General features: G+C 32.7%; 83 protein-coding genes (1 of these 83 cut by a window edge). 43 read left to right on the top strand and 40 right to left on the bottom strand.

Features of this window, described 5'->3' with window-relative positions; genetic code table 11:
* Positions 1 to 181: 181 nt before the first annotated feature.
* From FLAPXU55_RS23090 to FLAPXU55_RS23065, 6 genes are all read left to right on the top strand, one after another.
* Positions 182 to 712 carry an NADPH-dependent FMN reductase gene (locus FLAPXU55_RS23090; protein WP_180861684.1) on the top strand — a complete coding sequence of 177 codons (531 nt, stop codon included), beginning with the start codon at positions 182 to 184 and terminating at the stop codon, positions 710 to 712.
* A gap of 30 nt (positions 713 to 742) precedes the next feature.
* On the top strand, positions 743 to 1,615 hold the full coding sequence (locus FLAPXU55_RS23085) for a sugar phosphate isomerase/epimerase family protein (RefSeq protein WP_180861682.1): 873 nt from the start codon (positions 743 to 745) through the stop codon (positions 1,613 to 1,615).
* Positions 1,616 to 1,663: 48 nt separating this feature from the next.
* Positions 1,664 to 2,011 (top strand): cupin domain-containing protein, encoded by a 348-nt coding sequence (locus FLAPXU55_RS23080; protein WP_180861680.1) that lies wholly within the window; start codon positions 1,664 to 1,666, stop codon positions 2,009 to 2,011.
* A gap of 201 nt (positions 2,012 to 2,212) precedes the next feature.
* Positions 2,213 to 3,367 carry an MFS transporter gene (locus FLAPXU55_RS23075; protein ID WP_235992151.1) on the top strand — a complete coding sequence of 385 codons (1,155 nt, stop codon included), beginning with the start codon at positions 2,213 to 2,215 and terminating at the stop codon, positions 3,365 to 3,367.
* A 42-nt stretch (positions 3,368 to 3,409) separates the two neighbouring features.
* On the top strand, positions 3,410 to 4,342 hold the full coding sequence (locus FLAPXU55_RS23070) for a peptidylprolyl isomerase (RefSeq protein ID WP_053471046.1): 933 nt from the start codon (positions 3,410 to 3,412) through the stop codon (positions 4,340 to 4,342).
* 93 nt (positions 4,343 to 4,435) lie between these two features.
* A complete protein-coding gene (locus FLAPXU55_RS23065; protein ID WP_180861676.1) occupies positions 4,436 to 4,735 on the top strand; it encodes a c-type cytochrome in 300 nt (99 codons plus the stop codon).
* 106 nt (positions 4,736 to 4,841) lie between these two features.
* Here the strand turns inward: FLAPXU55_RS23065 and FLAPXU55_RS23060 are convergent, their stop codons facing one another.
* The 3 genes from FLAPXU55_RS23060 to FLAPXU55_RS23050 form a co-directional block, all read right to left on the bottom strand.
* A complete protein-coding gene (locus FLAPXU55_RS23060; RefSeq protein WP_180861674.1) occupies positions 4,842 to 5,237 on the bottom strand; it encodes a GreA/GreB family elongation factor in 396 nt (131 codons plus the stop codon).
* 387 nt (positions 5,238 to 5,624) lie between these two features.
* On the bottom strand, positions 5,625 to 6,179 hold the full coding sequence (locus FLAPXU55_RS23055) for a thioredoxin family protein (protein WP_180861672.1): 555 nt from the start codon (positions 6,177 to 6,179) through the stop codon (positions 5,625 to 5,627).
* A 176-nt stretch (positions 6,180 to 6,355) separates the two neighbouring features.
* Entirely contained in the window at positions 6,356 to 7,249 is an 894-nt protein-coding gene (locus FLAPXU55_RS23050) for an alpha/beta fold hydrolase (RefSeq protein ID WP_180861670.1), read from the bottom strand.
* Positions 7,250 to 7,378: 129 nt separating this feature from the next.
* Here FLAPXU55_RS23050 and FLAPXU55_RS23045 point away from each other — a divergent pair, with 129 nt between their 5' ends.
* On the top strand, positions 7,379 to 7,714 hold the full coding sequence (locus tag FLAPXU55_RS23045; protein ID WP_180861668.1) for a tRNA-binding protein: 336 nt from the start codon (positions 7,379 to 7,381) through the stop codon (positions 7,712 to 7,714).
* Between the two features lie 444 nt (positions 7,715 to 8,158).
* On the opposite strand, the gene FLAPXU55_RS23040 is transcribed toward FLAPXU55_RS23045, so the two are convergent.
* The 4 genes from FLAPXU55_RS23040 to FLAPXU55_RS23025 form a co-directional block, all read right to left on the bottom strand.
* Positions 8,159 to 8,713, bottom strand: coding sequence for an RBBP9/YdeN family alpha/beta hydrolase (locus FLAPXU55_RS23040; RefSeq protein ID WP_180861666.1), 555 nt, complete (start codon positions 8,711 to 8,713; stop codon positions 8,159 to 8,161).
* Positions 8,714 to 8,731: 18 nt separating this feature from the next.
* On the bottom strand, positions 8,732 to 9,562 hold the full coding sequence (locus FLAPXU55_RS23035; protein ID WP_180861664.1) for an alpha/beta hydrolase: 831 nt from the start codon (positions 9,560 to 9,562) through the stop codon (positions 8,732 to 8,734).
* A gap of 146 nt (positions 9,563 to 9,708) precedes the next feature.
* Complete coding sequence (locus FLAPXU55_RS23030) at positions 9,709 to 10,077, bottom strand: PUR family DNA/RNA-binding protein (protein WP_053471040.1); 369 nt, start codon at positions 10,075 to 10,077, stop codon at positions 9,709 to 9,711.
* Positions 10,078 to 10,146: 69 nt separating this feature from the next.
* Positions 10,147 to 11,925: an ABC transporter ATP-binding protein gene (locus FLAPXU55_RS23025; protein WP_180861662.1), complete on the bottom strand. Its 1,779-nt coding sequence runs from the start codon at positions 11,923 to 11,925 to the stop codon at positions 10,147 to 10,149.
* Between the two features lie 204 nt (positions 11,926 to 12,129).
* Between FLAPXU55_RS23025 and FLAPXU55_RS23020 the strand changes: the two genes are divergently transcribed.
* The 3 genes from FLAPXU55_RS23020 to yajC all read left to right on the top strand — a co-directional run bounded on the left by FLAPXU55_RS23020 (position 12,130) and on the right by yajC (position 14,890).
* On the top strand, positions 12,130 to 13,239 hold the full coding sequence (locus FLAPXU55_RS23020) for a Glu/Leu/Phe/Val family dehydrogenase (RefSeq protein WP_180861660.1): 1,110 nt from the start codon (positions 12,130 to 12,132) through the stop codon (positions 13,237 to 13,239).
* A 272-nt stretch (positions 13,240 to 13,511) separates the two neighbouring features.
* Positions 13,512 to 14,423 (top strand): transcription antitermination factor NusB, encoded by a 912-nt coding sequence (gene nusB, locus FLAPXU55_RS23015; protein WP_053471037.1) that lies wholly within the window; start codon positions 13,512 to 13,514, stop codon positions 14,421 to 14,423.
* A gap of 191 nt (positions 14,424 to 14,614) precedes the next feature.
* Positions 14,615 to 14,890: a preprotein translocase subunit YajC gene (gene yajC / locus FLAPXU55_RS23010; protein WP_053471036.1), complete on the top strand. Its 276-nt coding sequence runs from the start codon at positions 14,615 to 14,617 to the stop codon at positions 14,888 to 14,890.
* Positions 14,891 to 15,350: 460 nt separating this feature from the next.
* On the opposite strand, the gene FLAPXU55_RS23005 is transcribed toward yajC, so the two are convergent.
* From FLAPXU55_RS23005 to FLAPXU55_RS22985, 5 genes are all read right to left on the bottom strand, one after another.
* On the bottom strand, positions 15,351 to 15,938 hold the full coding sequence (locus FLAPXU55_RS23005; RefSeq protein WP_180861658.1) for a YdeI/OmpD-associated family protein: 588 nt from the start codon (positions 15,936 to 15,938) through the stop codon (positions 15,351 to 15,353).
* 1 nt (position 15,939) lies between these two features.
* Entirely contained in the window at positions 15,940 to 17,217 is a 1,278-nt protein-coding gene (pepT, locus tag FLAPXU55_RS23000; protein ID WP_180861656.1) for a peptidase T, read from the bottom strand.
* Positions 17,218 to 17,557: 340 nt separating this feature from the next.
* Positions 17,558 to 18,700, bottom strand: a complete 1,143-nt coding sequence (locus tag FLAPXU55_RS22995; protein WP_180861654.1) for a formylglycine-generating enzyme family protein — start codon at positions 18,698 to 18,700, stop codon at positions 17,558 to 17,560.
* 110 nt (positions 18,701 to 18,810) lie between these two features.
* A complete protein-coding gene (locus FLAPXU55_RS22990) occupies positions 18,811 to 19,770 on the bottom strand; it encodes a DUF6515 family protein (protein WP_180861652.1) in 960 nt (319 codons plus the stop codon).
* 67 nt (positions 19,771 to 19,837) lie between these two features.
* Positions 19,838 to 21,058: an OprO/OprP family phosphate-selective porin gene (locus FLAPXU55_RS22985; protein ID WP_180861650.1), complete on the bottom strand. Its 1,221-nt coding sequence runs from the start codon at positions 21,056 to 21,058 to the stop codon at positions 19,838 to 19,840.
* A 304-nt stretch (positions 21,059 to 21,362) separates the two neighbouring features.
* Between FLAPXU55_RS22985 and FLAPXU55_RS22980 the strand changes: the two genes are divergently transcribed.
* Positions 21,363 to 22,397, top strand: coding sequence for a quinone-dependent dihydroorotate dehydrogenase (locus FLAPXU55_RS22980; RefSeq protein WP_180861648.1), 1,035 nt, complete (start codon positions 21,363 to 21,365; stop codon positions 22,395 to 22,397).
* Here FLAPXU55_RS22980 and FLAPXU55_RS22975 read toward each other — a convergent pair.
* Both FLAPXU55_RS22975 and FLAPXU55_RS22970 read right to left on the bottom strand, forming a co-directional pair.
* Positions 22,383 to 23,099, bottom strand: coding sequence for a DUF3307 domain-containing protein (locus tag FLAPXU55_RS22975; protein WP_180861646.1), 717 nt, complete (start codon positions 23,097 to 23,099; stop codon positions 22,383 to 22,385). The two genes, FLAPXU55_RS22980 and FLAPXU55_RS22975, sit on opposite strands and share 15 nt — an antisense overlap.
* Positions 23,096 to 23,710, bottom strand: a complete 615-nt coding sequence (locus FLAPXU55_RS22970) for a SatD family protein (RefSeq protein WP_180861644.1) — start codon at positions 23,708 to 23,710, stop codon at positions 23,096 to 23,098. The genes FLAPXU55_RS22975 and FLAPXU55_RS22970 overlap by 4 nt, the downstream gene beginning before the upstream one ends.
* A gap of 291 nt (positions 23,711 to 24,001) precedes the next feature.
* Here FLAPXU55_RS22970 and FLAPXU55_RS22965 point away from each other — a divergent pair, with 291 nt between their 5' ends.
* From FLAPXU55_RS22965 to FLAPXU55_RS22940, 6 genes are all read left to right on the top strand, one after another.
* Positions 24,002 to 24,868 (top strand): hydroxymethylglutaryl-CoA lyase, encoded by an 867-nt coding sequence (locus tag FLAPXU55_RS22965; protein WP_180861642.1) that lies wholly within the window; start codon positions 24,002 to 24,004, stop codon positions 24,866 to 24,868.
* A gap of 14 nt (positions 24,869 to 24,882) precedes the next feature.
* Positions 24,883 to 25,215 (top strand): hypothetical protein, encoded by a 333-nt coding sequence (locus FLAPXU55_RS22960; RefSeq protein ID WP_180861640.1) that lies wholly within the window; start codon positions 24,883 to 24,885, stop codon positions 25,213 to 25,215.
* A gap of 142 nt (positions 25,216 to 25,357) precedes the next feature.
* Positions 25,358 to 25,909, top strand: a complete 552-nt coding sequence (locus tag FLAPXU55_RS22955) for a hypothetical protein (RefSeq protein WP_180861638.1) — start codon at positions 25,358 to 25,360, stop codon at positions 25,907 to 25,909.
* Complete coding sequence (locus tag FLAPXU55_RS22950) at positions 25,906 to 27,300, top strand: DUF5723 family protein (protein WP_180861636.1); 1,395 nt, start codon at positions 25,906 to 25,908, stop codon at positions 27,298 to 27,300. The genes FLAPXU55_RS22955 and FLAPXU55_RS22950 overlap by 4 nt, the downstream gene beginning before the upstream one ends.
* A 203-nt stretch (positions 27,301 to 27,503) precedes the next feature.
* Positions 27,504 to 28,976: an IMP dehydrogenase gene (gene guaB / locus FLAPXU55_RS22945; RefSeq protein WP_053471025.1), complete on the top strand. Its 1,473-nt coding sequence runs from the start codon at positions 27,504 to 27,506 to the stop codon at positions 28,974 to 28,976.
* A 5-nt stretch (positions 28,977 to 28,981) separates the two neighbouring features.
* Positions 28,982 to 29,377, top strand: coding sequence for a hypothetical protein (locus FLAPXU55_RS22940; protein WP_180861634.1), 396 nt, complete (start codon positions 28,982 to 28,984; stop codon positions 29,375 to 29,377).
* A 55-nt stretch (positions 29,378 to 29,432) separates the two neighbouring features.
* Here FLAPXU55_RS22940 and FLAPXU55_RS22935 read toward each other — a convergent pair whose 3' ends face one another.
* From FLAPXU55_RS22935 to FLAPXU55_RS22850, 18 genes are all read right to left on the bottom strand, one after another.
* Complete coding sequence (locus FLAPXU55_RS22935; RefSeq protein WP_180861632.1) at positions 29,433 to 30,263, bottom strand: hypothetical protein; 831 nt, start codon at positions 30,261 to 30,263, stop codon at positions 29,433 to 29,435.
* 169 nt (positions 30,264 to 30,432) lie between these two features.
* Complete coding sequence (locus tag FLAPXU55_RS22930; protein ID WP_180861630.1) at positions 30,433 to 31,329, bottom strand: L,D-transpeptidase; 897 nt, start codon at positions 31,327 to 31,329, stop codon at positions 30,433 to 30,435.
* 83 nt (positions 31,330 to 31,412) lie between these two features.
* Positions 31,413 to 31,994, bottom strand: coding sequence for a hypothetical protein (locus FLAPXU55_RS22925; RefSeq protein WP_180861628.1), 582 nt, complete (start codon positions 31,992 to 31,994; stop codon positions 31,413 to 31,415).
* A 31-nt stretch (positions 31,995 to 32,025) separates the two neighbouring features.
* Complete coding sequence (locus FLAPXU55_RS22920; protein WP_180861627.1) at positions 32,026 to 32,817, bottom strand: hypothetical protein; 792 nt, start codon at positions 32,815 to 32,817, stop codon at positions 32,026 to 32,028.
* 69 nt (positions 32,818 to 32,886) lie between these two features.
* Positions 32,887 to 34,332 carry a S41 family peptidase gene (locus FLAPXU55_RS22915; protein ID WP_235992149.1) on the bottom strand — a complete coding sequence of 482 codons (1,446 nt, stop codon included), beginning with the start codon at positions 34,330 to 34,332 and terminating at the stop codon, positions 32,887 to 32,889.
* 84 nt (positions 34,333 to 34,416) lie between these two features.
* The gene (locus tag FLAPXU55_RS22910; RefSeq protein ID WP_180861625.1) at positions 34,417 to 35,001 is read right to left on the bottom strand and encodes an NUDIX domain-containing protein; all 585 of its coding nucleotides are present in this window, start codon (positions 34,999 to 35,001) and stop codon (positions 34,417 to 34,419) included.
* A gap of 54 nt (positions 35,002 to 35,055) precedes the next feature.
* Positions 35,056 to 36,327, bottom strand: coding sequence for an adenylosuccinate synthase (locus FLAPXU55_RS22905; RefSeq protein ID WP_053471019.1), 1,272 nt, complete (start codon positions 36,325 to 36,327; stop codon positions 35,056 to 35,058).
* 94 nt (positions 36,328 to 36,421) lie between these two features.
* Positions 36,422 to 36,886, bottom strand: coding sequence for a Fur family transcriptional regulator (locus FLAPXU55_RS22900; protein WP_053471018.1), 465 nt, complete (start codon positions 36,884 to 36,886; stop codon positions 36,422 to 36,424).
* A gap of 184 nt (positions 36,887 to 37,070) precedes the next feature.
* Positions 37,071 to 37,613 carry a hypothetical protein gene (locus FLAPXU55_RS22895; protein WP_180861624.1) on the bottom strand — a complete coding sequence of 181 codons (543 nt, stop codon included), beginning with the start codon at positions 37,611 to 37,613 and terminating at the stop codon, positions 37,071 to 37,073.
* 233 nt (positions 37,614 to 37,846) lie between these two features.
* Positions 37,847 to 40,069, bottom strand: a complete 2,223-nt coding sequence (locus FLAPXU55_RS22890; protein WP_053471017.1) for a RelA/SpoT family protein — start codon at positions 40,067 to 40,069, stop codon at positions 37,847 to 37,849.
* Positions 40,070 to 40,315: 246 nt separating this feature from the next.
* Positions 40,316 to 41,104 (bottom strand): TrmH family RNA methyltransferase, encoded by a 789-nt coding sequence (locus FLAPXU55_RS22885; RefSeq protein WP_053471016.1) that lies wholly within the window; start codon positions 41,102 to 41,104, stop codon positions 40,316 to 40,318.
* Positions 41,105 to 41,272: 168 nt separating this feature from the next.
* Positions 41,273 to 42,358: a phosphoglyceromutase gene (locus tag FLAPXU55_RS22880; RefSeq protein WP_180861623.1), complete on the bottom strand. Its 1,086-nt coding sequence runs from the start codon at positions 42,356 to 42,358 to the stop codon at positions 41,273 to 41,275.
* A 140-nt stretch (positions 42,359 to 42,498) separates the two neighbouring features.
* Positions 42,499 to 42,801, bottom strand: coding sequence for a hypothetical protein (locus FLAPXU55_RS22875; protein WP_180861621.1), 303 nt, complete (start codon positions 42,799 to 42,801; stop codon positions 42,499 to 42,501).
* Positions 42,802 to 42,856: 55 nt separating this feature from the next.
* Complete coding sequence (locus FLAPXU55_RS22870; protein ID WP_180861619.1) at positions 42,857 to 44,188, bottom strand: DUF58 domain-containing protein; 1,332 nt, start codon at positions 44,186 to 44,188, stop codon at positions 42,857 to 42,859.
* A 134-nt stretch (positions 44,189 to 44,322) separates the two neighbouring features.
* On the bottom strand, positions 44,323 to 45,336 hold the full coding sequence (locus FLAPXU55_RS22865; protein ID WP_053471012.1) for an AAA family ATPase: 1,014 nt from the start codon (positions 45,334 to 45,336) through the stop codon (positions 44,323 to 44,325).
* Between the two features lie 106 nt (positions 45,337 to 45,442).
* Complete coding sequence (locus FLAPXU55_RS22860) at positions 45,443 to 46,648, bottom strand: DUF4350 domain-containing protein (RefSeq protein ID WP_053471011.1); 1,206 nt, start codon at positions 46,646 to 46,648, stop codon at positions 45,443 to 45,445.
* Positions 46,648 to 47,415, bottom strand: a complete 768-nt coding sequence (locus FLAPXU55_RS22855; RefSeq protein WP_180861617.1) for a DUF4129 domain-containing protein — start codon at positions 47,413 to 47,415, stop codon at positions 46,648 to 46,650. The genes FLAPXU55_RS22860 and FLAPXU55_RS22855 overlap by 1 nt, the downstream gene beginning before the upstream one ends.
* 11 nt (positions 47,416 to 47,426) lie before the next feature.
* Entirely contained in the window at positions 47,427 to 48,407 is a 981-nt protein-coding gene (locus FLAPXU55_RS22850; RefSeq protein ID WP_180861615.1) for a stage II sporulation protein M, read from the bottom strand.
* Between the two features lie 20 nt (positions 48,408 to 48,427).
* Between FLAPXU55_RS22850 and FLAPXU55_RS22845 the strand changes: the two genes are divergently transcribed.
* From FLAPXU55_RS22845 to FLAPXU55_RS22815, 7 genes are all read left to right on the top strand, one after another.
* Positions 48,428 to 49,171 carry an RDD family protein gene (locus FLAPXU55_RS22845; protein ID WP_180861613.1) on the top strand — a complete coding sequence of 248 codons (744 nt, stop codon included), beginning with the start codon at positions 48,428 to 48,430 and terminating at the stop codon, positions 49,169 to 49,171.
* 110 nt (positions 49,172 to 49,281) lie between these two features.
* Entirely contained in the window at positions 49,282 to 50,127 is an 846-nt protein-coding gene (locus tag FLAPXU55_RS22840) for a hypothetical protein (protein WP_180861611.1), read from the top strand.
* A 68-nt stretch (positions 50,128 to 50,195) separates the two neighbouring features.
* Entirely contained in the window at positions 50,196 to 50,798 is a 603-nt protein-coding gene (locus tag FLAPXU55_RS22835) for a trimeric intracellular cation channel family protein (protein WP_180861609.1), read from the top strand.
* A gap of 122 nt (positions 50,799 to 50,920) precedes the next feature.
* Positions 50,921 to 51,871 (top strand): FemAB family protein, encoded by a 951-nt coding sequence (locus tag FLAPXU55_RS22830; protein WP_180861607.1) that lies wholly within the window; start codon positions 50,921 to 50,923, stop codon positions 51,869 to 51,871.
* Positions 51,868 to 53,007, top strand: a complete 1,140-nt coding sequence (locus tag FLAPXU55_RS22825) for a DegT/DnrJ/EryC1/StrS family aminotransferase (RefSeq protein ID WP_180861605.1) — start codon at positions 51,868 to 51,870, stop codon at positions 53,005 to 53,007. The genes FLAPXU55_RS22830 and FLAPXU55_RS22825 overlap by 4 nt, the downstream gene beginning before the upstream one ends.
* A 3-nt stretch (positions 53,008 to 53,010) precedes the next feature.
* A complete protein-coding gene (locus FLAPXU55_RS22820; protein WP_180861603.1) occupies positions 53,011 to 54,510 on the top strand; it encodes an O-antigen translocase in 1,500 nt (499 codons plus the stop codon).
* The gene (locus FLAPXU55_RS22815) at positions 54,507 to 55,253 is read left to right on the top strand and encodes an acyltransferase (protein WP_235992147.1); all 747 of its coding nucleotides are present in this window, start codon (positions 54,507 to 54,509) and stop codon (positions 55,251 to 55,253) included. The genes FLAPXU55_RS22820 and FLAPXU55_RS22815 overlap by 4 nt, the downstream gene beginning before the upstream one ends.
* Positions 55,254 to 55,411: 158 nt before the next feature.
* On the opposite strand, the gene FLAPXU55_RS22810 is transcribed toward FLAPXU55_RS22815, so the two are convergent.
* Entirely contained in the window at positions 55,412 to 56,314 is a 903-nt protein-coding gene (locus tag FLAPXU55_RS22810) for a glycosyltransferase family 2 protein (RefSeq protein WP_180861601.1), read from the bottom strand.
* Between the two features lie 216 nt (positions 56,315 to 56,530).
* Between FLAPXU55_RS22810 and FLAPXU55_RS22805 the strand changes: the two genes are divergently transcribed.
* Genes FLAPXU55_RS22805 through FLAPXU55_RS22795 form a run of 3 tightly spaced genes read left to right on the top strand, consistent with a single transcriptional unit; the run spans position 56,531 to position 59,107 of the window.
* Positions 56,531 to 57,628, top strand: coding sequence for a glycosyltransferase (locus FLAPXU55_RS22805; RefSeq protein ID WP_180861599.1), 1,098 nt, complete (start codon positions 56,531 to 56,533; stop codon positions 57,626 to 57,628).
* A gap of 4 nt (positions 57,629 to 57,632) precedes the next feature.
* Positions 57,633 to 58,037 (top strand): sugar 3,4-ketoisomerase, encoded by a 405-nt coding sequence (locus tag FLAPXU55_RS22800; protein WP_180861597.1) that lies wholly within the window; start codon positions 57,633 to 57,635, stop codon positions 58,035 to 58,037.
* The gene (locus FLAPXU55_RS22795; protein WP_180861595.1) at positions 58,034 to 59,107 is read left to right on the top strand and encodes a glycosyltransferase family 4 protein; all 1,074 of its coding nucleotides are present in this window, start codon (positions 58,034 to 58,036) and stop codon (positions 59,105 to 59,107) included. The genes FLAPXU55_RS22800 and FLAPXU55_RS22795 overlap by 4 nt, the downstream gene beginning before the upstream one ends.
* Here FLAPXU55_RS22795 and FLAPXU55_RS22790 read toward each other — a convergent pair.
* Positions 59,104 to 59,991, bottom strand: coding sequence for a glycosyltransferase family 2 protein (locus FLAPXU55_RS22790; protein WP_180861593.1), 888 nt, complete (start codon positions 59,989 to 59,991; stop codon positions 59,104 to 59,106). The genes FLAPXU55_RS22795 and FLAPXU55_RS22790 overlap by 4 nt on opposite strands.
* Positions 59,992 to 60,053: 62 nt before the next feature.
* Here FLAPXU55_RS22790 and FLAPXU55_RS22785 point away from each other — a divergent pair, with 62 nt between their 5' ends.
* Positions 60,054 to 60,890, top strand: coding sequence for a class I SAM-dependent methyltransferase (locus FLAPXU55_RS22785; RefSeq protein ID WP_180861591.1), 837 nt, complete (start codon positions 60,054 to 60,056; stop codon positions 60,888 to 60,890).
* Between the two features lie 3 nt (positions 60,891 to 60,893).
* Here the strand turns inward: FLAPXU55_RS22785 and FLAPXU55_RS22780 are convergent, their stop codons facing one another.
* A complete protein-coding gene (locus FLAPXU55_RS22780) occupies positions 60,894 to 61,577 on the bottom strand; it encodes a cell division ATP-binding protein FtsE (RefSeq protein WP_053471180.1) in 684 nt (227 codons plus the stop codon).
* A gap of 309 nt (positions 61,578 to 61,886) precedes the next feature.
* Here FLAPXU55_RS22780 and FLAPXU55_RS22775 point away from each other — a divergent pair, with 309 nt between their 5' ends.
* The 11 genes from FLAPXU55_RS22775 to FLAPXU55_RS22725 all read left to right on the top strand — a co-directional run bounded on the left by FLAPXU55_RS22775 (position 61,887) and on the right by FLAPXU55_RS22725 (position 83,032).
* Positions 61,887 to 64,904, top strand: coding sequence for a tetratricopeptide repeat protein (locus tag FLAPXU55_RS22775; RefSeq protein ID WP_180861589.1), 3,018 nt, complete (start codon positions 61,887 to 61,889; stop codon positions 64,902 to 64,904).
* A gap of 107 nt (positions 64,905 to 65,011) precedes the next feature.
* Positions 65,012 to 65,875: a PhzF family phenazine biosynthesis protein gene (locus FLAPXU55_RS22770; RefSeq protein ID WP_180861588.1), complete on the top strand. Its 864-nt coding sequence runs from the start codon at positions 65,012 to 65,014 to the stop codon at positions 65,873 to 65,875.
* A gap of 166 nt (positions 65,876 to 66,041) precedes the next feature.
* On the top strand, positions 66,042 to 67,796 hold the full coding sequence (locus FLAPXU55_RS22765) for a TonB-dependent receptor (protein WP_180861587.1): 1,755 nt from the start codon (positions 66,042 to 66,044) through the stop codon (positions 67,794 to 67,796).
* 180 nt (positions 67,797 to 67,976) lie between these two features.
* Positions 67,977 to 68,426, top strand: coding sequence for a hypothetical protein (locus FLAPXU55_RS22760; RefSeq protein WP_180861586.1), 450 nt, complete (start codon positions 67,977 to 67,979; stop codon positions 68,424 to 68,426).
* A gap of 774 nt (positions 68,427 to 69,200) precedes the next feature.
* On the top strand, positions 69,201 to 70,877 hold the full coding sequence (gene asnB / locus FLAPXU55_RS22755; protein ID WP_180861585.1) for an asparagine synthase B: 1,677 nt from the start codon (positions 69,201 to 69,203) through the stop codon (positions 70,875 to 70,877).
* Positions 70,878 to 71,191: 314 nt separating this feature from the next.
* On the top strand, positions 71,192 to 72,808 hold the full coding sequence (gene asnB / locus FLAPXU55_RS22750; RefSeq protein ID WP_180861584.1) for an asparagine synthase B: 1,617 nt from the start codon (positions 71,192 to 71,194) through the stop codon (positions 72,806 to 72,808).
* A gap of 217 nt (positions 72,809 to 73,025) precedes the next feature.
* A complete protein-coding gene (locus FLAPXU55_RS22745; protein ID WP_180861583.1) occupies positions 73,026 to 75,761 on the top strand; it encodes a M16 family metallopeptidase in 2,736 nt (911 codons plus the stop codon).
* 369 nt (positions 75,762 to 76,130) lie between these two features.
* Positions 76,131 to 78,071 (top strand): DNA topoisomerase (ATP-hydrolyzing) subunit B, encoded by a 1,941-nt coding sequence (gyrB, locus tag FLAPXU55_RS22740; protein ID WP_053470984.1) that lies wholly within the window; start codon positions 76,131 to 76,133, stop codon positions 78,069 to 78,071.
* Positions 78,072 to 78,179: 108 nt separating this feature from the next.
* Entirely contained in the window at positions 78,180 to 79,115 is a 936-nt protein-coding gene (gene mdh, locus FLAPXU55_RS22735) for a malate dehydrogenase (RefSeq protein ID WP_053470983.1), read from the top strand.
* A gap of 227 nt (positions 79,116 to 79,342) precedes the next feature.
* On the top strand, positions 79,343 to 82,333 hold the full coding sequence (gene secDF / locus FLAPXU55_RS22730) for a protein translocase subunit SecDF (RefSeq protein ID WP_053470982.1): 2,991 nt from the start codon (positions 79,343 to 79,345) through the stop codon (positions 82,331 to 82,333).
* A gap of 84 nt (positions 82,334 to 82,417) precedes the next feature.
* Positions 82,418 to 83,032: an acyloxyacyl hydrolase gene (locus FLAPXU55_RS22725; RefSeq protein ID WP_180861582.1), complete on the top strand. Its 615-nt coding sequence runs from the start codon at positions 82,418 to 82,420 to the stop codon at positions 83,030 to 83,032.
* 59 nt (positions 83,033 to 83,091) lie between these two features.
* On the opposite strand, the gene lgt is transcribed toward FLAPXU55_RS22725, so the two are convergent.
* The 5 genes from lgt to FLAPXU55_RS22700 all read right to left on the bottom strand — a co-directional run bounded on the left by lgt (position 83,092) and on the right by FLAPXU55_RS22700 (position 88,121).
* The gene (gene lgt / locus FLAPXU55_RS22720; protein ID WP_180861580.1) at positions 83,092 to 84,024 is read right to left on the bottom strand and encodes a prolipoprotein diacylglyceryl transferase; all 933 of its coding nucleotides are present in this window, start codon (positions 84,022 to 84,024) and stop codon (positions 83,092 to 83,094) included.
* A 67-nt stretch (positions 84,025 to 84,091) separates the two neighbouring features.
* A complete protein-coding gene (gene yidD, locus FLAPXU55_RS22715; protein WP_053470979.1) occupies positions 84,092 to 84,340 on the bottom strand; it encodes a membrane protein insertion efficiency factor YidD in 249 nt (82 codons plus the stop codon).
* 95 nt (positions 84,341 to 84,435) lie between these two features.
* Entirely contained in the window at positions 84,436 to 85,914 is a 1,479-nt protein-coding gene (gene cysS / locus FLAPXU55_RS22710; RefSeq protein WP_180861578.1) for a cysteine--tRNA ligase, read from the bottom strand.
* Positions 85,915 to 86,048: 134 nt separating this feature from the next.
* Positions 86,049 to 86,720 carry a GTP cyclohydrolase I FolE gene (gene folE / locus FLAPXU55_RS22705; protein WP_091495932.1) on the bottom strand — a complete coding sequence of 224 codons (672 nt, stop codon included), beginning with the start codon at positions 86,718 to 86,720 and terminating at the stop codon, positions 86,049 to 86,051.
* Positions 86,721 to 86,924: 204 nt separating this feature from the next.
* Complete coding sequence (locus FLAPXU55_RS22700; RefSeq protein WP_180861576.1) at positions 86,925 to 88,121, bottom strand: pyridoxal phosphate-dependent aminotransferase; 1,197 nt, start codon at positions 88,119 to 88,121, stop codon at positions 86,925 to 86,927.
* A gap of 122 nt (positions 88,122 to 88,243) precedes the next feature.
* Here FLAPXU55_RS22700 and FLAPXU55_RS22695 point away from each other — a divergent pair, with 122 nt between their 5' ends.
* From FLAPXU55_RS22695 to FLAPXU55_RS22680, 4 genes are all read left to right on the top strand, one after another.
* Positions 88,244 to 89,569 carry a PDZ domain-containing protein gene (locus tag FLAPXU55_RS22695; protein ID WP_180861574.1) on the top strand — a complete coding sequence of 442 codons (1,326 nt, stop codon included), beginning with the start codon at positions 88,244 to 88,246 and terminating at the stop codon, positions 89,567 to 89,569.
* A 158-nt stretch (positions 89,570 to 89,727) separates the two neighbouring features.
* A complete protein-coding gene (locus tag FLAPXU55_RS22690) occupies positions 89,728 to 92,355 on the top strand; it encodes a gliding motility-associated C-terminal domain-containing protein (RefSeq protein WP_180861572.1) in 2,628 nt (875 codons plus the stop codon).
* Positions 92,356 to 92,374: 19 nt separating this feature from the next.
* Positions 92,375 to 93,304, top strand: a complete 930-nt coding sequence (locus FLAPXU55_RS22685) for a PorP/SprF family type IX secretion system membrane protein (RefSeq protein ID WP_053470973.1) — start codon at positions 92,375 to 92,377, stop codon at positions 93,302 to 93,304.
* 10 nt (positions 93,305 to 93,314) lie between these two features.
* A protein-coding gene (locus FLAPXU55_RS22680) for an OmpA family protein (protein WP_180861570.1) crosses the window boundary here: on the top strand, positions 93,315 to 93,795 show its start. 1,649 nt of this gene lie beyond the right edge of the window; only the first 481 of its 2,130 coding nucleotides appear in the window; its start codon is at positions 93,315 to 93,317; its stop codon lies off the right edge, out of view.

Here is a 93,795-nt window from a genome sequence, read left to right as displayed (position 1 = left end):
GAATTAAACTTAATCTAAAAGGAATGAGCCCGATACAATATCGAGCTCATTATTATAAAACTTAATTATTAATTTGTCTAAACTTTTGGGTGCAGTCTAATTTAGACAATTTTTTTAAAAGAAATAACCTGACCGAGGAATCTGATGCAATGAAGAAAGATATTTCAGTTATCCAATAAAAATGAAAGCGATAAAAATAGTTGCCATAACAGGCAGTACAAGAAAAAACTCAAGCAATTTTAAAATTCTAAAATATATTTCAGAACATATAAAATCAGATTTTGAAGTTGACATTTTTGAAGATTTAGATCGAATTCCGCATTTTAATCCAGATTTAGATACAGAGAATCCGCCGGAAGAAATTAGTTTGTTCAGAAAGAAAATAATAGAGGCCGACGGAATTATAATCTGCACTCCTGAATATGTTTTTAGCCTGCCCGGAAGTTTAAAAAATGCTTTAGAATGGTGTGTGTCGACCACTATTTTCTCGAATAAAAAAGTCGGATTAATTACGGCTTCTGCTTCTGGAGAAATGGGACATGAACAGCTTTTATTAATTATGAAAACCCTTGAAGCTAAATTTGACGATAATACACAGCTTTTAATTCAGGGCATTCGCGGAAAAATTGATGCTGAGGGAAAAATTATAAACGAAGAAACAGAAATTGCGCTTCAAAACTTTATAAAAAATTTTGAGAATCAATTTTTATAGTAGATTTACTTTTCTAAAATTCGATCAAAAATGGTTACAAGAAGAAACTTTATTATAAACACAAGTCTGGCTGCTACGGCTGTTCTGGCTTTACCGTCATTAGCATTTTCTATGAATAAAAAAGAAATTGGTTTGCAGTTATATACATTGCGAGAAGAACTTCCGAAAAATGTAAAAGAAACTTTAGAAAAAGTTGCTGCATCAGGATATACAAATGTAGAAACGTATGGTTTTTCTATTAAAGATCAGTTTTGGGGATTGTCTCCAGTTGAATTGAAAAAAATATTGGACGATAATAAATTAAAAGCAGTTAGCGGACATTATAATTTAGGAAGCTATTTATATGACGGAAATACAGCGGAATTAATTGCTGCAATTGAAGCTGCAAAGATTTTAAAAAACGAATTTTTAACCGTTCCGTGGATCGACGAACCTTTTAGAAAAAGTATCGATGATTATAAAAAGATCGCACAGCGTTTGAATCAGGCTGCAAAAATGTGCAAAGAAGCAGGTTTAAAATTAGCTTATCACAATCATGATTTTGAATTTCAAAAACATGATGGAATTACGGGTTACGAAATCTTATTAAATGAAACTGATAAAAATCTGGTTTATTTTGAATTAGATTTATATTGGGTGGTTCGTTCAGGAAATGATCCGCTAAAATTATTTAAAGAAAATCCGGGCCGTTTTAAAATGTGGCATGTAAAAGATATGGATAAAACAAATCCGGCTTTAAATACAGAAATTGGTTCAGGATCAATTGATTTTAAACCTTTCTTTAAAGAGGCAAAACAATCCGGAATGGTTCACTTTTTTGTTGAGCAGGAAAATAATTATGCTGGAGATTCTTTTCAGTCCATTAAAACAAGCTCTGATTTTATTTCAAAAGAATTGATTTAAATCGAATCATAAAAAAGTCTTATTTTTGTAAGAATAAATTTAAAAATCATGCAGAATATCAAAACAAGTAAAGAGTTTATAAAAGGAGAAGAAATAGAGTGGGAAGTAGTTGGTGAAGGAATCAAGCGTAAAATCCTTGCTTTTGATGATAAGGTTATGCTTGTAAATGTTCATTTTAAAACTGGAGGAATTGGTGTTTTACACGAACATTACCATTCTCAGGTAACCTATATTGCAAGCGGAAAATTTGATGTAACCATAAGCGGTGTTACACAAACTTTAAAAGAAGGTGATAGTTTTTATATTCCGCCTCACGCAATTCACGGCGTTGTTTGTTTAGAAAGCGGAATGCTCACAGACGTTTTTAGCCCCGCAAGAGAAGATTTCTTAAAATAAATTATAAAGAAAATCAGTAAATATCCGCGTCTTCGCGATAGCGAATCTGCGTCATTCGCGTTATAAAAATTGACGCTGATTAAACGGATTCGCTATCGCGAAGACGCAGATTTACGCAGATTTTATAAAAAAAATAACTTTAATTATAAATATTGATGGTATTTTTGCAAAATGAATTTATCTAAAACCAACGTCCTGTTTATGGCAGTTTGCACTGGTCTTATAGTTGCAAATCTTTATTACTGCCAGCCTTTAATTGTTTTAATTGCCAACGAATTTAAAATTCCTGAAGCCAGCGCCGGAACTATAACGTATTTAACTCAAGCGGGTTATGCTATTGGGTTGTTTTTTATGGTGCCGCTTGGTGATAAATTAGAACGAAAAAAGCAGATTTTAATTACCACTTTCGCTTCTGTAATTGCATTATTGATTGCAGCAACGGCAAAAAGTTTTCTTATTTTACAAATTGCTTCTTTATTAATCGGAATCACTTCGATTGTACCGCAGCTTATTTTGCCTTTAGCAGCTTCGTTAAGTACGCCAGAACAGCGAGGAAAAGTTATTGGAACCATTATGAGCGGTTTATTGGTCGGGATTTTACTTTCCAGAACTTTAAGCGGTTTTATCGGAGAAGTTTTGGGTTGGAGATCAATGTTTTATATCGCCGCCGGAATTTGTCTTTTAATCTTTTTCGTAATTCAGAGTAAATTCCCGGTAAACAAACCTCAGTTTCAGGGAACTTACGGTCAATTAATTCAGTCTTTATTTACACTTATAAAAACACAGCCGGTTTTGCGTGAAGCTACGGCAATCAATGTTTTCAGTTTTGCTCAGTTTGGAGCTTTCTGGACGACAATGGTTTTATTGCTTTCTGGAGAACCGTTTCATTTTAACAGTGCCACAATTGGTTTATTTGGGATTGTTGGTGCATCGGGAGCTTTGGCCGCACCTTTGGTTGGGAAAATCGGTGATAAAGGAAATTCGAGAATTGCAGTTGGTTACGGCTGTTTATTAATCCTGATAAGCTTCTTGATTTTCTATTTTTCAATAGAAAGCGTAATCGGAATTGCGATTGGAATTGTATTTATTGATATCGGAATTCAGGGCGTTCATATCTCAAATCAAACCAGAGTGTATTCGTTATTGCCAGAAGCAAGAAACAGACTAAATACGGTATTTATGTCGTTTAGCTTTTTAGGAACTGCTGCCGGATCTGCATACGGATTATTATTGTGGAAACTGGGCGGATGGCACGCTGTAACAATTGGTTGTATGGTTTTATCTGCACTGTCATTAACCGTTTACGGACTTACTTATAAATCAAAATCTAAAAAACAAAAAGCGCAAATTGATTAAGAAATTAATTTGTAAATTTGCGTTCAATTAAAAAATAACAACATGGAAAACGGAATATACGCTAAATTCAACACAAGCAAAGGTTCGATTTTAGTTAAACTAACACACGACTTAACACCAGGAACCGTAGGGAATTTTGTAGCTCTTGCAGAAGGAAATATGGAAAATAAAGTAAAACCTCAGGGACAAAAATTCTACGATGGATTAAACTTTCACAGAGTAATTCCTGATTTTATGATTCAGGGTGGTTGTCCTAAAGGAACTGGAACTGGAGATCCTGGGTATAAATTTGATGATGAATTTGATCCAAGTTTAAAACACGATCGTCCGGGAGTTTTATCTATGGCAAATTCTGGACCTGGAAGTAACGGTTCTCAATTTTTTATCACACACGTTCCAACTCCTTGGTTAGACGGAAAACACAGTGTTTTTGGTCACGTTGTAGAAGGACAAGATGTAGTTGATGCTGTTGCTCAAGGTGATGCTTTAGAGACTTTAGAAATCATCAGAGTTGGAGAAGAAGCTCAAAAATGGAATGCAATTGAAGCTTTTATTGGTTTAAAAGGTGCTCGCCTTAAACGTGAAGCAGCTTTAAAAGCAGAATCTGAAGCAAAAATGGAACAACTTGCTGCTGGTTTTGATAAAACAGAAAGCGGTTTACGTTATAAAATGATCCAAAAAGGTGAAGGTAAAAGAGCTGAAGCTGGAAAAACAGTTTCTGTTCACTACGAAGGATCTTTAGAAAACGGAAAAGTTTTTGATTCATCTTACCCACGTAAAAAACCAATCGAATTTAAATTAGGAGTTGGACAAGTTATCGAAGGATGGGACGAAGGTATTGCTTTATTACAAGTTGGTGACAAAGCTCGTTTTGTAATTCCATCTGATTTAGCTTACGGTCCATCTGGAGCTGGAGGAGTTATCCCGCCAAATGCAACTTTGATTTTTGACGTTGAATTAATGGACGTAAAATAAGGATTTACAAGCAATTTAGTATTGTTTTAAATAGCAATCCCATTCGCAAGCCGAATGGGATTTTTTTTATATTTACTATAAAAACCAGAGACAATGAAAAATATTTTAATCCTTGCAGCACTTGCTTTATTTGCAGTTTCCTGCGGAACTCAAAAAACGCCAGCTGTTGCAGCTACTCCTGCCGAACCTGCAAAAACAGTGGTATTAACTCCTGAATTAGAAGCAGGTAGAGATTTGTATGAAAACAATTGCGCAAAATGCCACAAATTGAAAGATCCAAAGAAATATACAAAAGAAGAATGGGGACCAATTTTGGTTAGAATGGGCAAAAAAGCGAAGCTAGACGAGACTCAAATGGCATCAATTACAGATTACATTCATTCGCAATTATAATTTGTATTTAGAAAAAAAACAAAAAACCTGTTCAATAATTTGAACAGGTTTTTTGTTTTCAAATAGATATAAAAAAACACCTTCACAAAATGAGGTGTTTAAAAAGTTAGGAATGATGTACAGCCGTATTGTCTACCGCGATAATTTTTAAAGTTTTGATACCAGCCGGCATTTCCCAGTCAACTTCGTCGTTTTCTTTAAAACCAATAATAGCAACACTTAAAGGTGCCAGAATTGAAATTTTTGATTGCTTTATATCTGCAGATGAAGGTAAAACAATTTGAACTTTCATTTGCTTCTTCGCTATTACATCTTCAATTGTTACAACAGAATTTATTCTGATAACAGAGTTGTCGAGTTCACTTTCCTTGCTTATTACAGCGCGGTCTAATTCTTGCGAAAGCTGATTTGCTTCTTTAGTATTTGTCGAATTTTTACTTTTTAAAATCAATTCCCTTAAAAATTGATAATCTGATTTACAGAAAGTGGGTGTTGGTTTCATATCTATATTGAATTTATTGTTATTGAATTTGAATGATTTTTCTTCTTTTATGCTTTTCAGAGCCAGTTGTTGCTCAGTTTGTTTAAAACAAGACAAGCGTGTAAAGAATTTAGTTTGAAAAACAAAAAAGTATCTGACCAAAACTTAAATTTTGTCAAATAAGTAAATGTTTAAATCGATGTAAATCCTCCGCCTGAAAGAAGAATTGAAATAGACGGAGGCCTAATTAATAAAGGCCTTACTATGTGAAATAAATACAGCCGAAAGCGGTTTTCTCTTACAAGAATATGCAGGTCTAAAAACTGTAAATATTGTTATAGTGTTCACAATGAGTGATTTTAATTATGATTTGCAAAGATAAGTAAAGTTTTTTGATTCTTACAAATTTTATTTCCATTTGATATTACACCCAATGCTTGGTTTCTGAATTTCATTCAAAGTTCGGTTGTAAATCAAGGCATCAATGGCATTTCTTAAATCAGTTCCGCTTAACGGAATTCCGTTTCCGGGTCTTGAATCATCAAGTTGTCCTCTGTAAAACAATTTATCCTGATTGTCGAATAAATAGAAATCGGGCGTGCAGGCTGCATCGTATGCTTTTGCCACTTCCTGCGTTTCATCAAATAAATAAGGAAAATCAATTTTATGCTGTAAAGCAAAATCAGTCATTAATTCTGGAGAATCCTGCGGATATTTTACAATATCATTACTTGAAATAGCAATAATACCAAGCCCCTGAACGCGATAATCATTAGATATCATGACAATTTCATTAATAACATGAAGCACAAAAGGACAATGATTGCACATAAAAATAACAAGCGTACCTTTTGATCCTTTTAAATCTTCAAACGAATAAGTGTGATTCGAATTCGTATCTTTTATATAAAATTCTGGAGCAATTGTCCCAAGCGGAATCATATTTGAAGGAGTGCGTGCCATTTTTACAAAAATTAATACTCAAAAATAGCCTTTAAATTCTGTATAAAAAAGAGCACAGGAAGAATTGTATTTTTTTGCCACAGATTGCACGGATTAAAAAGATTATAAAATTTTAAAACAGTTTTAATCTGCAAAAAAAAATCCTTTTAATCTGTATAATCTGTGGCTAAACTTATTTATGAATTCAAAAATTCAAGTAAATCTTCGTTTAATTTATCTCTGTCAGTATAAAACAAACCATGCGGAGCGCCTTCGTAAACGATATATGTATTATTTGCAATAGCTTCTGATGCTTTTTTAGACGTTAGATCGATTGGAACGATTTTATCGTCATTTCCGTGAATAATTAAAGTTGGAACTGTTATTGTACTTAATTCGTCTCTAAAATCAGTAAAAGAAAAAGATTCGGCACATTTTAAAGTTGCGTGTGGAGAAGCGAATGAACAAAGCATTCTGTAATATTCTAATAAAGCCGTACTTAAAGGTTTATTGATAATATTTACACCAAAAAATGTCTTTCCGAAATTATCAACAAATCCAATTCTGTCTTCCTTGATTGCTGCTGCGGTAGTTTCACTTTTTTCTCTTGGATGTCCGTCTGGATTATCTTCTGTTTTTAGTAAAAAAGGAATAATTGAAGAAATCAAAGCGGCTTTTGCAACACCTTTTCCCTGATATCTGCTAAAATAACGAACCACTTCACCGCCACCCATAGAAAATCCAACCAAAGTTACATTCTCTAATTCCAGCTGGTTTATAATTTCGCTTAAATCATCCGTTAAAGTATCATAATCATATCCTTCCCACGGTTGTGACGATTTACCAAAACCACGGCGGTCATAGGCAATTACACGGTAATTATTTTTAACCAAATATTCAACCTGATATTCCCACATTTCGTTAGAAAGCGGCCATCCGTGAATTAAAATAACTGGTTTCCCTTTTCCGTAATCCTTTACATAAAGCTTTACGTTTTTAGCAGTTTCAATGAATTTATCTGTATTTAATTGATGAATATCAAAATCTAAATCCCTTAGAGTTGGATTGGCATTTATTACACTATTTTCCATTTTTATATTTTTTTACTAATTAGTTACTAATGCATGTGTAGTAAAATTAAACCTAGTATAAAAAAAATAGGTTATAGAATTAGTTGTATTACTTACAAAATTTATAGGTTTGTAAAAAACAATTTTCAAATGGATTTAACCTGGGACGAATTCGAAAGAACAGATATGCGTGTAGGAACTATCATCGAAGTAAATGATTTTCCCGAAGCCAGAAAACCTGCTTTTCAATTAACAATAGATTTTGGTGCCGAAATAGGTATCAGAAAATCATCTGCACAAATTACAAAACGATACAAAAAAGAAGATTTACTAAACAGACAAATCGTGGCCGTTGTAAATTTCCCCAAAAAACAAATAGGAAAATTTATGAGCGAATGTCTGGTTCTTGGAGCTGTAGGCGAGGAGGGAGATGTTATTTTACTAGCTCCTGATTTTAAAATACCAAATGGGCTTCGAATAGGGTAGTTTTTTAGTTTTCAGTCGCAGTCGCAGTTTTCAGTTTTCCACAGATTTCTCAGATTAAAATGATTTTTTTTTGCCACGAATTACACTAATTTACACGAATTATTTTTTAACTCCAGCTTTGTGACCTTTAATAAATCAAAGATTTCGCAAGCTTTTAATAAAAAAAACTTTGTGAACTTTGCGTAATATCTTTGCTGTCTTTGCGGTGAAATTTCAGTTGTAGTTCAGTTTTTAGTTTGCCACAGATTACACAGATTAAAAAGGATTTTTGATTTTGTGGTTAATTTTTTGCCACGAATTGCACTAATTCACACGAATTATTCTTTAAACTCCAGCTTTGTGACCTTTAATAAATCAAAGATTTCGCAAGCTTTTAATAAAAAAACTTTGTGAACTTTGCGTAATACCTTTGCGTGGTTTGCGGTTAAATTTGCTTACAAAACATTAGTTTGTAGTATTTATTTTTGCAATTAATTGTTCTAATATCAACTGTCCTTCTTCCCAATATCTTAAATCAGAATCAGAGTTAATGTGGCCTTGTTCACCAACGTTTACGAAATCACTTCCCCATTTTTCTGCAAAATATTGTTTTCTTTCAAATAAGGCATACGGATCATTTTCACTCGCCACAACTATCGATGGAAAAGGCAATTTATAAAGCGGCATTGGAGAAAAATTCCTGATAATATCTGGTGTATGTTCTGGTGAATCAACATCGGCGGGAGCAACTAATAAAGCACCAACTATATTTTTATTCGAATTGTTTTCTGCCCAATGTAAAACTAAAGAAACAGCAAGACTGTGTGCTACTAAAATCGTTGGACTATCTAATTTAGAAACGGCTTCGTTTAAGCGGGCAATCCAATCTTCGCGAACAGGCTCGTCCCAATTGTCCTGAACCAAACGAATTGAATTTTTAAATTTTTCATGCCAAAAGGTCTGCCAGTGTTTTTCTCCGGAATTTCCTAATCCGGGTAAAATTAAAAGTTGTGTTTCCATTGCCGTGGAATTATATATTTATTTCTTAGTTTGTTTTTCTTTTAAAATTCGGTTGACTTCGTTTACCAATAACGGAAAACCAGGTTCAGTCATTCCATGGCCGTAGCCGTCTAATTCGTAAAGTTTAGTCTGTGTATGTCCAACTAATTTCATCATTCTTGCCATGTATGCGTTTTCTTCATATCGGCCTAACATTTCCAGTTCACGATCTCCGGTAATTAATAAAAGCGGCGGAGCATCGGCGCGAACGTGATACAAAGGCGCAAAAGCATCAATTGTCGGTTGTTTTTCCGGGATTCCGTTTTCTCTTCTAACTTCAAAATGCGTAATACATTGTCCGCTAAATGGAATCAATCCTGCAATTCGGTTGGCATCAATTCCTTCTTTTTGCAGCCATTTTTTATTTAGACCAACCATCATATCTAAATATCCTCCGGCAGAATGACCAGAAAGAAATATTAGAGAAGAATCACCACCATAGTTGCTGATATTATTAAATGCCCAGGCAACAGCCGCCGCCGCATCTTCAATCGCTTTTACCGTTTTTGCTTTTGGAGACAATCTGTAATTTACACCAATAATGGCAAAACCTTTATTTTTTAAAGCTTCAGGAATTTCTTTATTTCCGCCCGTTAAACCTCCGCCATGAAACCAGACAATTGTAGCAAAGCCTTTTGTGTTTTTTGGATAATAAATATCCAGAACACATCTTTCGTTAATGTAACTGTCGGATTTATTTATTTCTGAAGAATAATATTGAATGTTTGATTTTTTTTCATATTCTGTTTTTTGAGCAGACGCTGAAAATGTAATCAAAATGAAACTAAGTAATAGAATTAATTTTTTCATTTTATAAGAGTTTGAATAAATCTAAAATCTAAAGTCTGAAATCTAAAATAATTCATCTCGACTAAAATTATAGAATTTAAATATATAAAAAAAGTCCAAAAATGCTACACATATTGGACTTGAACTTTTAGAAAAGTTATATAAGATTAAATATCGTCAAAATCAATATCAGTAAAGCTAGATCTTGGTGTTTCAGCTTTATCAGAGCCGTATTCTTTTTTAAAATCTTTTTGATGTCTTTCAGAGATTACTTCTTCACCTTTGTGGTTCAAAACGTATGAAGTCATTTCTTCTAGTATTTCGGCAAAAGCACTAAAATCTTCTTTGTATAAATAAATTTTGTGTTTTTTAAAGTGAAAAGAACCATCTTCTTCTGTAAACTTTTTGCTTTCGGTAATCGTAATATAATAATCGTCAGCTTTAGTAGCTCTCACATCAAAGAAATAAGTTCTTCTTCCTGCTCGTAATACTTTAGAAAAAATCTCTTCTTTTTCTAACATGTCATTTTCTCTCATAATACGTTCTATCATTTTTGGTAATTAATAGTACTCAAAAATCATAAAAATTTATCTATTACGCAACAATTAAAGTAATTCTTTTTCCGAAAGTTGTTTTAAATATAACGATGCGTAGTAACCTTTCTGATTTATTAATTGATTATGAGAGCCTTGTTGAATGATTTCGCCATCTTCTAAAATAATGATTTTATCAGCATTTTTGGCAGAAGACACTCGGTGACTGACAATTATGGTAGTTTTATCCTTACAAAATTCAAACAAATTATGTAGGATTGTTTCCTCAGTTTCGGTATCAACGGCAGACAAACAATCATCAAAAAGTAAAATCGCCGGATTTTTTATAATCGCCCTCGCGATCGATACACGCTGTTTTTGTCCGCCCGAAAGCGTAATTCCTCTTTCTCCTAAAATAGTGTCATATTGTTTGTTAAATGCAATGATATTATCATGAACGACAGCATTTTTTGCGGCGTTAATAACTTCTTCATCAGTAGCATTTTGGTTTCCGAATTTGATGTTGTTTTTAATAGTATCCGAAAACAAGAAAGCATCCTGAGGAACAATTCCGATGCTGTTTCTTAAATCGTTTAAATTTAAAGAACTGATTTCGTTTTGATCAATTGTAATTCTTCCATCAGTAACATCATAAAGTCGGGAAATTAGAGATAAAATAGTAGATTTTCCAGAACCTGTTTTTCCTAAAATCGCCAGTGTTTCTCCTTTTTTTACCGTGAAACTTACATTTTTTAAAGCTTCAATATTAGTATCTTCATAAGTATAACTTACATTTTCAAAAGCAATTGAACCTTGTATGTCTGATGAATTTTGATTGTTGTTTTTAATTTCCGGTTCAATTTTCAAAAACTCATTTAAACGTTTTTGAGAAGCCTCTGCTTCTTGCACCATAGACGAAACCCATCCAAGAGAAGCAACAGGCCAGGTTAACATGTTTACGTACAAAATAAACTCGGCAATTGTACCAATATTCGGAATCGTTCCGTTGATGTACATTACGCCTCCAAAATAAATTACAACCAAATTACTAATTCCGATAAGGGCAATCATCAAAGGCCCAAACAGTGACTGAACTTTGGCTAAATCTAAACTCTTGCGTTTACTTTCATCTGAAAGATTTACCATGTTATTTTGATGCTGATTTTCTAAAGAATAAGCTTTTATAACTCTGATTCCTGAAAATATTTCCTGTGTAAAACTTGAAACTTTAGATAAATACTGCTGAAAAGTAGTGCTTCGTTTATTGATTTCTGAACTTAGTTTGAAAATGCAATATGATAAAATTGGCAGCGGTAGAATGGTATATAAAGTCAGTAAAGGCGAAACATTGTACATATATAATAATACGATAGCAAAACGAATAAACGTATTTATCGTATACATTACCGCCGGGCCAACATACATACGAACTTTAGAAACGTCTTCGCTGATTCTGTTCATCAAATCTCCCGTACGATTTTGTTTGTAGAAATTTTGAGAAAGGTTTTCATATTGTCTAAAAACCTCATTTTTTAAATCAAACTCAATATGGCGCGACATTACAATTAAAGTCTGACGCATTAAAAAAGTTAAGAATCCTCCAACAATTGCACTTCCGGTGATTAAGAGCACGTTATGAATTAATTCCTGCTGATAAAAGTCTACAAGCATAGAGGATTTTTTATCGGCATCTGATAGTTTTAAAAACTTTTCGATAATGTCAAAAGAGTGGCTAACCAGCTTTGGAGTAAATAAAAAGAATATTTGTGCGATTATGGTGATTAAAATTCCGAAGGAAAAACTGAATTTATATTTAATGAAATATTTGTTTAAATAGCTTAATTCTTTCATTTTTTTAAGAGATTCAATATTGACTTGATTTAATTTTATGAATTATTCTTAATTAAAAGTATAATAAAATGTAATCTAATCAAAATAAATATTTTGTATAATTGTTATTTTAAAGATAAAAAATTAGCACATGTATATTTTTTGCTTATGTTTGAGTTGTCTTTTTGACAAATTCATAATTTTAAACAACTAAATAGTAACGCTATGGATGCAACTTTCGCAACTGGAAAGGAACTTCAAAAAATGGATCCTGTTTTTGGTCAATTATCTTTTGACGATCACGAACAAATTGTATTTTGCAATGACAAAGATACAGGTTTAAAAGCAATTATTGGTATTCATAATTCAGTTATGGGGCCAGCTTTAGGAGGTACTAGAATGTGGAATTACAATACGGAATGGGAAGCATTAAACGATGTTTTGCGTCTTTCAAGAGGTATGACTTATAAATCTGCAATTACCGGTTTAAATATTGGTGGTGGAAAAGCAGTAATTATTGGTGATGCTAAAACGCAGAAAACTCCTGAATTGATGCGTAAGTTTGGTGAGTTTGTTCACTCTTTAAGCGGAAGATATATTACAGCTGAAGATGTTGGAATGGAAACTAAAGACATGGACACTGTAAGAGACGTAACACCTTATGTTACTGGAATCTCTGAAGAAAGAGGCGGATCTGGAAATCCTTCTCCTATAACAGCTTACGGAGTTTATTTAGGAATGAAAGCGGCTGCTAAAAGTCAGTTTGGTTCTGATGTTTTAGATGGTAAAAAAGTTTTGGTTCAGGGAATTGGACACGTAGGTGAAACTCTGGTTGAGTATTTAACTAAAGAAGGAGCACAGGTAACAATTACTGATATTAACGAAGAAAAATTATATCAGGTTGCTTCAAAATACAATGCTACAATTTATACTGGTGAAGATTTATATACAGCAGATGTTGATATCTATGCGCCTTGTGCAATGGGAGCAACAATTAATGATGATACAGTAAACAAAATTAAAGCTAAAGTTATTGCTGGAGCAGCAAATAACCAATTAGCGGATGAAAATGTTCACGGTGCAAGATTACAGGAAAGAGGAATTTTATATGCTCCTGATTTCTTGATCAACGCTGGTGGAATCATCAATGTTTATGCTGAATTAGAGCATTATGGTAAAGCTGAAATCATGGCTAAAACCGAAAATATCTACAATACTACTTTAGAAATTATCGATTATGCTGTGAAAAACGGTATGACAACTCACAAAGCTGCACTTACAATTGCTCAAAATCGTATCGATGCGAGAAAAATTGAAAACGCTGCTAAGAAGTAATTTTTTAGTTTACAGTCTCAGTCCCAGTTTTCAGTTTGCTCTGAAGACTGGGATTTTTTTTAGTATCCAGTTGCATTTTCCAGTTTTATCGGAATATTGAGACTGAGACTGAATACTGAGATTAATTTTGAATTAAACTGAAAACTGCGACTGAAAACTGCGACTTTTTTACGAATTAATTTTAAAATATGCCTTAAAAGTTATACTTTTGCAGACTAATTTTTAAATGTTCTTACAAGGTGGTAAATAGAAGACACATACGCGTTAAAGTCATGCAATCCATTTATGCAATGCACCAAAGCGGTTCTGATAATATGGAAAAAGAAGAAAAATTTCTTTTTTACAGTATTGATAATATTCAGGACTTATATCTTATAATGCTTTCTTCATTGATTGAAATTTGCAAAAAAGAATCTGTATTCTTGCATCTTTCAAGCAAAAAACATCTTGCTACTGCAGCAGAACGTAATCCGAACGAAAAGTTCATCAAAAACAAAATCTTTCAGCTTCTTGCCGAAAGTAATTCCCTAAGCATTGCTTTAGAAAATCGTAAAATCAACAACTGGTCATTAAACGACGATTATATTATTTTGCTTTTAAATGATATTAAAGCAAGCGATTTGTATAAAAAATACATGAGCAATAATGTCAATACTTTTGAAGAAGACAAACAATTTATTGCTGATTTATTTGCTGAGGTTATTGTCCCAAATGACAAATTATACGAGTATTTAGAGGATGATAAATTGACTTGGGTTGATGATATTCCGGTTGTAAACACACATATCATTAAACAATTGAAAGCAATTAAAACCGAAGATCCAGACGATTTTAGAGTTCCTAAATTATATAAAGATGTTGAGGATAAAGATTTTGCTAAAGATTTATTTAGAAGAACAGTTTTAAACGAAGCTGTTTTAGCAAAAGAATATGACGATAAAACACCAAACTGGGACAGTGAAAGGATTGCAGAAATTGATACGATTATTTTGAAAATGGCAATTTGCGAATTCTTGAAATTTCCTTCAATTCCTGTAAAAGTAACTCTTAACGAATATTTAGAAATTGCAAAAGAGTATTCTACACCAAAAAGTAGTATTTTTATCAACGGAATTTTAGATAATCTTGTAAAAGAACTTACCGCTAATAAAAAGATGGTAAAAGTAGGCAGAGGGTTAATGTAAAATTTTAGAATAATCAATTTTAAAATTCCAAATTCCAATTACCTTTGTGTCACTCTGAGCGAAGTCGAAGAGCATTCAAAGACGGATTAGAATTTAATAAAGTTGAATTTTAAAAAAAATAATAATGTCACTCTGAGCGAAGTCAAAGAGAAAAAAATATTAATAATAAATCAAAAAACAGAATTTAAATTATGGGACAATTAACTCAATTTGCGCCATTTCTATTAATGTTTGTGGTAATCTATTTCTTCATGATCAGACCACAGCAAAAAAGAGCAAAAAACGAAAAAGAATTTGAAAGCAGCCTAAAAGTAGGTGATAAAATAGTTACTAAAAGTGGTTTCCACGGTAAAATTGCTGAATTAGCAGAAACTACTGTAGTAATCGAAACTATGTCAGGAAAATTAAAATTAGAGCGTTCTGCTATTTCTTTAGAATTAAGCGCTGCTTTGAATAAAAAAGCTTAAGCTTTTTTAAATTACAATATTTTAAATCCCAAATTCCAATGGAGTTTGGGATTTTTTTTGTTTATACTAAACGTGTGGTCATTGCGAGGAACGAAGCAATCTCACGATGCTTATCACTCATATTCATGTTAGTGTGGTTGCTTCGTTCCTCGCAATGACATAAATGCGGATAAGCATTATGTTACATATTTCAAATAAAAAGAGATAACACAATCTTGTCATTTCGACCGAAGGGAGAAATCGCACAAGTTGATCGACAAAGATTGACAACTTACTTTGTAGGGTTTCTTGTGCGATTTCTCCCTTCGATCGAAATGACAATACTTTGTGCAAAGAAAAAACCTTTATCAAAGTTTTAAACTTTGACAAAGGTCTCGTATAGGTTTGAAAGCTCTTCGACTTCGCTCAGTCCCGATAGCTATCGGGATGGAATTTGGAATTTTAAAAATTTGGAATTTAACTACCTATATTTATCATTCAACCCAACATTCGCCAAAATCATCGGAATCACTTTTTCAATTCTCGAAAGTTTTGTTTTTTCCTGTTTAGCAGTTTCAATATATTCTAAAAACTCATATTGCTTATAAGGACTGAATTTTTCAAAAGCTGTTGCCAAAGCCGGATTTTTAACCATTTCTGCATTAAGAAGTTCAGAAACTATAACTTCTTTTTTTGAAGGTTTAATGATCTTGCCTTGCTTTTCATTTTCAATCGCTTCTAAGATATATTCTAAAATTTCTTTTTCGTTTATTTCCTCTTTTGAAGCAAAACGCCATTGACGCAATGATTTTGTAACTTCTTCCTGTGCATTAATAAGTTTCTTTTTCTCATCTTTCAGGAAAACACCATTAAAAAACCAAATCGCAAAATAATCTTTAAAACCTCCTAAACCAATGACATTTTTTTTCTCATAAACATAAACCGGACCACCCCATTTTGTGGTTTCTTTTAGTTCGGTTTTGTCAATAATAGCTTTAAGGAGAAGTAATTCTTCTTCCCATTGACCGCTATATTTCCACATGCCTTTATTTTCAGAAGCTGGTTCCAAATTATCTTGTTCTTTTAGGTTTTTCTTTTGAATCAAAAATTCCCGGAATTGCTGTAAGTTCAGCAATTTTTACAATAACATCAGTCGCTTTTTGAATACTTTCTGCAGGAACATATTCGTATTTTCCGTGGAAGTTATGTCCGCCGGCAAAAATATTCGGACAAGGTAATCCCATATAGGATAATTGAGATCCGTCAGTACCGCCGCGAATAGGTTTTATGATTGGTTTGATGTTTAGTTCACGCATTGCTTTTTCGGCAATATCAATAATATGTTTTACCGGAAGTACCTTTTCTTTCATATTATAATACTGATCTCTAATTTCAGTAGTTACAATATCTTCACCAAATTGTTTCGCAAACTTCTTATTGATTTTTTTGGCAATTTTTCCAATTAAATCTTTACGTTTTTCAAATTTGCTTTTATTATGATCGCGGATAATTAATTCTAAAACGGTTTCTTCAATACTTCCCGTTAAATGATGAACGTGAAAAAAACCTTCGTAACCTTTTGTTTCCTGAGGCGTTTCACCTTTTGGAAGTTCATTAATAAATTCATTAGCAATCAACATCGAGTTGATCATTTTTCCTTTTGCATAACCTGGGTGAACGCTTTTTCCTTTAAAAGTAATTTTAGCTCCGGCAGCATTAAAATTTTCATATTCTAATTCACCAATCTGGCTTCCGTCCATGGTGTAAGCCCATTGAGCGCCAAATTTTTCCACATCAAAATGATGCGCACCGCGTCCAATTTCTTCGTCGGGAGTAAAACCAATTCTGATTTTTCCGTGTTTAATTTCCGGATGCTGAATTAAGTATTCCATTGCCGAAACAATCTCCGTAATTCCGGCTTTATCATCTGCACCTAACAAAGTAGTTCCGTCGGTTGTAATGATCGTTTGTCCTTTATATTGTAATAAATCTTTAAAGTAATTTGGAGAAAGAATGATGTTTTTTTCAGCATTCAAAACAATATCTTTTCCGTCGTAATTCTCTACAATCTGCGGTTTTACATTTGCACCGCTAAAATCTGGTGAAGTATCAAAATGAGAAACAAATCCAATTGTCGGGACTTCATGATCAACATTACTTGGCAGGGTTGCCATAATGTACGCTTTGTCATCTATGGTAACATCTGTTAAACCAATTGTTTTTAGTTCTTCGACTAATTTATTGGCAAGATTCCATTGTTTTTCTGTACTTGGGGTTGTTTTAGAATTCGGATCTGATTCTGTATCAATTGTTACATAACTGATAAAACGATCTATGATATGTTGCATTTCTTTTTATTTTTAGCAAATATAGACATTTTTTTTAGCAGGTAAATTTGCGGTTTTAGTATCGAAAATAATAAAAAAAGAGACCGTTTTTGTAGACAGCCTCCTGTTTTTATTGAATTATCTGTTCTAATAGTCAAACGTTCCTACGGAACGTATATCTTTCAACAAATTGAATTTCTACCAATCAGACATTCCTAACGGAATGAGCCTTTTCAGTTTAAAAAAATTATTCCGTTAGGAATATTTGGTTGGTAGCAAGAATATTAAGATTTTGATTGTGTCCTGTAAGGACACCTGATTTATTAAGTTGAATATATTTTTTGAAATAAATGTTTTTCGTTTAAATACTTTTTACACATCTAAAACCAAGATGATTGGCAGCAGATCTAATTTCGCCTTTTCCTCTGGTTCCCACCATATATCTTGTACAATATTGATCTGTACATAAAAAAGAACCGCCGCGGTGCACTCTTTTTATTTGTGTTGGATCGTTTGGATCATTGTAAGCATCTGGCCCTTGCGGATTTTTGGCAGTTTTTCCGCTTTCGCCTAATGTTTTATAATAATCAACGCTGTACCAATCGTTTGTCCATTCCCATACATTTCCTGCAACATCATACAATCCGTAAGCATTTGGTGCAAATTGTGCGACAGGAGCAATGCCTTTAAAACCATCTTCTCCTGTATCACCATCTTTAATCGGGAAATGTCCCTGATAGATATTAGCCTGAAATTTTCCGTTTGGTTTCAGTGTGTTTCCCCAAGCGTAAATTTCTCCCGTTTTTCCGCCTCTGGCTGCAAATTCCCATTCAGCTTCTGTTGGAAGTCTTTTTCCTGCCCATTTTGCATAAGCTGCAGCATCTTCATAAGTAATATGAACAACAGGGTATTTTTCTTTTCCTTTTATAGAACTTTGAGGTCCAAGTGGATGTTTCCAGTCCGTTCCGCCAACGTAAGACCACCATTGTAGAAAATTATTCAAATTTACGGCTGATGGAGTAGGTGTAAATATTACAGAACCTGTAATTAAATCTTCTTCGGCAGCGGTTGGAAATTCTTCTTTAGTTGGTTTTTGTTCTGCAACGGTAATGTATCCCGTAGCTTTTACAAACTTTTCATATTCTTCGTTTGTTACTTCGGTTTTATCCATATAATAACCGTCAACATACACGCGATGAATAGGAGCAGCATCTTTTGTTACGCCAGATAAACTGCATAAACTTTCATCTGCAACATTACTTCCCATGGAGAATTCGCCGCCGGGAATCCAAACCATTCCTTCAGGAGCTTTTCCTGCTGGTTTATTTTTATTTTCAATTGTAGGTTTAAATGCCGATGGTTCTGATGTATTTGGAATTTCATGACAATCTAAAGCCGCTTCGGTTACTTTTGGTTTAGGCGTAATTAATTTTGTTACACCGTAAGTAATTGAAATTATGGAGATTGTTAGTATAGCGAAAATCCAAAAAGTTTTATTTTTCATTGTAATGGTTTTTTGAGCTGTATTGGTTGTCAATAAGTTGAATCAAAAGTATGAAAATAACTTTTAAAGTTATATTAGTTTGATAGAATTAATAAAATAATTGTGTTTTGTTATTTATCTTCTTCCACCAAAACCACTTCGTATTTGTCTTTTCCATCAACTTTTACAGGTTGATAGTAGGTTTCGCCAAACTTCACATATTTTACATCGCCAATGGTAACTTCTTTACCGCCTTCGGGTAAATTGTCAACAACCGTTCCTGCTGTTGGCGGCACAACTTTATAGGTATTGCCGTCCTTTTCATAATAAGTTCCTCCGTAATAATAATTGTTGACCGTTCCTGTATTAACAGTCTGCGCTCCACTCGGAATATTGTTTACTGTTCCTCCAACTGGCGCAGGAACCGCAGTATAACCTCCATTGGAAGGCGCGTACCAAACTCCCTGATCGTAATGATACTGCGTGCTTTCGACACTTACAACTATTGCTGTTACGGCTAAAGTGGCAACAAAAAATCCCCACGGGTGCCAAACCGGACCATAATAAAATGGTCTGTATGGATGAAAGTAATACGGGTTATAAGCATGATATCTGTAACCGCCATAAACATATGGAGGACGGGCATACACAACAGTATTTCGTCTAACAACAGTATTTCTGTTATTATTTATGGTAATGTCCCTGCTTCTGTCAACGTTTCGGGTATTGCCGCTTATATTCGTATTTCTATTACCTGAATTGTTTATGTTGCCAGAATTTCGATTACCAGAATTTCTGTTGACAGAATTATTTCTGTTAATATTTGTGTTTGAAGTATTAGCAGGTCTGGTAACTTTGGTTCCTGAACCATTAGAGCCAGGTCTTGTTGTTGCAGGCCTGTTTACTGTAGGTCGTGACTGATTGGCTGGTCTGTTTACAGCAGGTCTTTGAGTTCCTCCACTAGGTCTGTGAACGCCGCCACCGCCACCGCCCACACGACGTTGCGCTATGCTGTCAATAGAAATCAAAAAAAACGATCCGGCTAAACATATTGTTACTGCTTTTCTTATTGTTTTGTTTATATTTTTCATTTTCAGTATTTTAAGTCAGATAAAGTTATTAAAAAATAAATTTATATTTAAAAAAGAAGTAAGAATTTTACAATGAAATATCCCATTGTATTCTAAATCTCCATCCTGCTTCAAGTGGAAGTGTTTTGTCCTGAAAACTGAAATAAGTCACTTCTGATGTCAATTTGTTTTTATGTCCTTTAAAAAACCAGTTAAAAGCAATAGTAGTTTCATCTTGTCGGTTTTGTCTAATAGTATTGTCAGGTCTGTATGCCGAATGGCGTCCGGCCATTTCTAAATGTTTGGGCCACCATTCAAAAGCATTATGAAAAAAATATCCGGCCTGAACATAGTAGCCTTTTAATGTGGTTTCGTCGTCATTGTTTATTTTGTTGATAATTTTTTTAGTATGCATTTCGCTTTGCCAGGAAAAACCCCGATACATAAATGCGGTTTCAAAATTCCACTGATTTACCCTGTATTGTCCCGGCGCACCATCTTCATATCCTTCTAAATATCCTCCGCCAGATTGTGAAAATCGGGTGTAAGGACTTCGGTTTGTTAAAGCTGAAAAAGCAATAATTGGAGTTAATTTTTCATGAAATTCCAGATCACTTCCTTCAAAATCAAGAAATCGTCCTAAAAAATTCCATTGTGCCCGCCCGAAATACATCAAATTATTATCATCGTTAGAAGTATTTCCGCGGCCAGTTCCGGTAAGTGCTGCGGCCCAATAATTAAAATCGGCAATGCCTTTTCCTTTTAAATGTCCGTAAACTTCAACTCCCATTTGTCTGTCTACAGTAAAAGGGCGGTTAATTAAAGAACGATCAACGGTTTGCTGCTCACCGCTGCTTATGAAACGCTCTCTTGTAAATTCAACCTTCCATTGTCCGGCTTTAAAGCTTAACCATTTCCATTTCTCCACCATAATTCTAAAATCTAATAAATTAGACTGGCTGAGTTCGTATTCCCAATAATAATTTAACCAAGGCTCAAAAGCATGACCGCCCACTTTTAATCTGGCACGGTTAATTTTGAAAGTAGTTTTTTTATCCTGACTGTAATCATCATAAGTCAAAGGATCTGTATCATTTGGTGTAGAAAACCGAAACTGAAGCCGGCTTTGCAGTTGAAAAAGAAATTTATTGTCATTCGTACGAAGTTCAATTCCTTTATCGCCGTACCTAAAGTTAAGCAGTTTTGTAGTGTCTTTTTCTTGTTGCGCTTTTGATTTAAAGGCAAGAAATAAGAATAATAGTAAAAAGTAAATTTTTAAAATGCGAATTGTTTTGTTTGTGTGATGCATAGGCGAAGCTGATAGGTATAATTTGTATATCACTTTATTACATCCTGTTTTGTCAGGCTGAGCGAAGTCGAAGCCCTTTGTGTCCCTTCGACTTCGCTCAGGGTGACAATAGTTAACTTAAGTAAATATTTTGTTTAACTATTTCAAAATTAGGTAATAAATAATCCATAGACAGTTGTTGAAACTCTTGAACTTGTTTCATTTTATAACTTGCAACCTCTTATTAATTTGTTTTTTATAAAACAGTACCTTTTTAAACTATAATATTTAAATTTGCAGCCAAAATAACAACAACACAACTCTTATGTATAAATTGATAATTCGCCCAATACTTTTTTGGTTTGATCCGGAAGAAGTGCATTACTTTACTTTTTCATTTGTAAAATTCATTTCAAAAATCCCTGGAGTTTCGGCAATTATAAGATCAATTTATGAAGTAAAAGACGCTCGATTAGAAAGAGAAGTTTTCGGAATTAAATTCAAAAATCCGGTTGGACTTGCGGCGGGATTTGATAAAGATGCGAAGTTGTACAAAGAACTTTCTGATTTTGGTTTTGGTTTTATCGAAATTGGAACTGTAACTCCGGTGGGTCAGGAAGGAAATCCTAAAAAACGTTTGTTTCGTTTAAAAGAAGATCAGGCGATTATTAACCGAATGGGGTTTAATAATGGCGGAGTTCTGGAAGCTGTTGGACGTTTGAAAAAGAATCAAGGTGTTTTAATTGGCGGAAACATCGGAAAAAATAAAGTGACACCAAACGAAAATGCGGTTGACGATTATATCATTTGTTTTGATGCACTTTTTGATCATGTAGATTATTTTGTAGTAAACGTAAGCTCTCCAAATACGCCAAATTTAAGAGCGTTACAGGACAAAGAACCTTTAACGGCTTTATTGCAAACGCTGCAAAACAGAAATGTCGAAAAGCAAAAAACAAGTACTCAAAAAGTAAAACCAATTTTATTGAAAATTGCTCCAGACCTTACAGATGAGCAATTATTAGATATTATTGATATTGTGAAAACTACACAGATTGCGGGTGTAATTGCAACAAATACGACTATTTCAAGAGACGGACTTCAATCTCAAAACCAATCTGAAATGGGAGGTTTATCTGGAAAACCATTAACAAAACGTTCTACAGAGGTAATTCGTTTTCTTTCGGAAAAAAGCAATAAAGCATTCCCAATTATTGGAGTAGGAGGAATTCACTCTGCCGATGATGCCATCGAAAAACTAAATGCAGGAGCAAGTTTAGTGCAATTGTACACTGGTTTTATTTATGAAGGACCAGCGTTAATAAAAGCAATCAACAAAAAAGTTTTAGGGCAGTTGTAAAAGAAGCGCCTGAACCAGTATTCCGGCAAGAATTGCAATTCCGAAACTGATTAATGTACCAATTAAAACATATTCAGTTAGTTTTCGGTCTTTGGCTTCTTTTAAATCTCCAAACCTAAAAATAGATTTTGCAGCCAGTAAAAATCCAATTGCTTCAAAATGTCCGGTTAAGATAAATCCGAACACAAATAAGCGTTCTAAAATACCAATATAATTTCCGGCAGCTATCAGCGAGTTATCCTGATGGCTGTTTTCGTTTTCGGGCGCCCAGATTGAAATAATGGTTTTGATTAAAATAGAAGTCGGTTTGGTCAACAGTAAAATTCCTGTAATTAAAATCCAGAATGCATTATCCTGCCAAAAATAAATAATGCCTTTGTTTTGATATAAAAGTACCACGCCTATTAAAACCAAAATATGTGCAATTTGATCTGCAATAAACCAGATACGTTTTGTTTTATCTTTCTGGAAATTGAGTTTGATTAAATCGATAATACCGTGCGTAACCGCAATTAAAACAGCATACGGAATAAAACTAATTTCCCAAGCCAAAATCGCGGCTAAAACTCCATGTAATAAAACATGAATATATAAGTAAATACTTTTGTGTTTTTTACTCTCTTTATCAATAACCCAGGAATTGGGCTGCCAGATAAAATCGCCTAATAAATGTGCCAGAAACAGTTTTATAAATAAAATCATGGGGCTGTAAGTTGTTTTATTTGTGTTCTAAAATAACGATCTAAATTCATAACCAAATCAAACTGAGCACGCTTTTGTCTTCTGCTTACAGCAGCTTGATTAATGCCTAATTTTTGTCCCAATTCTTCCTGCGAAAAGCTTGGGTTTTCTATTGCTTTTGCAACAAATTCTGCCGATTGTACCAGCCAGTTATCCATAAAAGTCAAAGCTAGCTGAATCATTAAATTCAGTTTTTCATCAAAATCAACATCGCTTGTTCGCAATGCTAAAGTTACTTTTTGCTTTTTTAAAGTCTCAAAAAGTTCTCCCGAATTGATATAAGCCGTTCCGTTACTTTCAGAAATTTTAGCAGCATTATGCGTTTTATTTCCAAAACCAATACTCATTCGCGCATCTGATTTTATGGTTCGTAAATGTGCTTTTATTAAAATAGCGGTCAATAAAGCGTCTTCCGGATTTTTAACCTCAATTTGAAATTCGTCACCACGATACACTTCCCATTCGCCGGGCGTTTTACCAAGCGGAGCCAGGATTTTTTTTAAATCTTCGACCCAATGCTGCGATTCTTGTTGTCTTGAACCAATTATGTCGCCTGTAATTACACTAGTCATAATCAAATATAATTACAAAATAAATAAAAATTCTATTACAAATATAAGTAATAAATTTAATTATTACATTTTTTGGTAATATTTTAAAATATTACGTTTTTATGTAATAAAAACAGATGGCACTTATATTTAACTTGAAAGAAACTATCCAGCACTATAATTTAAATGAACTTATATAACTTATATGGTTTTAAAAAAAAGCCTGATAAGGTTAAAATAAATAATTCGCAAACAGTTAATTTTTATTTCTTTAAAAAAGAACCTAACTTAGCTTTTACAAAAGAATAAGCTTTGAATAAAGAGATTAAGATTATCGAATGTCCACGAGATGCCATGCAGGGTATCAAAACCTTTATTCCAACAAAAAATAAAGTAACTTATATACAAGCGTTGCTTCGTGTGGGGTTTGATACCATCGATTTTGGAAGTTTTGTTTCTCCAAAAGCAATTCCGCAAATGCAGGATACTGCTGAGGTTTTAGCAAATCTGGATTTATCGCAGACAACCAGTAAATTACTTTCGATAATTGCCAATACACAAGGCGCAGCTCAGGCTGCAGAACATGAAGCCATTCAATATTTAGGATTTCCTTTCTCGATATCTGAAAATTTTCAGATGCGTAATACGCATAAAACAATCGCCGAATCTTTAATTACTCTGGAAGAAATTCTGGAAATCGCCGATAAAAAAAATAAAGAAGTTGTAACCTATCTTTCAATGGGATTTGGAAATCCATACGGAGATCCGTGGAATGTTGAAATTGTGGCCGAATGGACGGAAAAACTTGCTGGAATGGGCGTTAAAATTTTATCGCTTTCAGATACAGTTGGAAGTTCTACGCCGGATGTTATTACATATTTGTTTTCAAATTTAATTCCCAAATATCCTGAAATCGAATTTGGAGCGCACCTGCATACTACGCCAGACAGCTGGTTTGAAAAAATCGATGCAGCATCAAAAGCCGGATGCATACGTTTTGATGGTGCAATTCAGGGATTTGGAGGCTGCCCAATGGCGACTGATAAATTGACTGGAAACATGCCGACAGAAAAATTGATTTCGTATTTTACTGCCAATAAAAAAATAACCGGACTTAATTCTCTAAGTTTTGAAAGTGCTTATAATGAAGCATCTAAATTATTTGGAAAATTTCATTAAAAAATGATGAAATTATGAGTGATTTTAAACTTTGGTTAGAGTTTGAAGAAGTAAATCCAGATAATTGGCAGATCAATAATGATTTTTGCAATATAAATGTTGAGTTAGCTGATGGCAGGAAATATGGAATTAATGTTTGGACTTATGAATTTCTAAAAACAACTGTAGAATATGATAAAACGAACGGAAATAATCTCGAAGGTTTGTATGTAATTCCACCAGATTTATTTGTAAAGGAATTAACTAGAAGTTGTATTGAAAAAACAATTGAAGATTTATTAAAAATTGGTAATCTGGAAGTCGTATTAAATTCAAGTATAGTAATAAAGAATAATATTAAATTATAATCTGCACTTAATTCTCTAAGTTTTGAAAGTGCTTATAATGAAGCATCTAAATTATTTGGAAAATTTCATTAAAAAAATAATGTAAAATAAGTAATATCTGACAAGAAAAGGCGTTTTTATTTATCTTTAATTAAATTAAAAAATGAAACGAAATCTTTTATATAGAATCTCTATAACACTCTTTTCTGCAGTTTTATTGCTCTCTTGTTCAAGTGATTTAGACTTTGACCAAATCGATGATTTTGTACTTGAACCTGTTTTTGTAGCAAATCTCGCTTACTTTGATGTCTCTGCTGACCAAATTGAAGATAATGGACAGGGACAGCAAATACCGCCTGATGTTGAAGATTTTGATATTTTTAAAAAGAAATTTTTAACAGATAATTTAGCAAAAGCCGAACTTAATTTCGAAATCGAAAATACGATAAACAGAGCTTTTGAAATTGAATTACAGTTTATAGATGTCAATAATCAGGTATTAGAAACTATTGATTTAGCTGTTCCAACTTACACAGGTGGCTCTAATATCATAAAATATCCAACAGAAGTTTTTGAAGGAGAACGGTTAAATTTATTAAAAAAGACCATGAAAATTGGTTTTATAGTAACAACCGTAACAGGATCTGGATCGGGAGATATTACAGGTAATTTAAAATTCAAATCAGGTGCAACCGTTTATATGAAAATAAAATGAGACAAGCACTTTTAATTTTGATGCCTCTGCTGCAGCTCTTTTGTTATTCTCAAAATAAACAAGTGTTGTACAATTTTACTTCGATTCCGCAGTCATTACTTGTAAATCCCGGTGCCGATGTTTCCTATAAATACTATTTTGGCGTGCCGCTTCTGTCCGGAGTTTCGGCAAATATTGGTTCGAGCAGTTTTTCTGCGTATGATTTATTTGCAGATAATGGAGTAGATTTTAATGATAAAGTCCGAAATATTATCAATAAATCATCCCCAAATGACAAGACGCAGGTAAACCAGCAGCTAGAAATATTTTCGGGCGGATTTAGAGTAGGAGGCGAGGACAGTCAATCGTATATTTCATTTGGTGCTTATCAGGAATTTGATTTTTTAATGTATTTTCCAAAAGATCTCGCCATTTTAGGCGTAGACGGAAATCAAAATCATATTGGAAAATCATTCAATTTAGCCGATTTAAATTTACGTGCCGAAGTGCTTTCTGTTTTTCATGTCGGATTTCATAAAAAAATAAATAAAAAACTGGTTTTAGGCGGACGATTTAAAATTTATTCAAGCGGCGCCAACGCAACATCAACCAAAAACTCAGGATATATTTATACCGGACAAGGCACGGGAACAAATTTGTATACTCAAATAATCGAATCAAATTTAGAACTTAAAACTTCAGGCATAGGAAAATTTACAAAAGATGAATATGAAGGAAGTATTCCCAGTGATATTGCACACAATACTTTCCTCAACGGAAGTTTAGGTTTGGGATTTGATGCCGGTGTTACTTATAATATTAAGGAAAATCTGCAGCTTACGGCCAGTATTCTTGATGTTGGTTTTATAAAACATACTAAAGATATTGAGACTTTAAGGTATAAAGGAACTTACAGATACGACGGAGTGAATCCAAATTTTGATGCTGTAAATGAACCGGAAAATATTTTTGATGAGTTTGATGCCGCCATTCCGCGGGATACATCTTATGCTAAATATACGACCTGGCGACCTGTAAAATTTAATTCTTCTATTCAATATTCATTTGGCGAATCAAGATACGATGGAGAGTGTAATTGTAAAGTCGAAAGCGAAAGAAGATATTTAAACGCAGTCGGCGCACAATTGTTTTTAATGACAATGCCCGAAACACCTTATGCTGCTTTGACGGCTTTTTATCAACGCAGTATTTTTGAAAAACTTGATGCGAAAGTTACTTATACAGTCGATCCGTATTCGAATAAAAATATTGGTTTGGGACTTTCTGGAACTCTCGGAAAATTTAATATTTATGCTTTATTCGATAATGTTTTAGAGTATAAAGATGTTACAAAAGCCCATAGTCTTGCGTTTCAATTTGGTTTCAACTTCATTTTTCAAGATAAAAAATAAAATTCCAATTATTTAAATTCCAAATTCCAATTTCTTAGAATGTGAAACCTTTATTTCGCTGTTTTTAATTGGAATTTGGAATTTAAAAATTTGGAATTTAAATCGTAAGATGTTTCCTGTAAATATAAATTTATGAATAAGTTAGTATTTAAGTTAGCAATTTATTCACTATATTTGCACGCAATTCAACTAGAAATTGCACCATGATAGCACACAACTCCAAGATTATCGGCGAAGGTTTAACTTACGACGATGTATTATTAGTACCTAACTACTCGAATGTGCTTCCCCGCGAAGTGAGTATCAAATCAAAATTTTCAAGAAACATAACATTAAACGTTCCAATCGTATCTGCTGCTATGGATACAGTGACCGAAAGTGCAATGGCAATCGCTATGGCACAAGAAGGCGGAATTGGAGTTTTACATAAAAACATGACAATCGAGCAGCAAGCTGCGAAGGTTAGAAAAGTAAAGCGCGCTGAAGCAGGAATGATTATCGATCCGGTAACATTACCAATGAATTCAACTATTGCAGACGCTAAAAACGCCATGAGAGAATTCGGAATTGGCGGTATTCCAATCGTTGACGAAAACAGAATCCTTAAAGGAATTGTTACAAACCGTGATTTACGTTTCGAAAAAAACGGAGCAAGACCAATTGCTGAGGTAATGACAAGTACAAACTTAGTTACTGTTGCCGAAGGAACTTCACTAGAACAAGCAGAAGTAGTTTTACAAGGCCATAAAATCGAAAAATTACCAGTTGTAAATGCTAAAAACGAATTAGTGGGTTTAATTACGTTTAGAGATATTACAAAACTGACTCAAAAACCAATCGCTAACAAAGATACTTTTGGTCGTTTGAGAGTTGCTGCTGCAATTGGCGTTACCGGAGATGCGGTTCTAAGAGCTGAGGCTTTAGTTGCTGCCGGTGTAGACGCTATTATTATCGATACAGCACACGGACATACTGAAGGTGTTGTAAATGTATTGAAAGAAGTTAAATCAAAATTCCCTCAAATAGATGTAGTAGTTGGAAACATTGCAACGCCGGAAGCTGCTAAATATTTAGTAGAAAATGGTGCTGATGGTGTAAAAGTAGGAATCGGTCCTGGTTCTATCTGTACGACACGTATCGTTGCAGGTGTTGGTTTCCCTCAGTTCTCAGCAGTTTTAGAAGTTGCTGCGGCTATTAAAGGAACTGGAGTTCCGGTAATTGCTGATGGTGGAATTCGTTATACAGGAGATATTCCTAAAGCAATCGCTGCAGGTGCTGACTGTGTAATGTTAGGTTCATTATTAGCAGGAACAAAAGAATCTCCGGGTGAAACTATTATCTTCGAAGGAAGAAAATTCAAATCATACCGAGGAATGGGGTCTGTTGAAGCAATGCAAACTGGTTCAAAAGATCGTTATTTCCAGGATGTTGAAGACGACGTTAAAAAATTAGTTCCGGAAGGAATTGTTGGTCGTGTTCCTTATAAAGGTGAATTAAACGAAAGTATGCTTCAGTTTATTGGAGGTCTTCGTGCCGGAATGGGATATTGTGGTTCAAAAGATATTCCAACTTTACAAGAATCTGGACGTTTTGTTAGAATCACGTCAAGCGGAATCACTGAAAGTCACCCTCATAACGTAACTATTACAAAAGAAGCTCCAAATTATTCTAGATAATCAATATGAATCTACAGTTCAAATTAAAAGATGTTCTTGAAGTTGATTTGTATTATGGATTTTATGAAATTTTTGTAGTAGGAGGTTTTGATGTTAGGGCAAATCCAGATTTTTTTGTTGAAATTCTTGATTTAAAGACAAATGATTCAATTCTTTTAAGAGAAAAAAGCTTTAAAATCAGAGATTATAAAAATGGTAAAAGGGCTGTAAAGTTCTTTACTTTTCAGATTACAAATAAGTCAAAATTCAAAATTTCCGTTCATAATTATGAAGATTTGACAGTTTATCATTCAATGATAGGAGCTAATCCATTTAGTATATTTAATTTGTTGGATATTTTAGGAGTAGCGAAAAGAAATCCAATTCCATTAGAGAATATTGAAATTCTTTTAATTAGTTAGGGTTTTTATATAAATTTAAAAAAGGCGTAACATTTAATCTTACGCCTTTTTTAGTTTATTTTTTGGAGATTTTAGCAAGTTGACTATAATCACTTTTTGATTTTAAATCTATATTAAAGTCGGTATGCTTTAAGTTAAAATTTAATTCCATGTTTAAAGTATTTTCACTTACAAAATGATTAGGTATATCATAAACTAATTTTCCTGTTCCATTTCCTGAACCACTCGACTCAAAGCGAGTATCAGCAAGTTTCATTGTATATGTCTGGACAATATCAAAAAAAGCAGATTTAGGAGTAATATTTTTTAAACTATAAGTAGTTGTGATTACCATTTCGATATTAATGCCGCCAATAGGAAGTGTAAGCGGGCTTTCCTGAGAAAAAGACTCACCTGTTTTTAATTTTTTTTCCGGCAGAGCTAGTTGATTAAAAGTACTTTGAACCATCTTAAAAATACTATTTTTAAAGTTTTCCTCCATTCCTTTCCCTACGATCGAATCCAATTTTGGCATGCTCGAAAGCGTAGCATTACCATACAAAAGGGTTCCGCTTGGAATTACACTTTTTCCATCTTTATCAGAAGTTTTTAAATATTCTATGGTAATAGGAAAGCTTCCGTTTTTATCAATTTTACCAGTTTTAGAAACAGTTTCTACATTAAATGAACTCTTTATTTTGACAGGATTTTCCGTTCCGTTTTTCTTTAGTATTTCCAGTAATTTTTCGGATCCTGAATATGTCATTTCATAATCTGAAGAATTAGTTACTGTTTGATTGTAAATGGTTTCAGGTGAGTAACCCGGTTTGAAGTCTAAAATTTGATTTGACTGGCAGTAATTTTGAAAAGTTGTAAAAATAAAAAATAGTAAAAAAGATTTTTTCATGTGTGAAAATTAGGGAGATAATTGTTTTAGGTATTTTATAAAACGAAAATAGACAAATTATTATCAATGAAAATTTTATTTTATCTAAAATTTTACCTTTGGTTTAAAAACAAAAAAGCAGCTTATAGATAATTATAAGCTGCTTTTTTTTTAGGAAAAAAATATTTTATTAAAGAGCAGTAGTTTGTTGTTCCGCCTCTCTTAATTTTTGATTGTCTAAAATCTTCTGAATAAAAGGTTTTACTTCTTTCTCAATTTCAGATTCAGATATATTTAAAGCTTTTGGATCTGATGCCAATTGCAGCCATGGTTTTGGGCCGTCAAAATTATAACTTCCAAAAACTACAACCGGAGTTCCTTTTACTTTTACATTCTCTTTGTCTTTCAAAATCCATTCATCGGCAAATTTGTAAAGATATTTAGCATCTTTTTCCAGTAATCTCAAACAGGAATGTGATGCTGGATAACCTGGTAATTCATATTCGTGAAAACCAACTCCAAGTTTGTTTTCGATATTAAAATTCCATTTTAAATCCCATTCGTCATTAAAAGTACTCGTTGTTTTTTCTGCTTTCCAATTGGTGAAAAATAACCCGGTTGGTGTTGGATCTTTTTTTCTTCCCATATTTGTTGGTCCAGTATAAACAAGTTCACCGTTTTCGTAAGCGGCAAAAGTCTGAGTAGGATAGGAGAAAATAATGATTTTCGAAATTTCTTCTAAAGCCCCAACATGCAGTGGAAACGGCAAATAATAAACTAAATCTCCACTAAAATCTGCAGGAATAACTACTGAATCTAACTTTTTTAAATTCGCTTTATCAGTTCTGTTTACTGCATAAACAATATCCAGTTTACTGCTGTCAGCTTCATTTGTTTTCAGCCATTCTTTAGTATTGCTAAATTGATAAGAAACTGCTGATTCTGGTTTCTTATATTCAATTGTTTTTTTAGGTTTTTTATCAGTTGTATTATCTGTCAGCTTTACAGTGTCACTTTTTTTACAAGAAATCACTAAGGCTAACATTAATATAAGTAGTACGTTTGCTGTATAATATAACTTTTTCATAGGGTCGTATTTTTATAGAAATAAAATTATAACTATACGCCTCAATATGTCTTACACAATTCTTTGAATTCTTTGCTGGATTTTCATTTTACAGCTATAACATTCATTTCAAACATTTCGTTTAAGATAAGTTTAAAAAGTTCTAACAAATCATTTAAGATATTTAAATCTAGAATTTCGCCATCACTAAAATAAGATAATTCAAATTTGTCTTTTGGAAGCTTCTCTTCCCAAATCCCTTTTTGATCTGAGATTTGAATGTTTACATCTTTCTGATTACTGATACTATTTCTTATATCACTATTTTTTAATAATGTTTTTATCTTAAATTCATTATTACTTTTAATTGTAAAGGCTTTATCAAAATCAGCATAACCAATTTCTATGTCTTGCGCCCCAAAGAATTTTTCAATTTTACGAATAAACCCTTCTTTATAAATTTCGAATCTAAAATTATCCTGTAAAGTAATCGGAACAATTACTCTAGTCATTTCGGTACTGTATTTTCCAGACCAAAGTGTATAATTATCAAAAACAATTTTCCAGTTTTCATATTCAATTTCAACAGAATCTGAATTCCAGAAATAGCCTTCTTTAAAAGTTCCATTGGTTTGTTTTGCAAATTCTTTCCAGATATTAATTTTGTCTTTAGATGTGTTTGTCATAAGATATTTACTTAGTCAGAAAAGTAAAAAATTATTTACTCAATTTAAATAAATTTTTTATTTCATGTTGCAGTTTAAATAAGTCGATAACACTATATAAACCTATCGATTCTTCAAGATGATCGTTTGCGGGCTTGTCTACAGAAACCTTTATCAATCGAATTTGATTGGCGGTGTCAGGTTCATGTTTTAATCCATAAACTGAAAATTTTGAAATCCTTTCAATTCCATCATTATAGATTTGGCCTTTTGCACATAGATTCTCTAATTCTTCCCAAGTTGGAACTTTATCAAAAATGCCATCATAAAATTCTAAAATCGGACTCTCATTAGCCCCAGAAATTTTATGAATATATGCAGCGTAAAAATGGTCTTCCAATTGAATTGAAATTACATCTCCTTTTCTGTAAAAAGTAATACTTTCCGGAATAGAAGGTTTTCGCTTTAAAGGTGCAGGCGATGATAAGATAAATTGTTTTATTTCTTCTGATTTTCTAAAAAAATCATCGCTTAAAGCTACTTCCTTGTTCAAAAGATCTATAGCTTCAATTGCTCTCTTGTTTATGGTGTCGTCTTTAAATCCGTATTTGTGTATAAGAACAGAAAGAGCGAGAATTGTTTTTTGCTTGTATTTATTAGAAATTTCACTTGCATTTAAAACACAATTCCAGCGATTTAATAGTTTAGGCAGTATATACAAAAGTTGTTTTTCTGTGTCTTTTTCATAGCACATTGCATGAAAAGTTACTGTTGCCAAATCATCATCAATTGATTTTACAAGATGTTTTGCTGCGAGTTTATCTAAAATTTGTTGGTGTGTCATATTTACTTCACTTAAAAAACAAACATACAATGTTTTAAGTTTTTTCTCTCTTTTAAATTTAAAGAAAAATTATTTCGATTCAATTAATTTCAACGTATATTCAAACTGTGTATCCTTATTTTGTAAAAAATCTTCTAAAGTTTGTTTAACTTCATGATCCGGAATAATTCCTCTGCCAAATATCTGATTGGCCTTTTTAGGAACATCCTGATCTAAATTTACAATTGAAAATTTTGTTTTAATTTTTGTATTTGGTAATTCATATTCAACAGGAGTGTGGCCGTTATGTCCGAAATAACCGCCCATAGTTTCTTCACCAATAATAATTGCATTTGTATTTCCTGTCACTAAAGAAGCGAATAACGACCCTGCAGAAGCAATTCTTGGACTTATCAATAAATAGATTTGTCCATTAAAATTGTTTGTATCAGGTTGTAATAATTGATTGAATTTTTCGTCCTGATTGTATTTTCCGTTTTCTAACTTCGGAAACTCTTCTTTTAAATCAGTTTCAAAATCATTTTTTTCTTCCAGCTTTTTTTGAGGTTCGGTTTCATCGTAAACAAAATAATCTGCAAACGGAATTTCCTGAAAACTAACATATGCAGAAGCATTTTCGCGATATGGTTTTTGTGTAAGATAAGAAAAAGTCAAAATATCATTTGGATCGCTGCCTCCGCCATTGTTTCTTACGTCTACAATTAGGTTATTTATCTGGTTATTTTTGCCTAAATATTGAAAACAGCTGTCCAGATATTTTTTATAAGCTAAATGTTCTTTCGCTTTTGCATTTTTACCAATTGAAAAGGTGTGAACAGAAAGTAAGGCTGTGTTTTTAGAAATAATCTTAAACGAATATTTGTTTTTTGCTTTATTAAACTGAAGACTATCTATAGGAAGTGAAAAACGATTTTTGAAATTTTCTTTTCGGATATCATTAGATACGGCAGAAACTATTTTAGTTAGTTTTTTAGAGCTGTTAAGAAGCGAATATTCTACTAAAAAACTCTTTTGAGGTCCGTATTCCATTTCAAAATATTTTCCAAACGAACTTGTTAATCCAATATATTTTCCTGAAATATTGTAGCCGTCAGTAGTGTAATATTTATAAAAGTCTTTTATTAGTTTATTGACTTTAATTTTGTTTACACTATGAATTTCTGAGCCTAACGGAATTTCTGAGTTTTGAAAATTGATTACTAACTTTCCTTCAATGAGTTTTACAGGATATGGAAAAAACACATTTCCTAATGAAAATTTATTCTGAAATTCATCAGGAAGAGTAGTATCATTGTGTACGCTGCCTTCAAAATCAGTAATTTTTAAAATGATTTTGTAAAATTCGAGCAGTGTTGCAGGTTTTTCTATTTGTGAAAATGCCCAGGAATAAATACTGTCAATTTGCTGTTTTGTGCGGTATTTGTATAATCCAGAATTGGCTTTTTCTCTTATTTCTTTAAAAATAGTAAGATCTTGTTTTAGTCTTTCGGCTGGCAGTTTCTCATTTTGTGCCATTATAAGAAAAGGTAAAAACAGAAAAAATAATATCTTGAATTTGGACATTTGAGTATTTTTAGAATTTAAAAATACTCAAAAAATCTAAATTAAATTTTTAATCTTCGCGTGTTGCAGCAATAAAATAGTTTTGGCATCTGTAATCTCTCCAGATTCAATCATGGCGTAAGCTTCATCAAAAGTATATTCCAGAACTTCAATATTTTCCTGTTCAGCGTCAAGTCCGCCGCCAGAGCTTACTTTCATGTTTTCATCATATTCTCCCACAAATAAATATAGAATCTCTGTTACAGAACCTGGAGACATGTAGGTTTCAATAACTTTTTGAACTTTTTTTAAGCGATAACCTGTTTCTTCTTCCGTTTCTCGAATTATAGCTTGTTCGGCATTATCTTTATCTAAAAGTCCGGCGCAAACCTCGATCATCATTCCGGTTTTATTTCCGTTAAGAAAAGTTGGTAAACGAAATTGTCTGGTTAGAATAACCGTTTTTTTAGAACTATTGTATAATAATATTCCGGCACCATTTCCGCGATCATACACTTCACGAATATGCGATTCTAATTTTTCGTTTTCCTTTTTATAGTTAAAAGTAACTTTGTTTAATACATACCAATTATCAGATAATAATTTGGTTTCTGTAATTTCAATTTCTGGATTTTTTCTCATTTCGAAAATAGTTTCATAAAAAAAACGCCCTGATTATCAGAGCGTTTAAATGTATTATTTTGTTATTGTTTGCTTTCTGTCTGGTCCAACTGATACAATTTTGATTGGCACTTCGATTTCTTTCTCAATAAACTCAATATATTCTTTTAGCTCGATTGGCAATGCATCATACGTTGTCAATCCTGTTAAATCTGCTTTCCAGCCTTTAAACTCTTTGTAAACCGGAGTAACATTTTCCGGTTCAATGTTATAAGGGAAGTGAGCAATGTTTTGACCTTTATAGTTGTATTCGGTACAAACTTTTAAAGTTTCAAAACCAGAAAGGACATCACCTTTCATCATCATTAATTGCGTAACTCCATTTACCTGAACAGCATATTTTAAAGCCACAAGGTCTAACCATCCGCAGCGTCTTTGTCTTCCTGTTACAGATCCAAATTCATTACCAACTCTTGCCATTGTAGCTCCAACTTCGTCAAAAAGTTCTGTTGGGAAAGGTCCGCTGCCAACACGAGTAACATAAGCTTTAAAAATTCCGTACACTTCTTTGATTTTGTTAGGAGCAATTCCTAAACCAGTACAAGCTCCTGCAGCAGTAGTATTTGATGAAGTTACAAATGGATAAGTTCCAAAATCAACATCTAATAATGAACCTTGAGCTCCTTCACATAGAATAGATTTACCTGCTTTTTGAGCTTGGTGAATATATTCTTCACTGTCAATAAAATCTAATTTTTTTAATTCTTCGATAGCTTCAAAGAACTCTTTTTCAAGTTCAGCTAAATTGTATTGAATAGCAACATCATAGAAAGCAATCATAGCTTCGTGCTTGTCAGCCAATGCTCTGTAACGCTCGTTAAAATCTTCTAATTCGATATCACCTACACGTAAACCGTTTCTACCAGTTTTGTCCATGTAAGTTGGGCCAATTCCTTTAAGAGTAGAACCAATTTTTGCTTTTCCTTTTGAAGCTTCAGAAGCCGCGTCAAGCAAACGGTGCGTTGGTAAAATTAAATGTGCTTTTCTTGAAATGATTAATTTCTTTTTGATGTCAAGGTTGAATTTCTCTAAACCTTCAATTTCTTTTTGAAAAACTACAGGATCAATTACAACACCATTTCCGATAATATTTATTGAATCTTTATGGAAAATTCCAGAAGGAATAGTTCTAAGTACGTGCTTAATTCCATCAAATTCTAATGTATGTCCTGCATTTGGTCCTCCTTGAAAACGTGCAATAATATCATAATTTGAGGTAAGAACGTCAACAATCTTTCCTTTACCTTCATCTCCCCATTGTAATCCTAGTAATAAATCTACCGTCATTCTGTTTTTAATTTGCGTTAGGACAATTAAAAGCTGTCCTACTGATTATGTAGTTAATTTTCTTTTTTTTTAATTTTTTGAAAAAGTCTTTCTTTTAAGACTGTGAACTCTGTTTTTTGTTTCCGTAGAAATAAAGCGAGTGATTTGTGATTTCAATATCAAATATCTCTTCGATAGTTTTTTTGATGGTTTGAATTCTTGGATCGCAAAATTCGATTACCTCACCAGAATCTGTCATAATGATATGATCATGCTGTTTATCAAAATATGATTTTTCGTAGTAAGCCTGATTTTGTCCAAATTGATGTTTTCTAACCAAAGCGCAGTCTAACAATAACTCGATCGTGTTGTAAAGCGTAGCCCTGCTCACACGGTAGTTTTTGTTTTTCATTTTGATGTATAGGTTTTCTATGTCAAAATGCTCCTCGCTATCGTAAATTTCCTGAAGTATAGCATAACGCTCAGGAGTTTTGCGATGCCCTTTTTGTTCAAGATACATTGTAAAAACATTTTTTACAATTTCTTGATTCTTAGTGTTGTCAGTTGAAATAAGTGTCATATCCTGCAAAGATAATTTTTTATTTTTAATGAATAAAAGTTTCGGGTTTAAAGTTTAACGTTTAAACTGGAATTTGATAACAGAGAATGTACCAAATTCAGGCTTTTGCGCTATTATATTTTACAAAGTCCAACAGAACTTAATTAACATAATTATTTTAATTTAGGAGAAAAATAACAGATTTTCAGTTCGTTTTTGACATATACATGTACCAGTTCCATTCCCATGTTTTTCCCTGATCGTCAGACATGGCTTGACTCCACACCGGATTATTTTCGTCACGGGCATCCCATCTAAATACCTGAATTACATTTTTGCCTTCGTAAATATCTTTAGAGAAAAAATGTCCAATTTTATCTTCAAATGAGCCTACAACAGGTTTGTCTAATGTTCCTGAATTAGAATCGGCCCAGTAAATGCTCCACAATTTTGTCTTCGGATTAAATAATCTAACGGTCATTCCTTCAAAAGGTTCTCCGTCAAAAGTGGCAAGAAAATTATCAATATTGCCAATCCCGTTTAAAATTTTATACATTTCCTGAGTTGATGGAAACTCAATCCACTCCGTACAGTTGGCAAATCTTGTTTTTAGTTTTTTGTTACGAATAACTGATTTTCCCTGAAAGAAATCGAAATCATCTTTTGAGGAAGATTTAGAAGCGACAATTAAAAGTTCTCCATTTTCATCAAAAATAACTTCGGGAATTTCTAGGTTTTCATTTTTCATAAACAATGATTTGGTTCTTGTTTTGACGCTTTGAGTTTAAATTATTTAAACACATAGAAGCATAGTTTTTCTTTGTCTGCAAAGGCGTTTCACTTGTATAAACAAACATAGCTATGTGTAAATGATGTGTCATTTATTTTACCTTTAACATTATAAATTGATTATAATAAATCTATGTTTCTATGTGTTAAATGGTTTTTTATTAATCATGCCTAATATTTTTTAAATATAAATTAGGTTCTATATTCTCTGGTAACTTTATCAACGCCGTCAATTTTTTTAATGGCATTGATCATTTTTTTCAAAATGGTATTGTTTTGAACAATTACCGCGATTTGTCCGTGAAAAATTCCCGCATCCGTACTCAACGAAATACTCTGAATATTAACGCTCATATTGTTTGAAATTACTCGCGTTAATTGATTTGTAAGTCCTAAAACGTCCATTCCGGTAATATTGATAATGGCTTTAAATTCTTCTTGAGAAGAATCTATCCATTTGGCACTCATGATTCTGTATGCATAATTAGACTGCATTCCAATAGCATTTGGACAATCTTTTTTATGCACTTTAATTCCTTCGTTTATCGTAACGAAACCAAAAACATCGTCACCCGGAATTGGGTTACAGCATTGCGAAAGTTTATAATCCAGTTTATCATGCTCAGTTCCAAAAACCAGCATGTCGTAATTACTGCTAATGACTGGTTTGTGGATATCTTCGGCAGCGGTGTTGTCTTTATTTCTTTTAATTTTATTTTTAAAGAAATTGATGAACGTATTTCCTTTTTGTGCTGCGTAATCTTTTAACTGCTGATTTTCGATAGCACCAATTCCAACGCGGTAAAATAAATCTAAACTGGTTTTTAGTTTAAAAAAGTTAACTAACTCGTTTGTAACTTGTTCGTTAAGCGTAATTTTTAAATGTTTAAGTTTTCGGGTGAGTAATTCTTTTCCTTCCTCGCCAATTTTTTTCGTGTTCTCGTTAAGAACGTTTTTGATCTTATTTTTTGCTCTTGAAGTGGTTACATATTCCAACCAGTTTACCGTAGGTTTTTGGTTTGCCGATGTAATAACTTCAACCTGATCACCGCTTTTTAATTCGTGGTTTAAAGGCACAAGACGCCCGTTTACGCGGGTTCCTCTTGTTTTAATTCCAATTTCTGAGTGAATACTAAAAGCAAAATCCAACGAAGTTGCGCCTTTTGGCAATGATTTTATTTCTCCTTTTGGGGTAAAAATGAAAATTTCTTTTGAATATAAATTCATTTTGAAATCTTCCACAAAATCTACCGCATTTGTCTCCGGATTTTCTAAAGCTTCACGAAGTAAATTCAGCCAGACATCTAAACCGCTTTCTTCACTTGCGCCATTTTTATATTTGTAATGTGCTGCATAACCTTTTTCTGCAATTTCATCCATACGCTCGCTTCGAACCTGAACTTCAACCCAGCGGCCTTTTGGTCCCATAACAGTTATGTGAAGTGCTTCATATCCAGTTGATTTTGGAGATGAAATCCAGTCACGCAAACGGCTTGGGCTCGGTCTGTAATGATCAGTTACGATGGAATATATTTTCCAGGCGATGAATTTTTCATCATGCGGATCTGATTTATAAACGATTCTAAGCGCAAATTTATCGTACACTTCATCAAAACTCACGTTTTGCGCGCGCATTTTACGGCGGATCGAATAAATAGATTTCGGACGGCCTTTTATAATATAATCTATATTTTCAGCATCAAGAGATTTCTTTAAAACATCAGAGATATCTTTGATGTAAGCATCCTGTTCTTCCTTAGTTTCTCTAATTTTGCTTACAATATCTTCGTATACAGCAGGTTCTGTATATTTTAATCCCAAATCTTCCAGTTTGGTTTTGATATTGTAAAGTCCCAAACGATGGGCGAGAGGAGCATAAATATAAAGCGTTTCAGAAGCAATTTTCGTCTGTTTATATTCTGCCATTGAATCCATGGTCTGCATATTATGAAGACGATCGGCTAATTTTATCAAAATTACACGCACGTCATCGTTCAAAGTCAGAATCATTTTGCGGAAATTCTCCGCCTGCATGGATGCATTTAAATCTTTTTGAACTAACGAAATCTTAGTTAAACCTTCAACAAGCTGCGCTACTTTTGGATTAAATAAACGCTCAATATCTTCAACAGTTATGGGAGTATCTTCGACAACATCGTGTAATAAAGCCGCGGCAATAGAGGTCGCTCCCAGACCAATTTCTGAGGCAACAATTTTCGCAACTGCAATAGGATGAAAGATATACGCTTCGCCAGATTTGCGTCTTTGTTCTTTGTGAGCATCAACAGCAACATCAAAAGCTTTACGAATTAATTTTTTGTCGGCAGGTGTTAAAGTCTGGTAACTAATTCGCAGTAATTCCTTGTATTCGTGCGTAATTGCTTTGTTTTCTTTTTCAATATCTATTTCTATCATAACGGCATAGTTCAAGTACTAAAAATAAGAATAACTTAGAACATACGCAAGGGAATGGATTGTTGATTTTAGAGTTAAGATTTTAGATTTTTTGAATAAAAAAAGGGCTTCGACTTCGCTCAGCCTGACAGAAAATAAATTCCAATTTTTTAAATTCCAAATCCCAATAAAAAAGAGCAAAGCGATTTTTTATAAATCTAAAATCTAAAATCTAAAATCTAAAATCTAAAATCTAAAATCTAAAATCTAAAACCCTCTTTGTCTTTTTGCTTCAAAAATTAAAATAGCGGCAGCGACAGAAACATTCATGCTGTCGATTTCGCCCTGCATTGGGATAATAATGTTTTGCGTTGCTTCGTCACGCCATTTTTGCGTTAAGCCTGTCGCTTCTGTACCAACAACCAAAGCGGTTGGAGTAGTGAAGTTTTGGGTATGATAGGAAGTTGAATTTTGTAAAGTTGCCGAGTAAAAACTGATCTTTTTTTCTTTTAAAAAAGCAATAATTTCTTCGGTTGTTCCGGTTGCGATTTGGTTGGTAAACAAACAGCCAACGCTGGAACGCACAATATTCGGATTGTATAAATCGCTTTTTGGGTCTGCAATTAAAACGGCATCAAGATTTGCGGCATCTGCGGTACGTAAAACGGCGCCGACATTTCCGGGTTTTTCCAGAGATTCGGCCACTAAAATTAATGGATTATCAGATAATTTTAAATCGGATAATTTTAGAGATTTGGTTTTGGCTACAGCCAAGATACCTTCGGTTGTATCGCGATAAGCTAGCTTTTGGTAAACTTCTTTGTTGATTTCGATTAACTGAACCGATGAAGAAACTAGTTTATTGATTTGGTTTTCGGTCACTAAATCGGGTAAAAATAAAACAGTTTCAATTTCGTAACCGCCTTTTATGGCTAATGAAATTTCGCGTTGCCCTTCAATTAAAAATGTTCCGGTTTGTTTTCTGGCTTTTGCTTTTTCCTGTAATAAAGCAAGCGATTTTATAAACGGATTTTGAACTGAAGTTATTTGTTTCATTTTTTTTGAGTCTCAAAGTTGCAAAGGCTCAAAGGTACAGAGTTTTTTTCTTCCTGCAAGGTTTTGAATATTTATAGTTTTCGCCACGAATTACACGAATTTTCACGAATTATAATTGAGTTCAATCAAAATAAATTAGTGAAAATTCGCGTAATTCGTGAAAAAAAACTATTTGTCAAAAAGTTCTTTAACTTCAGTTTCAACAGGATGATCTGTGGTGAAATTATATCCCATGATTTTGGCAAAAGTCTGGGCGAATTGTTTTTGGTAGAATTGAGAATCTGTTTTGATTTCGCCTTTTGGAGTAATTTCAGGTCCCATTGCGGCGAACCAAATTTGTGATGCACCTTCAACATCAGCTCCGTGATCTGTCCATTGTGATTTTATTTTGTCGCCGCGGCCGTGATCAACGGTTATAAATATAGTTGTTTTGTTTTTGTACTGCGGATCATTTTGTACAAAATCCCAAATTTCTTTAATCCATTTATCTACCTGATTAACCGCATCTAAATACGATTTGTAATGACCATGATGCGCCCATTCGTCGGTTTCGCCGTAAGAGATATATAATACTTTTGGTTTCTTTGTTTTAAGTTCGTCCATTGCCTCATAATGTGTAAAAACATCAAGACATTCATCTTCGTGAAAAGGTTTAAACGAATTATTTCGCATTTCGTTTAATAGTTTTTGAGAGGCTGTAGGTTTGTTTCCGCCCACATTATCAAAAGCAGAAATTACCGGAAAACCGCTTCTTTCTTCATTTAAAATTCGGTCAAAAGCATCCCATGCACCAAAAGCAGCAACTTTCCCTTTTAGTTTAGATTGTTTATTCAGGAATTCCAGAACATTTACGTTTGGATTGGGTTTGTAACCGTTAGAATTTATCTGAACATCAACATTTCCAGTCATGATTTCGCTATATCCAGGATAACTAAACCAATACGGATTTGAAACATCTACTTTACTTCCAAGATCGCGATTTCCATAAATTTGCCCTTTCGAAGCAATTTCTGTCCAGAAAAAAGGCATGATTTTTTGACGTGATCCTGCAAAATCTGAAGCAGAATATTTTTTATAAATATAAGTACTGTCTCCCTGATTGAATTTTTTATCATTGGCAATTGCCGGATCTAATCCTTTAAAAACTTCCTGCCATCTAAAACCGTCAGTAGTTATGATTATAATGTTTTCTGTTTTTTGTGCAGAACAAAATAGGCTGGTTAAAATGAATACAATTAGAATTGCTTTTTTCATTTTTTAATGATTTAGAAGTTATTTGATATCCAAAACTAATCAATAATTCAAATCAACTTAATTCATATTTTTAAATATAACCATTAATTAACAGAGAATAAAATGGTTCTATTTCTAAAGCTTAAATTTTAATAATGCTTTTAAGTATTAGAAGTCTTTACAATATTTATAAAAAAAGATCCTGATTTAGAACTAAATTGCAGAAACCAAACGTTGTTTAATCTGTTAAGTTTAGTTGGAAAATCCATTTGATTAAGTATTTGAAATTCTAAATTTTCAAGCGTTTTAGTTCCTAAATATTGTATTTCGTTTTTTTCTTCTTTTATTTTTTCAAGCCATTTGATAATTGAATTTTCTATGTTTTCAGATATAACTTGAGTGCAATATGTTCCTCCGCGAAATTGAACAATGTACGTGAAAATGTGAGATTCGAGCTCATTCATAAATCAATGTTTTTCTGTAATCATCTTACTTTTTACAAACTACATTTCACAACTTCTACAAAATCCCCCTAGCCTTAATCTCTAAATACTTATTAATAGCATCCAAAGTCAAATTCTCAGGCTGTGTTAAAACCGAGTGGATTCCGTATTTCTTTAGTTCGTTTGCGATAAGACGTTTTTCAAACATGAATTTTTCAGCAATTACTTTATCGTAAACTTCCTGAATTGTATCTGTTTTTTTATTGATAATAGCGTTTAGTTCCGTATTCTGAAAAAAGACAACAACCAGTAAATGACTTTTTGCAATTCCTTTTAAATAGGGCAGCTGACGATGTAAGCCGTCCATGGTTTCGAAATTTGTATACAGAATAATCAAACTTCTTTGGTTGATGTTTTTCTTGATATCAACATATAATCGGCTGTAATCGCTTTCGAAAAAGTCGGTTTTGATGTTGTATAAAGTTTCAAGGATTTTTTGCATCTGCGAACCTCTTCTTTCTGCAAAAACTCTGTTTTCTACTTTTTTAGAAAAAGCAAAAATTCCAGCCTTATCCTGTTTTTTCAAAATTACATTTGATAAAACCAAAGTCGAATTTATAGCATAATCCAGTAAACTTAATCCATCAAAAGGCATTTGCATAACGCGCCCTTTGTCAATTGCCAAATAAACAGACTGTGATTTTTCGTCCTGAAACTGATTCACCATCAAAGCATTTTTCTTTGCTGTAGCTTTCCAGTTTAAAGTTCGAAGATCATCGCCCTGAACATATTCTTTGATTTGTTCAAATTCCATGGTATGACCAATTCGGCGGATTTTCTTGATTCCGTATTGATACAGATTATTCGAAAATGCTATTAAATCGTATTTTCTTAATTGAATATAAGACGGATAAGTTGGCACCATTTGATCTTTTGCAAAAGAAAATCTTCTTGAAATCAATCTTAATGGCGAAGAAACGTAAATGTTTAAATAACCAAAATGATATTCGCCGCGTTCGGTTGGACGAAGATCATATCCGATTTCTTTTTCTTCAGACGCTTTTACTCTTTTTGCAATTTTAAAATTACGAACCTGAAATTGAAACGGAATTTCATCAATTATCCTGACTAAAATTGGAAAAGTATAATGATTTCTGATTTTGATGTTTATTGGGTTTAAATCTCCATTTGAAAGCTTTTCGGGTGTAATTCTTTCTGCTTCAATTCCTGTTTTTGCCAGATATAATATTAAAATATCCAAGCCTAAAAAAGTGATCAAAACCAAAATAATAAACCAAACTGCGTTATACAAATTTGGAAAAATAAAAGCGCAGACAAATAATGCTATAATGCCCAAAAGCACATAGAAGAAGAAATTATTGAGATATAGACTTTTTATAAACTTCACTGTTTTTTATAGTTTCAGGTTTTAAGTTTCAAGTTCTCCTGCAAGGTTTTTAAAACCTTGTAGGTGTTTTTGACTTAGAATAAATAATATAATTAATACCTACGAGGTTTTGAAAACCTCTCAGGAACAGAGAACTATCTAGGAATCTCTACAGTTTCGATAATTTGTTTGATAATTTCAGAACTTGTAATTCCTTCCATTTCACGTTCCGGAGCAACGATAACACGGTGCTGTAAAACTGGAATTGCAGCTTCTTTAATATCTTCCGGAGTAACAAAATCACGTCCGCGAATGGCAGCGAAACCTTTTGAAGCGTTCAAAATTGCAATCGATGCACGAGGCGAAGCTCCTAAATATAAAAAGGCATTTTCTCTTGTGTTTACTACGATTCTTGCAATATATTCTAATAAGTTTTGTTCAACTCTAATTTGTTTAACTAAAGCCTGATACTGGTTTATTTCTGCAGAAGAAAGAAGTGTTTGGATAGCTTCTAATTTTCCGTGATCCTGCAATAAATGCTCTCTCTGAATAATCAGGATTTCTTCGTTTAATTTTGGATAATCGATCGTGATTTTGAACAAGAAACGGTCTAATTGTGCTTCCGGCAAACGGTAAGTTCCTTCCTGCTCAATTGGGTTTTGCGTTGCAATTACCAAAAACGGAGTTTCTAATTTATATCCGGAACCGTCAATTGTAATTTGACGTTCTTCCATAACTTCAAAAAGAGCGGCCTGAGTTTTTGCAGGCGCACGGTTGATCTCGTCAATTAAAATTAAATTAGAAAAGATTGGTCCTTTTTTGAATTCAAATTCTGAACTTTTTAAATTGAAAATAGAAGTTCCTAAAATATCAGATGGCATTAAATCCGGTGTAAACTGAATTCGGCTAAAATCAATGTTTAATGTTTTTGCTAATAACTTTGCTGTAATTGTTTTGGCAACTCCGGGAACACCTTCCAGTAAAACGTGACCGTTTGATAAAATAGCAACCAAAAGCTGGTCAACCATTTTATGCTGTCCCACAATTACAGTTTCGATTTCTTTTTTAATGGCGTTTACATGCTCTAAAAGCGGTGCTAAATTTATTCTGGTTTCAAAATTCACATTTTCATTTGTGATTTCTGTTTCTGGTGTATTAATATCGTCCATGTTTGGTGTGTTTTTTAATTCGTTTGTTTTATTTTTTTTGCCACAGATTATTAGGATTAAAAAAGATTTTTTTTAACTCTTTAATTTTAAATCTTCACAAATATTTTTAATGTATGATTTTTTCGATTGCATTATTAATTCGGATTAAATCCTGTTCAATACTGTCATGATAACTATTTCGGTGTTCGTTAATTAAAAATACCAGTTCCTGAATATCTTTTTCGTCTTTACCTGTTTTATGATGCAGTTTTTTAACAAACTCGTCATCCAGTTTTGTGGTGTCGATTAAATATTCAGTTCTGATTCTTTCTAAGAAATAAATGATTTTTTTATCAATTATATTCTTGTGATCTCCTTCCTGATAGTACAAATTACCAATTGTTTTGGTAAAATCAATTGTCAAATTTGATAATGGCTGCAAAATAGGAACAATTCTCTGTTTTCTTTTGGCATTAAATATCATAAAAATCAACATGCCGATCAGGAATAAATAGAAAGCCCATGCTAAGGCCGGCTGACTATATATATATCGAAGCGGCGACCCGGAAATATTTTCATCTGTCTGCAATTTTGTGTACCAAAAAACATCTCCTTTTGGAATATAAGAAAGCACATTTTCAGCATATTGATAACGATCCTTTTTGAGCAGATTATAATTTGTAAAAGCAACGGGATGTATGTGCAGAAAGAAATTTCCGTTTTTATAAGGAACTTTTATAAAATTTATGTTTTTCTTCTTTTTTGGATTTCCCTGATAACCTAAAACAATGGTGTTTAAAGTGTCAATCTTAGAAAAATAATCGGCAATATCGCCTGTTGATTTGTATGCTTTTCGACTCAGTTTTTTATTTGCCATCCAGACTAATGAACTATCTGTTGGACGGAAATTTGAAGTATATTCAAACTTCAAACTATCCAATAAAGGTTTTGGGAAATTTGCCATACTTAAAAAGGCATTATTTCCGTGTGAAACGAAATACATAATCTCTTTCATCGACTGATCGTCAATATTATTCTGTACAGAAATATTAACAAAAGTTCCTTTTACAGAATAAGTTTCGACTAATGAATCTTCATCGTATTTTGAATCTAAAAATTCATAAGGCGTTACAGTTGAAATTCTTTGGATTTTTTGCTTTTTTAAAATACCGCCAATTTCTTTATCAAAAACATATAACCCAAAAGGAATTTTGTCATTGACAGAATAAGTTGGACGCCAGTCAATAGGTTTTGGTTTGTCATAATCTGAAACCAGAATTAAGATAAAAATAAAAACCAGAACAGAAATGTATATTTTTATATTCTTATTCATTAACTAAAGGTTTTTATTGCATTCTTAAATCTACTCTGTGCCTTGTTGAAAGTGGTTTCATCAATTTCAAATTCACCATACCAAATGTAATTGTAGAGATATGACAAATATGTAAATTCTTCTCTATGAGCAGGTCTTTGAAGCTCATATAAATAATCGGAATTTGTTTTTTCGATATCCCATTCGATATAATTATTCTGGGCCATTATTTTTAAAAGCCAAAGATAATAGTATCGAATTGCAGCACGTTTTTCACCAGATTCAAGGCTTTCTTTGATTAGTTTTTCGAAATCTAAAAGGTGAATGTTTTTCTCGATATCAGAATAATAAACAGTTCTTTTATTAGAATTTTTGCCAAAAATCCATTGTCCTTCTTTATTAATAATTGCTTTAACGATTAAATAAATCATCAAAATAACTCCTAACGTCAAAATAACCCTGATCAATATACCTACAAAGTTTAAAGAAGCTTCGGTTGTGCTAAACGAAAACAGACTTCTAAAAATACTGGCAAGCCAGTCTTTAAAACGATCCCAAAGACTTTTTTCCGGAGCTTTATGTTCGTAAACAAAATCTGGATCGGTATATTTTTTCTGATAATTTTTTGAAAAAGTCTTGCTTTCAATTGAGTCTGAATCAATTTGAATATCTTTTTCAGAGTATTTTATCGAAGCAATTTTTGGAGGATCTTCCGTCACCAAAGAATCCTGCGCATTCGAAACACTGCAGAAAAGGAAAAAAGATAAAATAAATAAAATTTTATTCATTACTGGTTTAATTAATTCGGTTTGGCTGATAATTTATGCACTTTTTTGTAAACAATAGCAGGGTAAACCAAGTAATAAAATGAAATTATTGCTAAAGTAAATAATATTATAAAACTGCTTAACCAGTTAGGCATATCGATAGAATATCTCGTAATAAATCCTTCAAGAAAACCTGCGCCAATGGTAAAAGGGAAAGTGCTTAAAAATATTTTAAAACTGTTTTTAAAACCAATTTTAAAAGAATTAATTCTTGAATAGGTTTTAGGGAACAGGATAGAGGCACCCAAAATAAATCCGGCAGCAGTTTCAATTACAATACCAAAAATTTCCATTGCTCCATGAATCCAGATACCGCGTACACTTTTCCAGAAAACATTTTGCTCGTAAAAGAAATATTGAAATGAGCCAAGCATAATACCATTGTTCATTGCTACAAAAAAGGTTCCAATTCCTGCAAAAATTCCATACATATAACATTTTGCGCCAACATAAAGATTGTTCATTGTAATACCTACAAAGCTTCCCCAGTTAGATCCAGAGCCGTAAACCGCCATTGGGTTTCCTTTCTTGATATTTTCTAAAGTCATATTGACATAATCGTCGCCTAATATCAACCGAACAAAATTTGGATCGTAGCGTGCAGAAACAACTCCCATTGCAACGGTGGCAAAAAAGAGTACAAAAGCGTATAAAAGATATCTTTTGTATTCAAAAAGCAAAAGCGGGACTTCTATTTTAAAAAACTCTACAATTCTGTTTTTCTCCGTTCGCTTCGTTTTATAAATCTTTTGATAAATTTGTGAAGCCAAATGATTTAAATAGATAACTGTCTTACTTTTAGGGTAATAAGTTTGCGCATAGGAAAGATCATTCATTAATTGAATGTACAAATTAGCTAATTCGTCAGGATTTTTCTTAGCTTTACCGAAAATAGCTAGCTCAAATTCCAGCCATTTTTCTTTATTTTGTTTTATAAAGGCAACTTCTCTCATTGAGGGCTAAAATATAAAATATGTCAGAATTATCTATTAACACAACACAAAATGTCAAAATAAATTTTGTCGCTGCCTCTGTAGGCGAGCGATTAGGTGCTTATTTCATTGACGCAGGCATTAAAATTTCGTATATATTCTTTATTATTTGGGTGTTTTTTTACTGGATGGACATCGATAAGCTCATGACAAATTTAGATTCATGGTCCAGAGGAGCTATATTTTTGGTGTTGTTTTTTCCACTGATTATTTACTCGTTAACTTTAGAAAGTATTTTTGAAGGACAATCCTTTGGGAAAAAACTAGTAAAAATAAAAGTCGTAAAAATAGATGGTTATCAGGCAAGTTTTGGCGATTACCTAATTCGTTGGTTTTTTAGAATTATTGATTTTAGTTTATTCAATGGAATCATTGGTTTAATTGCTGTGGCTTCAAGTAAAAAATCACAGCGATTAGGAGATATGGCAGCGGGAACAGCCGTAATTACTTTAAAGAATAAAATTAATATCAGCCATACCATTCTGGAAGATATTGGTGAGGCTTATGTGCCGACTTATCCTTTGGTAATTAAATTATCGGATAATGATATGCGAATTATTAAAGAAACATATCAAAGTGCGCTGGCTAAAAATGATCATGAAATTATCTATAAACTGGTTGCAAAAATTGAAGGCGTAACCGGAATTAAAAATCAATCAGGAAATAATAACGATTTTATCAGGGTAATTTTAAAAGATTACAATTTCTATACGCAGCATATGTAATGAATTGACAAAGAGTTAATTCGTTGTGTTTCTTAGTGTTAATTATCCGTTTAAATTTTATAAATTTATCAGACGTGGAAAATCTGATTATAAATTAAATTCTAAATGATATGATGATTAAAAAATTAACTGCCGTATTATTGCTGTTTTTTGTATCTGTTTTTACTTTTGCTCAAGGCGGAAAAAAATTAGATAAAATTATTAAAAGAGATTATCAGATTATTGAAGGTACAATCAGCAAAATATCTGATAAAACGGTTGAATATTCTTTACCCGGAGAAACGCTGATAATATCTCTTGATGTTTCGCAAATAGCCAGAATCGATTTTGCTAGCGGGCGTTCGCAGACTTTTGATGTAAGTCAGGGAAATAATTCTTCTTCTAATTCGGCAGTTATTGCTGCAGCAGAGGTAAAACCCAATACAATTGCAGTACTTCCGGTTCCGTATTTAAATTCATATACACAGGAAAGCTCAGAAGACATGGCAAAATTTGCCCAGAATGATCTTTATAATAAACTGATTGATAAATCGTCAAATATTTTTCCGCTGACGGTTCAGGATTTAAGAACTACAAATAGTTTACTGCACAAAGCGGGAATTGATCACAACAATATTGATGAAACACCAATTGAAGATCTTGAAAAAATTCTTGGCGTTGATAATATTGTAGCCGCAAAAGTTTCCTATACCATGAATTCTGGAACAACTGCCACAACTTACAGCAGCGGAGACGCAAAAGTAAGTGACAATAATAAGAAGGTTAAAACCAACGATGTTTCGACAACAACCGCAAGCACACAGGTTTACTACTATTACACGGTTTATTTTGACATGTATAAAAATGCTTCAAAAATATATTCGCAAACTCGTAAACCGTTTTTGGCAATAAAAGACAGCTGGATGGATTCGATTACCTATTTATTAAAAAGAAGCCCTATTTATACAAAAAAATAACAAATTGAGGAGCTGCAATTAATTTAATCTTTGTATCTCTGCACCTTTAAATTTTTGCACCTTAAAGCATGTTTCACTTATTAGATATTATTGGCACAATGGCATTTGCAATGTCGGGAGCATTAACTGCGATGCATAAAAGACTCGATCCGTTTGGGGTTTTTATCATTGCATTTGTTACCGCTGTAGGCGGCGGAACGCTTCGTGATGTTTTAATTGGAAGAACTCCAGTAGGCTGGATGATGAATCTTCAATATGTTTATGTTATTATTTTAGGTTTCTTTCTGGCCATTATTTTCAGAAAAAAGTTTGACAAACTAAGAACTTCTCTGTTTTTGTTTGATACAATTGGTTTAGGGGTTTTTACCTTAATTGGTCTTGAAAAAGGAATCACAACTGGACTTCATCCTGTAATTTGTGTAGCATTAGGAACCATGACAGCTTGTTTTGGCGGTGTAATTCGGGATATTTTGTGTACCGAAATTCCAACGATTTTTAGAAGAGAAATCTACGCAACAATCTGTATTTTTGGTGGTATCGTATTCTTTGGACTTAAGAAATTAAATTTAGAAGATGATGTTTTGTACCTTGTGACTTCTGTTGTAATAATTTCAGTTCGTTTATTAGCGGTAAAATACAAATGGTATCTGCCGGCTTTTGAACATAAATAAAGATTTTTTTGTTTGCCACGAATTACACTAATTTTCACTAATTTCTTTTGTATTAAATTTCATTAAGCGGCTTTTATTCGTGAAAATTCGTGAAATTCGTGGCAAAAGAACAAACACCAAAAATGAATAAATACACCGTAAAAAAATACGATCAAAACGATTACAAATTGTGGAATGACTTTATTGTTCAGGCCAAAAATGCAACGTTTTTATTTCATCGTGATTTTATGGAATATCATAAAGATCGGTTTGAAGATTTTTCCCTTTTAATTTTTGAAGAAGAAAAGCTAAAAGCCATTCTGCCAGCCAATAAAAAAGAAAACTCCATTTATTCGCATCAGGGACTTACTTATGGAGGATTGGTTTTTTCGTCTAAATTAAATGCCGAAAAAACGGAATCAATTCTGGATTCGGTTTTATTATTTTTGAAAGAAAACGCGATTGTAACTTTTTATTACAAACCCATTCCCGTTTTTTATTTTCCGGAAGGAAATCAGGAACTTGACTTTTTTTTATTTAAAAGAGGAGCAGTTTTAGAACGAAAAGAAATGAATTTGGCAGCCAATTTAAATTCACCTCTAAAAATTTCAAAAAGTAAATTAAAACATTTTAGAAGAATTGAAAATCTAGATTTGGATATTATTGAAGAAGAAGATTTTAAATCGTTTTGGAATCAAGTTTTAGAACCGAGATTATTAGAAAAGTTTAATGAAAAACCCGTTCATTCAAAAGAAGAAATAGCACTTTTAAAAGAACGGTTTCCCAAAAACATCAAACAATTTTCAGTTTATCAAAATGATGAAATTATTGCTGGAATAACCATTTTTGAAACCCAAAATGTTGTAAAATCACAATATGGCGCCACTTCTAAAAAAGGAGAAGAAACGCGTGCGTTAGATTTTTTATTCATTAATTTGATCCACCGATACAAACGAAAAGGAAAACATTTTTTTGATATGGGAATTGTAAATGAACAAAATGAATCCGGCTATCATTCTGGTCTTTTAAAGCAGAAAGAAGAATTAGGCTGTGCAGTTTACAATCAGGATTTTTATAAATTGGATATAAAATGATACCGTTTCTAGATCTAAAAAAAATTAATGAACCGTATGAAACCGCTTTTCAGGAGAAACTGAAATTGGTTTTAGACAATGGCTGGTACATTTTAGGAAAAGAAACTGAAAACTTCGAAAAAGCTTTTGCCGAATATTGCCAAACTAAATATTGCATTGGAGTAGGGAATGGTTTTGATGCTTTGGTTTTGATTTTTAAAGGCTATATTGAACTCGGAAAACTCAAAAAAGGTGATGAAGTTATTGTTCCTGCTAATACTTATATTGCCAGTATTCTAGCCATTTTACAAGCCGATTTAGTTCCCGTTTTAGTTGAACCAAAATTAGAAACCTACAACATCAATCCTGATTTAATTCCCGAAAAAATTACCTCAAAAACAAAAGCCATTTTAGCGGTTCATCTTTACGGACAACTAGCCGAAATGGATAAAATAAACGAGATTGCAGAAGAACATAATCTTATTGTTGTAGAAGATGCAGCACAATCACACGGAGTTTCAAAATTCCAAAATTCTAAAACCCAAATTCCAAATTATAAAGATGTCACTCTGAGCGAAGTCGAAGAGCATTTAGGAGCGTCGGCACACAGCTTTTACCCAGGAAAAAACTTAGGCTGTCTAGGCGATGGCGGTGCAATTACAACCAACGATCCTGAATTAGCAAAAGTGCTATTTTCGCTTCGCAATTACGGTTCTGAGAAAAAATATTATAACGAATATATTGGCGTAAATTCACGATTGGATGAATTACAAGCCGCATTTTTAAACGTAAAACTGCCCAATTTAGATGCTGATAATGAAAAGCGAAGAACAGTTGCAAAACGTTATTTAGCAGAAATTAAAAATGATAAAATTAAATTGCCGTTTTGGGATTTTTCAAACAATCATGTTTTTCATTTATTTGTTATAAGAACTAAAAACAGAGATCATTTACAGCAGTATTTGACCGAAAATAATATTCAAACCGTAATTCATTATCCGTTACCGCCGCATAAACAAAACGCATTTCCAGACTGGAATAATTTATCATTTCCTATTACGGAAAAGATTCACAATGAAGTTTTAAGTTTACCAATGAGTCCTGTTTTGACAGAAACGGAAGTAAATTATATTATCGAAATTCTAAATCAGTATTAATTCGTGACTGATAGCAAAAAATCATATCAACAGATTTTAAAAACAACTTCACTTTTTGGAGGTGTTCAGTTTTTTTCGATTTTAATTTCAATAATCCGCACCAAATTAATTGCCGTTTTTATAGGTCCGGCCGGAATGGGAATTATAGCTTTACTAAATTCTACTTTGAATGTGTTAAGCAGTGTTTCGGGACTGGGAATCGAAACCAGCGCTGTCAAAAGTATTTCAGAAAATTTCAATAAAGACGATATTCGAATGGTTTCGATAACGATTCGGATTGTAAAAAGAATTATTTTTTTTACCGGAATATTAGGAATGGTTCTGACTTTAATTTTCTCAAAAGCTTTGAGTATTCTGACTTTTGGAGATTCCAGCCAAACGTATTCGTTTGTATTTCTTTCGCTTACTATTTTATTCAAACAATTATCTTCTGGACAATTGGCTGTTTTGCAAGGTTTAAGACATTTGAAGTTTTTGGCGAAAGCCAATTTTTATGGAAATTTATTCGGATTATTGTTTTCAATTCCGCTCTATATTTATTTTAAAATCGATGCTATAATTCCAACCATTTTGCTTGCATCTGTAACTTCATTGATTTTTTCTTTTTATTATTCAAATAAAGTACGAGTTGAAAGTAAGAAAGGAGAAATTACAAAAGAAGTCTTTGTAACCGAAGGAAAATCAATTGTAAAATTAGGTTTTATGCTTACCATAAGCAGTGTTTTAACGCTTTTGACAGCTTATCTAATTCAAATTTATATTGGAAAAACCGGAGGCTTGGAACAAGTAGGATTTTACAACGCCGGATTTACGTTATTAAACTCTTATGTGGGAATTATTTTTACGGTTATGAGTACCGATTATTTCCCGAAACTAGCTTCTATAAATTCTGATAATGATAAAGTTAGAATAAGCGTACAGCAGCAGGCTTTTATTTCGGTTTTGATTATAACGCCTATTATTGTTTTGTTTCTTGCTTTCAGTCCAATTATCGTTAAGCTGCTTTATACCTTAAAGTTTGAAGCTATTTTACCCATGATCTGCATTGGGATTTTAGGAATGCTTTTTCGCGCTGTTTCCTGGGCAATGGGATTTATTTTAATTGCAAAAGGCGATTCTAAAATACTTATAAAAACAGAGGTTGGTTTTAATATTTTATCTTTACTAATGAATGTTTCAGGATATTATTTTTATGGACTGGAAGGTCTAGGAATAAGTTTTTGTCTTTATTTTTTCTTTCATTTCATTGGGTTGAAAATCATAACCCAAAAACAGTACCATTTTTATTTCGAGAGAGATTTCTATCAAATATATTTTATTTGTTTTATCATTTGTATCATTTCTTTTTTATTCCGATTTATCGAAAATGAGGTTTTAAAAAATGGTTTGTTTGCATTGATGATTTTAATTTCTTTTGGTTTTAGTTTTTACAAGATAAATAAAAAGATAAATTTGAGCGAAATGTTAACGTCATTTGATCAACAAAAAAAAAGTAAAAAATGATCCGAAGCAGTTATAGAAAACTCCGAAGTTTTTATCATAAATTAAAGTTTTACTATTCGGTAAACTGGACCAAAACACTATACTTTAATTTTAAAAAATTTCCCTTTGAAATAGCTAAAAAGCTCCCGGTTTTCTTTTATAATAAAGTAACGTTTACATCGATACGAGGTGAAATAATAATAGAAGGGAAAATCAAAAAAGGAATGATTGGTTTTGGCCAGCCGTATGAGATAAATACGCGCCACAAAGGCATAGCAGAAATAAATATTACCGGAAAAATGGTTTTTAAAGGCCATGCACAATTTGGAAAAGATTATTTTGTATTTATTGGAGAAAACGGATATTGTGAATTTGGAAATATGGCTGCAATGGCTTCAAACGCTAAATTAATCTGCATTGAAAAAATTGTCTTGGGAAATTATGTGCAGTTAGGCGCCGATAGTCAAATCATAGATACTAACTTTCATGATATGATTGATACAAATACTGGAGAAAAACGAAAAAAAACGGGACCTGTTTTTATTGGGAATTATAATTTTAGCGGCAGTCGAATTTCGATAATGAAAAATACAAAAACTCCAGATTTTTGTACTATTGCAACCAATTCCTTTTGCAATAAAGATTACATTTCATGGGGGAATAATATTTTAATTGGCGGAATTCCGGCAAAGCTGATTCGTGAAAACATTTCAAGAGATTGGGAAGGGGAAAAGGATGAATTAGATAAATTTTTGACGATTTAAAAAATGCTTTTTTATACGCGGATGAAACGGATTTACTTCGTAAAGACGCGGATTAAAAGCGATTTTTTTATTATCTGTTTAAAAAATAAAATCCGTGTCAATCCGCGTCTTCGCTTTAGCGAATCCGTGTCAATCCGCGTTCTATTTTAGACATCGTTTTATCCTTTAAATAGTATACGAAACCGCTGCTTTATTTCAAGAAGAATATATTTTGACAGCAGCTTATAATTAGATGTTTTAAAGTTTAAAAACATCTCAAAATGGATTCGTTTTAAAATAGCTTTATGCTCTTGTTTTGTTCTGTTTAATTGAATCGCTTTCTTGATAATCAAATAAGTTGAATAATTGATTTTTCGGGACCTTGAATCGTTTTTGATATGAAAATGAGTTCCTAAAGATGTGGTCGTAATTCGTTTTTTAATTAAAATTTCATCGATATAATCAAAATCATATTTACGTGATGCCCGAATCCATAAATCTAAATCTTCATAAGCCAGATTTTCATCATAACCCTGTAAATCATCAAAAACCGATTTTTTAACCATTGATGAAACAGAGCAAATACTATTTCCTCCCGAAATTACACTCAAATAAATATCTCCGGTTTCTCTTTTTTCGATTGTTTTTTTGGATTCATCAACTGGGAAAAAATAAAAATAAGAATCGCCTTTTTCATTGATTAGTTCAGCATTTCCGTAAACAACCCCAAGATTTTCAAACCTGTTTTTTTCGAAAGTTTTTAATTGTAACGAAACACAATTTGGCAATAAAATATCATCACACGCTAAATCAATAATATATTCGCCTTTAGCAAGTTTTAGGGCTTTATTAAAGGATTTTGTGCTTCCTAAATTAGTTTCATTTTCAATAAATTGAATTTCAGGATAAGCTGCAATCCAGTTTTTTATAACTTCTCGTGAATTATCAGTACTAAAATCATCAACAATTATCAATTCAATAAAAGCATAATCCTGATTTAGAGCAGATAATAAACTCTGCAAAACAAATTTTTCATGGTTATAGCACAGGCATATAATAGTTACTAATGGATTATTGTACATATTGTTTTTAGAGGATTTAATTTTTTTTAATCTCGCAAAGATTTTTATTTTTAAGTTTTGTTTTTTATAAAACTTAGCGCCTTTGCGTCTTTGCGAGCAATTTTTCGTTGCTGAAGAAAAAAAGACTTAAAAAAATATCCCGCAAACATTGGACTCACTTTTTATGTTTCTATGTGTTAAAAAAAATATTACTTATACGAAAATAAGAAATCAAGAATGATATCATCTCACAAAAAAAAGAAAATTGCTCTTATTGGTTATCGTTTAAGCGGAGGCGGAAGCGATAAAGTAATGGCAAATTTGTCTGTTTTTTTTGAAAAGCAGGGATTTGAAGTTGATATACTTATTGTTATAGATGAAGTGAGTTTTCCCTATTCCGGAAAATTGGTAAACTTAGGATTGCTTAAAAATAAAAGCAACGGATTTTTTAATAAAGTCAAAAGGTTAAAGGTTTTAAGTGATTATTTAAACCAAAATCAGTTTGATTTTATTATAGATTTCCGCTTTCGCACCAAAATATTACAGGAACTTATTTTAGCCCGATTTATATACAATACCAAAACTATTTTTACGGTTCACAGCTTTTTAATCGATCATTATATGCCAAAAAATTCATGGCTGACACGATTGATGTACAATCATTGTTATGCGAATGTGGCGATTACAGACGAAATGAAAACGCTGATTGAAAGTACACATAAACTGCAAAATGTAATTACAATTCATAATCCGGTAAATCTTGAAGAAATTAAGGAAAAGCAAGATGAAAAAATTCATCTGGAATTTGATTTAATAATCGCAATTGGCCAATATGAAAACGAGATTAAACAATTTGATAAACTGATTTTAAGTTACAGCAAATCTAATCTGCCTCAAAAACAGATTCATTTGGTAATTATTGGAAATGGCGACGAAACAAAACTAAAAAAAGCTATTGGAGCAAATAATGTTTCCCAATATGTTCATCTTTTAAGGTATCAAAATAATCCGTTTAAATATGTACAAAAAGCTAAATTTTTAGTTTTATGCAGTAAAAATGAAGGTTTTCCAAATGTGATTTTAGAAGCCTTAGCCTGCGAAACTCCAGTTGTCTCTTTTGATTGTGATTTCGGGCCAAGAGATATGATTACTTCTTTTGAAAATGGTATTTTAGTCGAGAATCAAAATTGGGACAAACTAACGGAAGCAATGAATTTATTTACGGTTGATGAAAGTTTATATCAGCATTGTAAAAAAAATGCATTAAAAAGTATTGAACCTTTTTTATTAGAAAAAATTGGTCAGCAATGGTTAAATTTGCTTGAGGAACACTAAAAATATGACAACAATTCAAGATATTTCATTACTTAAAATTCCGGTTGTTGAAGACTTGAGCGGAAATTTAGCATTCATTCAAAGCGGAGTTCTTCCTTTTGAATTCAAACGTGTTTATTATCTTTTTGATGTTCCAAGCAGTGCTTTTCGCGGCGGACATTCGCATATTGAACAGCATGAAGTTTTGATTGCTTTAAGCGGAAGTTTTGAAGTAACGGTAAATGACGGAAAAGACAAAAAAAGCTATTTACTCAACAAACCCAATGTTGGATTGTATCTCCCGAAAGGAATTTGGAGAGAGTTAGAAAACTTTTCTTCGGGCGCAGTTTGCCTGGTTTTGGCTTCAGATGTTTTTGAAGAGACGGATTATATTCGGGATTATGAAACTTTCTTGAATTCTAAAAAATGAAACTGCTTTACATTGTTCCCAACATAAAAAATGCGGGAGGAGTTGCCAGAGTTTTGTCCATTAAAGCCAATTATTTTATTGAACACTTTGGTTACGAAGTTCATATTCTGTCACAAAACGAAGACGAAAATTCACCTTTTTACGATTTCAATTCTAAAATTTTCTTTCATAATATGATTTTGGAGGGAAATGTTTTTCATTTTCTAAACTCGTATAAAAAGCAGTTAAATCAAAAAATTACAGCAATAAAACCAGATGTAATTCTTGTTGCCGATAATGGTTTGAAAGCTTTTATTTTACCACTGATTGTTAAAACGAAAATTCCAATTGTTTTAGAGATTCATTCTTCTAAATTTATTGAAGAGCAATCAATCAAAACAAATATCTTTTCAAAATTAAAATATCGATTCAAAGATTTTGGTGCCAAAAAATATACTATAGTAGTTGCTTTATCTCGCGAAAATCTAAAACACTGGCATATTAATAACGCCGTTATAATTCCAAATCCTTCCTGGATTAAAACTGAAAATTTCGCAGCTTTAAAAAACAAACGAGTTATTGCCGTAGCAAGAAATTCGTATGAAAAAGGTTTAGACAGATTACTGTTAATCTGGAAAAAAGTAAGCCAAAAATTTCCAGACTGGACTTTAGATATTTATACCGATGAAGTTGATTCTTTAAACAACATTGTCATTGATTTAGGATTAACTTCCACAATGAATATTTTTAGTTTTGTAAAAAACATTAAAGAGAAATATCTTGAATCTTCTATTTTAGTTATGACTTCGCGATTTGAAGCATTTCCGATGGTTTTGATAGAAGCAATGTCTTTAGGTTTACCAAGTGTTTCTTATGATTGTCCTTCGGGGCCGAGATCGATTATTGCAGATAATGAAAATGGCTTTTTAATCCCGGATGGGAATGTAGATTTATTTGTAGAAAAACTTTCTGTTTTAATGGAAAATGAAGAATTGAGAATGAAATTTGGCGCAGCATCAAAAGAAAAAATGAAAGAATATCAGCTTGATCTTGTCATGAAACAATGGAAAACTTTATTAGAGAATTTCTAATTTGTTTTTATACTGCACAAATACGTTAATTTGTAAATATTAAGCAACGTTAAAGAAGGGCTTTTAGAGTTTAGCTGTTTTAAAATTAGTGTATTAAATGTTGTGAAAAATAACCCTGCCGTATAACGTAGTTTAAAACGTTTCAACAAATGATATGCCTTGAGTATTTTTAAAAAATCAGAATCAATTTGTTTTTTGCGATCAAGAATAAGCAGGTTTTCTAAACTGTTTTTTACTTTAGATATATAAATAAGATTCTCGTCAATATCGCCATGTTGAATCGCATTTTCGATATGTTTTACCTTAAAATGAGACTGACTTACCTGATAAGCAAAAAGTGTATCTTCATGTCCGTATTTAATTAAAGTAGAATCAAATTTTATCTTTATAAAACAATCTTTTTTAATTAATGTATTATTGAACATGAGGGTTTTATACAAAGCAGTATTTCTTTGAGAAACGGTTTTGTCTTCAATTAAACGTCCGTATTTCCAGCGTAATTTTTGTTTTTCAGAATAAATGTTTTCAGGATGAATTCGGCCGCCGTATACAATATCAAAATCGGGTATATTATCTAAATAGTTTTCTATGTAATTGGGGTTGATTACGATAGAATCGCCATCAATAAAAAGAAGATTTTGATATTGTGCTTTTGATGCCAAAAGATTTCTGTTAGAACTTAATCCAATGTTTTTTTCTAAAGAAACAAAAGAACAATGCTGTAGAGCATTTATTCGCTCATTTTCTTTATTCAGTACAGAATTTGAAGCATCATCCTGACACAGAATTTCAAAATTAATTCCAATAAAACGGCATTGTTCAGCAAGTTCTTCTACAAGCGAAAACACATTGTAATTATAAACCGGAATTAAAATAGAAAGCATTATTCTCTTTTTTAAAATATATTTGTAAAGGAAATGTTTTTTATTAAAATAATAAATCAAAAATGAATTTAAGGTCTCTTTATTATGCTATTTCTCCAAAGTCAAGATTTCTTGTTCGTAAGATTTATTATTTCCCTGCTGATTTTTGGAACTCTTTAAATAAAAAGAAAAACAAATATGAGCCGAAAAAAGGAGACATCTTTATTGGTTCCGGTGATTTTTTGTCACAAGGAAAACATCATTTAGAACTTTTAAAAGAATACTCATCGCTTCATCCTGATCATTCTGTATTAGATGTTGGCTGCGGAATTGGCCGCGCTGCCGTACCCTTAACGCAGTATTTGTCAACAAAAGGAAAATACGAAGGTTTTGATGTGGTGAAAAAAGGAATTGACTGGTGTCAAAAAAACATCAGCAAAGATTTCTCTAATTTTAATTTTCAGCACATTTCTTTAAACAATGACTTATACAATCTAACCAATCAAAAGGCAGAGAATTTTAAATTTCCTTATGAAGATAATTCATTTGATACCGTTTTTCTGTTCTCGGTTTTTACTCATATGCAGCCAAAGGAAATTCAAAACTATTTAAATGAAATTTACAGAGTTTTAAAGCCTGATGGAAAATGTCTTTCAACTTTCTTTCTTTACGATGATCAAAATGAAGATTATATTTCAAATGAAAATAAAGGATTCTGTTTTCCTTATCAAAAAGAAAATTACAGATTAATGAATGAAAAAGTTCCTTCTGCTAACATTGCTTTTAAAGAAGAATTACTTTTTGAGATGATTCAAAAAAGCCAATTAAAATTAGAAAATAAGATATACGGAACCTGGTCAAACAGAGCGGTTAATGACTTGTTTGATTATCAGGATATTTTAATTCTAAAAAAAGTTTAAGATTTATACGCTTCTTTGAACCACTTCGAAGATTCTTTCGTCTTCACATTTTAATGTTTTAGAAGGGAATTTCATCAACAAAGCATAATCATGAGTTGCCATGATAACGGTTTTACCCAGTGCGTTAATGTTTTTTAATACTTCTAAAACCTCAGAACTTGTCTGCGGATCAAGGTTTCCTGTAGGTTCATCGGCAAGGATAAATTCAGGATCGTTAAGTAAAGCTCTTGCAATTGCAACACGCTGCTGTTCACCGCCAGAAAGCTGGTGAGGCATTTTGTTAAGGAAATCTTTCATTCCAACTTTATCTAAAACCTCGTCGATTTTGTATTCCATCGCTTCTTTTTCAGTCCATCCAGTTGCTTTAAGAACAAAAAGCATGTTGTCCTGAACAGAACGGTCTGGAAGTAGTTTAAAATCTTGGAAAACAATCCCGATTTTACGTCTTAAATACGGAATATCTTTTTCTTTTAAAGTTGCCAAATCAAAGTCAACAATATGAGCTTCACCTTCTGTCAAAGGTAAATCTGCGTACAAAGTTTTTAAAAAGCTGCTTTTTCCGGAACCTGTTTTCCCAATGATGTAGATGAACTCTCCATGCTGAACATCTAAGTTAATATGAGATAAAATTTTTCTTCCTTCTTGATATATAGTGACTTCTTTAAGAGATAGTACGGTTTCTGACATAATAAAATTGATTTGAATGGTAAAAGTAATAAGTTAACGTATGTATTCAAAATAAATTTCAATCATTTCTTAAGAAAATTTGTAGAAAAAGGAATGAAAATTTAAACCATATAAGTTATATAAGTTCATTTTAGTTAATGTGCTAAAAGGTACTAGCTTATAATTACTTATATAACTTATAGGATTCATTTTAATTTTTTATAATGTCTCTAAAATGTTTGTTATTCCATGTTTGTTCATAATAAATTCAAGAAACGTTTCGTTATAAACGGTATAAAATGATAAATTTGAATACTAAATATAACTAAAATGCATAGACTTTCCTGGTTCTTTTTATTCCAAATTATCCTTACTTCGACCTTAGTTTCGGCACAAAAATCAGCTATTTATACTTACGATTTAAAGGATTTTGACAAAGCACAGGCTTTATATAACGACAAACAATACGCTTCGGCACAACATATTTTTGAGTATGTAAAAAATAATACGGCACAAACAGAAGAGGTAAAATCAGACTGCGCTTATTATATCGCCAATTGCGCCATTAGAACCAATCAGCCTAATGCCGATGCTTTGATGGAAAAATTCGTAGAAGATTATCCAACAAGCACCAAACAAAATCAGGCATATATTGAAGTGGCACAATATTTCTTCGAACAAGGAAATTATCCAAAAGCTTTGCAATGGTTTGACAAAGTTGATGAAGGTTACATGAGCAAATCAGAATCGGATAAATTTAATTTCCAGAAAGGATACAGCTATTTTACTGCTAAAAAGAAAAAAGAAGCAACAACTTATTTTAATAAAGTTGTAAACTCTCCAGAATTTGGTTCTCAAGCCAAATATTATTTAGGATTTATGGCGTATGAAGGCGACGATTATAAAGAAGCAACTAAATATTTTGATGAAGTTTCGGGCGAAGAAAAATACAAAGAAAAGCTTTCGTATTATCAGGCCGATATGAATTTCAAACTAGGAAATTTCCAAAAAGCAATTGATTTGGGCCAAAAAGCAATGGCGAAATCAAATGAAATGGAAAAATCGGAATTGAATAAAATTATTGGTGAAAGTTATTTCAACTTAAAACAATATGAAAAAGCGATTCCGTATTTAGAGCAATACGCTGGTAAAAAAGGAAAATGGAATAATACTGATTTCTACCAATTGGGTTATGCGTATTACGAGCAGAAAAATTACGAAAAAGCCATTTCTCAGTTCAATAAAATTATTGAAGGAAAAGATTTCGTAGCTCAAAATGCTTATTACCATTTAGGTCTAAGTTATTTAAATACAGGTAAAAAACAAGAAGCTTTGAATGCATTTAAGAATGCTTCAGAAATGGATTTCAATGCACAGATTCAGGAAGATGCAGCGCTGAATTATGCAAAAGTGAGTTATGATATTGGAAACGCTTATCAAACCGTTCCGGGAATTTTACTTGATTTCTTAAAAAAATATCCAAACAATTCCAGCAGGGCAGAAATAGAAAAACTTTTAGTTGACTCTTATATTTCGACTAAAAACTACAAAGAAGCTTTGGCTTTATTAGAAAAAAACAGAAGTGCTGAAAACAAAGCGGCATACCAAAAAGTACTTTTTTACAGAGGAGTTGAATTGTATAATGAATCGAATTATACAGAAGCCGGAAAAATGTTTAAAAGTGCGATCAGCGAGCAAAAAACACCTGAATTTACAGCACGTGCTACTTTCTGGAAAGCAGAAACAGAATATGTTTCAGATGATTTTCAGAATGCTTTATTGACATACAAACAATTTGCCGGACTTGCCGCAGCAAAATCTACAGACGAATATAAAAACATCAATTATAATATTGGTTATACGTATTTTAAACTGAAAGAATACGATCAGGCGGCGAACTCGTTTCAGGCACAGATCGATAATACTCCTTCTGATAAAGTACGTTTAAATGATTCGTATTTACGTTTGGGAGATTCACGTTTTGTAAATTCTAAATATGCTCAGGCAAATGAAGCTTACGGAAAAGCAATGGATGCAAAAAGCGTTGATGCCGATTATGCTCAGTTTCAAAAAGCACTTTCGTATGGTTTTATGTCTAAAAATGATCAAAAAATCAACGAGCTGAATAACTTCCTAAAAATGTACAAAAAATCAGAATATCGCGATGATGCTTTATTCGAATTAGGAAATACGTATGTGGCGGATAAAAAGAATGATTTAGCAATTAAAACATACGATCAGTTGATTTCTGAATACAAAAACGGATCTTTTACTTCAAAATCTATTTTGAAACAAGGTTTGATTTATTACAATTCAGATCGTGATGAACAAGCGCTGGCAAAATTCAAAAAAGTAGCCGCTGAATTTCCAAAAACGCCGGAAGCACTTGAAGCCGTTTCGACAGCAAGATTAATTTATGTTGATTCAGGAAAAGTGGATGAATACGCAACCTGGGTTAGAACTTTAGATTTCGTTTCGGTTACAGATGCGGAATTAGATAACGATACTTACGACGCAGCTAACAAGCAATACAGTCAAAACAACAGTAAAGCAGCGATTACAGGATTTGCAGGTTATGTGAGCAAATTTCCTTCGGGATTGCATGCTTTAGAAGCTAATTTCAATTTAGCGCAATTATATTATGCGGAAGGTTCTGAAACAAAATCAACTCAGAATTATCAATATGTAATTGACCAGCCAAGAAACGAATTTACAGAACAAGCGTTAAACCGACTGGCTCAGATTTATTTAAAAGCGAAAGATTGTGATAAAGCGATTCCGGTTTTAGTTCGTTTAGAAAGTGAAGCCGATTATCCGCAAAATAAAAACTTTGCACAGGCTAACCTGATGAAATGTTATTATGACAAAAAAGATTATGACAATTCAGTTATTGCTGCAGATAAAGTTTTAGCTAATCCAAAAGCCGATGCCAACGTAAAAGCTGACGCACAGATTATTGTTGCACGCGCTGCAATTCAAACCGGAGATGAAGACAAAGCAAAAGCAGCGTATGCAAAATTGTCTACAACTTCAAAAGGAGAATTAGCAGCAGAAGCATTGTATTATGATGCTTACTTTAAAACCAAGGAAGGAAAATTTGAGGCATCGAATGCAGCAGTTCAAAAACTGGCAAAAAGCTATTCTGCTTACAAATATTACGGAGCAAAAGGTTTGGTTTTAATGGCGAAAAACTTCTACGGATTAAAAGACAGCTATCAGGCAACATACATTTTAGATAACGTAATCAACAATTTTACAGATTATCCGGATGTTGTTGAAGAAGCGAAAAAAGAATTAAGTGCGATTAAGGCGGAAGAATCAAAAACGAATTCGTCTATTAATAAATAAGAAAAAAAGAGTATAGAATATAGAGCATAGAAAATAGATTAAAGCAAAGATTTGAAGTTTATTCTCTTTATTCTTTCTTCTATTTTCTCAAAAAAGAAATAAGAACAATGAGTTTACCTTTTTATATAGTTGATGTTTTTGCTGATAAAAAATATGCCGGAAATCAATTGGCAGTTTTTTTAGAAGCTGAGAATTTAAGTTCAGAAGAAATGCAGCAAATGGCGCGCGAGATTAATTTCGCAGAAAGCACATTTATAACCAAACTGGACAGAGAAAATAATAAAGCAGAAATAAGAATATTTACACCGGCTCATGAAATGCAGTTTGCAGGACATCCAATAATTGGAACTTCGTGGGTTTTGATCAATAAAATATTTGATAATTCGCCTGAAAGTATAACACTGAATGTTCCGATTGGACCTATTCAAATTCAGCAATCTGAAGATTTGATCTGGCTAAAAGCAGCACAGCCAAAATTTTGGGATATTTTCTCTAAAGAAGATTTTACATTATTCAGTAATCTGAAAAAAGAAGATTTTGAAAATCAATTTCCAATTCAGGAAGTTACAACCGGAAGCGCGTTTGTAATGGTTGGATTAAGCAGTAAAAGAGCGTTGGAAAATTTAGTTTTAGATAAAGATAAAGCAGATCAATGGATGAAAAACCATTGTAAAACAGATCATAGAGGCTTGTATTTTTATTATCTGGAAGGTTCAAAATTATTCAGCAGAATGTTATGCATTGAACACAATCAATTGGTAGAAGATGCCGCAACAGGAAGTGCAAGCACATGTTTGGAGGCTTTTCTGCTAAAATATCATAAACCTGAATTTGAATTAACGAATTATCAGGGAGATTATATCGGACGTCCGTCTCAGATTTTTTTTAAAGGGAAATTAACCGAGAATCAGTTTGATATTAATATTGGAGGAAAAGCTCAGTTTGTTGCTAAAGGAGAGTGGGAAGCTTAGGTCGAGAAATAGAATAAAGAAAATAGAATAAAGAAAATAGAATAAAGAACAAAGAATATAGATTTTAGAATATAGAAACTGAACAAAGAGATTGAGCTTAAGAATTAAGAAATAGTATAAGTCTATTTTCTATACTCTTTTCTCTATACTCTTAAAAGAAATAAATATGAAAATTAAGTGCCGAAATAAAATTATCGTTTTACTAGTGTTATTGGTCTGCCAGCTTTCGTTTTCGCAGGTTAAGAAGAATGAAAGCATTGGAACTGAAACGGTAAACGTAGTAAAACCTTATTCGCCAACAATATCCGACGCTTTTAAAGTGAAAGAAACACCTTCGCTGGACGATGCGGGAAATCAGCCAAAAGAAACTATTAAATATAGTATTTTGTCTGTTCCTGTGGCTTCGACTTTTACGCCGTCAAAAGGTAACGCGCAAGCTGTAGATAAATCTAAAAAAGAAAGATTGTTTAATAATTATGCAACGCTTGGAGTTGGAAATTACGGAACATTAAACGCTGAATTATTCGTAACTCAGGATTTAGGAAACAACGATTATTTAGCCGGAATGCTGCGTCATCATTCTTCTCAGGGCGGAATTAAAGATGTAAATCTAAACGATGAATTTTACGATACAGGTTTAAATATTGGCTACGGTGTAAAAGATCGTGATGTATCTTGGGGTGTTGATTTAGGTTATCAAAATCAAGTATACAATTGGTATGGCTTACCGGCTGATTTCGGAATGACTTTGCCGCCGGGAACACAGGAAGATTTGATTAGAGGAATTAATCCGAATCATTCTTACAACACAATTTCTATAGGCGGAAATGCTGAATTTACGGAAGGTATTTTTAGCAAAATTTCAACTAGATTTACGAACTTTTCGGATAGTTTTTCTTCTTCGGAAAATCGTTTTTACATAAAACCGACTTTTAAAGTGGATGTTATGGATCAGGCAATTAATACCAATATTATTGTAGATCATGTTAGCGGTTCTTTCGAACATAATTATGCTTGGGATAATGTTGAACCTTTAAAATACAGTTTGACAAATTTCGGAATTGAACCGAGTTTTGTGGTTCATGAAAATGACTGGACATTAGAATTAGGTGCTGGTTTGTTTTATGCTTTGGATTCTGAAAACAGCGGAAATAAATTTTATATTTATCCAAAAGTAAATGCTTCGTACAAATTGGTTGGCGATTTAATGATTTTCTATACCGGAGTTAACGGGAGTTTAAACCAAAATTCTTATGCTGATTTTGTAACCGAAAATCCGTTTTTGTCTCCTACTTTAAATATGAGACCAACCAGTAATCAATATACTGTTTTTGCAGGTTTAAAAGGAAAACTGGCTAATAATGTGAGTTATAATGTAACGGGTTCTTATTTGAATGAAAAGGATAAAGCGTTGTTTAAAAGCAACGATTATACAGAAGATTTTTCGAATCAGAATTATGGTTTTGGAAACTCGTTTAGTGTAATTTATGATGATGTCAGAACTTTCCGTTTCTACGGAGAATTAAAAGCTGATTTTTCTAAGAATGTTTCTTTTGGAATCAACGGAACTTTCAACAGTTACAAAACAGATGGATTAGAAGCGTGGAATTTACCTTCAATGAAATTAAGCTCCAATCTTGATGTAAATATTACAGAACAATGGTATGCAGGTTTAAATGTGTTTTATGTTGGAGAACGTAAAGACATGCAGACCAATCTGACTTTTGGAACTGATCCTGTAATTACCACTTTAAAAAGTTATTTTGATGCCAATGCGCATTTAGGATATAAATATAATGAGCGTTTGACTTTCTTCTTAAAACTAAATAATATCGGAAACCAAGCTTACGAAAGATGGCTGAATTATCCTGTTCAGGGCTTTCAGGTTTTAGTGGGAGGAAATTATAAATTTGATTTTTAAGAAGATTTTGACGCAAAGACATTAAGGGACAAAGAGTATATAAAGTATAAAAAGTGCCTTTTTTTTAGCCATGAGTTCGTGAATTTTTTGGAGTAAATTCGTGAATTCGTGGCTATTTTTTTGCGACAGCAGAAAAACCTTTGCACCTTTGTAGCTCAGAACCTCAGTACCTTTAAAAAAATGACTTTCAAACAAAAAATACATTCTCATTATTTACAAATGGTTCAAGACCGAATAGATGTTTTTAAAGACATGATTTCGGGATTGACAGAAGATTCTAAAAACGATGCCAAAGGTTCAGCGGGCGATAAGCATGAAACGGCTTTGTCGATGATGCATATTGAACAGGAAAAACTAACCAATAAACTTAAAGAATCTATTGCTCAAAAAGCAGTTTTAGATAAGATTGATTCTTCTAAAAATACAGAAAACATTATTTCAGGAAGTTTGGTAAAAGCAAACGGAATTTATTTATACGTAAGCGTGGCGCTCCCAAAAATTGCAATTGATGGAATAAATGTTATTGCGCTTTCTCCGCAATCGCCTTTGGGAAATCATTTGATGGGGAATAAAGCGGGATTTAAGTTTGAGATTAATAAGACGCATTATACGATCGAAAGTGTTTTGTAATTTATTGTTTTAGGTTTAGTCCCTACGGGACAATTTTATTTCGCGTGTATTTTTTTCTACCGATATTTAGCTCCTAAAGGAGCATATCTCGTAGAGATTAAATATCGGTAGAAAAAAATAACTATAAGTTGAGATTGTCCCGTAGGGACTACATATGAATAATACCTTTGTCAAAGTTTAAAACTTTGACAAAGGCAAAATCGCATAGTATGTCATTCCGAGGAACGAGGAATCGCACTAGAACTCGACTAAGATTGGAGATTTTATTTTCAAACATAGCCTGCGGTTTCAACCGCAGGAAACAATAGGAGACGTGCCAATATTACGTTCCAATGGTTAAAACCATTGCTTATGTTTTTTTGCCATTCTGAGTAACTCCGTAAAGTAATTGCCAATCTTTGTAGAATTTCTAGTGCGATTCCTCGTTCCTCGGAATGACAAACAGTATGTTAATATTTAATGCAAGATTGAACATAGAATAATTTCTGAACAGCTTTTTCTGTTCTCTTTGTGAATCTTTCATAGATATTTGAATATCACAAAATTTAATTCAAAAAATTCTTTAAAACCTTATATTTTACTCGCATTATGCCTTCAAAATTGAAAATTATAAGTTTAGGGCTTTTTTTAATGCTTAAATTTTACATTTTATATGTAAAAATAAATTTATGGTTATAATTTGTAACTGAAATAACTATTTGTGTTTTTCAATTATAACTAATACTTCATCTTTGCCCTATCAAAATAAAATTTAAAAGTTAAAAATATAAAATTATGTGTGGAATTGTATGTGCCTTTGATCTAAAGCAAAAAGCCGAAGCGTTAAGACCTCAAGTATTAGAAATGTCTAAAATCATTCGTCACCGCGGACCAGACTGGAGCGGAATTTACAGCAATGATAAAGCAATTCTTTCTCATGAGCGTTTGGCAATTGTAGATCCAGCTTCAGGAAAACAACCTTTATTTACAGAAGATAAAAAATTGGTTTTGGCTGCAAATGGTGAAATTTACAATCACAGAGATTTACGTAAACAATTCGAAGGAAAATATAACTTTCAAACAGAAAGTGACTGCGAAGTTATCTTAGCATTATACAAAGAAAAAGGAGTAAGTTTTGTTGATGAATTAAACGGAATCTTCGGATTTGCAATTTATGATGTTGATAAAGATGAGTATTTCGTAGCTCGTGACCATATGGGAATTATTCCATTATACATTGGTTGGGATCAACACGGAACTTTCTATGTAGCTTCTGAGTTAAAAGCTTTAGAAGGATATTGTACAAAAATCGAATTATTTCCTCCGGGACATTATTTATCAAGCAAAGACGGTGAATTTGTACAATGGTACAAAAGAGACTGGGTTGATTATGATGCGGTTAAAGACAACGAAACAAGTATTCCTGAAATCAAAAAAGCGCTTGAAGCAGCGGTTCACAGACAATTAATGAGTGATGTTCCTTATGGAGTTTTACTTTCAGGAGGTTTAGATTCTTCTATAACTTCGGCTGTAGCCAAAAAATTTGCGCAAAAACGTATTGAATCAGATGATACAACAGATGCCTGGTATCCGCAATTACACTCTTTCTCAGTTGGTTTAGAAGGTTCGCCAGATTTAGCAGCAGCAAGAAAAGTGGCAGATCATATTGGAACTATTCACCACGAAATTAAATTTACAATTCAGGAAGGTTTAGATGCTGTTCGTGATGTAATTTACAACTTAGAAACTTATGATGTAACTACAGTAAGAGCTTCAACTCCAATGTGGTTAATGGCAAGGGTTATTAAATCAATGGGAATTAAAATGGTGCTTTCTGGAGAAGGTGCAGATGAGTTATTTGGAGGATATTTATATTTCCACAAAGCGCCAAACGCAAGAGAATTTCACGAAGAAAACGTTCGTAAATTAAGTAAACTTCATATGTATGATTGTTTACGTGCCAACAAAAGTTTAGCGGCTTGGGGAATTGAAGGTCGTGTTCCTTTCTTAGATAAAGAATTTATGGATGTTGCAATGCGCATCAACCCGCAAGATAAAATGATCAACAAAGAACATCCAATGGAAAAATGGGTTGTTCGTAAAGCTTTTGAAGATATGCTTCCTGAAAGTGTTGCATGGAGACAAAAAGAACAATTTTCTGATGGAGTAGGATACAGCTGGATTGATACTTTGAAAGAAGTAGTAGGAAGAGAAGTTTCAGATGAACAATTGGCAAACGCGAGATTTAAATTCCCGTTACAAACACCAACTTCAAAAGAAGAATATTACTATCGTTCAATTTTTACAGAACATTTCCCAAGCGATGCAGCAGCATTATGCGTTCCTCAGGAAGCAAGTGTAGCTTGTAGTACAAAAATCGCTTTAGAGTGGGATGAAGCATTCAAAAACATGAACGATCCTTCTGGTAGAGCTGTGGCAAGCGTTCACGATGATGCCTATGTAAAAGCATAAACACGTTTAATTATTAGAATTAGTATATATATTGCAGAAAGACGTTCTTACTTTAAGAACGTCTTTCTTGTCTAAAATTGTTAAATTCTATATTTCAGTTCTTTATAAAAATATTTCGGCAATTATTTAACTTACTTTTTTTATATTTGGCATTCCCCAAAAAAAGTTAAATACCTAAGATTTTAATACTGAAAATGTAAGAAAGCAAAAAATAATATTTAGTTTTGCTTTCAACAGGAAATTTTAATGATTTTTTAATGTTCGGCTTATTTTAAGTTTGAAACAGTAGAATAAAAATAAAAAAATAGAATAGTATGTCTGGATTATTGGCCGTTATTGGTAAAGGAAAAGACCCGCAGCTTGTAAAAGCACTTTCTGAAAGAATGTCGCATCGCGGCCCTGATGAAAGCGATTTGCACATTATGGAAAATGGCAGTATTCTTTGTCATGAAAGTCTTTCTATTATCGATTTAAAATCGGGGAAACAGCCTATTCAGGGAACAGATAAAACCTGGATGGTTCACGACGGGGAAATTTATAATTATCAGGAATTAAAAAATACCGTTTTAAAAGATCATACTTTTAGAACAAATTCTGATTCAGAAGTAATTGTGCATTTGTACGAAGAATTTGGATATGATTTTTGTAATAAACTAGATGGAGATTTTGCTTTCGTAATAATCGACGGAGATAAATATATTGCTGGAAGAGACCCAATTGGTGTAAAACCTTTGTATTATGGTTTAGATGAAAGAGGAAGGATTTATTTTTCTTCAGAAATGAAATCAATTGCAGATCAATGTAAATCATTTTCGACTTTTCCTCCGGGACATTATTATACAGCAAAAAGCGGTTTTGTAAAATATTATCACCCAGAATACGAAGATCATAAAAATGCGACTCAGCCACTTGATTTAGGTTTAATTCGTGAATCATTAATCGAAGCAACCCGCAAAAGATTAATGAGTGAAGTTCCGGTTGGAGTTGTATTATCAGGAGGTTTAGATACCTCTTTAATTTCATCAATAGCATCAAGATTATTAAAAGACAGCGGTAAAAAATTGCCCTCTTTTTCTATCGGATTAGATGCTGATGCTCCGGATAATGTTTCGGCAAGAAAAGCTGCTGAATTTTTAGGAACAGATCACCATGAAATACATTTTACAGTTGAAGAAGGTGTTGCGATTTTAGAAAAAGTGATTTCGCATATTGAAACGTACGATATTATTTCGGTTCGTTCCGGAGTTCCAATGTATTTATTATCAAAAGCGATAATTGATAAAGGAGTAAAAGTGATTCTTTCGGGTGAAGGTGCCGATGAAATTTTCGGTGGACATTTGTATTTTAGAAATGCGCCTTCGGCAGAAGAATTTCAGGATGAAACTATAGAAAGAGTTCAGAAGTTATTTACGGCCGATTTACTGCGTGTTGATAAAACTACAATGGCAAACGGAATCGAAGCCAGAATTCCATTTTTAGATAAAGATTTTTTAGATGTTACCATTCGAATTAAAACAGAAGAAAAACAGCCTAAAACGTATGAAGGAATTGAAAAATATATTTTAAGAAAAGCTTTTGATACGCCAAATGATCCATATTTACCAAAAGAAGTTTTATGGAGACAAAAAGAACAATTTTCTGATGGAGTTGGATATAACTGGGTTGATGAATTAATCGAATATTGTGCTACGCAGGTTACAGACGAGCAATTGGCGGGTGCAAGTGCAGAGTTTCCGTATAATACGCCAACAACAAAAGAAGCGTATTATTACAGATCTATATTCCACAAATATTATCCGCAGGTTAGTGCAGCGCAAACTGTTCGTAAATGGATTCCGAAATGGCAGGAAAACCTTGATCCAAGCGGAAGAGCAAATGCAGCCCACTTACAAGGAAATTTTGAAAATGTAAAATCTGGAGTTGCTGTTTAATATAGAAAATTTCAATAAAAAAATTCCAAATTCCAAATTCTGAATTTCAATTTGGAACTAAAATATAAAAAGCCGAAATGCATTCACAATGTAGTTTCGGCTTTTTTTTGTGGTTTCCCGTAAATTGCTAAAAGTAAGTTAATGAGAATAAAACGTATTTCAGAAAAATACTATATTTGATTACCACGAACAATTAAATAACCCTTAAACACAATTTATGAAGAACTTATTACTAAGTGGAATTTTATGCTGCTCATTAGTTTCATTGGGCTCAGTTTATGCACAAAAAACAGAGGCACCCAAGTATATCACAAATGTCGAAGGCGTCAAAGAATATTCTTTAAATAATGGATTAAAAGTTCTTTTAATTCCAGATGCTTCTCAAAGTAATATGGTAGTCAATATTGTTTACAATGTTGGTTCCAGAAATGAAGGTTATGGAGAAAAAGGAATGGCGCATTTATTAGAGCATATGCTTTTTAAAAGCACTAAGAATTTAGGAGATATTAAAAAGATGCTCTCAGACAAAGGCGGAAACGCCAATGGAACCACTTGGTTGGACAGAACCAACTATTATGAAATATTCCCGTCAAGCGATGAAAACCTGAAATGGAGTATCGAAATGGAGGCTGACAGAATGATTAACTCTACCATTTTACAAACTGATTTGGATAAAGAATTTTCTGTAGTTAGAAATGAGTTTGAAATAGGAGAAAATAATCCTGACGGCGTTTTACAAGAGAGAATTCTTTCTTCGGCTTACGTGTGGCATAATTACGGAAACAGCACCATTGGAAGTAAAGAAGATATTGAAAGGGTAAAAGCAAATACACTTCGCGTTTTTTATGAAAAATACTATCAGCCAGACAATTCAACTTTGATCATTGCAGGTAAATTTGATGAACAAAAAGCATTGCAATATGTTGGACAGTATTTTGGGGCAATTCCAAGACCAAAAAGAGTTTTAGATAAAACGTATACTATAGAACCTGCTCAGGATGGTGAAAAATATGTAGAGCTTAAAAGAGCCGGTGACAGCAAAAATGTTGGCGCTTTATATCATACCGTATCTTATGCTGATAAAGATTATGCTGCAATTGATGCTTTAGGAGAAATCTTAACTGCAGATCCATCTGGTTATTTGTATAAAACATTAGTTGAAACACAAAAAGCATCCAATATTTATTTTTGGCAGCCATCGGTAAGAGACGCGAGTTTTATCTATTTTGGAGTTGCAGTTCCTAATGATAAAGATGTATATGCGACAAAAGAGATTGTAAGAAGCGAGCTCGATAAAATAACTACTACAAAATACACAGATAAGGATGTAAGCAGAGCAAAAGCAAAAATTATCAAGCAAATAGAATCAGTAAAAAACAATACTATTTCGTATGCTATTAACCTAACCGAAATTATTGGCGCAGGCGATTACAGACTTGGTTATTTATACAGAGATGCTGTTGAGAAATTAACAAAAGAAGATATTCAAAGAGTTGCTGAGAAATATTTTAGACCAAATAATAGAACAGTCGGCGTATTTATTCCTTCTAAAGATGAGGTAAGGGTTAAGCCAAATGAATATACTGATGAACAATTATTGGCACTTACTAAAGATTATAAAGGAAAAGCTTTAGAGAAAGAAGCGGCGCCGTTTGAAGCATCCATTAAAAATCTAAAACAAAATTTTGTTGAAGGAAAATTGACAAATGGTATAAAATACGGATTAATCAAAAAAGAAATAAAAGGCGGAAAAGTTCAGGCAAGTTTCAAGTTTCCGGTTAGTAATGAAAAAGATTTAACAGGTAAAAGTGATATTGCCGGAATCTTGGCTCAATTACTAAAAACAGGAACTAAAACGCAGACAAAAGAGCAAATTCAGGATAAATTAGATCAATTGAAATCATCAATTAATTTTAATTTTTCTAGACAAACATTATCGGTTAGCGTTAATACTTATAAAGAGCACTTTAAAGAGGTAATGGGAATTTTAGCAGATTTATTAGCGAATTCGACTTTCCCCGAAAATGAATTAACTAAAACAATCAGCGAATATAACACCTATTTAGAGTCTAGTTTAAATGATCCGCAGGCTGTTGCTTTTACAGAAATTTCGAGAATAACTACTAAATATCCAAAAGGAAGTATTTTTTATACACCAACAATTCAGGAACAAATTGATGCGTTTAAAAAAATTAAACAAGCTGAAATTGTTGATTTCTATACCAATTTTTTAGGTGGAAATAATGGAATAGGAAGTGTAGTAGGAGATTTAGATGCAAAAACTACAGGAGAGATTTTAGAAAATACATTTGGAAAATGGAATTCTAAATCAAAATACGAACTTGCTCAGCCGGCTTATTTTGAAACACAAAAATTAGATAAAGATATTATTACGCCAGATAAAGAAAATGCTGTGGCGCTAGGCAGAATCAGTTTTAAAATGGATAGAAAAAATCCAGATTATCCGGCATTTGTTATGGCAAATGAAATTTTAGGAAGCGGTGGTTTTTTAAGCGCCAGAATTCCGATGAGGTTAAGAGAAAAAGAAGGTATTAGTTACGGTGCGGGCTCTTTTATTGATGTGCCAATTACCAATGATGCGGCAGCCTGGACTTATTATGCTTTTTTAAACCCTACGAAAAAGAATGCTGTTGAAACAGCTACAAAAGAGGAAATTGCAAAAGCTTTAAAAGACGGATTTACAGCCGAAGAATTAAAATCAAATTTAGTGAGCTGGCAAAATGAAAGAAAAACAAGATTAGGCGTAGACAATACCTTAATGGAGCTAGTAAATACTTATTTACAATACGGAATAGCTCTTGATGATTATGATCAGCTTGAAACTAAAGTAAAAGCTTTAAAAGTGGATGAAGTAAATAAAGTTTTGAAAAAATACCTGACTTTAGATAAAATGACTTCAGTTTACGCTGGAGATTTTAATAAAAAACAATAAAAAAGGAAATTCCAAAATTGAGAAAATCCAAATTCCAACTTAAAGGAATTTGAATTCATAAAACCGAAATGCATTTTATAATGTTATTTCGGTTTTTTTTATGCAGCTGGTAAAGTTTGGAATTTGGAATTTAAGAAAATTGGGATTTATTGACTTTTGGAAATTGATATTTTTTATGTTATTCCTATTTTTAGAATTTCGAATTTATGAAAATTGGAATTTAAACTTGCCTTTTAGGTTTATTTTTTGGTTTTTAAGACAATTGTGTTAATAACTTAAGCGCTTTAAGTCGGAATTTTATGGGTATATACCTTGCGTTTTTATATATTTGCGTGTTAGACAGTAAATACATTTTTTAGAATAAATTATATGAGCGAAGAGATCAAGAAGAACAATTATTCAGCAGATAGTATTCAGGCATTAGAAGGAATGGAGCACGTAAGAATGCGTCCATCCATGTATATTGGAGATGTAGGAGTTCGAGGACTGCATCATTTGGTTTATGAAGTTGTTGATAACTCTATTGATGAGGCGATGGGCGGACATTGTGATACTATTGGTGTTGCAATTAATGAAGATGGTTCTATTACAGTTGAGGATAACGGACGTGGTATTCCAGTTGATTTACATAAAAAAGAAGGAGTTTCTGCACTTGAGGTTGTAATGACTAAAATTGGTGCCGGAGGTAAATTTGATAAAGATTCTTATAAAGTTTCCGGAGGACTTCACGGTGTTGGGGTTTCTGTAGTAAACGCACTTTCGGTTCATATGAAATCGACTGTTTTTAGAGATGGAAAAATCTATGAGCAGGAATATGAAAGAGGAAAATCATTATATCCGGTAAAACAAATCGGGGAAACAGATAAAAGAGGTACACGTCAGACTTTTTATCCTGATAATACAATCTTTACACAAACTACAGAGTTCTCTTATGATACCTTATCAGCACGCATGCGTGAGCTTTCTTTCTTAAACAAAGGAATCACAATTACTTTTACGGATAAAAGAGAAGTAGATGAAAAAGGCGAATTTAAAAGCGAAGTTTTTCATTCTGATGAAGGTCTTAAAGAATACATTCGTTATTTAGATGGAAACCGTGAGCCAATTATCTCTCACGTAATCAGCATGGATCACGAAAAAGGTGAAATTCCGGTTGAGGTTGCCTTAATCTATAATACAAGTTACACAGAGAATATTTTCTCTTACGTAAATAATATTAATACACACGAAGGAGGAACGCATTTACAAGGTTTTAGAAGTGGTTTAACAAGAACGCTTAAAAAATACGCAGATGCATCTGGAATGTTAGATAAATTGAAATTCGAAATTGCGGGAGATGACTTCCGTGAAGGATTAACAGCTATTATTTCGGTAAAAGTTGCTGAACCTCAATTCGAAGGACAAACAAAAACAAAGCTTGGAAATAGAGAAGTAGTTTCTCCGGTTTCTCAGGCAGTTGGAGAAATGTTAGAAAATTATTTGGAAGAAAATCCAAATGATGCCCGAATCATTATTCAAAAAGTAATTTTAGCAGCTCAGGCACGTCACGCAGCGAAAAAAGCACGTGAAATGGTTCAGCGTAAAACCGTTATGGGCGGCGGTGGATTGCCAGGAAAACTTTCAGATTGTTCTGAGCAGGATCCTGCAAGATGTGAGGTTTACCTTGTCGAGGGAGATTCGGCTGGTGGAACAGCAAAACAAGGGCGTGACCGTAACTTTCAGGCGATTTTACCATTGCGTGGTAAGATTTTGAATGTCGAGAAAGCGATGCACCATAAAGTATTTGAAAACGAAGAGATTAGAAATATATTTACAGCTTTAGGAGTTACTGTAGGAACTGCAGAAGACAGCAAAGCATTAAATCTTGAAAAATTAAGATATCATAAAGTAATCATCATGTGTGATGCCGATGTCGATGGTAGTCATATTTCTACCTTAATATTAACGTTCTTCTTCCGTTTCATGAAAGAACTAATTGAAGAAGGTCACGTTTATATCGCAGCACCACCTTTATACTTAGTTAAAAAAGGAAACAAAAAAGAATACGCATGGAACGATGTTCAGCGTGATCAGGCAAATGATAGAATGGGAGGAAGTGCAGCTATCCAGCGTTATAAAGGTCTTGGAGAGATGAACGCGGAGCAATTGTGGGAAACTACAATGGATCCAAACTTCAGAACATTACGCCAGGTTACTATTGATAGTCTTGCAGAGGCAGATAGAGTATTTTCTATGTTAATGGGAGATGAAGTTCCGCCACGTAGAGAATTTATCGAGAAAAATGCCGTTTACGCAAATATCGATGCCTAATAAAAATTAACTTTCAATTCGTTTAATTGTTTAAATTTACTTAAACGATTAAACGAATTGTCATTTATAAAACAAACAAACAAATTAATAACCGATAAAGTATAAAATATGAAAGTTACCATTGTAGGAGCAGGAAATGTTGGAGCTACTTGTGCAGATGTTATTTCTTATAGAGGAATTGCCAGTGAAGTAGTGTTGTTGGATATTAAAGAAGGTTTTGCCGAAGGGAAAGCGTTGGATATCACACAATGCGCCACAAATACTGGGTTCAATACTAAAGTATCTGGTGTAACCAACGATTATTCTAAAACTGCCGGAAGTGATGTAGTGGTTATTACATCAGGAATTCCGAGAAAACCAGGAATGACAAGGGAAGAATTAATTGGTATAAATGCCGGAATTGTAAAAACAGTTGCCGAAAATGTACTAAAATATTCTCCTGATACTATAATAGTTGTAGTTTCGAACCCAATGGATACTATGACTTATTTAGCTTTAAAAGCTACAGGATTACCAAAAAACAGAATTATAGGTATGGGAGGAGCTTTAGATAGTTCTCGTTTTAGAACGTATCTTTCTCTTGCTTTAGATAAACCTGCTAATGATATTTCGGCGATGGTAATTGGAGGTCACGGTGATACTACTATGATTCCGTTAACACGTTTAGCATCTTATAACGGAATTCCGGTTTCGCAATTCCTTTCAGAAGAAGTACTTCAAAAAGTTGCTGCAGATACAATGGTAGGCGGTGCAACCCTTACAGGGCTTTTAGGAACATCTGCATGGTATGCTCCGGGAGCTTCTGTTGCTTATTTAGTAGATAGTATCCTAAACGATCAAAAGAAAATGATTGCATGCTCTGTATTCGTAGAAGGAGAGTACGGGCAAAACGATATTTGTATAGGAGTGCCGTGTATAATTGGTAAAAATGGTATCGAAGAAATTGTAGATATTCATTTAAACGACCAGGAAAAGGCTTTATTTGCCAAAAGTGCAGATGCAGTTCGTGGCATGAATGATGCTCTAAAATCGATTTTAGTATAATAAAAACAGGAAAAAAAGAAAAAGGCTGCACTTTTGCAGTCTTTTTTTTGAGATTAATTAATAAATAAATTGGTTAATGTTTTCGTTAATTATATATTTGCTCGATTTAAAAAAAATGTAGTAATTCGTGATCTCGATTTTTTAGTTTTAAAAACTCATGTCAGGGCTTATTTTTAGGGGATTTAAAACCAAAAACAAACATAAAACATAATTAATTTTTAGTAATAATGCAGAATAAAGGACTTATTAAATTTTTCGCAATTCTATTTGCATTGGTAAGTATTTACCAATTATCTTTCACTTTTGTGGCAAATAATGTCAAAAGTGAGGCTAAAGCTTTTGCAGGAGATAATCCTGATAAAGAGCTAAAATATTTAGATTCTATTGGTAAAGAAAAAGTGTTTAATCTTGGTTTTACTGACTTCACTTATAATGAAGTAAAAAACAAACAATTAAATAAAGGTCTTGACTTAGAAGGAGGAATCAACGTAATTCTTCAAATCTCTGTTAAAGACGTTTTAAAAGGATTAGCAAACAATTCTAAAAACCCGGTTTTTAATAAATCATTAGCTGATGCAACTGCAAATTTAGAAGGAAATAAGACCTATTTAAATAAATTCTTTGAAGCTTTTGAAGCAAACTCAAATGGAAATACAAAATTGGCTTCGCCAGACATCTTTGCAAACAGAAGTTTACAAGGTGAAGGTGGAATTGATTTCCAAATGACAGATGCACAAGCTCAAAAAGTAATCAAAAGAAAAGTTGATGAGTCTATCGAAAGTGCTTACAAAGTATTAAGAGAGCGTATCGACAAATTTGGTGTAACACAACCAAACATCCAAAAATTAGGAGAAACTGGAAGAATCTTAGTAGAACTTCCAGGTGCCAAAGATGTTGACAGGATTAAAAAATTATTAGGTGGAAAAGCTCAATTAGAGTTTTGGGAAACTTATAAAATTGAAGAAGTTGGTAACTTCTTAGTTGCTGCTAACGAAGCTTTAAAGAAAACTGAAGTTAAAAAAGTAGAAACTAAAACAGTTGCTAAAGATTCATTGAATGCTTTATTAACTGATGCTAAAGATTCAGTTGATACTAAAAAAGGAAACAATCCTTTATTTGACAAAATGATTACTCAAGGCGGCGGTCCGGTTTTAGGATACTTCGCTACAAAAGATACTGCAACAATCAATGCTTATTTCAAAAGACCAGAAATCAGAATTTTATTGGCTGCTGACCAACATTATGCAAAATTTGTATGGAGTAAACCAACAACTGTAAAAGATCCTAAAGCAAAAGATTTAGCAAGCGCTAAAGATATTGAAGCAGTTGAATTATATGCTTTAAAAGGTAACAGAGATAACGTACCAGCTATGAGTGGTGGTGTTGTAACTGATGCAAAAGATACTTTTGACCAAATGGGTAAACCAGCTGTTTCTATGCAAATGAACAGCCAGGGAGCTAAAGTTTGGGAAGAATTAACAGGAAGAGCTTTCTCTCAAAAAGGTTATATCGCTATTGTATTAGATAACATCGTATATTCTGCACCAGGTGTTACAAGTGGTCCTATTGCTGGAGGAAGATCTGAAATTACAGGTTCTTTTGATGTTGCTGAAACTAAAGATTTAGCTAACGTATTAAATGCAGGTAAATTACCAGCTTCTGCAGACATTATTCAATCTACTGTTGTTGGACCATCTTTAGGTCAGGCAGCAATTGATGCAGGAACAATTTCATCTGTATTAGGATTCTTATTAGTTTGTGTTTGGATGGTATTCTATTATGGTAAAGCTGGATGGTATGCAAACCTTGCTTTATTATTGAACTTACTTTTCTTATTCGGAATTATGGCAAGTTTTGGTTTTGTATTAACATTACCAGGTATTGCAGGTATCGTATTAACATTAGGTACTGCGGTAGATGCCAACATTATTATATATGAAAGAGCAAAAGAGGAATTACGTGAAGGTAAATCATTATCTGAAGCTGTAGCTGCATCTTACGGATGGCACGGTGCAATGCGTTCTATTATTGATGCAAACGTTACTCACGTTTTAACTGGAGCGATCTTATTTATCTTTGGAACAGGACCAATCAAAGGTTTTGCTTTAACATTACTTATTGGTATCGTAACTTCATTGTTTACTTCTATCTTTATTGCTAGAATTTTCATTGACAGAAACATTGCTGGAAAAGGGGATTTAACTTTCTCTACAAACATTACTAAAAACTGGTTTACTAATTTCCACTTTGACTTTATTAAAATCAAAAAATTCACTTATATCTTCTCTTCAATTGTAGTAGTTGTAAGTTTAATTTCTATCTTCTTCGTTAACGGATTAGATGAAGGTGTTGATTTTGTTGGAGGAAGAACTTTCCAGGTTAAATTTGAAAAACCAATTGATGCAACAGTAGTTTCAGATGAATTATCTGCTGCTTTTGGAACTCCGGTTGAAGCTAAAATTTTAGGTGATGATGATCAGTTGAAAATCACAACTAAATACAAAATTAAAGAAGATGGTGTTGCTATCGATGAAGAAGTAAACCAAAAGTTATATAAAGGATTAATTAAATATTTCCCAAATACAACTTACGATAAATTCATCAACTCTTTTGATGGTAAAAGAGTAGGAGTATTACAAGCTTCTAAAGTTGGAGCTTCTATCTCTGAAGATATCAAAACAAACTCATACTGGGCAGTTCTTGGAGCAATGGCAGTTATTTTCTTATACTTAATGATCTCTTTCCGTAAATGGCAGTATTCATTAGGTGCGATTGCAGCTGTTGCGCATGACGTAATCTTCGTATTAGGAATTTACTCTTTATGTTATAAATTCATGCCATTCCACATGGAAATGGATCAGCACTTTATTGCAGCGATTCTTACCGTAATTGGTTACTCTATGAACGATACTGTAATTGTATTTGATAGAATTAGAGAGTTTATCATCGGAAACCGTAAAGGTACTTTCGAAGATATTGTAAATGCTTCTATTAATACTACATTATCTAGAACATTGAATACTTCATTAATGATGATCATTGTATTATTAACGATGTTTATCTTTGGTGGAGAATCAATCAGAGGATTTATCTTTGCCATGTTAATTGGTATTATTGTGGGTACTTATTCATCATTATTTATCGCTACACCAGTATTGGTTGACTCGATTTCTTCTGCTGATAAACACACAATTGAAGACAAGCATAATAAAGCATAATTAATTGCTTAAATTATATAAAAAAGATCCGGTGAAAGCTGGATCTTTTTTTTGTATTATATTTAATGAACTTTAAAATGATTTATGGGTAGAAAATTACTTTTATGTTTATTGCTTTTTTTTAGCGTATCAATAATTACTGCGCAAGAAGATAACTCGCGATTCTCAATTGGTTTTAATTATGGTTTTGGAAGTGAATTCAATAATAAAGATTACACTTTTGAAAATCACTTTTATAAAGCGCAGTTATATTATAAATTGAAAGAGAGAAAACATTTTCAATATGAAATACTGGTTCAGCCCGAAATTAATTTTGCCAAACATCAATTGTTGAATTTCTATTTTGTGAAGCCTGAAACTCCGGATTATCAAGAGAAAAGAGATAGATATACGCAGTTAAAAGATGTTCGTGAGTATGTACTGAATCTTGGTTTTTTAATTCGGAAACCAATCAATAAAAATTGCTCCTTTTATGTTTTGGGAAGTGTAGGTCCAATGATAACAGATACGGAAACCGAAAGAATGTCTAAAGGTTTTGCTTTTGCAGATGTTTTAGCACTTGGTTTTTCTTTTAGGATACAGAAGATCCAATTTGATATTCGTCCTGAATTACGGCACGTTTCTAATGCAGGATTGAGTAGTACGAATGCAGGTTACAATACTAAAAATATAGAATTTGGAATTTCATATCCACTATAAAAAAAAGTCCAGTATTTCTAAATACTGGACTTTTATATTTTAAGGTTCTTATTTAATTATTAAGAAGTCGCTAAAGGATTTCTTTGCGCTCTAATAATAAAGAAAAGACCAATTATAATAAAAGGTATACTTAACCATTGCCCGGTTGAGAATAAACCTAATTCTTCTTCAATACCTCCCTGGCTTTCTTTTACAAATTCAACTATAAATCGAACTACAAATAAAAGAACTAAAAATAATCCGAATAAGTATCCTGATTTAAGTCTTGCATTAGTTTTCCAATACAAGAAATACAAGATTGCAAATACAAAAATATAGCAAAAAGCTTCATATAATTGCGTTGGATGTTTTGCAGGAACCTGTGCTAATAAATCAGCAAATTTAGGATCTGTAGCTATTGCATTATATGCGTCTTTTGGATTTGCGATTTGAGTTGCATTTACTGCTTCTGCCTTGCTGAATTTATCATGTAAAAAACGGATTCCAAAAGCCGATGTAGTTTCATGTCCAATAATCTCAGAATTGAAAAAATTCCCTAAGCGAACAAAAATAGCACCGCTTGCAACTGGAATTACAACTCGATCTAAAATCCATAATAACGGACGTTTTAAAATCATTTTGCTGTAATAATACATTGCAAAAATGATTGCAATAGCTGCGCCATGACTAGCTAAACCTTGAAAACCTGTAAATTCAAATTTTGGTTCGAATTTGAATGGTAAAAATATTTCAAGTAAATGATTTCTAAAATATTCCCAATCATAAAAGAAAACATGACCTAAACGAGCTCCAATTAACGTTGCTAAAACAGTCCAGACAAATAATGAGTCTAATTTGTCTAACGATTCATGTTCGCGTTCGAAAATCTTTTTCATTAGGAACCATCCTAAACCAAAAGCAATTACGAACATTAAACTGTAATAACGAATCATAAAAAATCCTAAATCTATTCCTTCTGAAGGATTCCAAACGATGTTTAAAGGCTGTGTCATATAGTGTAATGTTTTTATATATGTTGTAAAAATAAATATTAAATGTGGAGCAAGTCTTTATAAAAAGTTAATGTTTATGTGAACATTTCTTCTCGGGAACGGGATCATAGCCTGTTCTTCCCCAAGGATGGCAGCTTAAAATTCGTTTCATTCCTAAATATCCTCCGTAAAATAATCCGTGCATTTGCAATGCCTGAATCATATATGTAGAACAAGTAGGTTCAAACCTGCAGGAAGCGGGTGTAAAAGGTGAAATCGCAGTTTGGTAAAAGCGCACCAGTATTACAAACGGATATATCAGAATTTTTGAAAACATATTTTATTAGTAATCAGTGTTCAGTATTTAGTGATCAGTTTAAGGTAAAGTGCAAATCTGAACACTAAATACTGAACACTGAATACTTCTTTTTATTAAATACTAAAAGAAGTTCCTTCTTTACCGTCTTTTAGCTGAATTCCTAAAGCAATTAACTGATCACGAATTTGATCAGAAAGAGCGAAATTTTTATCTGCTCTTGCCTGATTTCTCATTCCGATAAGCATGTTTACAACACCTTCTAATTTGTCGTTATTGCTGTCGGCTGCTTTCTCATCGCTTAAACCTAAAACATCAAAAACAAAAGCATTAATTGCTGTCGAAAATAATTTTAAATCTTCGGAAGAAATGGTTTCTTTTCCTTCTTTTAATAAATTGATATAACGAACACCTTCAAATAACTGCGCAATTAAAATTGGTGTGTTAAAATCGTCGTTCATTGCATCATAACAAGCTTGTTTCCATGCGGCAAAATCAACAGAACTTGAAGAACCGGCTGTTATTGCTGGTAATGCTTCAAGAGCTTCTATTAATCTTTTATATCCTTTTTCAGCAGCTGTAATAGCGTCATCAGAGAAATCTAAAATACTTCTGTAATGTGCCTGTAACATAAAAAATCTAGTTACAGAAGCAGAAAATGCTTTGCTTAAAATGGTATTATCACCGCTTAGAATTTCTCCCGGTAAAATATTATTTCCGGTAGATTTTGCCATTTTCTTTCCGTTAAGCGTAAGCATGTTGGCGTGCATCCAGTAATTTACCGGGGATTGTCCTGTGCAAGCTTCATTTTGAGCAATTTCACATTCGTGGTGTGGAAATTTTAAATCCATTCCACCGCCGTGAATATCAAAATGATTCCCTAAATATTTAGTACTCATTGCAGTACATTCTAAGTGCCAGCCCGGGAAACCATCGCTCCAAGGAGAAGGCCATCTCATAATATGTTCTGGTTCAGCTTTTTTCCAAAGTGCAAAATCCTGCGGATTTCTTTTGTCCGACTGTCCATCAAGATCACGGGTGTTGGCAAGCATATCTTCAATATTTCTGCCGCTTAAAACTCCGTAATTATTGGTTTCGTTATATTTTACAACATCAAAATAAACAGATCCGTTGGCAACATAACCAATTCCGGTATCAATGATTTTTTTGATGATTTCGATTTGCTCAATAATATGTCCGGTTGCAGTTGGCTCAATACTTGGCGGTAAAAAGTTGAAGGCTTTTAAAATATCGTGAAAATCAACAGTGTAGCGCTGAACAACTTCCATTGGTTCTAACTGCTCTAAACGTGCTTTTTTAGCAATTTTATCCTCACCTTCATCAACATCATCTACAATATGACCAACATCGGTAATATTACGGACATAACGAACTTTGTAATCCAGATGTAAAAAATACCTGAAAATCACGTCAAAAGACATAAAAGTCCTTACGTTTCCTAAATGCACATTGCTATAAACCGTTGGTCCGCAAACATACATTCCAACATTTCCTTCATGGATTGGTTTGAAATTTTCTTTTTCACCCGAAAGTGAATTGTATATTTTTAGTGGCTGCGTTGTATATAAAGGCATATTTTTTTAGTTGATTTTTTTAGGAGCTATTCCTGCTGTCCGCTGTATCTTTTATCTCGTAATGACAAGACCATAAAAAAAATACCTCTTCCATCAGGGCTAGACCATAAATATAATAGAAATATCGTGAAAAATTAGAACTGAGTATCTAATTTAATATAGTCAAGAAACTCTCTTTTTGTTTGAGGATCTTTGAATTTTCCACCGAATTCAGAAGTTACTGTGCTGCTTTCGATATCTTTAATTCCTCTTGAGTTAACACAAAGATGTTTTGCGTCGATAACGCAGGCAACATCTTCGGTTCCTAAAGCTTTTTGAAGTTCCTGAACAATCTGCATTGTTAAACGCTCTTGAACCTGAGGTCTTTTAGCATAATATTCAACAATACGGTTCATTTTTGATAAACCAATAACTCTTCCACTTGAAATATAAGCAACGTGAGCACGCCCTATAATTGGCAGTAAATGGTGTTCGCAAGTAGAATAAACAGTAATGTTTTTTTCTACTAACATTTCACCGTATTTGTAATTATTGTCAAAAGTTGAAGCTTTTGGCTGTTTTGCAGGGTTTAAACCACCAAAAATCTCTTTTACAAACATTTTGGCTACTCGGTTTGGAGTACCTTTTATGCTGTCGTCTGTCAAATCCATTCCCAGCGTTTGCAGAATGTTTTCAACATCTTTTTTAATTTTCTCTATTTTTTCTTCATCAGTTATGTCAAATGCGTCCGCTCTTAAAGGGTTTTTTGCATTACTGCTGAAATGACTGTCACCTATTTCGTCTAAAAAATCTTCGTTATTTATCATTAAAAACTACTATTATAATGGGTATATCTTTTTAAGGGGGTAAAGATAATTAATAAATGGGAAACCTTTTCTATCGTTTTTACTATTTAATTGATCCTTTTTGGATATAATTTAAAAATTGTCTAATTGTGTGACTCCTTAAAATACAAAAGACAATAACACGAATGGATATTGTCTTTTGAAAGTTTAAGTTTAGTTTGTCTTTTATTTGCTGTTGTATGCCAAAAGTGCTTCTTTTAAGATATTTACAGCAGTAATTAAGTCTTTTTTGTTTAAAACATACGCAATTCGAACCTGATTCAATCCCATTCCAGGAGTCGAATAGAATCCTTTTGCAGGAGCAATCATTACTGTTTCGCCATTTAAATCGTAACTTTCTAAAAGCCATTGAGCAAAATCATCAGAATCTGCAATAGGTAACTCAGCAATACAGTAAAAGGCACCTTTTGGTTTAGTTACAACTACACCTTCAATTTTATTTAATTCAGAAATTAAAGTGTCTCGACGCTCTTTATATTCTCCAATTACTTCGTCAAAATAACTTTGAGGCGTATCAATTGCGGCTTCGCATGCAATCTGCTCAATTGTTGGCGGGCTTAAACGCGCCTGAGCAAATTTCATTACTGTTGCCAGTACTTCTTTATTTTTAGTAATCAAACATCCAATTCTTGCACCGCACATACTGTAGCGTTTTGAAACTGAATCGACCATGATTACGTTTTGTTGTACATCTTCTAAATTCATAACTGAATAGTGTACATCATCTCCATCATACAAAAACTCACGATATACTTCGTCAGCAATTAAGTATAAATCGTATTTTTTAATTAAACCTGCTAATTGTTTAATTTCAGTTTCTGAATATAAATATCCGGTTGGATTACCCGGATTACAAATTAAAATTGCTTTTGTTTTTGGTGTAATCAACTTTTCGACTTCTTCAATACTTGGCAAAGCAAATGCCGTTTCGATAGTCGAAACAAGAGGAATTACTGTTGCACTTGTAGAAGAGGCAAACGCGTGATAATTAGCATAAAAAGGCTCTGGAATAATGATTTCATCTCCAGGGTCTGTAATTGTGGCCAGTGCAAATAAAAGGGCTTCAGAGCCACCAGTTGTAACAATGATGTCTTCTGAGTTAACATTTACATTTTGGCGTTGGTAAAATTTTGCTAATTTTTTTCTGTAGCTTTCATATCCGGCTGACGGACTGTATTCTATAATACTTAAATCAATATTTTTTACCGCCTCGATGGCCACTTCGGGTGTCTTGATATCCGGTTGACCAATGTTTAAGTGATACACTTTGTGTCCTTTTTGCTTTGCTAAATCTGCATAAGGAGCAAGCTTGCGTATCGGTGATTCGGGCATGTTTCTGCCTTTGCTTGAAATTGTTGGCATGAGATTTTTTATTGAAGTGCAAAAATGCATTTTTTTTTCGAATTTAACGTAAACAATGCATAGACTTATAAAAATCTAACAATAATAAATATATTTACTAATTTTATAATAAAATATTGTCAATGAAAAAATATATTGTGTTGTTTTTTGGGTTATTGTTACCTTTTTGTGTAAAATCTCAGGATAGTTTTATTATCCAAAATAATAAAAAAAAGGCTGTAATCCCTTTTAAATTGATAAATAACCTCATTTTTATTCCAATTAAAGTAAACGGAATCGAGTTGAATTTCTTATTAGATTCCGGCGTCGAAGAAACTATTTTATTTAGTATGGATGAAATGCAGGAGGTTAAATTTAATAACGTCGAAAAAATCAGACTTAGAGGATTAGGATCTGAAAGTGAAATTGAAGGACTTAAATCGACAAAAAATACTTTTGAAACACACGGATTAAGATCTGATAATCATATGTTGTTTGTGATTTTAGATCAGAGTTTTAATCTTTCTTCACATATTGGTATTCCGGTAAATGGAATTATTGGTCATAAATTCTTTAAAAATAATATTGTAGAAGTCAATTATGAAAAGCGAAAAATTATTGTGCATTCAAATAATGAATCTATTAGAAAAAAATTAGATAAAAAATTTAAAGCAATACCTATTACAATTGAAAAATCTAAGCCTTATATTTACACAACTGCAGTTGTAGAAGATGAAGAAATTCCGGCAAAATTATTAATTGATATTGGTAATAGTGATGCTTTTTGGATTTTTGAAAATAATAAAATAAAACTGCCAAAGAGAAATTTTCCTGATTTTCTGGGAAAAGGTTTTAGCGGTGATATTGAAGGGCATCGTGCAAGAATTCAAAAATTTATAATTGATGAATTTGAATTTAAGAAACCAATTGTAGCTTTTCCAGATTCGACATCTATTAAAAATGTAAAGATGGTTCCTGACCGTATTGGTTCTGTTGGCGGAGAAATCTTAAAGCGTTTTACAGTAGTTTTAGATTATGCAGATAAAAAGTTGTACCTTAAAAAAAATCATAAGTTTAAAGATCCTTTTACTTATAATAAAAGTGGGATTACAATTCAGCACAATGGACTACAGTGGGTTCAGGAAACGGTTCATTTAGAAACAGTAAAGGTTGCCGCATCATTAAGCGAAGGAGAAGCAAACCAAAATAACGGTGGGAATTTTAGATATAAATTTTCTTTGAAACCCGTTTATGAGATTGTCAATATTAGAAAACAATCTGCAGCAGAAAAATGCGGATTGCAAAAAGGAGATATTATAACCTCCATAAATGGTGAGCGGCCTTATAAATATTCGTTGCAGCAAATTAACCAGCTTTTAAAATCAGAAGAAGATAAATGGATTAATCTTGAAGTAGAGCGTAACAGTCTGATTTTGAAGTTTAGATTTAAACTCGAAGATGAATTGTAAATTATGGATTATGATTCTTTAGATTTTTTAGATTAAAAGTTTTGTTTCATTAATGATTTTTAAAATTGTTTGAATTTTGTGAAAAAATAAGTGTTAAAACTACTTTTTTGTTTAACAAACATTAATAATTTATTAAGTTTATCAAAAAATAGCAGTTTATGGCCAAAAAATACAATGATTTCTTACGTATAATTTTATTTTTTGTTTTTTTATCATTTTTACCTCAAATAGTAAATGCTCAATGTGCAGGGAATGACGCTGCCTTCACTGTTTGTGATATTCCTAATCCTAGCAGCAAAACAATAAATTTATTCTCATTACTAGGCGGATCTCCTGTTGCAGGGGGAGTTTGGGAGGATGATAATTCTTCTGGAGGATTAAATGTAAATACAGGAATTTTGAATGCTCAGATAATTAGAGCAAGTGGTATATATCGTTATACTTATACGGTTACCGGAAATGCTGGGTGTATTGATAACTCTGCAACAGTTACAGTAACGATAGGTGGTTATTCTGGGGTTACATCACCAAATGTCTCTGTTTGTAGCTCAGTTGTTAATTTTAATCTTTTTCAAGCATTTAACGGAGTAGATGTAAGTCCACAGTTTAATGGACAGTGGCATAATGATACTACAAATGAAAATGTTGTTGGATCTTCCGTGAATGTTGAAGATCTAGAAGGAACTTTTTATTTTACATATACAATGCCCGCAATAGGAACCTGTCCTGCTATGTCATCAACTGCTATAGTAACTGTTTTTAGGGCACCAGATTCAGGACAAGGTACTTCTTTAATTTTATGTGCGAGTGATGGTTTATCTGGTTATGCAGATTTCGATTTATATAGTTTGATTTCTGGGTATGATACTGGAGGATACTGGATAGAAGGCAGAACCAATGAATTAATTTTTAAAGGAGACCACAACATTAATGTTGAAAATATTTATAATACGCTAGGAGAAGGAACATATGGTTTCAATTATGTCGTTCCATCAACAAATCCAATATGTGCAGATGATCAAACTACAGTACTTATACGCCTTGAAAATAAGCTTGATTTTACGGGAGCGATTCTAGAAGTTAATTCGGACATATGTGAAACAGAAATTCCAACAGCCACTTACAATGGAACAATAACAAGAGGTCTTGCAAATATTCCAAACGGTAGTTATTTTGTTGAATACAATATTTCTGGTCGTTTAGGATATGTAAAGATTGCTGCAAATTTCGTAAATGGAGTTCTTACGTTTCCAATTGACTCAGAAAATTTTAAAAAAGTTGGAATTTTTAGAATTACTATTTTAGCAATTTATCCTACTAACAGCGCTCGAGCATGTCAAAACGTTATAAATAATTTGTTTGATGATTTAATTATTTACCCCAATCCAGATTTATCCGGAGCAGTAATCAGTCCTGCAGTAACATGCCAAAATCAGGATGCTGTAATCCAGATTTCAAATGCAACAAAACTGGCAGATGGAGATTATGATATAGTGTATAAATTATCTGGGGCAACAAATGTTTCTTCACAAGTTGCAAGAATTACCGTTGTGGGAGGAAATGCAACCTTCGTTGTACCGGAAATATTTAACTCAAGAAGCGGTACCTCTATTGTAACCATTACAGCAATTACACATGTAGTTTCGCAATGCGTTAATGCAGCCAATTTATCAGGTGAGATTCTGATTAATCCTCTGCCAAATGGATCACTTTTAAGATTACAGATTCAAAATGTATGTTTTGGTGAAGAAGTAAAAGTAAACGTCTCTGGTTTTCAGACTTTGACAGACGTTACTTTGTCTTATAAACTTTCGGGAAGTAATATTTCTAATGTAGAAACGATTGTTTTAAATCCAGTAGACGGGAGTGCTAGTTTTATTATTCCGTCAAGCTTGCTTGTAAGTTCTGGCTCAACAACAATTTCTATTATTAAAATAAAGAACAATATCACCACTTGTGAAAGTGATGTAACGGGAATATCAGGTGCTTTTATTCTAAATCCAATTCCAGCAGCGCCATCAGTAAACAATCAGGAATTTTGTAAAAGAGATCAAGCCACTATTGCAAATTTGCAGCCTCAGGGAGCTCAATATAAATGGTATATTTCTGCTACTGAAGTTACACCTCTTCCAAATACATATGTTTTAAAATCTGAAGATTATTTTGTTAAGGAAACTTCTGCCGCTGGTTGTGTATCTCCTGCGACGCAAATTACCGTAACTATCAACGATGTACCAGCGCCAATTTTAAACCAGGATGGGCAAAATTTTTGCGGCTTAGACAATCCTACAATTCTTGATTTGTCAAATAATACAGGATCTCCTTCAACAGTTGTTTGGTATGATGCACCAAATAATGGAAACTTACTTTCGGCGTCAACTCCTTTAGTTGATAAAGCAACTTATTATGGATTTGACTTTTCGCCAACACTAAATTGTGTCTCACAAGAAAATATTGCAGTGACGGTTTCATTAATAGTTTGTGATTCTCCGGAATATACATTTTTTGTTCCCGACGGATTTTCGCCAAACGGAGACGGAATTAACGACACTTTCACTATTCCGGACATCGATTTTTTATACCCAAATTATTCACTGGAAATTTTTAACAGATATGGAAACGGAATGTATAAAGGCTTTAAAAATAAGCCGGCATGGGATGGAATAAATTACGAACAAAGTGGAATTGGCGGCGGAATAGCACCAAACGGAGTATATTTTTACATTCTCTATTTTAATAAAGACAATAGACCTCCTCAACAAGGGCGTCTTTATTTAAATCGATAATTTTTAATATAAATTTCAAATGAAAAAAATAATACTCTATATAACTTTCTTCTTCTATATAACATCAGTTTCTGCGCAGCAGGATCCTGAATACACACATTATATGTACAACATGAGTGTGGTGAATCCGGCATATGCAACTGGAGTTCCTGCTATGATGAATTTTGGTGGATTGTACAGAACACAATGGGTTGGCGCAGTTGGCGCTCCAAAAACTTTTACATTTTTTGGTCACACGGCGATATCTGATAAAGTGGAAGCAGGACTCTCCTTTATATCAGATGATATTGGTGATGGTGCAAAAAAAGAAAACAATATTTATGCTGATTTTGCATATGTTCTAAAATTAGGAGGAAAAAATAAGCTCTCTCTTGGTCTTAAAGCTGGATTATCATCAATGCAGACTAATTTTAATGGGTTTAAGTTTAATGATCCTGCGACAGATATGGCTTTCGCCGAAAATATAAATGCTACAAAACCTAACATTGGAGTAGGGGCTTATTATTTTAGAGATAATTTATATGTCGGACTTTCGGTTCCTAACTTATTGAAGACAAAATATATTGAAGAAAAATCGGGAGTGAATGCTTTTGGAGCTGAAAACATTCACACTTTCCTAACCGCTGGATATGTTTTCCAGGTAAATGATATGTGGAAAGTGAAACCTGCATTTATGACAAAATTTGTAAAAGGAGCACCAATCTCAATAGATCTAACAGCCAATGTTTTGTATAATGAAAAGTTTGAACTTGGTGCGGCTTATAGAATAGATGATTCGGTAAGTGCATTGTTTAATTTTAATGTAACCCCTACTTTAAGAGTTGGTTATGCATACGATTATACACTTACCAATTTAGGTCAGTTTAATTCGGGAACACATGAAATTATGCTGCTTTTTGATTTGGATTTATTAGGTAAAGGATTTGATAAATCACCAAGATTCTTCTAAAATGAAAAATATGAAAAAACTACTCGTTATTATATTCGTATTTTCAATACAGTTTATAAACGCTCAGGATCAGGAATTGATTAGAGCAAAGAAATTTTTTGATAGAACTTACTACAGCGAAGCTATTGTTTTATATGAAAAATTAGCCGAAGAAAAACCATCTCAGGAAGTAATAAAAAACCTTGCCGATTCTTATTATTATACAAATGATTTAGTAAAAGCACAGCGCTATTATCGTCTTTTGATTCAAAATTATAATGACAATTTAGACAGAGAATATTATTTTAGATATGCGCAAACTCTAAAAGCTACAAATGCATACAATGATGCAAATAATGCCTTAAAAGAATATTATGTAAAATCCTCAAATCCCGAAGACGCTGTTAATTTTGAAAAAGACGTTAAAACTCTAGAAAATGTTTCGGCAATTGGAAAGAGATTTGAAATTAAAAATCTTCCAATAAATACACCAAATTCTGAGTTTGGAGCTG

The organism is Flavobacterium panici, assembly GCF_903819335.1.
In the GTDB taxonomy this organism is placed as follows: domain Bacteria; phylum Bacteroidota; class Bacteroidia; order Flavobacteriales; family Flavobacteriaceae; genus Flavobacterium; species Flavobacterium panici.
Note: the sequence above shows the minus strand (reverse complement) of the source record. Positions and strands in the feature narration are given on the sequence as shown.

Bases quoted from the DNA above. Each gene is read 5' to 3' on its own strand.
- FLAPXU55_RS23090 (WP_180861684.1), top strand. From the start codon at position 182: ATGAAAGCGATAAAAATAGTTGCCATAACAGGCAGTACAAGAAAAAAC.
- FLAPXU55_RS23085 (WP_180861682.1), top strand. From the start codon at position 743: ATGGTTACAAGAAGAAACTTTATTATAAACACAAGTCTGGCTGCTACG.
- FLAPXU55_RS23080 (WP_180861680.1), top strand. From the start codon at position 1,664: ATGCAGAATATCAAAACAAGTAAAGAGTTTATAAAAGGAGAAGAAATA.
- FLAPXU55_RS23075 (WP_235992151.1), top strand. From the start codon at position 2,213: ATGGCAGTTTGCACTGGTCTTATAGTTGCAAATCTTTATTACTGCCAG.
- FLAPXU55_RS23070 (WP_053471046.1), top strand. From the start codon at position 3,410: ATGGAAAACGGAATATACGCTAAATTCAACACAAGCAAAGGTTCGATT.
- FLAPXU55_RS23065 (WP_180861676.1), top strand. From the start codon at position 4,436: ATGAAAAATATTTTAATCCTTGCAGCACTTGCTTTATTTGCAGTTTCC.
- FLAPXU55_RS23060 (WP_180861674.1), bottom strand. From the start codon at position 5,237: ATGAAACCAACACCCACTTTCTGTAAATCAGATTATCAATTTTTAAGG.
- FLAPXU55_RS23055 (WP_180861672.1), bottom strand. From the start codon at position 6,179: ATGGCACGCACTCCTTCAAATATGATTCCGCTTGGGACAATTGCTCCA.
- FLAPXU55_RS23050 (WP_180861670.1), bottom strand. From the start codon at position 7,249: ATGGAAAATAGTGTAATAAATGCCAATCCAACTCTAAGGGATTTAGAT.
- FLAPXU55_RS23045 (WP_180861668.1), top strand. From the start codon at position 7,379: ATGGATTTAACCTGGGACGAATTCGAAAGAACAGATATGCGTGTAGGA.
- FLAPXU55_RS23040 (WP_180861666.1), bottom strand. From the start codon at position 8,713: ATGGAAACACAACTTTTAATTTTACCCGGATTAGGAAATTCCGGAGAA.
- FLAPXU55_RS23035 (WP_180861664.1), bottom strand. From the start codon at position 9,562: ATGAAAAAATTAATTCTATTACTTAGTTTCATTTTGATTACATTTTCA.
- FLAPXU55_RS23030 (WP_053471040.1), bottom strand. From the start codon at position 10,077: ATGAGAGAAAATGACATGTTAGAAAAAGAAGAGATTTTTTCTAAAGTA.
- FLAPXU55_RS23025 (WP_180861662.1), bottom strand. From the start codon at position 11,925: ATGAAAGAATTAAGCTATTTAAACAAATATTTCATTAAATATAAATTC.
- FLAPXU55_RS23020 (WP_180861660.1), top strand. From the start codon at position 12,130: ATGGATGCAACTTTCGCAACTGGAAAGGAACTTCAAAAAATGGATCCT.
- nusB (WP_053471037.1), top strand. From the start codon at position 13,512: ATGCAATCCATTTATGCAATGCACCAAAGCGGTTCTGATAATATGGAA.
- yajC (WP_053471036.1), top strand. From the start codon at position 14,615: ATGGGACAATTAACTCAATTTGCGCCATTTCTATTAATGTTTGTGGTA.
- pepT (WP_180861656.1), bottom strand. From the start codon at position 17,217: ATGCAACATATCATAGATCGTTTTATCAGTTATGTAACAATTGATACA.
- FLAPXU55_RS22995 (WP_180861654.1), bottom strand. From the start codon at position 18,700: ATGAAAAATAAAACTTTTTGGATTTTCGCTATACTAACAATCTCCATA.
- FLAPXU55_RS22990 (WP_180861652.1), bottom strand. From the start codon at position 19,770: ATGAAAAATATAAACAAAACAATAAGAAAAGCAGTAACAATATGTTTA.
- FLAPXU55_RS22985 (WP_180861650.1), bottom strand. From the start codon at position 21,058: ATGCATCACACAAACAAAACAATTCGCATTTTAAAAATTTACTTTTTA.
- FLAPXU55_RS22980 (WP_180861648.1), top strand. From the start codon at position 21,363: ATGTATAAATTGATAATTCGCCCAATACTTTTTTGGTTTGATCCGGAA.
- FLAPXU55_RS22975 (WP_180861646.1), bottom strand. From the start codon at position 23,099: ATGATTTTATTTATAAAACTGTTTCTGGCACATTTATTAGGCGATTTT.
- FLAPXU55_RS22970 (WP_180861644.1), bottom strand. From the start codon at position 23,710: ATGACTAGTGTAATTACAGGCGACATAATTGGTTCAAGACAACAAGAA.
- FLAPXU55_RS22960 (WP_180861640.1), top strand. From the start codon at position 24,883: ATGAGTGATTTTAAACTTTGGTTAGAGTTTGAAGAAGTAAATCCAGAT.
- FLAPXU55_RS22955 (WP_180861638.1), top strand. From the start codon at position 25,358: ATGAAACGAAATCTTTTATATAGAATCTCTATAACACTCTTTTCTGCA.
- FLAPXU55_RS22950 (WP_180861636.1), top strand. From the start codon at position 25,906: ATGAGACAAGCACTTTTAATTTTGATGCCTCTGCTGCAGCTCTTTTGT.
- guaB (WP_053471025.1), top strand. From the start codon at position 27,504: ATGATAGCACACAACTCCAAGATTATCGGCGAAGGTTTAACTTACGAC.
- FLAPXU55_RS22940 (WP_180861634.1), top strand. From the start codon at position 28,982: ATGAATCTACAGTTCAAATTAAAAGATGTTCTTGAAGTTGATTTGTAT.
- FLAPXU55_RS22935 (WP_180861632.1), bottom strand. From the start codon at position 30,263: ATGAAAAAATCTTTTTTACTATTTTTTATTTTTACAACTTTTCAAAAT.
- FLAPXU55_RS22930 (WP_180861630.1), bottom strand. From the start codon at position 31,329: ATGAAAAAGTTATATTATACAGCAAACGTACTACTTATATTAATGTTA.
- FLAPXU55_RS22925 (WP_180861628.1), bottom strand. From the start codon at position 31,994: ATGACAAACACATCTAAAGACAAAATTAATATCTGGAAAGAATTTGCA.
- FLAPXU55_RS22920 (WP_180861627.1), bottom strand. From the start codon at position 32,817: ATGACACACCAACAAATTTTAGATAAACTCGCAGCAAAACATCTTGTA.
- FLAPXU55_RS22915 (WP_235992149.1), bottom strand. From the start codon at position 34,332: ATGGCACAAAATGAGAAACTGCCAGCCGAAAGACTAAAACAAGATCTT.
- FLAPXU55_RS22910 (WP_180861625.1), bottom strand. From the start codon at position 35,001: ATGAGAAAAAATCCAGAAATTGAAATTACAGAAACCAAATTATTATCT.
- FLAPXU55_RS22905 (WP_053471019.1), bottom strand. From the start codon at position 36,327: ATGACGGTAGATTTATTACTAGGATTACAATGGGGAGATGAAGGTAAA.
- FLAPXU55_RS22900 (WP_053471018.1), bottom strand. From the start codon at position 36,886: ATGACACTTATTTCAACTGACAACACTAAGAATCAAGAAATTGTAAAA.
- FLAPXU55_RS22895 (WP_180861624.1), bottom strand. From the start codon at position 37,613: ATGAAAAATGAAAACCTAGAAATTCCCGAAGTTATTTTTGATGAAAAT.
- FLAPXU55_RS22890 (WP_053471017.1), bottom strand. From the start codon at position 40,069: ATGATAGAAATAGATATTGAAAAAGAAAACAAAGCAATTACGCACGAA.
- FLAPXU55_RS22885 (WP_053471016.1), bottom strand. From the start codon at position 41,104: ATGAAACAAATAACTTCAGTTCAAAATCCGTTTATAAAATCGCTTGCT.
- FLAPXU55_RS22880 (WP_180861623.1), bottom strand. From the start codon at position 42,358: ATGAAAAAAGCAATTCTAATTGTATTCATTTTAACCAGCCTATTTTGT.
- FLAPXU55_RS22875 (WP_180861621.1), bottom strand. From the start codon at position 42,801: ATGAATGAGCTCGAATCTCACATTTTCACGTACATTGTTCAATTTCGC.
- FLAPXU55_RS22865 (WP_053471012.1), bottom strand. From the start codon at position 45,336: ATGGACGATATTAATACACCAGAAACAGAAATCACAAATGAAAATGTG.
- FLAPXU55_RS22860 (WP_053471011.1), bottom strand. From the start codon at position 46,648: ATGAATAAGAATATAAAAATATACATTTCTGTTCTGGTTTTTATTTTT.
- FLAPXU55_RS22855 (WP_180861617.1), bottom strand. From the start codon at position 47,415: ATGAATAAAATTTTATTTATTTTATCTTTTTTCCTTTTCTGCAGTGTT.
- FLAPXU55_RS22850 (WP_180861615.1), bottom strand. From the start codon at position 48,407: ATGAGAGAAGTTGCCTTTATAAAACAAAATAAAGAAAAATGGCTGGAA.
- FLAPXU55_RS22845 (WP_180861613.1), top strand. From the start codon at position 48,428: ATGTCAGAATTATCTATTAACACAACACAAAATGTCAAAATAAATTTT.
- FLAPXU55_RS22840 (WP_180861611.1), top strand. From the start codon at position 49,282: ATGATGATTAAAAAATTAACTGCCGTATTATTGCTGTTTTTTGTATCT.
- FLAPXU55_RS22835 (WP_180861609.1), top strand. From the start codon at position 50,196: ATGTTTCACTTATTAGATATTATTGGCACAATGGCATTTGCAATGTCG.
- FLAPXU55_RS22830 (WP_180861607.1), top strand. From the start codon at position 50,921: ATGAATAAATACACCGTAAAAAAATACGATCAAAACGATTACAAATTG.
- FLAPXU55_RS22825 (WP_180861605.1), top strand. From the start codon at position 51,868: ATGATACCGTTTCTAGATCTAAAAAAAATTAATGAACCGTATGAAACC.
- FLAPXU55_RS22815 (WP_235992147.1), top strand. From the start codon at position 54,507: ATGATCCGAAGCAGTTATAGAAAACTCCGAAGTTTTTATCATAAATTA.
- FLAPXU55_RS22810 (WP_180861601.1), bottom strand. From the start codon at position 56,314: ATGTACAATAATCCATTAGTAACTATTATATGCCTGTGCTATAACCAT.
- FLAPXU55_RS22805 (WP_180861599.1), top strand. From the start codon at position 56,531: ATGATATCATCTCACAAAAAAAAGAAAATTGCTCTTATTGGTTATCGT.
- FLAPXU55_RS22800 (WP_180861597.1), top strand. From the start codon at position 57,633: ATGACAACAATTCAAGATATTTCATTACTTAAAATTCCGGTTGTTGAA.
- FLAPXU55_RS22795 (WP_180861595.1), top strand. From the start codon at position 58,034: ATGAAACTGCTTTACATTGTTCCCAACATAAAAAATGCGGGAGGAGTT.
- FLAPXU55_RS22790 (WP_180861593.1), bottom strand. From the start codon at position 59,991: ATGCTTTCTATTTTAATTCCGGTTTATAATTACAATGTGTTTTCGCTT.
- FLAPXU55_RS22785 (WP_180861591.1), top strand. From the start codon at position 60,054: ATGAATTTAAGGTCTCTTTATTATGCTATTTCTCCAAAGTCAAGATTT.
- FLAPXU55_RS22780 (WP_053471180.1), bottom strand. From the start codon at position 61,577: ATGTCAGAAACCGTACTATCTCTTAAAGAAGTCACTATATATCAAGAA.
- FLAPXU55_RS22775 (WP_180861589.1), top strand. From the start codon at position 61,887: ATGCATAGACTTTCCTGGTTCTTTTTATTCCAAATTATCCTTACTTCG.
- FLAPXU55_RS22770 (WP_180861588.1), top strand. From the start codon at position 65,012: ATGAGTTTACCTTTTTATATAGTTGATGTTTTTGCTGATAAAAAATAT.
- FLAPXU55_RS22765 (WP_180861587.1), top strand. From the start codon at position 66,042: ATGAAAATTAAGTGCCGAAATAAAATTATCGTTTTACTAGTGTTATTG.
- FLAPXU55_RS22760 (WP_180861586.1), top strand. From the start codon at position 67,977: ATGACTTTCAAACAAAAAATACATTCTCATTATTTACAAATGGTTCAA.
- asnB (WP_180861585.1), top strand. From the start codon at position 69,201: ATGTGTGGAATTGTATGTGCCTTTGATCTAAAGCAAAAAGCCGAAGCG.
- asnB (WP_180861584.1), top strand. From the start codon at position 71,192: ATGTCTGGATTATTGGCCGTTATTGGTAAAGGAAAAGACCCGCAGCTT.
- FLAPXU55_RS22745 (WP_180861583.1), top strand. From the start codon at position 73,026: ATGAAGAACTTATTACTAAGTGGAATTTTATGCTGCTCATTAGTTTCA.
- gyrB (WP_053470984.1), top strand. From the start codon at position 76,131: ATGAGCGAAGAGATCAAGAAGAACAATTATTCAGCAGATAGTATTCAG.
- mdh (WP_053470983.1), top strand. From the start codon at position 78,180: ATGAAAGTTACCATTGTAGGAGCAGGAAATGTTGGAGCTACTTGTGCA.
- secDF (WP_053470982.1), top strand. From the start codon at position 79,343: ATGCAGAATAAAGGACTTATTAAATTTTTCGCAATTCTATTTGCATTG.
- FLAPXU55_RS22725 (WP_180861582.1), top strand. From the start codon at position 82,418: ATGGGTAGAAAATTACTTTTATGTTTATTGCTTTTTTTTAGCGTATCA.
- lgt (WP_180861580.1), bottom strand. From the start codon at position 84,024: ATGACACAGCCTTTAAACATCGTTTGGAATCCTTCAGAAGGAATAGAT.
- yidD (WP_053470979.1), bottom strand. From the start codon at position 84,340: ATGTTTTCAAAAATTCTGATATATCCGTTTGTAATACTGGTGCGCTTT.
- cysS (WP_180861578.1), bottom strand. From the start codon at position 85,914: ATGCCTTTATATACAACGCAGCCACTAAAAATATACAATTCACTTTCG.
- folE (WP_091495932.1), bottom strand. From the start codon at position 86,720: ATGATAAATAACGAAGATTTTTTAGACGAAATAGGTGACAGTCATTTC.
- FLAPXU55_RS22700 (WP_180861576.1), bottom strand. From the start codon at position 88,121: ATGCCAACAATTTCAAGCAAAGGCAGAAACATGCCCGAATCACCGATA.
- FLAPXU55_RS22695 (WP_180861574.1), top strand. From the start codon at position 88,244: ATGAAAAAATATATTGTGTTGTTTTTTGGGTTATTGTTACCTTTTTGT.
- FLAPXU55_RS22690 (WP_180861572.1), top strand. From the start codon at position 89,728: ATGGCCAAAAAATACAATGATTTCTTACGTATAATTTTATTTTTTGTT.
- FLAPXU55_RS22685 (WP_053470973.1), top strand. From the start codon at position 92,375: ATGAAAAAAATAATACTCTATATAACTTTCTTCTTCTATATAACATCA.